Source organism: Bacillus sp. 205(2023) (assembly GCF_037027485.1).
Classification (GTDB): domain Bacteria; phylum Bacillota; class Bacilli; order Bacillales; family Bacillaceae; genus Bacillus; species Bacillus halotolerans.
Genome location: NZ_JAXCHF010000003.1, coordinates 1 through 114,737, shown reverse-complemented (window position 1 = coordinate 114,737; position 114,737 = coordinate 1). Strand labels below are relative to the sequence as shown.

The following is a 114,737-nucleotide window of genomic DNA, read 5'->3' as shown; positions in this document are numbered from 1 at the left end:
GCAAGAGCTTCAACTCCCGGTGTCATGTCTCATAGCATGATTTTCGGTGTTCGTCATTTTTACATAAATGATCAGCCTGTCGGTGAGCTTGGATTAAATGCTTACGTTGCCGGTTATTACGATGTCCCGGTATTAATGGTAGCCGGTGATGACCGGGCGGCCAAAGAAGCTGAAGAGCTCATCCCGAATGTCACGACAGCTGCTGTTAAACAAACGATTTCAAGGTCTGCAGTCAAATGTCTGTCGCCTGCGAAAGCCGGCCGGCTGCTGGCAGAAAAAACCGCATATGCCTTGCAGAACAAAGATAAAGTTAAACCGCTTACACCGCCTGACAGGCCTGTATTAAGCATTGAATTTGCCAATTACGGCCAAGCTGAGTGGGCTCATCTAATGCCGGGTACAGAAATCAAACCGGGAACCACAACCGTTCAATTTCAGGCGAAGGATATGCTTGAAGCCTATCAGGCTATGCTTGTCATGACTGAACTGGCAATGCGAACATCATTCTGCTAAAGGGGTGTTAAGGCTTTGGCAAGATATATAATGAAGCGTTTTTGGGCAATGGCAGCTACGATTTTGGTCATTACCACCCTGACTTTCGTTCTGATGAAGGTCATTCCCGGATCTCCTTTTAATGAGGAGAGGGGCACAAATGAAGCGGTTCAAAGAAATCTCGAAGCCTACTATCACTTAGACGATCCTCTCATTATCCAATACATCATCTATCTAAAATCCATCATTACATTCGATTTTGGCCCTTCTATTAAAAAACCGTCAGACAGCGTAAATGATATGCTGGAACGCGGATTTCCCGTTTCCTTCGAACTTGGGATGGCAGCGATTGTCATTGCTGTGATCTCAGGGCTGATACTTGGCGTAACTGCCGCGCTGCGCCGCAATGGCTTTTTGGACTACGCTGCGATGAGCCTCGCGGTGCTTGGCATTTCCATCCCGAATTTCATTATGGCGACGTTGCTTATTCAGCAGTTTGCCGTTAATTTTAAACTATTTCCCGCCGCTACGTGGACGAGCCCGATCCATATGGTGCTTCCGACCGCAGCGCTTGCAGTTGGACCGATGGCGATTATCGCCAGGCTGACAAGATCAAGCATGGTCGAAGTCCTGACACAGGATTATATCCGCACAGCGAAAGCAAAAGGGCTGTCTCCGCTCAAAATTATCATAAAACACGCACTCAGAAACGCGCTCATGCCCGTCATTACCGTACTGGGAACTCTCGTTGCCAGCATTTTAACAGGAAGTTTTGTTATTGAAAAAATCTTTGCCATTCCCGGAATGGGAAAATATTTTGTCGAAAGCATTAATCAGCGGGACTATCCCGTGATTATGGGAACGACCGTTTTTTACAGCGTCATTTTGATCGTAATGCTGTTCCTGGTCGACTTAGCCTACGGTCTGCTGGACCCGCGCATTAAACTGCATAAGAAAGGGTGAAGCGTATGAATCTCCCTGTACAAACAGATGAACGCCAGCCGCAGCAGCACGCTCAGGTGCCGGACGAATGGTTTGTTCCGAATCAGGAAAAGACCCAAGAGACCGATTCAGTCAAACGGCCAAGTTTGTCCTATGCGCAGGATGCCTGGAGGAGGCTGAAGAAAAATAAACTAGCGATGGCCGGGCTTTTTATTCTTTTATTTCTATTTGTGATGGCAGCAATCGGTCCTTTTTTATCTCCTCATAGTGTCGAGCGCCAATCGCTGACAGAACAAAATCTTCCGCCTTCTGCAGATCATTGGTTCGGTACCGATGAGCTTGGCCGGGACGTGTTTACACGAACATGGTACGGAGCGAGGATTTCGTTATTTGTCGGAGTGATGGCTGCACTGATTGATTTTTTGATCGGTGTCATTTACGGAGGCATTGCCGGCTATAAAGGCGGCAGAACAGACAGTGTCATGATGCGGATTATTGAAGTGCTGTACGGGCTGCCGTATCTTCTTGTTGTCATTTTGCTGATGGTCTTGATGGGTCCGGGGCTCGGCACCATTATCGTAGCGCTGACTGTTACAGGATGGGTCGGCATGGCGAGAATTGTAAGAGGCCAAGTGCTGCAAATAAAAAATTACGAGTATGTGCTCGCCTCGAAAACCTTTGGTGCGAAAACCTTTCGCATCATCCGCAAAAATTTGCTGCCGAATACAATGGGCGCGATCATCGTACAAATGACTTTAACTGTACCTACCGCCATATTCGCAGAATCATTTTTGAGCTTTCTCGGTCTCGGCATTCAAGCGCCGTTTGCCAGCTGGGGTGTGATGGCGAATGACGGCCTGCCGATCATTTTGTCTGGGCATTGGTGGCGCCTGTTCTTTCCTGCCTTTTTCATCTCGTTAACGATGTACGCGTTTAATGTGCTGGGGGACGGATTGCAGGATGCACTGGACCCTAAGCTAAGGAGGTAGCTGTATGGAGAAAGTTCTGTCAGTCAATGATCTGCACGTTTCTTTTACGACTTACGGCGGGACGGTTCAGGCTGTCAGAGGCGTGAGCTTCGATTTGTACAAAGGCGAAACATTTGCCATTGTCGGTGAATCGGGCTGCGGCAAGAGCGTCACCTCTCAAAGCATTATGGGACTGCTCCCGCCCTATTCAGCGAAGGTGACAGACGGCAGCATTTTATTTAAAAACAAAGACCTTTGCCGTCTCTCTGACAGAGAAATGAGGAGCATAAGGGGCGCGGACATTTCAATGATTTTTCAAGACCCGATGACGGCGCTAAACCCGACGCTGACTGTCGGCGACCAGCTGGCGGAAGCGCTTCTTCGCCACAAAAGGATGACGAAAAAGGCGGCTGAGAAAGAGGTTCTTTCCATGCTGGCATTGGTCGGCATTCCGGATCCTGAAGCACGCCTGAAGCAGTACCCCCATCAATTCAGCGGCGGCATGAGACAGCGGATTGTCATTGCGATGGCGCTGATCTGCGAGCCTGATATTTTAATAGCGGATGAACCGACAACTGCCCTTGACGTCACCATACAGGCGCAAATACTGGAACTGTTTAAAGAGATTCAGAGAAAAACAAAGGTTTCTGTCATTTTGATCACACACGATTTAGGCGTGGTTGCCCAGGTTGCTGACAGAGTGGCTGTTATGTATGCCGGAAAAATAGCGGAAGTTGGCACAAGAAAAGATATATTTTACAAGCCGCAGCACCCTTATACAAAAGGGCTGCTGAATTCTGTCCCGCGGCTGGATCTTGAGGGCGCGGAGCTGATTCCGATTGACGGCACGCCGCCGGATTTATTTTCACCGCCGCCGGGCTGCCCATTTGCCGCCCGCTGTCCGAGCAGAATGATCGTGTGTGACAGGGTATACCCTGATCAAACTGTTCGATCCGGCACGCACGCTGTACACTGCTGGCTTCAGGATAAACGGGCTGAGCATGTGGTGCTGCCGGGAGCGAAGGATGAATAACAAAAAAGGGGGAAGAGGATGAAGAGAGTGAAGAAGCTATGGGGAATGGGCCTTGCACTGGGACTTTCATTTGCGCTGATGGGATGTACAGCAAATGAGCAGGCTGGAAAAGAAAGCGGAGAAGATAAGGCAAAGACAAGCGGAGAAAAGGTACTGTACTTAAATAATGAAAATGAACCGACTTCGTTTGATCCGCCGATCGGTTTTAATAACGTGTCTTGGCAGCCGTTAAATAACATCATGGAAGGGTTAACGCGCCTCGGCAAAGACAATGAACCGGAGCCGGCGATGGCAGAGAAGTGGTCTGTGTCGAAAGACAAGAAAACGTACACATTTACGATTCGGGAAAATGCGAAATGGACGAACGGAGACCCTGTGACAGCCGGAGATTTTGAATACGCTTGGAAACGGATGCTTGACCCGAAAACAGGAGCTTCTTCCGCGTTTCTCGGTTATTTTATTGAAGGCGGCGAAGCCTATAACAGCGGAAAAGGGAAAAGAGACGATGTGAAGGTGACGGCAAAGGATGATCACACCCTTGAAGTGACGCTTGCCGCACCGCAAAAATATTTCCTGAGCGTGGTGTCAAACCCGGCGTATTTTCCGGTTAACGAAAAAGTCGACAAAGAAAATCCAAAATGGTTTGCTGAAGCCGATACATTTGTCGGCAACGGCCCGTTTAAACTGACGGAATGGAAGCATGATGACAGCATCACAATGGAAAAAAGCGATACGTACTGGGATAAAGAAACCGTGAAGCTTGACAAAGTGAAATGGGCAATGGTGAGTGACAGAAATACAGATTACCAAATGTTCCAGTCCGGTGAATTGGACACCGCATACGTACCGGCTGAGCTAAGTGACCAGCTGCTGGATCAAGAAAACGTGCACATCGTTGATCAGGCGGGTTTATACTTTTACCGCTTTAATGTCAATATGGAGCCGTTCCAAAATGAAAACATCAGAAAAGCCTTCGCAATGGCTGTTGATCAGAAGGAAATCGTAAAATATGTCACGAAAAACAATGAAAAACCGGCACACGCTTTTGTTTCGCCCGGGTTTACACAGCCTGACGGCAAGGACTTCCGGGAAGCGGGCGGAGACCTGATCACACCAAATGAAAACAAAGCGAAGCAGCTGCTGGAAAAAGGAATGAAGGAAGAGAAGTATGACAAGCTGCCTGCGGTCACGCTTACTTACAGTACGAAACCGGAGCATAAAAAGATTGCTGAAGCCATCCAGCAAAAATTGAAAAATACCCTTGGCGTCGATGTGAAGCTGGCCAACATGGAGTGGAACGTGTTTTTAGAGGAGCAAAAAGCGCTTAAGTTTCAATTCTCACAAAGCTCATTTCTGCCTGACTATGCGGACCCTATCAGTTTTCTGGAAGCCTTCCAAACAGGAAATTCGATGAACCGTACAGGCTGGACCAACAAAGAATATGATCAGCTGATGAAACAGGCGAAAAATGAAGCGGATGAAAAAACGCGTTTTTCACTCATGCATAAGGCGGAAAAGCTTCTCATCAATGAAGCGCCGATCATTCCGGTTTATTTCTATAATCAGGTCAATCTGCAAAACGAACATGTAAAGGACATCGTCCGGCACCCTGTCGGCTACATCGATTTAAAATGGGCCGATAAAAACTAACGCGGCGATTGAGAAAATACTGCTCTCTTTATGTGAAGGAGCGGTATTTTTTCTCTTATTTTCACGTATACGTAGGGTGCAGAGCAAATGAAGGGAGCTGATCGGAGTTGAATCACAAGCCGAACGCACTGAAAAAAGGCGATACAGTCGGTGTCATCGCACCTGCAAGCCCGCCTGATCCGAAAAAGCTTGAAACGGCGCTTTTGTTTTTAGAGGAACTCGGTCTTCAGGTAAAGCTGGGCAAGGCGCTGAAAAACCAGCACGGCTATTTAGCGGGACAGGATGATGAGCGGCTGGCTGATCTGCACGAGATGTTCAAAGACCAGGAGGTGAAAGCGGTGCTGTGCGCATGCGGAGGCTTTGGCACGGGACGGATCGCTTCAGGCATTGATTACAGCTTGCTCCGCAAACATCCTAAAATCTTTTGGGGATACAGTGATATTACGTTTTTACATACCGCCATCCATCAAAACACAGGCCTCGTCACTTTTCACGGGCCGATGCTCAGCTCAGATATAGGCCTGGAAGACGTTCATCCCCTGACAAAAGCGTCATATGAGCAGCTGTTTCAAGAGACAGTATTCACCTATACAGAAAAGCTTTCTCCGCTGACGGTGCTTGTTCCGGGAAAAGCGGAAGGAGAGCTTGTCGGCGGCAATCTTTCCTTGCTGTCATCGACACTCGGCACGCCGTTTGAAATTGATACGAGGGGAAAGCTCCTGTTTATTGAAGACATTGATGAAGAGCCGTATCAAATTGACCGGATGCTGAATCAGCTGAAAATGGCAGGGAAGCTGGCGGACGCAGCCGGTATTCTTGTTTGTGATTTTCATAACTGCATCCCGGTGAAGCGGGAGAAATCTTTGACACTTGAGCAGGTGCTCGAAGACTATATTGTGTCCGCCGGAAGGCCAGCTCTTAGAGGGTTTAAGATCGGCCACTGTTCGCCGAGTATTGCCGTTCCGATCGGTGCGCACGCTGCCATGGATACAGCCGAAAAAACGGTCGTCATTGAGGCGGGCGTTTCTGAAGGGGCGCTTTGAGTATGAAGATCACAAAAATAGACACGAAACGGGTCGCCGTGCCGCTGACAAAGCCGTTTAAAACGGCGCTTCGCACAGTGTATACGGCTGAATCTGTTATCGTAACGATCACTTATGATAATGGCGCAATCGGATGGGGAGAAGCGCCTCCGACGATTGTGATTACCGGAGACAGCATGGACAGTATTGAAAGTGCGATTCACAACGTCTTAAAGCCGGCACTGCTTGGAAGAAGACTGTCCGGCTGCGAGGCCATTCTGCATGACATCCAGCATCTTCTGGAAGGGAATCAAAGCGCAAAAGCAGCTGTAGAAATGGCTGTATACGACGGCTGGGCGCAGATGAGCGGACAGCCGCTTTACCAAATGCTCGGCGGAAATCGAAGCACACTTGAAACGGACTACACCGTCAGTGTGAACTCGCCTGAAGAGATGGCGGCGGATGCAGAGAGCTTTCTTAAACAAGGCTTTCAAACGCTAAAAATAAAGGTTGGCAGAGATGACATTGAGACAGATATCTCCCGTATTCAAGAAATCAGAAAGCGTGTCGGGCCTGGGGTAAAGCTCCGTTTGGATGCCAATCAGGGATGGGTGCCGAAAGAAGCGGTAACGGCCATTCGGAAAATGGAGGATGCCGGCCTGGACATTGAGCTTGTCGAGCAGCCTGTCCATAAGGATGATCTTGCCGGGCTCAAGAAAGTTACGGATGCAACAGACACCCCAATCATGGCTGATGAAAGTGTATTTACTCCGCGACAGGCATTCGAAGTCCTTCAAACCCGCAGCGCCGATCTGATCAATATTAAATTGATGAAGGCAGGAGGAATCAGCGGTGCAGAGAAAATCAATGCCATGGCTGAGATTTGCGGGGTGGAGTGCATGGTTGGCAGCATGATCGAAACAAAGCTTGGCATAACAGCTGCGGCGCATTTCGCGGCAAGCAAAAAAAACATTACCCGCTTTGATTTTGACGCCCCGCTCATGCTGAAAACGGATTTGATCAAGGGCGGAATTATTTACAGCGGCAGCACGATTACGATGCCTGACAAACCTGGTCTTGGCATTACCGGAGTCGTGCATCAGAAAGGAGGGATGGAGACATGAACCATACAGTAATATCAGCAGTTGCCAACGTATGGACAGCACCTGATACACCTCGTCCATTTGATCAAACAATGCTCGATCAAACCGTGTCGATCAGAGAATGGCTGAAGAGCATGACCTATGATCAGCGGCTTGGGTTATGTACAGATAATGTGATCCAGACGCAGGTTCTCTTTGGCGAGGAGGTACTGGTCACGGCAGAACAGGATGAATGGGTGTCTGTCGTTGTGCCCGGCCAGTCATCCCACAAGGATAAACGCGGATATCCGGGCTGGATGAAAAAGAACCAGCTGAAAAACACAAATCTCCCACAATCGAATCACACCGTGGCGATCAGCAAACCAACAGCTTTTTTGTATGGGGATACCGGAGATAAGGAAATTGAACTGAGCTTCTTAACTGCTCTGCCGCTGATTGAAGAAGAGGATGGCTTTTTCAAGGTAGCGACTCCTTTTGGAGATAGGCTCCTGCGACAAACTGATGCGGCGCTTGTTCGGAATAAGAAAGGAACGGCGGAAGACATCATTCAGACAGGGGCAAGTTTTCTCGGGCTTCCTTATTTATGGGGAGGTATAAGCGGGTTTGGATTTGACTGCTCTGGTTTTATGTACAGCGTATTTAAAGCAAATGGATACAGGATTCCCCGTGATGCGGGAGACCAGGCGAAAACAGGGGAGGAAGTGCCGCTTCACGACATCAATGCCGGTGATCTGCTGTTTTTTGCATATGAGGAAGGAAAAGGAGCAATTCATCACGTTGGCCTGTCCATAGGAGACGGAAAAATGCTCCATTCTCCTAAAACAGGGAAATCGATCGAAATCATCACGCTGAAAGATACAGGATATGAAAAAGAGCTTTGTGCGGCACGCCGCTGTTTTTCAGAATGAGGAGGGAGACACATGACACCACTGCTAGAGGTCAGTCAGCTGAAAATGCATTTTGACGCAGGGAAAAAGCGAACAGTCAAAGCGGTCGACGGGGTAACCTTCCAGATTCATGAGGGGGAGACGTTCGGGCTTGTCGGAGAATCCGGCTGCGGGAAATCAACCTTGGGAAGAGTGCTGATGCGTCTTTACCATCCCACGGAAGGAAGCGTCAAATACCGCGGAACAAATCTTCACGCCCTCAGTGAGAAAGAGCAGTTTGCCTATAACCGCAAACTGCAGATGATTTTTCAAGACCCTTATGCATCGCTCAATCCGCGGATGACCGTTCGAGAAATCATTCTAGAGCCGATGGAAATTCACAATCTTTACAATACCCATAAAGCGCGGCTTCTCGTTGTGGACGAGCTGCTGGAGGCAGTGGGGCTTCACCCGGATTTCGGCAGCCGTTACCCGCATGAATTCAGCGGCGGCCAAAGGCAGAGAATCGGGATTGCCAGAGCGCTTTCATTGAATCCGGAGTTTATCGTAGCGGACGAACCGATTTCTGCGCTTGATGTGTCGGTTCAGGCGCAAGTGGTCAACCTGCTGAAGCGGCTTCAAAAAGAAAAAGGGCTCACATTCCTGTTTATTGCCCATGATTTATCGATGGTAAAGCATATCAGCGACAGGATCGGCGTTATGTACTTAGGCCACATGATGGAAATTACAGATAGCGGCACATTGTATCGTGAACCGCTGCACCCGTATACGAAGGCGCTGCTGTCCTCGATTCCGATTCCGGACCCTGAATTAGAGGACAAGCGTGAGCGCATCATTTTAAAAGGGGAGCTGCCGAGTCCGGTACATCCGCCGAGCGGCTGTGTGTTTCGGACGCGCTGCCCGGAGGCGATGCCTGAATGCGGAGAATCACGCCCTTTGCTTCAAGAAATCGAAGCCGGCCGTTTCGTTGCCTGCCATTTATATCGAAATGCTGAAACGAAAGAAAAGGTAAGATAAACAAAAAGCTGGCTCCGTTGTTGGGAGCCAGCTTTCTTTTATGATTGCTGTAAAAATTTCACGCACACCGGATAAGGGACAGAAACGGTTGAAGGAAGCAGCGTCAGCCGGCCTGTCTCTGTGTCTCTTTCAAACAATACGAGATTGCCTGTTTCTTCATTTGAAGCAACGAGGAAGGTCTCCGTTGGATCCAGCACAAAGTCACGAGGCCAGTTTCCTTCAGTCGATACTCTTTCCACAAATGCTAGCTCGCCTGAATATTGATTCACTTCAAACACAGCGATGCTGTCATGGCCGCGGTTTGCAACGTAAACAAAACGACCATCCTGAGTGACGTGAATGGCGCTTCCTTGGCTGTTATCTGTGAAATCATCAGGGATGGCAGAGACGACTTGAAGTTCTCTGAATTCGCCGGCTGTCGGATTGTATTCAAGCGCAATCACTTCATTGCTTAATTCTGTCATGACATATGCGTATTTTTCTTTCGGGTGAAAAGCGATATGACGAGGGCCTGCACCGGGAGCGAAGGAATGGCTTCCGGATTCAGTTAATTCACCGTCTTTCAGCTTATAGGTGTACAGTTTATCTGTTCCTAAGTCAACCGCTACGACATAATTATGTTCAGGTGTAAAGCCCGCATAGTGTGTATGCGGCTTTTCCTGTCTTTCATGAGGACCCTTTCCTGTATGGGCGGCTTCTGAAGCGGGAGATTGCAAACCTCCGTCTTGTTGAACCGGAAAAGCGTGTACCTTCCCGCTGTGATAGTTGGCTGTCAATACGAATTGCTGATGATCATCGACGCTCACGTGGCATGGCGATGGGCCATCGATTAACTGATGATTCAGAAATGTTAATTCGCCGCTGTTTTTATCGATTTTATAGGCAGCAATACCGCCTTTACCGTCTGCTTTTTCAATTGAATAAAGAATCGTGTTGTCTTTATTCGGCGTCACATATGTGGGGTTTCCCAGCTTTGCGGCAAGCTTTGGCTCGCTGAGAGTTTTTTTCTCAGTATCCAGCTCGAATGAATAAATGCCTTCACTTCCGCCTTTTGTATATGTTCCGACATATCCTATGTACTTTGTCATGCGATTTCCCCCTTAAAAATGATGTCATCTCTATATTAACGTATCTTAAACAAATACGCTGTTCAAAACATGAAAAAGGGGAATATTCTTCATTCGCCTCGAATGAGCGGCATTGTACAGCATCTGAAGGAACCGCCTGATTTGATAATTTCTGACAAGTCAATTTCGATGATGTGGTAGCCTCTTTTGGATAATTCACGATTCACATGACGATTGCCCGGCAGGCTGATGATGGTTTTTCTGCCGATAGACAGGACGTTGGTGCCAAGTGTAAATTGTTCGTTTTCGGGTACCTCAATGAGATTATAACGCTCTGCCAGCATATCGACTTCCTGCAGCGGAAGGGCTTCAGAGTAGATTAATGCTTCGCTTTCAGAAATGATATTAAATACGCAGTCCAGATGCAGAAATTTTTCATGGAGCGGAACTGGGATGATGGTGTATTCAGGAAGCTCTTCTTGCAGCTGGCCGACCGCTGAGATGTCCGTGCGCTGGCTGATTCCGACATAAACGGTATCGCCATCTATGACGACGTCCCCGCCTTCAATGCTAGTATCCAGCATCCGGGTATAAGGAATCCCTTGATTGTGGAAAAATTCTTTTATCACAGCTTCTTCCCCTTGGCGAATGGGCTCAGTCATGCTGGAAAGAAAGGCTTTTTCCCCGATGACAAAACCGATATCCCGGGTAAATACCTGCTCAGGCAGTCCGTGCTGAACAGGCAAAAGGATGACCTCAATGCTGTGTGACCTGAGCTCTTCTACTAAGCGTTCGTGCTGGTCTTTGGCGGTTTTGACCTGAATATTGTCATCTTCAAAATGTTTTTGGGTTTCATTAATAACGTCCTTAATTGTCATATGCTCGGGTTTGCATAAAATAACTTTCTTCAAGGTGTCATATTCTGTTTGGCATACCGTTTTGTTCTGATGTTTTGGAATGGATACATCCATTTGTTTCTCCTCCTGACCGTGTGAAGAATACGTATATTATTCCCTCGTCAGTCAAATCATTAAACATTTAAGAAAGAAAACCTGACAGACAAATCATTTTAAATTTTAGACAAATGGATGAGAATATTGTTTAATAGGAGAATATGAGTGCATTTACTAATCGATCAGACATCAAAGGGGAGAAAGGTATGGAAGCACAGGAAACAAAATTTTGTAAAGAGTCAAAGGTTGTGAAAACCAGCAGGGTATTCCCTCTCGATACGAACAATCATAATACGCTGTTTGGCGGAAAACTGATGAGTTATATCGATGATATTGCCTCTATTTCCGCAGCGCGCCATTGCAGACGTGATACGGTAACGGCTTCGATGGACTCTGTCGATTTTCTGAAACCGATCGGGCAAAGGGAGTCTGTCTGCTTGGAATCATATGTAACTTGGGTCGGCACATCTTCCATGGAGGTGTTTGTGAAAGTCATCAAAGAGCATCTGATGACTGGTGAACGGGAGCTCGCCGCGACATCCTTTTTGACCTTTGTCGCATTAGACTCAAACGGCAAGCCGGTGCCTGTGCCGAGAGTTGTACCGGAAACAGAAGAGGAAATCATGCTGCATAACACAGCGGTTCAGCGTGCCAGTGAACGGAAAAACCGAAAAAAACACAGTCAGGCGCTGGCAAATGCGCTTGGAACAGACAAGCCTTGGTAAAACATGAAACCCAAAACATACGTTGTTTTGGGTTTTTTTGTGCCTTCCATTATTTCGCTGTTAATGGTGATCATTACAGAGGTTAGTCCGTTTTTGCTAGGGGATTCTATAAAAAAGCAACAATTGTCACGTTAAATTGATAATTTTGTGACAACTTTATTAAAGATTCATTTTAAATATATCTTTTAAAGGCAAGATCATGTATTTTAAAGATATATTTTAAATACATCTTTTCGGAAGGGTTGTTAAACGATGTTAGATAACAAAACAATCGAAATCATAAAAAGCACTGTACCAGTATTACAGCAGCACGGAGAATCCATTACAGGACGTTTTTACGACCTCATGTTCCAAGATCATCCTGAGCTTTTAAACATTTTTAATCAAACAAACCAAAAGAAAAAAACACAGCGTACCGCCCTGGCGAATGCCGTTATTGCAGCTGCAGCCAATATTGACCAGCTTGGCAATATCATTCCGGTCGTCAAACAAATCGGCCATAAACACCGCAGTATCGGTATTAAGCCTGAACATTATCCGATTGTCGGCAAATATTTGCTGATTGCGATTAAAGATGTTTTGGGAGATGCAGCGACCCCTGACATTATGCAGGCGTGGGAGAAAGCGTATGGAATTATAGCTGACGCTTTTATCGGAATTGAAGAAGAAATGTATGAACAAGCGGAACACCAAACTGGCGGATGGAAGGAGTATAAGCCTTTCATCGTTGCGAAAAAAGTGCGTGAAAGCAAAGAAATAACATCCTTCTATTTGAAACCGGAAGACGGCAAGCCGTTACCTGAATTTCAAGCAGGGCAGTATATCAGCATCAAAGTCCGGATTCCTGATTCTGAATATACGCATATCCGTCAATACAGCTTGTCTGATATGCCGGGAAAAGACTATTATCGAATTTCAGTTAAGAAAGACGGTGCTGTGTCTTCTTATTTACACGAAGGGCTGCATGAGGGGGATTCATTAGAAATCAGCGCGCCGGCAGGAGATTTTGTTTTAGATTCTTCATCCCGCAAAGATCTCGTTCTGCTTAGTGCCGGAGTTGGTATCACACCGATGATCAGCATGCTGAAAACGTCTGTTTCCAAACACCCTGAGCGGCAGATTCTGTTTATCCATGCCGCGAAAAATAGTGAATACCACGCGTTGCGCGATGAAGCAGAAGAGGCAGCAGAGCATTCTTCTGTTAAAACGGCATTTGTGTATCGCGAGCCGACAGAAGAAGACCGCGCGGGTGACATTCAATTTCATGAAGGTCAAATTGACCAGCAGTTCCTCAAAAACCTGATCGCCAATACAGATGCGGATTATTATATTTGCGGTTCACCGTCATTTATCACTCAAATGCATAAGCTTGTATCGGAACTCGGATCAGCGCCAGAGTCTATTCATTACGAACTGTTTGGTCCTCAATTAAGCATCGCACAGTCCATTTCTTAATACACACAGCTCTTCTCTTATATGAGAAGGGTTTTTTTTAGGAAAATAGAAGAAGGCGGACGAGCGCCTTCTTCTACATCCGCACAATGACTGATCCGCCTCCATTTGTGCATACGCGATTTTGCTGCTCTTGAATCGCTCTCAACAATTCATTGTTCACCTCGATGGCTCTGATCAAATGCTCCATTTTAAGCTCTAAACCGGCCAGCCTGTCAGCTGTATGGTATGGCTGATAGGCTGCGGATTTTGACTGTATGCTTTCATATTGCCAGTTGGCACTCTTATGCTGATGTTTCATGCTGTCCCTCCAATAACATGACTTTCTACTATGTTATGTGCCTGCATTCTGCACGTTCGCCTATTTGGATGCTGGATGAAGAGGTAAGATATGCATAGCGTTTCAGTTACAGGGAACAATATATTCATTATGACTAGCGGATGGAGGGCAATGATCAGTGTTATGGATGGTATGGGCATTTTTACTCAAGCCTGTTATCGTGTTTTCGATTGCGTATATTTTGTTTCGGCTTGCCGGAAAAAAAGCCGTGTCACAAATGAACAATTTTGATTTGCTTTTGACCTTTGCAATCGGAACCATCATCAGTGAGCCGATCCTCACATCCAAGCTGCCGATGTCTATTTATTACGCAGGCGCCTTTTTATTGCTTTATCTTCTGATGAGCAAGCTTGCTCTTTCTAATAAGTGGAGATGGCTGCTGGTGGTCAGTCCGACAGTGTTAATCCGGAACGGGGATATCGATGAGCGTGGACTCAAAAAAGAGAGGCTGACCGTCAATGAGCTGCTCGGAAAACTGAGAGAAAAGGGCTATGCTGATCCGGCTGATATTGATCTTGCCATCATTGAAGAAACGGGAGAAGTAAGCGTGATCCCGACAGAAGAAGCGAGAGCAGTCCAGGTGCGGGATTTGAATATGGAGGCTGAACGGAACTTTATCCCGATTCCCCTCATATTGGACGGCGAGATCCTTGATCACAATTTGAAGTACCTTCAAAAAGACCGAAGCTGGCTGTTTGAAAAACTTAAGGAAAAAGGGCACAGCCCAAAACAGCTGTCTTTGGTCACGCTCGGCACGTTAAATGACCGCGGTGACATCTCACTCGATTTGAATACATCCGACGACGCGCACCATGATCCGTATTTGTACAAGCCTGGAAATAACAATTAAATGTGCTGCCGACATTCTTTGGCGCTTTTTTGATAGATTAGATTGTGCCTTCTGCAAAGGAAATGTTCCCCCTTACGTCAAAATGTACTCATAGGTAAGGAGGGAATGGAACATGAGGGACTTATTCATTAGAAAAGACATGGCGCCGACAGTCAGTCTGCTGTATTCCGCAGTGGAAGAAAACAGCCTCCGTCTGGCATCCATTGTTAGCCGCATGACTCACAGAGAGCTATATTATAAGGGGTGCTGTCAAACAAAAAACAGCACGGCACAGCTGCTGCAGCATATCGCAAATGTTGATATCAGATGGGTGTGGCGCATAAAGGAGAATCGGGTCCCTGAACATATTGAAGACATTTACGGCCCGATGACAGATGAAAGCGGACGATTGCCCGAACCAAAGAATCAGCCGGGGTTAGAAGAACTTTTGACAAGACATCAACATGTCGTAAACGAGCTGAAATCGGTATGTAAGACCTTGACCGAGAACGATTTGCATCAAACGCTTTCTTACGAGGGTGACAAGGCAACAGTAAGATGGGGGATATGGCATATGGCGGATCATAATCGCTATCATCAAGCTCATATTGAAGCCCTTAAAAAAGAATGGAAGCAGGATATGATCAAAAATGGGCGCTGAAACGAAGCTTGTGACCAAACGGATTCGTTTGCGCTGTATGGAGGACCGGGATCAAGAATCTTTACTTGAGCTTTTCAGCGACCCTGAAGTGATGAAATATTATTCCGGTTTAAAAGATAAACGGCAAACCCGCGAGTGGATCGCTTGGAACAAAAGAAATGAAAAAGGGTACCGGGTCAGTCTCTGGATCGCCGAAGACATACAGACGGGGGATTTTTTAGGCCAATGCGGAATCGTGCCTCAGCAAACCGAAAATGAAACGGCAATGGAAATCGGCTATATGTTTGCCCGCCGGCACTGGGGAAACGGCTATGCGCAAGAAGCGGCCAAGGCCTGCCTGGACTATGGTTTCAAGGAGCGGCAGTACGGCAAAATTGCGGCTTTGATTGACCCGGATAACAAAGCGTCTTTACGGGTGGCAGAGAAAATCGGCATGCTTTACAGCCGGACGATCAGAAAATGGAATAAACCGATCGCTGTGTATGAAAGAAAATCTTACAATTGAAGACAGCGTCGAGGTGTAGTATCATAAGACCAGATAAAGTTTTCTAGGGTTCCGCATGTTAATTAACATGGACTGGTCCGAGAGAAAACACATATGCGCATCATAACAGCGCATATGCACACGGAGGGAAAAAAGCCCGGGAGAGTCAAGCTCATTATGAGTCGACTGTCCGGGGTTTTTTTGTTTTCGGAGAATTTTATTGCATAAATAGAAAGGAATGATGTGATATGAAATGGGGATTGGTTGTGCTAGCCGCCGTGTTTGAGGTTGTTTGGGTTGTGGGCTTAAAGCATGCTGACTCAGTCTTAACATGGAGCGGCACTGCCGTCGGTATCATAGTTAGCTTTTATTTGTTAATGCGGGCGACAGCCAGCCTGCCGGTCGGTACCGTATACGCCGTCTTTACAGGTCTTGGCACGGCAGGAACGGTGATGTGTGAAATGTTTCTGTTTCACGAACCGGTCGGTTTGCCGAAGCTTTTGTTAATCGGCGTGCTCTTAATCGGTGTGATCGGATTGAAGCTTGTGACACAGGATGAGGCTGATGAAAAAGGAGGCGAGGCATAATGCTTCATTGGATCAGTTTATTAGGCGCGGGATTTTTGGAAATGGCAGGCGTCGCACTTATGAATCAATTTGCGAAAGAAAAAAGCGCGAAATGGGTGGTGCTGATCATTATCGGTTTTGCCGCCTCATTTTCCTTATTATCATTTGCTATGGAAACCATTCCGATGGGCACCGCTTACGCCGTTTGGACAGGAATCGGCACCGCGGGCGGGGCGCTTATCGGCATTCTCTTTTACAATGAGCCGAAAGACGCCAAACGGATCTTCTTTATCGCTCTAATCTTGTGCTCAGCCGTCGGTTTAAAAATTCTGTCATAAATTGATTTTTATCAAATCTTCAGTATAATGGATAATTAGTTTAGACTTACAAAGATAAGAGGGATTATTCATGAAATCATATATGACCCAGCGGTTAAATGAATACCGTGACGGAAATGAAGATAAAGGGCGCCTCTTGGTCAGCTGTCCTGATCAGCCGGGTATTGTTGCTGCGGTTTCTGCGTTTTTATTAGAACATGGCGCCAATATTATTGAATCCAATCAATATACGACAGATCCTGAAGGCGGGCGTTTTTTCCTGAGAATTGACTTCGACTGTGAGGGCATTCAGGAGAAAAAAGAAAAACTCCAGGACGCGTTTTCGTCTATTGCGGATACATTCGACATGACGTGGAGCTTAACGATGGCCAGCGAGCTGAAGCGTGTCGCTATTTTTGTATCAAAGGAGCTTCACTGTCTGCATGAGCTCATTTGGGAATGGCAAACAGGCAATCTCATGGCGGAAATCGCGGTTGTCATCAGCAACCATGAAGATGCGAGAGACCTAGTTGAACCGCTGAACATTCCATTCCACTATTTAAAAGCGAACAAAGATATCAGAGCGGAAGTTGAGAAACAGCAGCTTGAACTGCTGGAGCAATATGATATTGATGTGATCGTTCTTGCTCGCTACATGCAGATCTTAACGCCTGATTTTGTGTCGGCTCATCCGAATCGAATCATCAATATCCACCATTCCTTCCTGCCTGCTTTTATCGGTGCCAATCCGTATAAACGAGCTTATGAGCGGGGGGTCAAATTGATTGGCGCAACTTCTCACTATGTCACAAATGACCTTGATGAAGGGCCGATCATTGAACAGGACATTGAGCGTGTTGACCACCGCGACAATGCCGACGCGCTGAAAAATATCGGCAGAACGATTGAACGCAGCGTTCTTGCCCGCGCTGTGAAATGGCACCTGGAAGACCGCGTCATCGTTCACGAAAATAAAACCATTGTCTTTAACTAGACTGCCAGACGCCCGCGCAATGCGGGCTTTTTTGATGTGGAAAAAACCTTGACAAGAGGCTTTTTTCTTTGCATAATATAAAAAAATCATTGAGCGTTGAAGAGGATTAGTAAGCAGACCTTTCTGTGACAGAGAGCAAAATGAGTGGCTGAAACATTTTGCCGCATGAAACCTGCCGAACCTGCCTTGGAGTCTTAGGGGGAAAACCTAGGCGCATAACCTGGCGTTACAGGGAAGCGGAACGTGCTGAAGTGCGTTCAAACAAGGTGGTACCACGGAAACCCATTTCGTCCTTATTAATGAGGATGAAATGGGTTTTTTTATTGTAAGTTGGCTGGCGAAGAGCCGCGGAGGAGAATAAATGAAAAAACAAAGAATAGTAGTGAAGATAGGAAGCAGTTCGCTTACAAATAGCAAAGGAAGCATTGATGAGGTAAAAATCAGAGAACACGTTCAGGCAATTTCTCTTTTGAAAAAAGCGGGGCATGAAATGATTTTGATTACCTCGGGAGCAGTAGCGGCGGGGTTTTCCAGTCTCGGTTATCCGTCCCGTCCTGTTACCCTCAAGGGAAAGCAGGCGGCAGCCGCGGTCGGACAAACACTGTTAATGCAGCAATACATGAATCAATTTAAACAATACTCACTTACCCCGGGACAAATCCTTTTGACGAGAAATGATTTTTCGAAGAGAGAGCGGTATCGAAACGCGTATGCAACGATTATGGAATTGCTGGAGCGCGGTGTTATCCCGGTTATTAATGAAAATGATTCTACGTCTGTTGAAGAATTGACTTTTGGCGACAATGATATGCTCTCTGCTTTGGTCAGCGGATTAATTCATGCAGACCAGCTCATGATCCTGACTGACATTAACGGGCTGTATGATGCCAATCCAAATGGAAATCCTGATGCGAAACGATTTGATTATTTGCCGGAGATCACCCCTGAATTGCTGGGTTACGCGGGTTCAGCCGGATCAAAGGTCGGCACGGGCGGTATGAAATCAAAGCTGTTAGCTGCACAAACCGCACTGTCTCTTGGGGTCAAAGTGTTCATCGGAACAGGCAGCGGCGAACAAAAGCTGGCGGATATTTTAAACGGCAGGGGAGATGGGACTTATATCGGCGACAAGGAGCTATCCTCAGTCAACAATACGAGACAATGGATTCAATTCCACTCGCCGATATCAGGGGAAATCGTCATTGACGCGGGTGCCGAAGAGGCGATGGTTCATAACGGAAGCAGTCTTTTACCGGCTGGCGTAGTGGGCGTGAACGGAAGCTTTCCAAAAGGGGCTGTCGTGGAAGTCCGGGGACCGGGCGGTGTGATCGGCAAAGGCCAGACCCATTATTCATCTGAGGAGATTATGGAGGCAAAAGGCAAACGAAGCAATGAGCTTGATTTTGACAAAACGTTTGAGGTCATTCACAGGAATGACTGGGTCAACTTAAAAGACTAGGGGGCGGAAAAATGAGTGAAGTTTCTGTAAAAGCGAAGCTGGCGAAAGAAGCAGCAGCTGAAATGATGATGAAAACAACGGCTGAAAAAAATGAGGCGCTCAGTCTCATTGCAAATGGACTCCGTAAAGAATTGGATTTTCTCTTATCGGAAAATGCAAAAGACATTGAGAACGGAAAAGCAAATGGGTTAACACCCGATGTCATTGACCGTCTCACGCTGGATGAGAAACGCATACGCGACATCGCGGACGCGGTAGAGCTATTGATTGATCTGGCTGACCCAGTCGGCGAATCTCTTGAAACAATTGAAAAAGAGAACGGCCTGTTTATTGAAAAAATCCGTGTGCCGCTCGGTGTTGCCGGAATGATTTACGAGGCGAGGCCAAACGTCACAGTTGATGCGGCTACCCTCTGCCTGAAAACAGGAAATGCGGTTGTCCTGCGGGGGAGCTCCTCGGCCATTCACAGCAACAAAGCACTCGTCAGTGTTATTCACAGAGCGCTTGAGCAATCAGCGCTTCCAATCAACGCTGTGCAGCTGATTGAGGATACGAGCAGAGAGACAGCAAAAGAACTCTTTACGTTAAATGACGGATTGGATGTATTGATTCCGCGCGGAGGAAAAAAACTGATCGATCTCGTTGTAAGAGAATCAACAGTCCCGGTATTAGAAACCGGAGCCGGCAACTGTCATATTTTCATAGATGAAACGGCAAATCAGCAAATGGCTGAAAAGATTGTCATAAACGCCAAAACGCAGCGCCCTTCCGTGTGCAACGCGATTGAATCACTGCTGATCCACAAAGCGTGGGCAGAGCAGCACGGAAAAGAATTGCTGACGCATCTGGAAAAAGCGGGAGTCGAAATCCGCGGCGATGAATTCGTATGCGGGCTTCATTCTTCAAGCAAACAGGCGTCAGAAGAAGATTGGGGAACGGAATACTTAGGGCCTGTCATCAGTGTAAAGACAGTTGAAAGTGTACAGGAAGCTGTGCAGCATATCCAGAAATACGGCACTAATCATTCTGAAGCCATTTTAACTGAAAACGATCAGCATGCGGCTTACTTTCAAACGGCTGTAGACGCCGCCGCGGTCTATCATAACGCGTCGACCCGTTTTACCGATGGCTTTGAATTTGGCTACGGAGCAGAAATCGGCATCAGTACACAAAAGCTTCATGCAAGAGGACCGATGGGGCTTCCTGCATTAACTTCTACAAAATATATCATTAAAGGAACAGGACAAATTCGCGAATAGCACGATGTATTCTCTAAAAGGCTTATCTCTCAAGGAGGTAAGCTTTTTTTTTATAAATAAAAAATTGACACGTTAAATTTAATTGTGTACAATTTAATTGTGTAAAACAAAAGAGGAGGAATACAATATGAGTCAGCCATTATTTACAGCATCCGTTTCAGCGATAGGAGGAAGAGAAGGTAAAATTATTTCCTCAGACCGCGTTCTTGAGATGGATGTCGCAATGCCGGGTACTCCAAGAGCGAAACAGCTGGAAAAAGCGACAAATCCGGAGCAGCTGTTTGCGGCAGGCTATGCAGCATGTTTTGACAGCGCGCTTCAGCTGGTGGCAAGAAAAGAACGGCTGAAAATTGAAACTGAGGTTACAGCCCATGTGAGCCTTTTAAAAGATGAAGCAGATCAGGGCTTTAAACTGGGTGTGACGTTGCAGGTGAAAGGATCAGGAGTCAGTGCGCCAGAATTGAAAACACTCGTCCAAAAAGCGCACGGTGTCTGCCCTTATTCAAAAGCAACCTCCGGAAATATCGATGTCATATTGGAAGTCGCTGAATAAAAAATGAGGATGCCTCACATAGGGCATCCTCATTTTTTATGGTGCAGCGTTTCAAGCAATGTATATAGAGCTGATTTTAAGTGTTTCAATTCCTCGCCGGACTGGCCTGAGAGTGCCAGAATTGTTCCCGGAATATCAGCCGCTTTTTCTTTTAATAGCTTTCCGTTCTCTGTCAGGCTGATCATCACCGACCGCTCATCCTCTTCAGATCTTTTTCTTATAATCAATTCCTGCTGCTCCATCCGTTTCAGCATCGGTGTCAGCGTTCCGGAATCCAAATACAGAAGCTCGCCCATTTTTTTGACGGAAAGTGTTTCGTGTTCCCACAATAAAAGCAAAGCCAAATATTGAGGGTATGTCACATTCAGCTTTTCAAGCAGCGGCTTGTACTGCTTTGTCATCTCCCGCGAACTCGCATAAAGCAAAAAACAAAGCTGATTCTCCAATTTCATATGGTCAAATTCATTTTCCATCTGTGTTCACCAACTCTTTCTGACATTACATACTATTGTAGCTGAAAAACATCACTTTTCCTATTCTCGGCAAACAAAACATGTTTAAAAAGATTTGTATGGGAAATATAACAACTAAAGACAAATAAGGAGGCTGAAAACAAATGGCACTATTTACAGCAAAAGCCACCGCTCGCGGCGGACGTGCAGGACATATTCAATCAGATGACGGGGTACTCGATTTTGACATTGTCATGCCTAATGCAAAAAAAGAAGGACAAACCGGAACAAACCCGGAACAGCTCTTTGCCGCAGGCTATGCAGCATGCTTTGGCGGCGCGCTTGAACACGTGGCCAAAGAACAAAATATTGACATTGATTCAGAAATTGAAGGACAGGTCAGCCTCATGAAGGATGAAAGTGACGGCGGCTTTAAAATCGGAGTCACACTTGTCGTCAATACAAAGGGATTGGATCGGGATAAAGCCCAAGAGCTTGTCGAGGCTGCTCATGAATTTTGTCCTTATTCTAAAGCGACAAGAGGAAATGTTGATGTAAAATTGGAATTAAAATAATTTGCAGCATCCTGAGAGTTCTCAGGATGTTTTTTTGATATGAACGGATTGGTTATGATCTTTTCGAAGTGTGAATACATGTAGTATAGATGGATTCAGACTAGAGAAAAGGTGAGCGAATGAAAAGACCGAAGCTGTCAGTTTGTATGATTGTCAAAAATGAAGAACGTCATATTGTCCGCTGTTTAGAAAGTGTGCAGCATATTGCTGATGAAATCATTGTCGTTGATACCGGATCAAACGATCAAACAGTAGAAATTTGCAGAAGTTTTCATGCTCAGGTCTATCATCATCAATGGACACAGGATTATTCGCAGGCAAGAAACATCAGTTTACAGCATGCCAAGGGTGAGTGGATTTTGATTTTGGATGCAGATGAAGAGTTAGACGTGGATACGGGAAGCTTGCTGCGTTCACTGCTGAATGACTGCAGGCAGTCCCTTGGTTATGTAAATGTTATAAACTACACGGGAAAGCAATGGGATGAAAACGAAGCATTTGAACAAATGCAGATCAGGCTGATACGGAATCAGCGGAAGATAACGTTTAAGGGAAGAATTTGCGAAAAGCCCGTGGGTGAGGAGGCAAGAGGCGCTTTCTCTCTCCCTTGTGTTATTCACCATTACGGCTATCTGGAGCAGGAGGCAAAGTGTAAGCATAAACGTAATTTAAGCATATTGAATACAGAATTATTGACGTCATATGACGACCCGCTTCTCATTTATCAGAAAGCAGCTGAGTACGACAGAGGCGGTGAACAGAGCAAAGCCATCCGCCTGGCAATGAAGTGCATAAATGAATGTAACAGCAAAAAGCAAATTCCTCCCGCGGTTTTATATTATATCAAGTTTAAACTCTTCATTGATTTTGAACGGTATGAAGAAGCTGAGCGGGATATTGATGAAGCACTGCGGCATTATCCGGATTACAGCACCCTTTACTACTACAAAGGGATAATGAAGTATCAGCTTAAAAAAGTCAGAGAAGCGATTACAGCATTTGAATCCTGTCTGCAAACGCAAGGTGAAAACCATCAGTACGTACAGGTTAAAGGAGCCGCTGATTTTCGATCCCTTTGCTGGCTGGGCGTCTGTCACGCTGAATTGCATCAACATATGACAGCCGTTTTATATTTGCAAAAAGCGCTGAAAGCAAACCCGAGGTGTACTCAGGCACAGCAGCTGCTCAGTGAAGTAACAAAGGATCAGGCCGCACATGCCTGATCCTTTAATATTCTTTTTTATGGTCAACATCCCGCCATGCTTGAAACGGAGATAAATGTTCCGCGAGAGTCACGTGATAAAAAGGGATCGTTCTTTCTTCAGCAGGTTTATCGATTTCTTCATAAATGAATGAATCATCAAAACCGGCTTCAGCAGCATCTGTATGCTCAGCAGCATAGTAAACGGCTTTCGGGCGGGCCCAGTAGATGGCGCCTAAGCACATGGGGCAAGGCTCGCAGCTCGTATACAACATGCAGTCATCCAGCTGGTATGTCCCAAGCGCTTTACAGGCGTTTCGAATAGCAGTTACTTCCGCGTGGGCAGTCGGATCATTGCTTGTAGTGACGTTGTTCTGTCCTTCGGCTATAATGGCTCCGTCCTTCACGATAACGGCTCCGAAAGGCCCGCCGATTCCAGCAATCACTCCTTCACGAGCAAGCTCGACAGCCCGCTTTAAAAACGCTTCATGATTCATCCCATACCCTCCCAGTCGATCGAATGATATAAGTATAGCCGAAAAGAAGTGCAAAAAACATTCTCAAAAAAATGAAAAATAAACAAAATATTTGGGGGATTTGCTAAGATGAAAAAAGGGAGGGGAGCATATGCTGCATTTGTATATTGCCAGGCATGGACAGACACATTGGAACGTAGAAAAAAGGATGCAGGGCTGGCTGGATTCTGGTGTAACAGAACTTGGACTGTACAATGCCCGCGCTCTTGGAGAACGGCTGAAGGATATTAAATTCAATCAGGTTTACATCAGCCCGAGCAAGCGGACAGAAGAGACGGCAAAAGCTATATTGGGACCGCGCCGCCTGCCGCTGGTGAAAGATCGTATATTCAGAGAAATGTCGCTGGGGCCATGGGAAGGGAAAAAACAAGAGGATATTGAAAGAGACGAACCTGATCTTTTTCATGCTTATTTTCATCATCCTGAAGCATATCGCCAGCCGGGATGTGAAACGTTTTTTGACCTCGAAAGCCGGGCAAGGCTGGCTCTCCAATTGATTTTAGACAGCCATTCTTCAGGGAATATTCTTCTGGTTACCCATTCTGTCTTTATATTAATGCTGTTAAATATCATAAAGGGAAGAGGCATTCATGACATATGGAATTCTGCTTACATACATGATACGTCTTTGAGCCTTGTGGCATTTGATAAAAATGGAACAGCCAAAATACTAAAAGAAGGGGATGGGGAGCATCGAAAACCGATTCCCGTTTTCTAAAAGAAAAAACCATCTGCATTTGCAGATGGTTTTCGTATTATACAAGCTGTGTCTGCTTAGCTCTTGCCTGTTTCGCTGCTTCAACCATATTTTTTAAGGCTGCGACTGTTTCTTCCTGCTGTCTAGTTTTTAAACCGCAGTCAGGATTTACCCAGAAACGGTCAGTCGGACATACGGCAAGCGCATCAACGATAATGTTGTGCATTTCCTCAGTTGACGGGACACGGGGACTGTGAATGTCATAAACACCAAGACCGAGCCCTTTCAAATACGGATGGTCTTTTAAGTAATCCAAAAATCCTCCGTGGCTTCTGCTGTGTTCGATCGTAATGACATCAGCGTCAAGATCATTGATCGTATCGACGATGTCTTCGAAGTTGCTGTAGCACATATGTGTATGAATTTGTGTTTCATTTTTCACGGAAGAGGTTGTTAATCTGAATGCTTCGGCAGCCCAAGTCAAATACTCATCCCAATCACGGGTTTTTAACGGAAGGCCTTCACGCAGGGCTGGCTCATCGACTTGAATGATTTGAATGCCCGCGTCTTCAAGCGCTTTTACTTCTTTGCGGAGGGCGAGTCCGATTTGGAACGCGATTTCTTTTCTCGAGATATCGTTCCGAGGGAAAGACCAATTTAAAATCGTAACAGGACCTGTCAGCATTCCTTTTACATGCTTGGATGTTAACGATTGAGCGTATACAGTATCTTTCACTGTCATCGGTTCAATAAACTCTACATCTCCATAAATGACCGGCGGGCGTACACAGCGTGAACCGTATGATTGAACCCAGGCGTACTTCGTAAAGGCGAAGCCGGCCAGCTTTTCACCAAAGTATTCAACCATGTCTGTCCGTTCGAATTCACCGTGAACAAGAACATCAAGATCCAATTCCTCCTGAATATCAATCCATCTTTTCGTCTCCGCATTGATAAAGTTTTGGTATTGTTCATCAGACCACTCGTTTTTCCGCCATTTTTGGCGTACGCTGCGTACTTCAGCAGACTGCGGGAAGCTTCCGATTGTTGTTGTCGGCAAAAGCGGGAGTCCGAGAGATTCATTTTGCAGGGTTAAGCGTTCTTCAAACGGAATGGGGCGCTTGAAGTCTTTATCGCTTAATTGTTCCAGCTCTTGCTTTTGTTCAGAATTGGCTCCTGTTGCAAATTGTTTGAGCGCTTTGATGTCCGCTTTCGCTTGCTGAATTTGCTCACTGATGGCGGCTTTGCCTGATACTAAGCCTTCTTTTAAAGCTGTCAGCTCTGCCAGTTTTTCTTTCGCGTAGGACAATCCGTTCAGCAGATCTTGTTCCAAATGCTCATCTGGGTGTTTCGCTACCGGAACATGAAGGAGGCTGCTGGAAGGCTGAATCCACAATTCATCAACCTGTGCAATGCTGAGGATATGAAGCACGGCATCCAGGCGTTCTTCAAGATCCGCTTTCCAAATGTTGCGTCCGTCTATGACACCGGCTGCCAGCACTTTATCTTTCGGAAAGCCGTGTGTCTTAAGCTGTTCCAGGTTCCTGCCTTTATCATGAACGAAATCAAGCCCGATGCCATGTACAGGATAAGAAATAAGCTCCTCATAAGCATCAACAGAATCGAAATACGTTTGCAAAAGCACATTCAAGGAAGAAAGCTCATTTGTGATGCTCTCGAATAACTCTTTTACGCCGCGTACATCCTCAGCTGAAGCGGTGACAAGCGCAGGTTCATCAATTTGAACCCATTTTACGCCTTCTTCTTCAAGCTCTTTTAAAAGCTGTACATATAACGGCACGAGACGTTTTTGAATTGCTTTTGCTTCAGATGGCTCGTAGCCTTTTGCGAGCGTGACGAACGTATAAGGGCCGACGATAACAGGTTTTGTTTCAACGCCGTACTCCTGTTTGATTCGGCGGTAATCTTCAAGCTGTTTGTTTCTTGTCAGGCGGAACTCTAGGCTCTCGTCATATTCAGGCACGATGTAATGGTAGTTTGTATTAAACCATTTTGTCATTTCACTTGATACGGCGTCTTTTATTCCGCGGGCGATGGCGAAGTATGTATCTGTACTGTCAGTCAGGTGTCTGAAGCGTTGCGGGATCCAGTTGAAGCTGACTGCAGTGTCAAGAACATGATCATACTGTGTGAAATCAGAAACAGGCACAACATCAATCTGCTGGTCAATTTGCGTTTTCACTGCGGATAAGAATAATTCATCGATTTGCTTCAAAAACGTATCTTTATCGCTGTTTCCTTTCCAATACGCTTCAAGTGATTTTTTCCATTCTCTGTTCAGTCCGATTCTTGGAAATCCTAAATTTGATGTTTTGATTGTTGTCATTGTTTCTCCTCCTTTATATGTAAAACACTCTTGTTGACCCGCGGATACAGGCTGTTAAGAGGTTTTCTCACAACTAAAAAGCCTCTTTCCCATGAGAGAAAGAGGCTTTTTTGCAAAACATACAGCCTCTCTCATCTCTCAGAAACAATCTGATGGAATTAGCACCGTGCCTTAAGAGATATAAATCTCGGCGCGAAAATCAGTGCGCCCCATTTCACAATGGAATTACGGTCGGTTGCTGTTGGGGTCAAAAGGCCAATCCCTCGCCCAACTCTCGATAAGAGAAAATGTTATTAATTTTTTGAAAAGTTGAATCATTTGTTGGTAATCTTAACAGCAATTCAAATTCATTGTCAACAAAGATTTTGAATTTTTTTTTACAAATGACGGTATATATTATATGAGAAAAATATTATTATAGGGTCAGTAAATGTGACTGCTCTGCTTTCTCTGACAGCTCATCAGGAGCGGTTAAATACAGGAATCCATTCCCCGCCAATGTTTTTGCGATATCGAGCGGAAGTGTCCTGCGGATCAGCTGCGCATAAAGCTCAGATTCTGAAAGCTCTCTTTGAAAAGATTCTTCTTCAAAGCTTTTAATTAAAGCAAGCGCTCCGCTGACATGAGGGGCAGCCATTGAAGTGCCGGTAAGCTTCCCGTATTTCTTGTTGGGAAGAGTGGATAAAATGTTTTCTCCAGGTGCAACAAGATCAATCTCTTTGTTTGCGTTTGAAAATTCTGACGATTCACGCGCTACTGAAACAGATCCAACCGCAATTACATCATTATACGCAGCAGGATAGGAAAGCTCCTCTGTGCGTTCGTCGCCGTCACCTTCATTTCCCGCAGCACAAACGACTAACACTCCGTTTTTGACGGCGTTTTTGACCGCTTCCTCCAGTTCAGGCACATCGCTCGGTCCGCCAAGGGACATTGAGATGATATCAGCTTTTTGCTCAACAGCATAGTTAATGCCGTTAATAATCCATTCGTACTTTCCGCTGCCGTTTTCACCGCCAAGCACCTTTACAATTAAAAGGCTTGCCTCAGGCGCAACCCCGGCGATGCCGCCGTTTGAATCGTTAGCCGCAATCGTTCCGGCAACATGTGTGCCGTGTCCGTTGTAGTCGGAAATGGCATCTTCCTTGCCGCCGTCATCATCTGTGAAATTTTTTCCGCCGATGATTTGGTTTTTCAAATCGGGATGGCTCGTATCGCAGCCGGTGTCCAATACAGCAATTTTTACGTCTTTGCCTTTAACCCCTTTTGCCCACACTTCTGGCGCCTTAATCACTTTAATACCCTCAGGAAGCTCGTTCACATCCATGATCTGCTCATTCGTCACATACGGGATCAAGCGGATTTCACCATTCATAAAAAAGCCCTCCTTTTTTATGCTTGCAAGTGGATACAAGGGTGTTATCTCACATTATATGAAAAAAGCAGCCGCTCGGACAGAGTCGTTTGAAGCATTTTGAAAAAATAGGATACAATCCAATGGATTAGTAATTTTCAAAATAATGGATGTATCTAGCGTGTATGGCTGGGATTCAGCTGTCAGTCAAGTTATAATAGAAGTTGGGAAAGGAGCAGTGTGATGAAACTGAATGAAAAAATATTTGCGTTTTTTTCTGAGCATGTAGAACAAATGGCCGAGGAATGGATTGACACAATGGAGGAAAGCGATCCGAATTCGATTTATGCCTTACATAATGCAACTGTAACCGAGGAGCTGAAAGAGCAGGACAGAGAGTTCTACCGGCATCTGAATTACATGTATGTTTTACCGGAAAAACAATTTCTCGATGAATTTCAACAATGGGTTATTGAGCTGACGAATGATCAAAAACATCTCGATACCCCGGTGCAATACGTCATCCGTGAGTTTATGAGAAACCGAAGATTATATACGAAGTATTATGAGAAGTTCGCAGAAGAAAACGAGTCGGCATTTGGACCGGGAGAAAAACAAAAATGGGCCGATTTGATTGTGAAAGTTTTTGATTTTACCATTTATACATTCGTCGATCACGCTGAATCGAATGCAAAACAGCAATTAAATGCCCAGAGAGAAATGATACTGGAATTAAGCTCGCCTGTCATTACTCTGAGCAAAACGACAGCTCTGCTGCCGCTTGTCGGTGATATTGATACTGAACGGGCAAAGTTTATTCTTGAGAACACGCTTAATGCATGTGCGAAAAGACGCGTTGAGCATCTGTTGATCGATCTTTCAGGTGTCGTCGTTGTTGATACAATGGTGGCGCATCAAATCTTTAAACTGATTGAGGCGCTTACTTTAATCGGTGTCAGATCCACATTGTCTGGAATCAGACCAGAAATTGCGCAAACCGCTGTACAGCTTGGAATTGATTTTACGAACATTAATATTAAAACCAATCTTGCCCAAGCATTGAACTATCATCAATAATAAAAAAGCCGCTATTCAACGGGACTGACCCCATAAGATGAGACAAATAAAAAACACCTTCAAGTTTGAAAACGGATAGTAGTTATCCTTAAATAAGACTTGGAGGTGTTTTTTGTATGGGAATAAGAGTGAGTTATCCGATTGAAGTCAAACAGAAGGCTGTAGAAATGAGATTGGCAGGCGTGCCTATGAAAGAGATCATGCAGGAATTGAAAATCAAAAATAAGACGCAGGTTCAGACATGGGTTAGGTGGCATAAGGCTGGGGATACACATCGATTCGAACAGCCTGTTGGTAAGCAATACACTTACGGAAAAGGTCCGGAGTATGCTTCCGAATTAGAGAAACTGCAGGCAGAGAACCGTTATCTGAGACAACAAAATGAAGTTTTAAAAAAGTACAACGAATTGGAAAGGAAGTTGATAGCCAAACGTCAGTCGAACTTGTAGAAGTATTGCACGGCACAATGACCGTACAGAATATCTGTGTTCATTTAGGTATCTCACGAGCGTCTTATTATCGTTGGAAGAAGAACCTGATGAAAGATCATCCCAAGTGCCGTTTGGAAAAACAAATCGGCACGTTGTGCCGAGAGCACAAGTATCGATATGGATATCGAAAAATTACAGCTATATTAAAAAAGGAAATGCGTATTAACCATAAAACGGTTCAGCGTATCATGCAGAAAAATCAGTGGCAGTGCCGGGTTAAGGTGAAAAAGCGCAAGAAGAATGGGCAGCCATATGCCGTGGTTGATAATATATTAGATCGGAACTTTCAGTCTGATCATCCTCTTGAAAAACTAGTAACGGATATCACGTATTTGCCTTATGGACAGAAACAATTGTACCTTTCCAGTATATTGGATGTATAGAATGGAGAAGTAATTGCTTTCACGATTGGAGATAAGCAGGACACAGACTTTGTCTTAAACACACTTGATCAACTGCCAACACTGCCTCAGAACTGCGTGTTACATAGTGACCAAGGATCTGTGTATACATCTTATGAGTATCAGAAAGCTGTTAAAACAAAAGGCATTACCATGAGCATGTCCCGCAAAGGGACGCCCGCTGATAATGCCTCCATCGAATCGTTTCATTCCTCACTAAAGTCTGAAACGTTCTATCTTAACAGTATTGATCGAACCACGACCGCCATCGTAGAACGCACTGTCAAAGAATACATTTATTATTATAACAACATTCGTATTCAAACGAAACTAAACAGCCAATCACCGATAAGCTATCGGCAATTGGCTTATAAAAGGTGTTTTGATCCCTGTCTCAAAAACGGGGGTCAGTCCCCAACATAGCGGCTTTTTTTATGAGGTAAAACATAAAGACAAAAGACAAGATCCTGCGAATAACAAGAGAATGAGGAAAAAGAACAGCCAGTCGCGCGGGCTGACGGTAAGCGACCGGTAATACGTCCGGTTTCGGCTGCCTGTAAATCCTTTTGATTCCATCGCAAGAGCTGTTCGTTCCGCTTTTCTGATTGCGCTTGCTAATAGCGGGATGGTATAGCGCTTTAACGCGCTGATTTTTTCTTTTAAGCCATTTTCCGCCGCTCCGCCTCGGATTTTATGTGCCTGCTGGATCAGCTGGACCTCCTCTTTTAACAGAGGGAGAAAACGAAATCCGGCAATGACGCCGTATGCAAGCTTCGGGGACAGCTTGCACTGCTGCACAAGACTCAGCATAAATAAAATCGGATCGGTTGTAAAAACAAACATCATTGATAAGGCAGAAAAGCACAAAATCCGAAACCCGAGCGAGATGCCGACAGCCACATTTTCACTGTTGATCGAAAAAGGGCCGGCTTGAAACAGAAAATTATCTGCGGTCGTGGGAATCTTGCCGAAAACAGCGGCTGTCCATACGCAGCCGAATGCTAAAATCAAAAACGGAATCGTGAACAAAAGCCATTTTTTCAGCGGTATTCTGGCCGCAAACAGGACACCCGCAACAATCATGATATAAAAGCACGCCGGTGTGTAAGGATTGTAAATAAACGACAGCATGACGACACAGCAAAAAACCGCCGCTGCTTTTACTGCCGGGTTAATGAGATGTAACGGCTGCTTCATCACGCACCTCCTGCTGGTATGTCATCCATTCATATCGAAGGGGGAGGGTGAGCTTTGCTTTTTGGACGAGCTCGGCTTCCCTGGAAAATAATTGTTCCGGTGTTCCGTCAAAGGCCAAATGTGCGCCGTGAAGCACAAGCACGCTGTCGGCATATGAAGATACAAGCTCCATATCGTGTGTGATCATGAGGACAGCGGTGCCTTCTGTCTGGATATGCTGAATCATCTCCATGCATTCAGCGGCTGTTTTGGCGTCTTGGCCAAAGGTCGGTTCGTCTAAAAGCAAAACCTTTACATCGTGCATCAGCATGGTGGCGACACTCAGCCGCCGTTTTTGCCCTTGGCTGATCGCAAACGGATGGTGGTCCGTCAAATGTGCAAGGCTGAAACGCTGCAGCAGATTCTGCGCTTTTTTCTCGGTTTCGGCATTTGCCGCATGGCCGAACAGCAGCTCATCATATACTGTGTCAGTCACAAACTGGTGCTCTGGATTTTGGAAAACCAATCCCATTTGTTTGCGAAGCTCTTTTTCTTTGTAAGACTCCAGCGGCTTATCATGCAGAAGAATCTTGCCGCTTTTCGGTTTGAGCAAACGGGCGAGAACAGACAACAGCGTAGATTTTCCTGTGCCGTTTGGCCCGACAAGTGCCGTCAAAGAGCCTGCACGCAATGAAAAACTGATGTCTTTGAAAATGGTCTGCTGTCCTCTTGAAAACGATAAGTTCTGGACCTGCACTGCGTGTTTAGCAGAAAGAACCGCCGCTTCTTCAGCAGGCCCAGCAGGGAAGGGTTCCTTGAACAGCGTTTCTTTTGACAATGTAAACGGTATGCTCACCTTTTCTTGTAAGCCACAAATTTTCGGCACAGCGATTCCCATTGTTCTTAACATGTTTGAGTGATGCTGAAACATATCCTTAGTCGGACCGTCTAAGGCTTTCTTGCCTGCTCCATCCAGTACGATTGTTCTTTCAACCCAAGGCGCCCACTCATCAAGCTGATGTTCGATCACGAGAAGGCCGAAGCCTTTTTTCTGCTGAAGCTCTTTGATCATTTGAACGAATTCCCGTGCTGAATAAGGGTCTAAAAGGGAAGTCGGTTCATCCAGAATAATGAGCTCAGGCTCCATTGCCAAAATACAGGCGAGCGCGACTTTTTGCTTCAGTCCCCCTGACAGAGTAGAAATTGTTTTTTCCTTTACATGACTGATATGTAATTTTTCCAGAACTGCATCAATTTTTTTCGCCATTTCTTCTTGGGGGACTTGCAGATTTTCCAATCCAAAGGCGATTTCATCCTCCACTGTCAGCATACAAAACTGCTGCTCAGGGTCCTGAAAGACGACTCCGACATGCTGAGCGATTGTTTCAGAGGTTTCAGCGTCAGTGATCGGTTTTTGAAATAAGAATACATGCCCAGACAGCATCCCGTCGCAAGCTTCAGGGTAAAGCCCGTTTAAACAGAGGGCAAGCGAGCTTTTTCCACATCCGCTCGGTCCTAACAATAAAGCGCACTCTCCTTTTTGGAGCTCAAACGTTATATCCTGAAAAATCGGTTTCTCGTTTTCATCATATGAAAAGCTAAGGCGGTCAACCGAAAGCAACTTGTTATAGGCTTGCATGATTTGATACCCGTTTCCGTTTCTTTTTCAGTTCCTTTCCGAGTGCCATTCCGTTTAAGACACCCGTATATGCGAGAGAATCGCTGACAGCTTTTCCGAGAAGGCCGGCCAGGACCGCACCTGAAACGAGACGGATCAGAAGCATAATGAGCAGATAGCCTGGTGAGTACGCCGCATAACCGGAAACAAAGAAATCATAAATAAAGCTGGACACCGAAGATCCCATACCCGCCAGAAGCAGCACAGGAAGGGAATATGCTTTCCAGCGTGTCGCAAGAAATACAGCTTCTGCTCCGAGACCTTGAACAATGCCGATAACGATAACCATCGGGCCTGAAGGATTTCCCAGCAAACATTCAACGAGAGCTGCGATGATTTCTGAAACAAGGGCCGCGCCCGGTTTACGAATGATGTACGCGGCAATCACCGACACGATAAACCAAATGCCGTAAATCGGTTCATAAGCGATAGGCCCGAACATCCCTGCAAGTACGTTTCCGAAATGGGTGAATACTAAATAAACAATGCCAAAAACAATACTGATAACAGACATGATGACAATTTCTTTTACTTTCCAGCTTTTCATTTTATCCCTGCTTTCTGTTTTCTTGATGGACTGTTTGCCGAGAAGTTCACGGTCATGGTGACATGGGCTGTTTGCTGATTTGCCATGCGGAAAGCGGCTTCCAGTGTCCGGAACACGTCGTGTGCATCTCCGTCTACCTCACTTGCGTAATGAACACCCTGTACAAAGGTGCCGTCAGCCTTAGCGATTTCAACAGCTTTCAAGATAATGTCCATATAATTCGGCTCATTCATCGGATAAAGTGCAAATTGGCATGGAGCCTCTGCTTTCAGGTCGTGAACAGATTCTTCATTGACTCGCTTTTCATCTGCTGTCAGATATGTATCTCCTTGTGTATCGCCCGGGCAGCCGATGGAAAATGTCCCGTTCATGACAATGTGCTTTTCGCTATTTGCTGCATACAGGTAGATGGCTTTAGCGGCGTCGAATACATGAGCGATCGATCCGCGAAAAACTGTACTGATATGATCTGTCTTTGTCCAAACCTTTGACGTATCCGTTTTTTTCAGCGCAGACTTGATCACACTGATAAAATCATCTGTCATCGGGTATAAAGAGAACCGAAATCCGGCGATTCTGCTTGTACCGCATAAGTTGTCCATTTCTCTGACCTCCTGTTTTTTTGGTAAAATAAAAAACTGCATATCCTTAGGGAATATGCAGTCATAGATCGAGTAAGCGCACGAAAAAATACACCTTTCGGTCAACCTGCACTTCCCCACGCTGGTATTATCCAGATCGGGTCATAAGGGATCAAAGCGCGTTTTTGCGCGCTTTATCTCAGCCATAACAGCACCCCTAGTGCTTTCCGTATACAATTTTTTATTTTGACATCATAATAGATGATAAGAATCATTTTGTAAACAATGAAATCATTTTTTTCATATAGGAACATGAGAGGATGATCGGAATTGGAAAAAGGGCACATATTAATTGTGGAAGATGAAGAAAAAATCGCGAGGGTCCTTCAGCTTGAATTGGAATATGAAGGATACAGCGTCACCATCAAACATAATGGCTCTGAAGGACTTAACGCGGCCACGGAAGGTTCGTATTCCCTATTGCTGCTCGATGTCATGCTGCCAGGGTTGAGCGGGCTTGAAGTGCTGCGCCGGCTGAGGAAAACGGATCAAGAGACACCGGTTATTTTATTAACAGCCCGCGACAGCGTTCCAGATAAGGTAACGGGGCTTGACATCGGTGCGAATGACTATGTCACCAAGCCGTTTGAAATTGAAGAATTGCTTGCCAGAATCAGAGCGGCACTCCGCCAAACCGGAAGCAAAACAGAGGATATCGGCACATTTTTGACATATGACGATTTGCAGGTGAACGAGAAAACACGTGAAGTCAGACGGGGAGACAAAGAGGTTGAATTAACGCCCCGGGAATTTGATTTGCTCGTCTATATGCTGAAGCATCCGCAGCAAGTGCTGACGAGGGAGCAAATTCTCAGCTCTGTATGGGGGTTTGATTACATCGGAGATACAAATGTCGTCGACGTGTACATAAGATATATCAGAAAAAAATTGGACTATCCTTACGAAAAACAGCTGATTCATACCGTGCGCGGGGTCGGCTATACCATTAAGGGGTAAATGATGAAGCTGAAGACAAAGATTCATCTTTATACATCCATTTGGCTGTTGATTTTATTAGTGTTGGTTCATACTGCGGTCTATCTCATTTTTTCATCGGCACTCACCTCAAAGGATGCGGCCCGTCTTGCCGATGAAACGGACAATATCGCCGAAGCTCTTCATACCGCCGAAACACAAGGAGTGGCTTTGCAGGATATGCTGCAGGCCTATCTTCCGGCAAATGGAATGGTGCGGGTAGTGAGTGCGGATCGGAAAGCCGTCATGACCATCACAAAGGAAAAAGCATATAAAGACTTCCCTCTTTCTTTTCACAGCGGGGAAACGACAGACGTGACAAAGCATGAAGGCAAACTGTTTGCAGCAGCAGCTGTCCCGGTCATTTGGACAGACGGACAAGTCGTATCTCTTCAGCTCGTGGAAAGGCTGGAGCATACAGAAGAGAGTCTTCTTCTGCTAAGAATCATCTTAATTGCGGCCAGCGCGGCGGTCTGTATCGCTTCCTTCTTTGCCGGCAGCTTACTCGCCCGCCATATCATCAATCCAATCAGACAATTGGTGACAACGATGAAAGACATACAGAGAGAAAAAGCATTCAAAACAATTTCTCTGGAAGGACAGTCGCATGACGAACTGTATCAAATGGGGCTGACCTTTAATGAGATGGCGAGCATGCTGAAAGAGCACTACGACAAACAGCAGCAATTTGTCCAAGACGCTTCACACGAGCTGAAAACCCCGCTCACCATTATTGAAAGCTACAGCAATCTGATGAAACGCTGGGGGGCAAAAAAGCCTGAAGTGCTTGAGGAATCCATTGAAGCGATTCATTCAGAAGCGGTCCATATGAAAAAACTGACCAATCAGCTGCTTACGCTGGCCAAGACCCATAAAGAATTGGAGCTTGATCTGATAACGGTTGACCTGATCGAAGTGTCGCGCGCCGTCATACACACACTCCAGCCGGTTTATAAACGCGACATCTTTCTCGAGACGGACAAGGAGAATTTGCTTGTAACGGCAGATGAAGAACGCATAAAGCAGCTGCTGACGATTTTGCTTGATAATGCCATAAAGTATAGTGACAAGGCCATTGTGATTTACGCAGGAACCAATAACAGACGTCCGTTTTTGTCCGTAAGGGATGAAGGAATCGGCATACCTGAAGAGCATATCCCGCGCCTGTTTGAACGTTTTTACCGGGCGGATGAGGCGCGTAACCGCAAAACAGGCGGAACGGGTTTAGGTCTATCCATTGCCAAACATATTGCCGATGAGCATGGTATTGACCTGTCTGTAAAAAGCAAACCGGGACAGGGAACAAATGTCACGATGCAATTTAAAGAACGGAATGGGGGAGCGCTATGACAAAACGAATGAAAACAGGAGCTGCTGCGGCGGCAGCCGTTTTAGCCATTGTCATCTGCGCGGTTCTTATCATTCAGCAAACCCGTGAGGACGTGCTGTCAAAGGAGGCAGTCATAAAAAAAGTAGAAACCTCCTATGAAGGCGACATCACAAAAGTGACGCAATCCAATGATAAAAAAACGTATGATATGACTCTGGAAAATCCAAAAGGAATTTATTTTCTAAAAGCTGATGCTAAATCGGGCGACATATTGTCAATGAACAGAGTGAAAAAGACGAACACATCTGACATGACAGAAAAAGAAGCTGAGCAGCTCGCTCTGGTGCGGGTGCCGGGCACCGTCAAAAAACACACGCGAAAACACGGAGTTGCGTCGTATACCATTCAAAAAAATAATGGGGAAATATACGAAGTGAAGGTAGATATGAAGACAAAAGCGGTGGTGTCCGCTGATAAAATCAGCAGCAAAGACAAACAAAAGACAACAATTTCCGAAAAAGAGGCAAAAGCCATTGCAGAGCGTGAGGCTGGAGGAAAAGCGGATGACGCCGATTTGGAAGAAAGCGAAGGCACTCTCCTGTTTGAAGTAGATGTTGATCTCCCGAATGACAAGGAAGCTACGGTGAAAATAAACGCCTATACCGGCAAAGTTTCTAATATTATCTATGAAGACTAATGGTTTTCTCATCAAATTCTCATCTTTCTCTCGTGTTCCTTTCATGTTGAGTGTGTAAACTGAACTCATAACGAACAAGGGAGGCATCACATATGCTGAAGAAAAGATGGATGATTGGCTTATTAGCAGGGTGTTTAGCGGCCGGAGGGTTCAGCTACAATGCGTTTGCGAAAGAAAATAATGAACAAACACAGCCTGTTTCTGAAACTGGCGGACTTACTGAACAAGAAGCGGAGTCCATTGCCAAAACAGTTGTTGACGGAACAGTGGATGACATCGACAGAGACATCTATAACGGCAAAGAAGCTTATGAAGTTGAAATCGAAAAAGACGGTGAAGATTATGATGTTTATGTGGATATCAAGACCAAACAAGCGCTCAATGACCCGTTAAAAGAGAAAAAAGAACAAGTTGTTTTGACAAAAGAAGAAGCAGAACAGATTGCTCTAAAGCAAACAGCTGGAACCGTCACAGAAAGCAAGCTGGATGAAGACGACGGTGCTTATATCTACGAAATTGAGGTTCAAACGAAACAAGGGACTGAAGCAGAATTTGACATCTCTGCAAAGGACGGACGTATTATGAAACAGGAATTAGACGACTAACCCCGCACCCGCGGGGTTTTTTTCATGATAACGAGCCGCTTTTTGGACAATCTAATAAGAAAAGGAGGCGAAGCGCTTGGAAAAGAAAGAAGAACAATACATCAATCAGGCTGAGTATGTTCCACATCCGACGAAGGAAGGGGAATACGCCTTATTTCTTCATGAAACCTATCATTTGCTTTCAGAAGATGATGAGACGCAAACAACAGAATAAGGGCTAAGGCCCTTATTTTATTTCATCAGATGAGGTGTAAACGCATAAATAACTTTTTTAAGTTGACATAGCTTGTTTTTTTCTGTAATCTCAGTGTGTCAATTCAATTACGAACTTCGTTAGGTGAGGCTCCTGTATGGAGATACGCTGCTGCCCAAAAATGTCCAAAGACGCCAATGGGTCAACAGAAATCATCGACATAAGGTGATTTTTAATGCAGCTGGATGATTGCTCCTATGCCATACAGTGCTAAAGCTCTACGATTGAAGGCGCCCGCACGCTTTTTTTGCCGTGCTTCTTTCACCTTCAATCCAGAAGGCTTTTTTTATGCCTAGAAAACGAAATGTTGAACAAAAAGGAGGTGCGGAGTATGGATTCTCCCCATTCGAGTCAATCTGAAGAAGTACCCATATACTATGACAGCAAGACAATTGATTACACGATGAGGAGACGATCTGCCGCACCTTCTGGCGAGGCCGGCACGTCTCCGTAGAGGAGGTACGAGTCCCGATGGTTCAAAACATGACCTATGACGAACTCATTTTACGCATCATTATCTTATTGCGAGACGGAAAAATCAGGGATTTCAGAAGTGTTATTGATGAGCTTCAGCCCTATGATATGGCGTTTATTTTTAAAGAAATGCCGGAAAAACACCGCGCCCGCTATTTATCTTATTTAACTGTTGATGATATTACTGATATGATCGGCGAACTGGAACGGCAATTTCAGCTAGCCGTCTTAAATAAAGTCGGAAAAACAAAAGCAACACTAGCCATGAACAAAATGGACAACGATGACCTCGCTCAATTGCTTGAAGAAATGGATGAAGAACTGAAGGAGCAGCTTTTATCCAGCATGGAAGCCTCAGAGTCAAAAGCTGTTCAGCTCCTTATGAATTACCCGGCTGATTCAGCGGGGCGCATGATGACCAACCGTTATGTGTGGATTCCTCAGCATTACACGGTAAAAGACGCGGTCGTCAAACTAAAAAGTTTCGCGGAAATCGCAGAGTCTATCAACTACTTATATGTCATAAATGACAGTAAGCAGCTTGTCGGCGTTCTGTCATATCGCGATTTGATTCTCGGGGAACCGGAAGAAAAGGTACAAGACTTGATGTTTACCCGTGTCATTGCAGCAGACGCGCTTCAAGATCAGGAAGAAGTGGCGCGGCTGATTGAACGTTACGATTTCTTAGCGATTCCGATCGTGGAAGAAAACAATGTGCTTGTCGGGATCGTGACGGTCGATGATATCATCGACGTCGTTATTCGGGAAGCCGATGAGGACTACGAAAAATTCGCCGCATCAGGTAAAGCCATTACCTTCGATACAAAAGCATATGTTGCAGCATACCGCCGCCTTCCATGGCTGATCCTGCTTTTGTTCATCGGGCTGATTTCAGGCAGCATCATGAGCTATTTTGAAGATACGCTGAAGCAGGTCGTGGCGCTGGCATTCTTTATGCCGATGGTGTCAGGGATGACAGGGAATACAGGAACACAGTCTCTCGCGGTTGTCATCAGAGGTTTATCTAAAGAAGAAATGAATAAAACAACGATTGTGAAACTGATTTTTCGGGAGCTCAGAACGAGTATTTATATCGGTGCCGTCTGTTCTGTCTTAATTACGGTGATCGCCATTTTATGGCAGGGAAATGTGCTTTTAGGATTTGTTGTCGGCTCTTCACTGCTGCTGACCTTAATTATCGGCACGATGTCCGGAACAATTATCCCTATTATTCTGCATAGACTGAATGTAGACCCGGCCATTGCTTCAGGCCCGCTTATTACGACGTTAAATGATATTTTGTCATTATTAATTTACTTTGGTATTGCGACTGCATTCATTCACTCATTATAAACGATAAAAGTCCGTCTCAGATTGCGAGGCGGACTTTTATCGTTTAACGGTTTTTGTACCTAAAGTGAGCATTAAGCTGCCCCTCCAGCATTTTTTTTCTGACTTGCGGATCGTTTTTTACCATTTGTTCTTTTTTGCGCATATCTTTTAAAATTTCAGCTGTCTGCACGCCGTCTTCGCGTTTGTTGGCAATATCCATCAGCCGCTCGACGTCGGCAAAAGAATATTTTCTCGTTCCCCTTGAAGAACGCTGCGGATAAATCAGCTTACGCTCCTCATAATACCTGATCTGTCTTACGGACAACCCTGTCAATTCACTGACAATCCCGATTGAAATCACTTTTTTGTCTTTATAAGAATGATCTTCTGTGGTCATTTTTCCACCCCTGGATGTCTTTTGATAATAGTATATAAAAAACATAGAGAAAAAACCTGACGCTTGTTATATTTTCTAACATGAAATAGCAGATTTTTGAAAAAATACGGCAGAAAAATTAACAAGAATGATGCGTAACCTATAAGCGCGTTTTATCCTTTATGTAACGATTAAATGAGGAGGAAGGATAATCATGGAGGAAGAAAAAGCGGTCTCACTGGCAAAGGAAATAATCGAGTTGGATATGAAACGGGATGAAATGCTTGAAACGTTTATGCAGCTTGCCGGAGAACATGCTTTTCAGCTTTTAAGATCAGTTCAAAACGGACTTTACCGAAAATCTTCGTAAACATAAATTCTTTACATTAGATTCACACCACATTCATTTAAAAAGAGTACCTTATTTAGAGGATACCTTAAAATGAAGGAGGACGCTATGAGTAATTTATTGAAAACTGCATTAGAAAAAGAACGTAGCCATTATTCAGAAAAACTCTTTCAAATCGGAGTTTATAATAAAGAAGTAATGAACAAAATGACACTTTCTGAACTGCGGAAGGAATACGCATATTTCTTTCGCAGCATCCCATATCACCAAAAAAATCCTTATACAAAATAAAGAGTATAAGGATTTTTTTGTTTCCTGAAAAGGAATTTCTCAAATTATAGCGAATAAAAATAATAAGGGCATTAAACTCTTATTATATGTAAGGGTTTTCATTATTTTTTTATAAAAATTCTATATACGGGGTAGATATGATGAGATTATCGTTTAACGAAGAAGAAGTTGAGCGTGCGATGAATTTGTACAGAGTTTTTGCAAGGGCTTTCAAAAGTGTGTCTGAACACAGCATCCGTGACAGCAAAGAGCACGGCTTTAATCCCACAGAATTTGCCGTACTGGAACTTTTGTATACGAGAGGCCCGCAAAAATTACAGCAAATTGGGTCGCGGCTTCTGCTTGTAAGCGGAAACGTCACATATGTCATTGACAAGCTAGAAAGAAACGGGTTTTTAGTCAGGGAGCAGGACCCGAAAGATAAACGCTCCGTTTACGCGCATCTCACGGATAAAGGGAATGAGTATTTGGATAAAATTTATCCAATCCATGCGCTCCGTATAGCGAGAGCGTTTTCAGGCCTTTCGTCTGATGAGCAGGACCAGCTGATCCTCCTGCTGAAGAAAGCAGGTATTCACAGCCAGCATTTACTGTTTCGTTAGTCATTCCACACTCTCTTTTCAGGAGGGTGTTTTTTTATGTTCACATTCATCTAATATCCTTTTTAAAACCTCTCCAATCTCCCGGTCGCACATTTGGCCAAGATACTCCCTGACTTGCTTCTCTGCTGCTGCCCGTTCATTCGATTGAAAAAATGCGGAAATGCGTTCCTCTGCCCGCTTCATATCCCAGTTTCTTATATCTGTGACAAGCTGCCGTTCTTTTAACAGGTTCACATTCATTTCCTCCTGTCCCGGCAGCGCATGATAGATAAATACCGGAAGCCTTTTCTTTAAGCATTCACTGATGGTTACGCCTCCTGGCTTTGTCATGACGCCTGAGGCTTGTGCGTACAGACTGTTCATTTCTGCTTTGCTGTGAAGGTAAGGGATCGCTTCGATAAAAGGATGTTGTAAACTTTTGACATATCGGTAGAGCTTTTCGTTTCTGCCGCATAATATTTTGTATAAGATGTTTCCGCCTGGCGACAGCTCCTGGACCAGCTTAAAAATACCTCCGACTCCCATACTGCCGCCTGTGATCATGACGGTATAAGGCGGACGATGCTGACAGGTGTCTGCGGTTCCTGCTTCATAAGCCCGGTGAACGGGAATGCCGGTTAAAAATATTTTTTCTGGGTTGATTCCTTCGGTCATGAGCTGCTTCTTGATATCCATGATCGGGACAAAGTGGTAGTCAATGTTCTTCCGCCCCCATACCTGATTCACAAAAAAATCCGTGTATACATTTACAATGCTCATGTTTGGATATTCCGGTTTCAGCCGGTTTAGCAGGTAAGAAGGCAGGGCGTGTGTGCAGAAGGCGATATCAGGCTGTTTTTCTTTGAGAATCTGTCTCATGCTTTGCATAAACAGCCATTCATACATGGCATAGCGTTTGACATTTTTACACTCTCCGCAAGCGAGAAGTTTGTATATTCCGCTGTACGTTTTCGGGAAATATTGAATCCATTTTAAATAAGCTGAGGAGGACAGTTGTTCTAAACGTTTATACGTATGTGAAAAGATATCAATTTTTTCTGAATGCAGCCCTTTAGATTCCAGATCAGCCTTCAGGGCATCAGCAACATGATGATGCCCGGTGGAAATGCTTAAAAAAGGAAAAATAAGAATGTTTGTCATGTCTGTCCTCCTTAAAAATATGGCAACTATATTTTGGGGAGAATCATCACAAAATATAAGGGTGTTTTTTTGATGATAAGGAAGGTGAAGAGATGAAAACCTGTTTCCTTTCCATTTGGAGAGTGATTGACCCGATTTATTTCTTTTTTTCGAGGCTGACTTTGATTGAAGATGAGCGAAAATGCGTCTTTCGAGTCAGACTGACGAAATACAAAGGGCATCATGTCGTGCTGAGTGACGGAACGCATATAAGAAAAAACGATGTGCTCGTTAAAATCCACCTGCACAACATCAAGCTGATCAGGGAACTGCAAAGCATTGAAAGCGCGGTCAGAAAAGGAATCATTATTTATCAAAAAGTATATCAATCCATGCCGATGCTGCTGGAGTATATCAACAATCATAAAAAAAGCGAAAAAATCAAAGGGATCATTGGCATTACAATGCTTGATAAAGGGGTAGAAAGGCTCGGCTTTGACGTGGTAACCCCGGTCAATCCTTTTTACAGATCCTTTAAAAAGATCACCCATATGCCGATTTTATATTTAACGTCAAAGCCAGTGAGCTTGCGAAATCTGCCGAATTCATCCTATTTGTTTATCTCGAAAGAAAAGCTTCATCACACCTATCAAAAAAAAGACTGATGCCATGGTCAGCACAGTCTTTTTAAATTTGATGGAAAGTCACTTCCGGGCGGCTTCCTACACGGATATTAACGCCAGTTTGTCCTAAACCCTCACTGATATAAAATGGTTTATCGTGGTGATAATGAAGGCCTTTAATCATATTCATGCGTACAAGCTTGCCCATTTTCACCAAATGATACGGCTTTGGCCAGTGGATTTGCCCTCCGTGAAAATGGCCTGATAACAGGTAGTCAAAATGAATATCCTGCATCTCTAAAATAATATTCGGATCATGTGTCAGTACAAGGTGATAGCCATTCTGAAGACCTTTATAAGAGTTTGTGATTTTACTGCGATTCGTGCTGTAATCGTCAATTCCGATAATATTAACTGGCCCTGCCTCAGTATTGATGTGAACATGTTCATTTTGCAGCGTAATGCAGCCGTTTTCCTCCAGCACTCGCTTTAATCTTTGAAAGTCCTTTTCTTTTAATACATAATCATGATTGCCAAACACCGCGTACATGCCATACGCAGGCTTCAGTTGTTGCAGTGCCTGCAAGTAGCCGGCAAGCTTTGGAATATTTCGTTTCCGGTCAAGAAAATCTCCGGTAAGCGCAATGAGGTCTACAGGTTGATTATTTGTTAAACGATACAGCTCATCAGGCGATACAGAAATGTTTTCTAAATGAAGATCCGATAAATGAAGGATATTCAGTTTTTTTCTTGCTGGAAGGCCGTCTTGCTGATCAATTGAAATCGTGTTGACCTTCACATCTTTTGTGTTGCGGTTTGCTTTATATATAAATGGCATAACAGCCAGTATGACCAATGAAAGTAAGATGAACACATGTATCCCCTCCCTTCTACCAGTATAGTAAGTGATCCAGCCTTATGAATAGCGGGAATTAATGGGTTGAAGACCAGTTTGAAAAATGCAGAAAGGATTGTCATTTGATGAATGTTTTAGAAGGGAAAAGGGATAATAAATTTTGACAGCTGAGGCAGATCATGCCCGATAGAAGTCAGAATAACAGATGGATGTGTTAGGGATGTTACGATTAAGACAACACAAAAAAGAAACATATTATCTTTTGATGGCTTTATTTCTCCTTTTGCTGTATGTATCTCCGCTTTTTATTTTGAAGGAAGACGCCCATATTCGCGTACACGATAATTTGGATTCTAATATCGCTTGGTACAAGGTGCTGGCCGACAGCGGAGAAATTATCGGCAAAGTTGATGCGGCCATTCCGCAAATCATTAACGGACTGCCACGGGATGCGTTTGGCACTGAGTGGAGCGGAATTGTTTGGCTGCACGCGTTGTTTTCTTCTATGACCGCCTATGCGGTAAGCCAGACCATTACGAGAGTTGTCGCTTTCTTCGGAATGTATGTGCTGCTGAAGAAACATGTGATTCCGGAGCAGAAAGCGGCATTGATCCGGATTGGCGTATCGCTCGCATTTGCCTTAACGCCTTTTTGGCCTTCTGGAATGCTGAGCACGCTTGGATACCCTTTGGCGCTGTGGGCTTTTTTGAATATCCGAAAAGGGGATATCTCATGGAGAGAATGGCTGACGCTCGGTTTGCTGCCGTTGTATTCAAGTTTTGTATTAGGCTTCTTCTTTTTCTTGGCTGGGATGGCATGCTTCTGGCTGTATGATGTCATCACAAAAAGAAAATGGAATTTCATTTTCTTAGGCAGCATTGCTTTTATGACAAGTATTTATCTATTTGTCGAGTACCGGCTTGTCTATTCGATGTTGATTTCACACGCGCCGATGCACCGGATTGAATTTATTTCATCAAGGCATGATGTTTGGCACTCTCTGCGTTTGTCCGTCAAAAACTTTGTCTACGGACACAACCATGTCATGACAGTTCATACCGTTGTGATTCTTCCAATCTTATTACTCGTATTTTTTGCTGTGCTGTTCAAACGAAATCGGACAAGGGAAGAAAACGTTTATCTTTTTCTCTGCGTGCTGAATTATGCGCTGTCACTGTGGTATGCGTTTTGGTTCAACAAAATATGGGCTGTTCCAAAGCAGAAATTTGCATTTTTAGCCGAATTTAATTTTGCCCGTTTTCATTTTTTGCGCCCGCTGGTGATCTACATGAGTTTTGCGCTCGCTTTGTACCTCATCTGGCGGATGGGGAAAAAGTGGCGATGGCTTGTGTATGCGGCAGTTACTGCGCAGCTGATGGTCCTTGCGCCTTTTAATGAGGAGTATACGTATGGCGTTCACTACAACGCGCCGACGTTTCGTGAATTTTACGCATCTGACCAATTTAAAGAGATTAAGGAGTATATCGGGCGCCCGCAAGATTCGTACAGGGTGGCGAGTATCGGTCTGCATCCGTCTATTGCCCAATACAACGGTTTTTACACCTTAGATACATATAACAACCTGTACCCGCTCTCATATAAATATGAATTTAGAAAAATCATTGAAAAAGAGCTAGAAAAAAACGCCCAATTGAAACGATACTTTGATGAATGGGGGAGCCGCTGCTATCTGTTCGTCGATGAGCTTGGCAAACGATATGACTTTAAAAAGAATTCGAAGAAAACAATCAATCATCTTGAATTAAATACAGATGTGTTTCAACAAATGGGCGGACAATATATTTTTTCTTCGGTTCCCATTATGAACGCTGACCAAAACCACCTGGCGCTCGTGAAAACATTTGACCATAAAGATTCCGCCTGGCGCATTTATTTATACGAAACAAAATAAGGAGGATATCGATTGAAACAGCCACAGCCAGTGTTAACCATCGTCGTTCCGTGTTTCAATGAAGAGGAAGTATTTAAAGAGACAAGCCGTCAGCTGACGGAGGTTGTAAACAGCTTAATGGAAGAAAAAATGATATCAGAAGACAGTAAAATTTTATTTGTTGATGACGGCAGCAAAGACCGCACCTGGTCTTTGATTGCCATGGAAAGTGTGAAAAACAAGAAGGTAACCGGTTTAAAATTAGCCTGCAATGTCGGTCATCAAAAAGCGCTTTTAGCAGGTCTGCATAAAGCAAAGCAAAAATCAGACTGCGTGATTTCAATTGATGCCGACCTGCAGGATGATATCTCTGTTATCAAGGATTTTATGCTGAAATATCACGATGGTTTTGAAATCGTGTACGGCGTGCGCCGCAGCCGGAAAACCGATACCTTTTTTAAGCGCACGACCGCTATAGGGTTTTACCGGTTCATGAATAAGCTTGGGATTAAGTTAATTTACAATCATGCCGATTTTCGCTTAATGAATAAAAGGGCGCTTGAAGAACTCGCGCGCTATCCGGAAGCCAATTTGTTTTTAAGGGGAATCGTTCCTATGATCGGCTTCAGGTCAGCCGAAGTCTTGTATGACCGCAAAGAACGTTTTGCCGGAAAAACGAAATATCCGCTGAAAAAAATGCTTTCATTCGCATTTAACGGAATTACATCCTTCAGTGTGGCCCCGATTCGCTTTTTTACGCTTTTGGGTTTTCTATTATTTTTGGTAAGCGCCATGGCGGGGATTGGCGCAGTCATTCAAAAAATGCTCGGCCACACAAACGCGGGCTGGGCGTCTCTCATCATCTCCATTTGGTTTCTGGGCGGATTGCAGCTCATGGGAATCGGGATTATCGGTGAATATATCGGAACGATTTTCTCTGAAGTGAAAAGACGGCCGAAGTATGCGGTTGATATCGATTTGTATAATGAACCCTTGAGCCCGCTGCAGCGCCAGGAAAGTGAGCGTTTGGAGAAAAAATACAGTTGAAACAACAAAAAGAGCTGACCGGATAAGTCAGCTCTTTTTCTTCAGCTGATTCAAAATAGCGGCAAGAGGTTCATCCTGCGGATTGCGGTAAAATTCATAAAACGGGCATCCGTGTTTCTTGACCCGGTCAACGACGGTATCGATTGTATACATCGCCGGTGTCAAAGATGGCTGCACCTCGTGCCAATACAGCGGCGCCGCTACGGTGCCAAGCTCGTTTCCCCTGGTGGAATAGGGGCAGATAATCGTTTTTCCTTCAGCATGCTGCAAATAATCGAGATACAATTTTCCATGCCTGTTTTTGATCAGGCGTTCGGTAGTAAATAGGTCCGGAAATGCATTGGTACAATATTCGGCAATCAGCTGTGTAAATTGGCGTGTGTCCTCGTACGTAAATGCTTCTGGTGACAAGGGAATGTAAAGCTGAATCCCCTTGTTGCCGGAAAGCTTCGGATACGATGTGATGCCGAAGGATTCAAAGAGCCGTTTGAGTTCATTTGCTGCCTGAACAGCCATCAGAAAGTCATCTCGGGACGGGGGATCTAAATCAATGACAATCTCTGCCGGCCTTCTGCTTGTAATCGTTTGAAAAGGAACATGAAACTCTAAAGCGAGCTGATTGGCAAGCCACAATAAGGTGGACAGGTCCTTACAGACAATATGTTCATGGCTACCGTCAAAAAAGGATTGGACAAAGTCCGGTGTGTAATCCGGCTTATTTTTTTGGAAAAAGGATTCGCCCCTTGATCCGTGCGGATAGCGAATAACCGTGACAGCACGGTCTTTGAGAAACGGGAACAGGTAGTCGCTGATTTCAATCATATACTGGATGAAATCTTCTTTTGTTTTTTTATGCTTTTCAAATATGATTTTATCCAGGCTTGTAAACTGCAGTTTTGGATGAACCGGCTTTGAGCGGCGCACAAGCTGTGCAAAGGTGCAGTCGGTCCAGTCCATTTGAAATTGAAATTTGACAAACGAAACCTCTCTTAGCGTGCCTTGTAAAATCGTTAAGTACAGGACAGTAGCGCAGATCGATGGTTCGAGCGTATATTCACCTGATGCTGTTTTATGTCCGTGCTGTTCCATAATCGCGCGTATTGCATTTTTTTCTTCCTCGCTCATCCCATGTGATACAGAGGCGACAGGCGTCATTACACCGTTTTTTAACACAGAAACCGTCAGAAATCCATTGTGAGGATTAAATCCTGTGATACAAACATCGGCATGTTTAAAGTTTTTATATTTCAGCCAATCAGATGACCGTTTTTTTTCGAGCCATTTGCTGTTGATTTTTTTCGCTACAATTCCCTCTCCGTCATACTTTATTACCTTCTCCCAAATCGGATCGAAGTGCTGGTAGGAGGGGATATACTGAATGGTTTCCTTTGCATAAGGATTTGGCTCAGCCGGAAGATTTGCAGCAGATATCAGCTCATGCAGCGATGTTTTTCGGTCAATATAGGAATAAGTCGATACATCTTCTCCGCTTTGTTCCAAAAGGTCAAATGCGAGAAAGCAGCAAGGCCGAGAGTTTGCGGATTCCTGTATCTTGTCCGGCCTTTTCAAACGTCCCCGCACTTGAATATGTTCAAAATCTGAACGGAATGGATTCGCCAAAAACACGATTTCTCCGTCAAGTGTTAACGGAAGTTCCTTTTTTATATGCTGAAAAGCAGTTTCGGCAAAGTTAGCAATTTCAGGGAAGGTGCTGTTAAGCTCTAAGCCATTTCTGCTCGTTAATGTCACGCCTGACGGATGAATGCGGAGAATACAGCGAAACCCGTCATATTTTACTTCGTAACGCCATTCCGCTCCTTTTGGAGGTGACGCAGTAAGAACGGGCTGCATGGTAAACGCCATTGGTTATGATGTGCCGGAGACTTTTTTTCTAGTGGTTTTCTGCTTTTTTTCTCCGGCTCCTTTCGGTTCTCCGCCTTCGGCTGGTGCTGCCGCTGGTTTTTCCCGATTCGGCCTTTTGGTTCGATCGATGCTGGCTTGAAGTGCGCTGACCAGGTCGATCACATCCTCACGAGGAGGCGCTTTGTCAGGAGTGACGGCTGTTTCTTTATTTTCCAGCTTATCATTAACTCTTTGCAGTAAGGCTTTTCGATACGTGTCCTCATATTGTTCCGGCTGAAATTCAGTTGTCAGCTCATCTATCAGTGTAATGGCGGTTTGCAATTCTTTATCATTTACATTTGATTGATCAGGCACTCCGGGTACGTGGGCAGCACTACGGACCTCATCGGGATAATGGATGGATTCCATTACGATGCAATTTTCATATACGCGGAGAATGGCAAGCTGCTGTTTCGACCTGATCGTCATATTGGCGATCCCGATCTTTCCGGTGGATCGAAGCGCCTCGCGAAGAAGAGTATAGGCTTTCGTGCCGTTATCTCCGGGTCCGACAAAGTAGGAGCGGTTAAAATATATCGGGTCAATTTCCTGCAGCTGAACAAAATCGACAATTTCAACCGCTTTCTCTTCATGCTCCTGCTTTAAGCTTTTTAAATCTTCATCAGTCAGCACGACATATTTTCCTTTTACGTATTCATAGCCCTTCACAATTTCGTCAGGGCTGAGCGTTTTTTCGCAGTTGGTGCACATTTTTTCATATTTAATTGGCGCATGATCTTCTTTATGAAGGCTTCTCAGTTTGATGTCTTTGTCTTCTGTGGCGGCATAAAGCTTGATGGGGATATTCACCAAACCAAAGCTGATGGATCCCTTCCACATTGTATGCATATCGATGAACCCCTTTTTTTCATTATTGTGGAGATGAGAGGGGTGATTCATGTGTAGTAACTTATGGGTATAAAAAACAGCCGGCGCTGTTAACGCGGCGGCTGGTTCAATATCAAGTGTTCAAGCTGTTCGGGCGGTATCGGCCTGCTGAAAAAGAAGCCCTGTAAATGGTCACAGCCTTTTTCGTCAAGCAGCTGTTTTTGGCCGGAGTTTTCCACGCCTTCGGCAATGACTTGTAAAGACAGCTGATGGCCCATGGCAATAATGGCGCCGGTAATTTGTTCTGATTTCGGGTGTGTCTGAATATCATCGATGAATGATTTATCGATTTTCAGCCTGTGGATCGGAAAGTCCTTTAAATAGCTTAGAGAACTATGCCCCGTGCCAAAATCGTCAATGCTGATCCTGATGCCTAATTTGGTTAAAGAAGATAGAACCTTTTTGGAGTGGTCAAGATTATCCATGGTCATGCTTTCTGTTACTTCAACTTCAAGAAGGCGAGGGGGAAGCATGTATTTAGAAAGTGTATTCTTGATGAGCGGAATCAGTTCCTCCGATTGAAACTGTCTGGCGGAAATATTAATGGCGACAGAAAGATCAAATCCTTTGTCGTGCCAGACTTTTGCCTGCCTGCACGCCTCATCAATAATCCACTTTCCAATATCAATAATAAGGCCGGTTTCTTCGGCAACACCGATGAATTCTCCAGGCGGACGCAGATTGCCGTCGGGAGTGACAAGGCGTATGAGCGCTTCAGCTCCTGTCATTTTTTGATCTCTTGTACTGAATTGCGGCTGATAATGTAAGACAAATCTCTTGTTATCAATCGCTTCCCTAAGCTCCATTTCTTGATTAAGCTTGACGGTTTCTTTATTGCCGATTGAGAAAGAGTAGTATCTGTATTTGCTTTTGTTTCGCTCTTTGGCCGCATACATTGCCATATCTGCTTTTTTCATCAATTCAGGGCCGTCTGTTCCGTCTTTAGGAGAAATCGCAATTCCGATGCTGACGGATGTAATAAGGGTGTGTTCCTGAATTTTAAATGGCTTTTTGAATTGCTGAATGATTTTTTTAGCCAAAACATCGGCTTCGCCTGTTCCAGTATTGGCGTCAGTCAAAATAATAATGAATTCGTCACCCCCAAGCCGTGCGATAAATCCATTATCAGGTATAACGGATGAAAGCCGTTTAGCCGCGAGCTGGAGCAGCTGATCGCCGACATTATGGCCTAATGCGTCATTTATCACTTTAAACCGGTTCAAATCTAAGAAAAATACCACGGTGTTATAATCCAAGGCATGCTCGCGATTCAAGACCTTTGTTAGGTGGGAGATCGCATGTCTTCTGTTGGGTAAATCTGTAAGTGAGTCGTAATGAGCCATTCTATGGATTTTTTTTTCGGCTCTGTACTGTTTTGTCACATCTTTACAGATGACATATATGCTGTCCAGTTCTTGGTTCACCTCAACAGGAATAAACGTAATATTCAAATGAAACTGGCCTTTGTCCGTCATGAGATTGGTATCGCTGTTAATGGCTTGTTTTTCGCCTTTGACCTGCTTAAAAAGCGCATTGATTTTTGGCGACATATAATGATTCCAATTTTGATGGTTTAGGCCGAAATTATTCATCATATCCTCACCAGCATGATTAGAAGAAATAATATCTCCTTTTAATGACAGGATAAAGATCGCATCAATATTATGAATGATTAAAGATTGAAACCGCTGTTCGTTATCCTTCATGCGTTCATTTTGTTTCATGAATTTTCGATCAGTATGAGAACTGAATAATAATAACGTTTGAATACAGAAGACGATTAAGGCAATCAGAATAGACCAATCGAATGTATGGACTTCCATATGATGATTGGGAGGTGCAACATCCTCATAAAATGTAGCGGACATCATTCCTGTATAATGCATTCCCGATATGCCAATTCCCATTATTAAGGCACTGATTATTTTATAAATCAGCAAATGGTCTGCAGGTTTTTTCATGGACAAGTCAAAGAAAATCTTTAGTGAGACGAAAGATGCTCCAATGGCAATGACAATGGATAATGTAAAAAGCAGCGGTTCATACATCATCATTACCCGGGAAATGGAAGACATTCCGATATAATGCATAGATGAAATCGATGCACCCAGCACCACCGATCCTGTAAGCAGTCTGTAAAAGGTTAGGATATAACGGCTGACGATATATAAAGAAACAAATGATCCAGAAACAGCAGCTGCAATCGAGGCAACTAAAGGCGCCAGTTCATAATGCATCGGCATCTCCGTATGAACAGCCATCATGCCGATAAAATGCATGGACCAAATCCCAAAGCCCATAATGATAGAGCCTGCAATCAGCCACACCTTGCTTTTTAATCCTGTATGAATGGTGACTTTTCTTGAAAGTTCAAGGGAAGTGAACGATGCTGCACAAGCAATAAGAATAGATAAACATATGAGTGTTGTATTATACGTTGCGTGTAATTCCATATGGAGATTCCTCCGTGTGTTCCAGTCTTGTTGACTCTCCTTAATATCGGCTGTCAGCTAAAGAATTTCAGTCTATATGCCTGGAGAAATTGTCAGAAAAACGCTTGAAATAAAGATTCTCTGTTTTTAGTTCTGCTGACCGTCAAAAATATGTTAAAATCATTTTGATGTTTTGAGTGAAAAACAAAAATGTGTATACATAGATCAGGGAAAAGGGAAGTGAAGATGATCGAAGAATTGGTTATGTCCTGGATAGAAGCATTTAAAAGCTTATCTTATTTCGGAATTTTTCTGGCGCTCTGTATTGAATTTATTCCGGCCGAAATTGTCCTTCCGCTTGCTGGGTATTGGGTATCGAAAGGTGACATGATGCTTGCCGGCGCTGTTCTGGCAGGATCATTAGGAGGAGTCGCCGGTCCGCTCACCCTGTATTGGATCGGGCGTTATGGAGGCAGGCCGTTTCTTGAACGTTTCGGAAAGTACCTCTTTATAAAGCCTGAGGCTCTTGACAAATCGGATGAATTTTTTAAAAAACATGGCGGTTTTGTCGCTTTCAGCGGCCGCTTCCTGCCGGGGATCCGCACACTGATTTCCATACCATGCGGCATCGCAAAAATGAATGTCTGGGTGTTTTCTCTTTACACGTTTATCGCCATGCTGCCGATCACATTTGTTTATGTATATCTCGGTGTGAAGCTCGGGGAAAATTGGAAAGACGTTGGCTCTATTCTAGACCAATATATGCTTCCGATCGGGATCGCTATTTTGATCTTGTTTGTTCTTTATTTACTGATAAAGAAGAGAAAAAAACGAATTCAGTCTGAACATTTTTCAGTTTTTTTAAAAAATAAGCGTTGACAAATAAGCTCTCTCCGCATATCATTGACATATAATATGATATTTCTTGAAATCCCAAAGGGGAGTAGCGTCCGGAATGTTCCGGAAACAAAGTCGTCATTTCATGGATAGTGATATCCATCGGCTTTGTTGGCATGCCTGAATTCATGTCTAGCAAGACCTTTGCCTTATGTCGGCAAAGGTCTTTTTTGCATGTCCGGCCGGCATAAGATCGGATGAAGAGAAAGAAAACAACTTTTTTGGGAGGGTATCATTTATGGATGCAGCATTATTATTGGAGTATGGTTGGGTTCTTCTCGTCTTGATCGGGCTGGAAGGTATTTTAGCCGCCGATAACGCTTTAGTGATGGCGGTTATGGTAAAACATTTGCCGGAGGAGCAAAGAAAGAAGGCATTGTTTTATGGGCTGGCAGGCGCCTTTGTTCTGCGGTTTGGCTCTTTATTCGCTATTTCTTTTTTGGTGAACGTATGGCAGGTTCAAGCCATTGGCGCGATCTACTTGCTGTATATTGCAGCAAGCCACTTGCTCAAAAGATATGTATTTAAGAAAGAAGACAATCATAAGGTGACGAAGCAAAGCGGATTTTGGCCGACTGTATTAAAGGTTGAACTGGCAGATATCGCTTTTGCTGTTGACTCCATCTTAGCGGCAGTCGCTCTGGCCGTTACGCTGCCGGGAACTTCACTTCCAAAGATCGGCGGACTTGATGGAGGACAATTCTTTGTTATTTTGGCCGGAGGCATTATCGGACTGGTGATTATGCGGTTTGCGGCATCGATGTTTGTTAAGCTTTTAAAGGAACGTCCAAGCCTAGAAACAGCAGCTTTTGTTATTGTCGGATGGGTCGGGGTAAAGCTTGCTTTATATACACTCGCACATGATGACATCGCCATAGTGTCCTCGCACTTTATCCACTCAGGGACATGGAAGCTGATTTTCTGGGGTGTCTTAGCGGCGATCGCAGTTTGCGGCTGGTTTATGTCAGGCTCAAAAAAACAGGCGGAAGACGCACAAAACGAACAAAATGACAGAAGCCAAGAAAGGGCTTAATCAAAAAGACTCTGCTGAAAAGCAGAGTCTTTTCATGTTTGAAGCGTTTTCACAGACGAAATAAAATAACATTTTTATAACAGCTTTGTTACAAAAACCTCTTTTAAAACCCCCAAAATTCTCTTTAAAGGCACGAAATCCTGTATAGTACGTGAGAATGGATTGTCATAATTGAGACATTGGAAATCAATATTTCTTTTTCTCCTTTGCGATTCCCTATCAAATTAGCTATCATTAATGAGTAGTTATAGGGAGGAACTGAGGTGAAACCAGTGCTTAGCCTTTTGTTTAAATTGGGAAAAAAGAAGCAAACGCTTGAAAAATCTGTTGAAAGCATACAAAAAGGCAATAAAGATCTGCAAAACGAGTTGATACAGCAATATAAGCCATTTATCGCAAAGACGGTTTCATCCGTTTGTAAACGATATATAGATGAAAAAGACGATGAATTCAGCATCGGACTGATTGCATTTAACGAAGCTATTGAAAAGTACTCACCTGAAAAAGGAAATTCGCTGCTCGCATTCGCAGAGCTTATTATAAAAAGAAAAGTCATTGATTACATTAGAAAAGAAGCAAGAACCGCTCAAAATATTAATATGGATTTACAGGAGGGTGACGATCAGGAATCCTCACAAAGCCTGATTGAAGCCGAGCTTTCTATTGATGAATACCGCCGCCAGATAGAACAGGAACAGAGGCGGGAGGAAATTCTGTATTTTCAAAAGCAGCTCAGAGACTACGGTCTTTCATTTCAAGAGCTGCTTGAACATTCTCCAAAGCATGCGGACGCAAGGCAAAACGCCATAAAGGTGGCGCTCACCCTTGTCGAGCATGAAGAATTAGCTGCGATTCTTTATACGAAGAAACAGCTTCCTGTTAAACAGCTCGAACAGCTCGTTTCAGTAAGCAGAAAAACGATTGAGCGAAACAGAAAATATATCATTGCAATGTGCATTATCATTACCGGTGATTATATTTATTTAAAAGATTATCTTAAAGGGGTGCTGCACTCATGAGAAGAGGGATCATAGTAGAGAAAAATAAAAAATTCGTCACGTTGCTGACCCCTGACGGACAATTTTTAAAAGCAAAAAATGATCGCCAAACATATGAAATCGGAGAAGAAATCATGCTTCCGAGTGAGACACGCATGGGCAGAAGGGCCAGCTTTTTTGATGTTTTAAGACTGCGCCCTTTCAAAATGGGGATTTTTTCGATGACTGCTATTATGCTTTTTATTTTTATTATCCTCCCCGTTTTCTCTAATGACAAGGCCTATGCGTATATGACAATAGATATCAATCCAAGCTTCGAAATGGCGATAAACAGCGATTACGAAGTGATCGAACTGACGCCCTTAAATGATGACGGCAAGAAGGTTATCAGTGACATCGATGATTGGGAGGAGACTGATTTTAAAAAGGTGATAGACGATATTATTACGGATTGCAGCGAGCATGGATATGTAAAGGAATCGAAAGAAATATTGATTTCCACTGTTTATGAAAATACGGATGACGATACATATAAATCAGGAGTAAAAAAGCAGCTGAATGATGTAACGGAAAAATATAAAACGACATACCGCATGGAATCTCTCGAAACAGATATGAAAACGAGAGAAAAAGCAAAAAAAGAAGGCGTATCAACAGGCAGCTACATAAAATCGAATGAAAAGAATAACATGAAAGATCCAAATGAAGATTCTCAAAAATCCGGGGAAGAGGATCAAAAAAATACCGGCAGCGAGGAAGAAAACACGGATCAGACAGACGATCAGGACAGCAAACAAGGAGAAAATGAACAGCTGGATGATACGGATTCACAGAAAGAAGATACAACTGACACGCAGAATGATGATAGTGAACAGAATAAAGATGTAAAGGAATCAGATGAAAACACGAAAGTTGAAAAAGATGGGGATACTGAGCAAACCCCTACACAAGTTCCTCAAGATAACGGAAATGAAGAAGAAGTCAATGGTGAACAGAATAGCAAGAATAGCAAAAATCGCAAAAATTGGAATAACGGTGAAAAAGGAAAGGATCATTCCTCATCTAATCGGGATAATGCTTCTTACCACCGTAATCCAAATGGCTACAGCAGCAATAATGAATCAGCTCAAACAGAAGATTCGCCGAGTGCCCCCGGCGAATAGAGTCCTGAGTTTATTTATTTGTGCCATTTAGCTGTGATTGTGCCTGCTGAACCAGACGCTTTGTCATTTCCCCGCCTACAGAGCCGTTAGCGCGTGAAACTGTATCAGAACCAAGGTTCACACCGAATTCTTGAGCCACTTCAAGTTTAAATTGGTCTAATGCCTGCTCCACCCCTGGAACAACGAGTTTATTTCTGCTCGCCATCTTTTTTTCATCTCCTTTTTCTATTAAGAAATTCTTAACGCGTATTTAGTTTGAAATGTACGGGGTTTATTTATGCTGGCAATTGTTGTGGGGGAATAAGAAACCCCCGGCAATTTGCCGGGGGTACATCCTGATTACAGTATGTCAGCGGTCATTTTGTTCGCGGTCGCCTGAATATGGAACGTCAAAATGGAGAGAACTGTAATGGCAATAATCTGCCTGATTTTGAGCCATTGGGCGTCACTCAGCTCTTCAAAATGGTGACGAAGAAGGTCTGTTTCCTGTTCGACAATCTGCTGGAGATTTGATTCCTTCATTGAAGGAGTATCTTGGTGATAAATGGCATGCAGCACATGCGCGCAGCTTTCATAGTACGCTAACGGGCTGATGACATCATCAGATCTGTCTGAGATAGTGTTAAAAGCAACTTTTAAGATAGCTCGTATGTGTTCAAAGTCATAAATGGATTTTAGGTCACGTACAATTAAAAGAATCACTGCCTGTTCAACTGAATACTTTTTACCCAGCTCAGGATGGCCAATGAGATCTTTGATATCGCGTTTCACCCAATTTTGAATCGCGGTTGACTTTAACGAAGTCAGCTCGCATAAATTGCCAAGCTCAACGATTTCGTTGGTTGACAGGCCGTATTCTTTTTTCTGTTTTTTTCGTTCATATCTTGTAAGAAATTCTGGAATTTGAAGATGGCTTGCAGCTTCTTCCGCTGACATATTCGCCGATTTAACGAGAATGTCGAGCGGGCTAATGTCTCCCAGGCCTTTAAGGGAATAGAGCAGCCGTACCATCTCAATACGAGTGAGTTTAAAAATAGTCATTGTTCACCTCTTCAAGACAATTTGACGCGGATATAATCTCTATGTATAAATGCACTATTAAAGCGTCAGTAATACATTAACATCATACGTCTAAATCCTTGCATTTTCAAACAGATGTTTTATAATTTAAATATACAGGTTCATTTGATCTTAAAAATAACGGAGGTTATTATGGCGAAAAGAATTTTTCTGTTTATTTTAACGAATATTTTGGTGCTTACAACGATCGGAATTGTTTTATCTGTCATAAGCTCTGTCACTGGAGTTGGGACGTACTTTACAGCTGATGGCGGTATAGATCCTATTGCGCTTCTTGTATTCAGTTTAGTCGTCGGTTTTGTCGGTTCCTTTACGTCTCTTGCGATGTCCAGATGGATGGCAAAGACAATGATGGGCGTCAGAGTGCTGAATCCGGAGAAACATACACTTAGCTATGAAGAGCAGCAATTGGTTGACCGTGTTTATAGATTAAGCCGCTCTGCCGGCTTAACGAAGATGCCGGAGGTCGGAATTTACCGCTCACCTGAAGTGAACGCGTTTGCGACTGGCCCTTCAAAACGCCGCTCTCTTGTCGCTGTGTCGTCAGGCCTGCTTGATCAAATGGATGATGCTGCGGTTGAAGGTGTGCTTGCCCATGAGGTCGCTCATATTGCAAATGGTGATATGGTGACAATGACGCTTTTACAAGGTATTGTGAATACCTTTGTCGTCTTTTTATCACGGATTGCTGCATGGATCGCGAGCCGCTTTGTTAAGGAAGATCTTGCTCCGATTGTTCATTTTATCGCAATGATTGTGTTTCAGATTGTCTTTTCAATTCTCGGAAGCCTCGTTGTTTTTGCGTATTCACGCCACCGTGAATTCCATGCTGACCGGGGAGGAGCGGATCTTGCCGGCAAGGATAAGATGATTCATGCTCTTCGGACGCTTAAGAGCTATTCTTCCCGCATCATGGAAGAAGATCAGACAGCTGTCCAAACACTAAAGATTAATGGCAAGAAGCGGTCATCGCTTTTCTCTACTCACCCTGATTTAGATGAAAGAATCAGACGATTAGAAGCTAAATAAAATGAAAAACATCCTTCCTCTGAGAACCCTCAGAGGTTTTTTTTCTGTTTCACTTTGACTAAAATAATAAAAAAATATGCAAGTTAAGAAAATGTTTCGCAAAAGCCTTTAAAAATGGATCTAATATCTTTAGAATAATTACCGTACTTTAAAAGAGAGGCAGAAGGATTTCACATGAGATTAAAGCTTGGAAAATTGATACAGGCATTATCTCCGGCCCAGCTGATTGCATTATATTACTTTCTCGCAGTAACTGTGGCCCTGATATTGCTGAGTTTGCCGGCTGCCCATAAGCAGGGAGCGGATTGGACTTTTATTGACGCGCTTTTTACGGCTGTCAGTTCAGTCAGCGTCACGGGGCTGACGGTTGTGGATACAGCTGATACATTCAGCACTACAGGCATTTTTATTTTGGCATTTGTTCTGCAATTTGGCGGAATCGGGATTATGACGCTCGGAACGTTTATTTGGCTGATCATGGGAAAAAGAATCGGCCTTAAAGAACGGAAATTGATTATGGTAGACCAAAACCAATCCCAGTTTTCGGGTATTGTCAATTTAATGAAGCAGGTTCTTTTTCTTATATTGTGGATTGAATTTTTTGGAGGAATCATACTTGGCACTTATTTTTTAACCTACTATGATTCCTTTCAGGAAGCTTATTTACACGGGTTTTTTGCAAGTGTCAGCGCAACCACAAATGGCGGGTTTGATATAACAGGAAATTCCATGGTTCCATTCCGCCATGATTATTTTGTGCAGTTTATTACGATGCTTTTGATCATATTCGGAGCGATCGGCTTTCCGGTGCTTGTCGAAGTAAAGGACTTCTTGTTTTCAAAGCATCGGAGATATCCGTTTACGCTTTTTACAAAAATCACGACCATTATGTTTGGCTCACTCGTAGTGTTTGGCGCCATCGGCATCTATGCGCTGGAAGCGAGCCACTCATTTGCAGGAAAGGCATGGCATGATATTTTGTTTCTATCCTTGTTTCAATCAACAGCTACCCGAAGCGGCGGGCTTGCAACAATTGATATCAGCCAGCTGTCGGATCCCACGTTGTTTTTTATGTGCGCGCTGATGTTTATCGGTGCGTCACCAAGCTCAGTCGGGGGAGGCATAAGGACAACAACTTTTGCCTTGAATCTGCTTGCGCTGTTTCATTTTGCACGCGGCAATAAAGCGGTAAAAGTATTCAAACGGGAGCTGCACCCAGCAGATCTGATGAAGTCTCTTGTGGTCACAATGATGGCGATTTTGCTCGTTTTTGGAGCGACACTGATCCTTACAGTGACAGAAAAGCATTCTCTGCTGGAGCTTTTGTTTGAGGTATGTTCTGCCTTTGGAACGACTGGTCTGTCCCTTGGCATTACCGCTGATTTGAGCAACGTAGGAAAATGTGTCATTATGATCGTCATGTTTATCGGGCGGATCGGAATATTGACCTTCCTTTATCTGATCGGAAGAAAAGAAATTGAAGCAAATTACCATTATCCGAAGGAAAGAGTGATTATCGGATAATGAAACACCGCATTTGCGGTGTTTTTTTATTGCCAAAAAAAAGATGTGTGACCCGGCACCAGTTGGAGAACCTAACATAATCAGCTGCAGTTAATCAGCTGGCCTGCATTTTCAAGCGAAATAAAAATTAGAAATACTGGCGAGGAGGATTTCTATGAAACGTAAGGCTGAGGTCGATGAAGCCATAAAAAATAACAATACACCGACTGAGAGTATGGACAGAAATGCATATAAGACTCAATATCACGACGACCCGAATTTCCGAGGGGCCAATCGCAATTCCAAACAAGGTCAGCAAGGAGGCGCGTGATCATGAAAAAGAACCAGCACAGCAAAGACATGCAAAATCATAAAAAGCCGATGAATAAGAAGGTGCTTGAAGAAGAATTCTCAAGTGAGCTTGGGGATTACAACGCCGGGAAAATCATTGAAACCCTTGAAGTAACAAAGCCGAAAAAGAAAAAAGAGAAAAAACAAAAATAAAAAACACCTCTTAGGCGGCATGCCGCTTAAGAGGTGTTATGTTATTTTAAATAGGCATTTTTGCTGCTTCCTCTGACTAGCTGCAGCAAGCCTGTCATTCTCAGTTCAATGAACGGCTGAGCAACCGTTTTGACGAAATTGCTTGAGAGAATGGAGGTAAGGGCTGCAGTTAAGAGCAGCAGGATGACTAAGTTTTGATAGTCAGTGAGTCCATCCTCAAGCCCGACCTGCCTGAGTGTTTTAATGATAAATCCGTGGAGCAGGTATACGTAAAATGTCCTTGTTCCCCACTTAGTAAAGAAATAGCGTTTTTGCGGAACAAGCGCTAAAAAGCTAAAGGTTGCCGCAAAGGCAAGTACATACCAGCCGATTCGGGAGAGGCCGCTTGCCAAGGTGACATCGCCAAATGATGAGTACGGCTTAGAGCCGAACAGCCATGAATAGTCAAAATCGATGCCCCAGCAGATGACAAATACGGCGGCGAGCACACCGAGCGCAATCTGTTTGCCTCGTTTTGATCTCAGTAAATCAAAGTGATGTTTATTCGAGTAAAATCCGACAAGGAACATCGGCAAGAATACAAATGTCCGGGACAGGCTCAGTGTGCTGCTGACAAAGTCGAGATAACCGATCAGCACGGCGATGCCGCAGCTGACAAACAGCGCCCAATGCTTAGAAAGCTTTGAAAAAGGATAGAGCAGGATATTCCAGAAAAATAAGCTTACCAGAAACCATAACGACCATTGCGGGTCAATCGGATTCACATTTGTCATGCTTTCGTCTTGAATAATGTAATAAAAGACGGAATAGATGCTTTGGAAAATCAAATATGGAATAATCAGCTTGACCGCCAGCTTTTTCACATATCCGGCGCGTTTAAAACCTTTGGCGAAATAACCGGATACAAGAATAAAGGCAGGCATGTGGAACGTGTAAATGAACTTGTAGAGGTAGAGCATAAAATTGTTATCATGAATAAAAGATCGAAGAATATGACCGAAAACAACAAGGAATATCAATAAGAATTTTGCATTGTCAAAATAACTGTCTCGCGATTTACTCATAGCATCACCTTCTCTTTAAATCAGTCACTAAAAGATTATTCCCTGTTGGTATTTATTTTAAAATAAAAGATCAAAAAGGATTTGAAAAAACGTCTGATTGTTAGGACGATGTAAAGTGACGGTAAGGATCGTTGAAAATGTCTTCTTTATGTAATCACGCTGAAATTTTCTGAAATGTATAGGGCGAATGAAGGAAGTTCATGCAATATGTAGAAATATTGAGGGATAGGTTTTGAAGAAGGAGTGTTTACGCATGGAAACTCTCGATGTCGAGACAAATTCAGATCTGAAAGAGGAACTGAAGCGCCTCAAACAAGAAAATGATCGGCTGAAAAAGGAATTACATCAGCATCAAGTGATTGTGAACAATACGCTCGATGCTATTTTTATATGTGATAATGATATGAAAATCGTGCAGGCAAATGAAGCAACAGCGAGGATGCTTCAAGTAGATGCGGAAGGTTTGAAAAAGCGTTCCGTTTTTGATTTTTTGTTTTCTATTCCAAAGGATGAGCTGGACCTTTCCGTGAAGAAGTTTTTTAAGAAAGGTTTTCTGTGGAAGGAGGTTCCGATCAGGCTGGACAGCGGAGCGACAAAATATATTGAGTTTCTTGCCAAAAGAGGGATTGGCGAGGATTTCTTTTTTGTCGTTATGAGAGACATTTCTTCAAAGAAAATTTTGGAGCGGGAATTTTCCATGAATGAACAGCTTTTTAAGGACTTGTTTGACAGAGCTGTCGACGGAATCGTTTTATTTGATAAAGACGGCGGCTTTATTGATGCCAATCTGTCCTTTTGCAAAAGCTTTGAAATCGACCAGAATGAGCTGTCGCATTTGTCGCTGTATCAATTCATTGACAGCGGATCGCGAAAAGATTTCGATAACATTTGGCACACGCTTTATCGAAAGGGAAAAGCAAAAGGCGAGCTGCCTGTCAGGCTTCGTTCAGGAGATCAGAAGCTGTTTGAATTTACGATTACGTCTAACATCATCAGCGGTTTTTATATGTCGATTATGCGGGATATCACGGAGAAGAGGTCCATGGAGCTCCAGCTATTTAAAAGTGAGGAGCGCTTCAGAGAAATTTTTGAAAACGCCATGGACGCTATTATCATCTGGTCGAATGACGGAAGAATCGTTAAGGCCAATCAGTCAGCTTGTAAAATTTTTGAGCTGCCGATGAATTTGCTGTTAAAAAGAAAGCTGTGTGATTTTCTCGTAGACTCTCAGCAGAAATACAGCTGGACGAAGAGGAAATATGCAAAATACGGTGAGATCAGAGAAGAGATGCTGTTTCAAATGGGCAACGGGCAGTTCAAAGAGCTTGAATTTACTTCAAAGCGGACTATACTTGAAAACCAGCACTTAACAATTTTAAGAAATGTCAGTGACCGAAAGCGGATGGAAAAGGAGCTTCGGGAAAGCGAGCTCAAATTCAGAAAAGTGTTCAACGGTTCAATGGACGGCAACGTATTATTCGACAATCAGTACCGAATCATCGACGCCAACCCGTTAGCGAGCAATATTTTGGGACTGCCGCATGAAGAACTGAAAAAACACAGCCTGCTTGATATTATTTCTTCCTATGAAATAGAAAATCTGGCATCACCGGCAAGGCAGATTAATTTCGATGAAATGGACAATGAGATCCCATTTTTGCTGAGCAGCAATGATAATCGAAAACTAGAATTTTCGTTTAAACGAAATATTATTCAAAATATGAACCTGGCTATTTTTAAAGATGTCACAGAGCGAAAAGAACTGGAAGAGCGTCTTCGCAAATCTGATACTCTCCATGTCGTTGGAGAACTCGCTGCCGGCATCGCTCACGAAATCAGAAATCCAATGACAGCTCTTAAAGGCTTCATTCAGCTCCTGAAAGGGAGTGTGGAGGGAGACTATTCTCTTTACTTCAACGTCATCACCTCAGAATTAAAGCGCATCGAATCCATCATCACAGAGTTTTTAATTTTAGCCAAGCCCCAGGCTATCATGTATGAGGAAAAACATGTGACACAAATTATGAAAGACACATTAGACCTTCTTAACGCGCAAGCCAATCTCAGCAACGTACAAATGCATCTGGATTTAGTCGGCGACATTCCGCCGATATACTGTGAACCGAATCAGCTGAAACAGGTTTTTATCAATATATTAAAGAACGCCATCGAAGTCATGCCTGACGGCGGCAATATTTATGTGACGATCAAAAAAGCTGATCAAGATCATATTCTTATATCTTTGAAAGACGAAGGAGTCGGAATCACAGAGGATAAATTAAAGCGTCTCGGAGAACCGTTTTATACAACAAAGGAACGGGGAACTGGACTCGGGCTTATGGTAAGCTATAAAATTATTGAAGAACATCAAGGCAAAATAATGGTGGAAAGTGAAGAAGGAAAGGGGACTGTTTTTCATCTTACACTTCCCGTCAGGCAGAATTTTGAAGAAAGAAGGTTAGACGAATGAATTACTATACGACAGCGGAAACGCCGCTCGGGGAGCTCGCAATTGTCGAGGAAGAAGGCAGCATCACCCGTCTCTTCCTCAGTAAGGAAGATTTGAGGCAGTGGAAAGAATCTGTTGAGAATACGGAGCAGGTGGAGACGGCTTTTTTAGCAGAAGCGAAAAAGCAGCTTCACGAATATTTTGCGGGAGAAAGAAAGATATTCTCACTGCCATTGAGCCAAAAGGGCACGCCTTTTCAGCAAAAAGTATGGGAGGCGCTTGCCATGATTCCGTATGGCGAATCACGAAGCTATGCTGACATTGCCGTAGCGGTCGGAAGTCCGAAAGCGGTACGCGCTGTCGGACAGGCAAATAAACGAAATGACCTGCCGATATTTGTTCCGTGCCACAGAGTGATCGGCAAAAACAGCACGTTAACAGGGTATGCCGGAAGTAAAACTGACATCAAAGCTTATTTGCTTAGCATCGAGCAAATCTCCTATAAAGAAAAATAAAACATATGGCGCGTTCCCTTTTTTCGCCGCCGACATATGATTTTACTAAGTTAAAAAAGTTGGTCTGATGAAAGAGGAGGACAAAGCAATTGAAGCCGAGCCGCTCTGAGAAAATTGCCGTTTTTGCCGAGCTGCTTGTAAAACTGCATATCTTATCCAGCGCTCAAAAAGATGAAATAATCGATATGAATATGAGCAAACAAAAAAACCGCTGACTCGGCCCAATATGAGCCAAGTCTTCAGCGGTTTTTTAATGAACCTTTTCGCCTGTAAACAGCTGTTCAATTTCTTCTTCATAGGAACCGGTCATAATCCCTTTTTCAGTGATGATCCCAGAAATAAGATGGTGTGGTGTAATATCAAAAGCAGGATTAAAGACAGGCACTTCAGCCGGAGCGGTTCGGACGCCGGAAATGTTCCTGACTTCTTCGGGGTCCCGTTCCTCTATCGGGATATCAGCCCCGCTTTTTACTTTTGTGTCAAAAGTAGATAAAGGTGCTGCTACAAAAAACGGAATATCGAAGGCGTTTGCTAAAATAGCAAGTCCGTAAGTGCCAATTTTATTCGCGGTATCTCCGTTCTTTGCAATTCGGTCCGCGCCAACGATGACGGCAGAAATTTGTTTTTCTTTCATTGTATGGGCTGCCATGCTGTCCGTAATCAGCGTGACATCAATACCGCCCTGCATCAGTTCCCAAGCAGTAAGCCGTGAACCTTGAAGAACCGGTCTGGTTTCACAAGCATAAATATGAAGCCCCAAATCCTTTTGTTTCGCCAAATAAAACGGGGCAAGCGCGGTTCCATAGCGGCTTGTCGCGATAGAACCGGCATTGCAGATTGTCATAATCTTGTCGCCTTTTTTGAAAAGCTGAAGCGCGTTTTGGCCGATCATACGGCACGTTTCTTCATCCTCCACTTGAATCTGAATCGCTTCATGGACAAGATTGGTTTTTGCTTCATTTACAGAAATGGCGTTTTGAATTGAATGGCTCAGTCTCTCGAGCGCCCATGATAAATTGATTGCTGTCGGCCTTGAACTGTTCAAATAATTTTTGATGTTATCCAATTCGCAGCGGAATTCCGCCACATTATCAGTTTCGATGTTTTTTGCCGCCAGCGCGAGCCCAAATGCTGCCGTAATGCCGATCGCCGGGGCTCCTCTAACTTTAAGTGAGACAATCGCGTCAAATACTTCTTCTTTCGTTGTCAGCTCCAAATATTCCGTAACATCAGGAAGCTTTTGCTGATTTAAAATCTTAATGGCTGTTTCTTTCCATTCAACAGAACGCGGAACAGCAAATGAATTGGTCATGGGTGAATCATTCCTTTACAAGTAACTTAAAACATTCAATAACATCCGTTATGGTTTTTATTTGTGAACGTTTTTCGATGAAAGCAGTACCGGTTTCCAGCGCCAGCCGTTTTCTTTCGATTCGTTTATCAAACGGTACGATTGTATCCAGATCTGCCACATGGGCAAGACCGATGGTGCGGCGTATCAGTTCGCAGCCGGCAAACCCAATTGTCTCTTCAAAAATATGGCTGAGCGTATCAGCGAGATAACCGTCGATTTTGGCATACACATCGAGACTGTTTTTCTCCCAGGCTTCACTGAATGTTGTTTGAAACGTGTCCCAAACTTGTTTTACATGTTCATATAATGGCTCTCGATCAGCACCGTCACGGCTGAGTGCATTTAACAATAAGTTGGCGATAAATTGACCAACATCAAAACCGATTGGCCCGTAAAAAGCGAATTCAGGATCGATCACCTTTGTCTCAAGCTCGCTGGCAAAAATGCTTCCTGTATGCAGGTCGCCATGAATCAGCGTTTCGGCAGATGTTAAAAATGACTTTTTCAGCTTAGCTGCTTCAACTTTGACCTTGTCATTTTTCCAAAGCTTTTCAACATATGGACGAAGCTCTTCCTCAAATTCATTTGTATCATGATCAAAGAAAGGATCTGTAAATACGAGTCTTTCGGTAATATCGCAGAGCTCAGGATTTGTAAATTGTTTAACAAGCTGTTTTTTCACCTTAGGTTCAAGTGCGTAATCAGAAGAGTAAAAAAGCGTTTTCCCTAAAAATTCGCCAATGTCTCGTGACAGATTTGGATAATTTTCACCTTCAAGAAGTCCTTTTCTAGCGATCTTTAGATGTGAAAGATCCTCCATGACCGTAACCGCCAATTCAGTATCTGAATAGTAAACTCTCGGTACGAGGTGAGGGACGTGTTCACCCTGACGGATCAGTGCGCTGCTTTCGATTCTTGCCCGATCGATTGTCAGCGGCCAGCTTTTCCCGACAACTTTTGCATAAGGAACCGCCTGTTTAATGATCAAAGCCCTGTCATTTTCTTGGTCATAAATATGAAAGACGTAGTTTAAATTTCCGTCGCCGATCTCCTGGCATGTCAGTGTGCTTTTGCTTTGAAATAAGCCGAGTTTCACCGCCAGTGCGACAGCGGAGCTTTCATTTAACGTTTCGTATAAAGGTGTTTTTGTGACTGCCATCGTCATTACCTCCAATTATGTAATTTCTTGATATGTGTGCCGCGAATGGCCGTAAAAAAGCCTCCTTCTCAGAGAGAAGGAGGCTTAACAATCATGTCCCGCCTCTCTTATCTCTCAGATCAAATCTGATGGAATTAGCACCGTGCCTTACGAGACCTCAGTCTCGGCGCCAAGAAGATGCGCCCCATTTCACAATGGAATTACGGTCGGTTGCTGTTGGGGTCAAAAGGCCAATCCCTCGCCCAACTCTCGATAAGAGAATATATTCACTTGTTAAACAATTCTAATTTATCAGTTGATGAAAATAGTAACAGGTGTGTGATTGAATTGTCAATATATTTTTTAATATAAATCTTTTCTGATATCATCGAAAACAGGAATTTTTCCCCGCACCTCAACGCTTTCTTGAAGGTCAATTTCCGCTTTGACACTGCCTTCTTCACGGCCGCCCTCGGCCAATATGCGTCCCCAAGGGTCAATAATCATGCTGTGCCCGGCGAATTCATTATCGGGATTAGCTCCTGTGCAATTGCAGGCAGCGACAAAGCATTGATTCTCAATGGCCCTCGCAATAAGCAGGCTTTTCCAATGATCAAGACGGGGCAGAGGCCATTCCGCAGAAATGAACAGCACGTTAGCGCCTTTTGTCGTATGTTTTCTGATCCATTCCGGAAAACGGATATCATAACAGATCAGTCCTGAGCTTTTGACGCCTTCAAGCTCGAAGTATCCGTCCTCGGAACCGGCTGATAAATACACATGCTCATCCATCAGCTGAAAAAGATGGGCTTTGCTGTACTCTTTAATGATTCGTCCTTCCTTATCTGCGATGAACATTGTATTATAAACATCAGAACCTTTTCTGACAGCAACAGATCCTGCGACAATATGAACCCCGTGTTTTTTTGCGGTTTTTTGCAGCCAGCTTTGAGCAGTGTGCCCGTCTTCATCAGCAAGCTGATCAAGATTGGCAAGGTCGTAACCGGTCGTCCATAATTCAGGGAGAACAAGAACATCAGCATTTTTACTCTCTTTTTTGATTAAAAATTCAGCCTTTTTTATATTTTCTGAAGGTTTTCCGTATGAAATATCAAATTGAAGACAAGATATGGTCCATTTCATTTTTTAACACCCCATATTTTTCTTTACTTTTTTCATTTAACCATATATGATACTGGACTATCATTTCAAGATTTTTTTAGAAGGTGAAAACAGATGAAATTTGAACATTCTCAAGTGCTGCAGGAACTGCCTAAACAATTCTTTGCTTCTCTTGTGCAGAAAGTGAACCGAAAGCTGAAGGAAGGACATGATGTCATCAATTTGGGGCAGGGAAATCCGGATCAGCCGACGCCCGAGCATATTGTGGAGGAAATGCAGCGAGCCGTTGCTCAGTCTGAAAATCATAAATACTCCTTATTTCGAGGTTCGCACAGCCTGAAATCAGCAGCGGCGGCATTTTATAACAGAGAATACGGCGTTCAGCTTGATCCGGAAACTGAAGTAGCCGTATTATTCGGCGGGAAAGCCGGTCTTGTCGAGCTCCCGCAATGCCTGTTAAATCCGGGGGATACGATTTTGGTTCCTGACCCTGGCTATCCAGATTATTGGTCCGGTGTCACGCTTGCGAAAGCGAATATGGAAATGATGCCGCTCACTAAGGAAAAAGCGTTTCTTCCTGAATACGCAAGCATTTCCCCTGACGTAAGAGAACAAGCGAAATTGATGTACTTGAATTATCCGAATAATCCGACTGGAGCCGTCGCTACCGCAGAGTTTTTTGGAGAAACGGTGAGTTTTGCGAAAGAAAACGAAATCTGTGTGGTCCATGATTTTGCTTACGGTGCAGTGGGCTTTGACGGACACAAGCCTTTAAGCTTTTTGCAGACTGAAGGCGCTAAGGATATCGGAATAGAAATTTACACGCTGTCCAAAACATATAATATGGCGGGCTGGCGGGTCGGTTTTGCAGTTGGTAACGCCTCGGTCATAGAAGCGATCAATCTTTATCAAGACCATATGTTTGTCAGTCTTTTCAAAGCAACCCAGCAGGCTGCCGAGGCGGCACTTTTATCTGAGCAGACATGCGTAGCGGAGCAAAATGCCCGGTATGAAAGCAGGCGCAACGCTTGGATAGCAGCATGCCGGGAAATCGGCTGGGATGTCACAGCGCCTGCGGGTTCATTTTTTGCGTGGCTGCCGGTGCCTGAAGGCTATAGCTCTGAGCAATTCTCAGATCTCTTGCTTGAAAAAGCGAATGTGGCGGTTGCAGCAGGAAACGGCTTTGGTGAATATGGAGAGGGGTATGTCAGAGTGGGGCTCTTAACAAGTGAAGCTAGGCTTAAAGAAGCAGCTCATCGAATTGGCAAACTAAACCTGTTTACCCAAAAAAGCATTGACAAGATTCTTTAACGGTGGGATAATTCAAAATAATTTATAAAATCTATATTTTCTTATCAAGAGCAGGCAGAGGGACGAGCCCGATGAAGCCCGGCAACCGACTTGTAAAGCACGGTGCTAATTCTTGCAGCTGGCGGCTGAGAGATAAGATTCGGACGAGAAACGAAACCTCTTTAGACGCATTGCTGTTTGAAGAGGTTTTTTATATGGGTTAAAAAATGAAAGGAGCTCTGGCATGAGTGAATTATTAGCAACATATCTCCTGACCGAGCCGGGAGCCGACACGGAGAAAAAAGCAGAACAAATCGCAACAGGATTGACGGTGGGCTCTTGGACTGATCTGCCTCTGGTGAAGCAGGAGCAGATGCAAAAGCATAAGGGACGGGTTGTAAAGGTCGAGGAGAGAGAGGGACATCTTGCATCAGGAAAACAAGCGGTTATCACAATTGCCTATCCCGAGGTAAATTTCTCACAGGATATTCCGGCATTGCTGACAACTGTGTTTGGCAAGCTGTCGCTGGACGGAAAAATCAAGTTAATAGATCTCGAATTCTCTGAAGCGTTTAAGCAGACACTCCCGGGCCCGAAGTTTGGCGTATACGGCATCCGGAAGATGCTTGGAGAGTTTGAAAGACCGCTGTTAATGAGCATTTTTAAAGGGGTCATCGGAAGGGACCTGAGTGATATTAAAGAACAGCTCAGGCAGCAGGCGCTCGGCGGGGTTGACGTAATCAAAGATGATGAAATTTTCTTTGAGACGGGTTTAGCACCTTTTGAAACAAGAATTACAGAGGGAAAACAAATTTTGAAAGAAACATACGAGCAGACCGGCCATAAAACGCTGTATGCAGTGAATTTGACTGGAAGAACGGCTGAGCTTAGAGATAAAGCAAGACGCGCCGCTGAGTTGGGAGCGGATACGCTTTTATTGAATGTCTTCGCTTACGGTTTGGACGTCATGCAAAGCCTTGCGGAAGATCCGGACGTATCAATCCCCATTATGGCGCATCCGGCAGTCAGCGGGGCATTTACATCCTCACCGTTGTACGGGTTTTCCCATGCCCTTTTGCTCGGAAAATTAAACCGATATTGCGGCGCTGACTTCAGTCTGTTTCCTTCTCCATATGGCTCAGTTGCGCTTCCGAAAGAAGACGCGCTGGCGATTCATGAAGAATGCGTAAGAGAAGATGCCTTTAACCAGACATTTGCCGTTCCATCCGCCGGTATTCACCCTGGTATGGTTCCGCTTCTCATGCGTGATTTTGGCATTGATCATATTATTAACGCCGGAGGAGGCATACACGGACATCCAAACGGCGCCCAAGGCGGGGGCAAAGCGTTCAGAGCCATTATTGATGCGGTTTTGGAGGCGCAGCCGATTGAAGAAAAAGCCGGTCAATGCGAAGATTTGAAGCTTGCGCTTGATAAATGGGGAAAGGCTGAAGCCGTATGACGACTCAAAAACCGTTAATGATATGTGATTTTGATGGAACCATCACAATGAACGACAACATTATAAACATTATGAAAACATTCGCTCCGCCGGAATGGACGGCTTTAAAAGACGGCGTGCTCTCCAAAACGATGTCGATCCAAGAAGGCGTCGGACGAATGTTCGGCCTTCTGCCGAGCAGCTTAAAAGAGGAGATTACAAGATTCGTATTAGAAGACGCAAAAATCCGGGACGGCTTTCGGGAATTTGTCGCATTTGTTAACAAGCATGAACTCCCGTTTTATGTCGTAAGCGGGGGGATGGACTTTTTTGTCTATCCGCTGCTTGAAGGAATTGTTGAGAAAGATCATATTTATTGCAACCGTGCGTCCTTTGTGAACGAATTCATTCATATTGATTGGCCTCATACTTGCAAAGGCACATGCACAAATCAATGCGGGTGCTGCAAGCCGACTGTTATTAAAGAGCTTTCTGAGCCTGATCAATATATCATCATGATCGGTGACTCCGTTACCGATGTAGAGGCGGCAAAGCTGTCTGATCTTTGCTTTGCAAGGGATTATTTATTAAATGAATGCAAGGAGCATCATCTGAATCATATCCCATACCATGATTTTCACGAAATAAAGAAAGCAATTGAAGACGTAACGGAGGTAAAGAAATGGCTGCAAAACAAGAGCGCTGGCTCGAGCTTGCCGAAGTAAAACGGGAATTGGCAGAAAGAGATTGGTTTCCGGCGACCAGCGGCAACCTGTCCATCAAGGTTTCTGATGAGCCATTGCAATTTCTCGTAACGGCGAGCGGAAAAGATAAACGAAAAGAAACGGATGAAGACTTCCTGTTGGTAGATCAGAACGGAGAGCCTGCCGAAAGCGGACATCATCTGAAACCGTCAGCAGAAACGCTCTTGCATACACATCTGTACAATAAAACAAATGCCGGATGCTGTCTTCATGTTCATACAGTAAACAATAACGTCATCTCAGAGCTGTATGGAGATCAAAACCAAATCACTTTTAAAGGGCAAGAAATCATAAAAGCGCTTGGCCTGTGGGATGAGAATGCAGAAGTGTCCATTCCAATTATAGAAAATCCGGCTCATATTCCGACTCTTGCTGCGCTTTTCGCGGATCAGGTTACTGGAGATTCAGGAGCTGTCCTGATCCGGAACCATGGCATTACTGCTTGGGGAAGAACGGCATTTGAAGCGAAAAGAGTGCTTGAAGCATATGAATTTTTATTCAGCTATCATTTGAAGCTGAAAACACTCCAGCATCAGCTGGTTAAATAAAAGGGGGAACCGCAAATGGCAACAATTCGAATTCATGATGAGGCAAATACAACGATTGAAAATCAAGAGGAAGTGGCAAGCTTTCTGGACAGCCAAGAGGTGATCTATGAGCAATGGGATATCGCCAAGCTCCCTGAACAGCTTTCAGAAAAATATGACCTGTCTGAAGAAGAAAAACAGCAAATTCTTGACACCTTCGACGCTGAAATTAAAGATATCTCAGCCCGCCGCGGCTACAAAGCCCAAGATGTTATTTCTCTGTCTGACGCTAATCCGAAACTGGATGAACTGCTTGAAAATTTTAAAAGAGAACATCACCATACAGACGATGAAGTCCGTTTTATTGTAAGCGGACACGGAATTTTCGTCATTCAAGGCAAGGACGGCACATTTTTTGATGTCCGTTTAAACCCTGGAGATTTAATCTCGGTACCTGAAAATATCCGCCATTATTTCACGCTTCAAGAGGATCGAAAAGTTGTGGCGGTGCGGATCTTTGTTACATCTGAAGGCTGGGTTCCGATTTATGAAAAAGACAGCGTGAACCAATAAGAAGAAAAAGCCCCGTCCATAAAGGCGGGGCTTTTTTTGCTTATTGTAAACACCATTCTTCGTATTGGGACATTTCTTTTTTGATCAGCGTCCAAATCAAACCGAGAACGGCAGCATCGTCAAGAATTCCTAAACCGAGCACCAAGTCTGGAATCATATCAATCGGCATGATGATATAAAAGACAGCAGCTGTCAGAAGCAACAGTGTTTTAATCTGTGAACGGGGATAGTCACCGTTTCGCCAATCGCGAAGCATTTGACAAAAGATCGTGATATGATTGATTAATTTTTTGCGGGTTTTCCTTTTCAGAATAGCTTTTCCGCCTGCCGCACCGAGCATTATCGCTTTTTTTTTCTTCATTTAGCATTCCTCCTGCCTGCGGTGTGTTTAAGATGGTCTTCGTCTGGGTATTGTTCTTCTAATCCTATCAATATATCTATTATAAATGAAAAATTAAGTTATTTAATAAAAATATGTTTACAAATAAAGTATAATCTGTAATAATGCACAATAACCCAATCAAACTTGTTTCCTATTTCTTAGCGGCGAGGGGTGAATTGAATGGGCTGTTCTTCTGAACAAGAAAGATTGCTGGTGTCTATTGATGAAAAAAGAAAGTTAATGATAGACGCCGCTAGTAAGCAGGGATTTACAGGGCATGACACAATCAGGCACAGTCAGGAGCTGGATTCTTTAATGAACGAATACCACCAGCTCATGCAAGAAAACGAACATTCCAAAGGAATTCAAGGCCTTGTGAAGAAATTAGGCTTGTGGCCCCGAAGAGACGTCATGCCTGCATATGATGCACATAAATAGCGGCGCTATCTGATGCATATATAAAGAGAGAGCTTTTCAGAAGCGCTCTTTTTTTCTGGGAAAATTTCATACGAAAGAGGGAACTGATGAAAGAACTGGCGGTAGTCATTACTGAAATGATAAACCAATTTCATGATGCTTTTATTTCGATATGCGGGATGCTTGGCATTCAATTAACCGACAAAGAAATGCATTTTTGGGTAATTGGAATATTTGGCATCTTCTTTTTCGCTGTCACTCACGCTGTATTTACATGGCTTTCTAAATGGAGCTTGACGGCTTTGTCCTTTATCTATACCATAACGATCATCATTGTTATCGTATTTGCAATTGAGATTCAGCAAAAAGTGACCGGACGGGGAAATATGGAGTTTTTAGATGCAACGGAAGGGTTAAAAGGCTTTTTGGTGTTCTTTTTCATCTTTTTGCTTTTGAAAATGCTTTTGCGTTTGATCCGATTCTTCTTTTCAGGAGGAGCAGTAAGCAAGGAGAATGAAAATACCCGTTCACGAAAATAAATAAGCCCTCCTGAGACTGTCAGGGGGCTAGGAAGAGGAGACGGGGAGGGTAATGGTAACCTCGGTTCCTCTTCGTACTTCACTTTCTATATGAATGGAACCTCCGTACATCAGCACGATCCGTTTACATACGACAAGCCCGAGGCCGGTTCCTTTTTCTTTAGAAGTGACAAATGGAAGAAAGATATGATCCAGCATTTCCTGTGATATCCCTTCACCGTTATCCATCACTTTTATAATGGCCTTTTTATCAACTGCTCCTAAGGAAATTGTGAGTTTGCCGCCTTCCGGCATAGACTCAAGGCCATTTTTCGCAACATTCAAAATGACTTGTTTAATATGATCTTTTGTACATTTTACTTTTAGAGGTTTATCAGTTAAAAATTTTAACTCTACCTCCACATTATATAAATTTCCTTCAGAATAGATGATCGGCATAATTTCTCCGATAATATCCTGAAGCGAGTTAAGCTCCCATTTCTCAGCTGTCGGTTTTCCGAGAACTAAAAACTCACTCACAATTTGGTTGATACGTTTAATCTCCTGATCGATAATTGAAAAATAAAGCTGGTCTTCTTCACCTTTATATTTCTTTTGCAGCAGCTGAATAAAACCGCTTATGCCGGTGAGCGGATTGCGGATTTCGTGAGCCGTGCTGGCAGCAAGCGTTCCGATCAGCTCTAATTTTTGCTGCTCATTTTCCGTGCGCTCCAGCTGGGTCCGCCGCTTCAGCAAATAATAAAGTACAAGAATAAAAAGAATATTCAGCAAAACTATAATACAGGAAAGAGGGAGCACAAGGCTTTTACTCAGCTCCTCTATTGTGACAGGATTCGGATATACTTTCATATTCCAGCTGATATCATCAAGATAACCGCTGACAGGTTTTTGATCTCTTGCGTAAGAAGCCTGTCCGCTTGAGAAAATCATTTTGTTATTTTCGTTCACAACCTCAATATAGACATCAGGGCTCAGCAAGTTAATCAGGTTTTGCAGATAGTCAATTTGTATAGCTGCCACAAGATAATCTGTGACATTTTTCTTTTCATCCAGCACGGGAACACAAATTGTAAAAATCGGCTGGCCTGTGATCCTGCTTGAATAGCTGTCTGTAATGACAGTCTTTTTTGTTTTTTTCGCTTTTGTAAAAAAGGATCTGTCGGCCAGATTGACTTTAGTTTTTAATTCTGTTGCGCTGGCAGTGACATCTCCTTTGGCATTGAGAAAATAAAGACCGGAAAACCTTGGTTCGGAATCAAACGTTTTTTCCAAAACAGTTTTCATTTTATTCATATCTATCGGTCTGTCGATAGCGATAGACAAGGACGTCATTCTCGCTTTTGTTTCCCCGATTAAATAATTTATTTTGTTGCGGTGAAGGTTCAGCATAACACTGGCTTCTTGCTTATGTTCTGCAGCTATTGTTTCTTTTTCCTTTTCATAGACGAAAAAGCTTATGACGAGTGCCGGAATCACTACTAGTGCAATATAAAGCTTAATTCTCCCGCAGGCGCCTTTTAGTATTTTCAATTTGCATCGCTCCAACATACACCTGATTAGAGGTATTATATCATTGTTTCTTCTTGTTTAATAAGAAAAAATAACCAAAATAATTAAGAAAAATATGTTGTTCACATGAATAATAAAAAAGAAGAGAAATATTGGAAAGATTTTTATTGACATTTCGGTATTTGTTTATTAATGTTTCTCTGTAACGGTTTCTAAAAGGATGATTGAGACATGACAGAAAAATCACTGAAGTTATTTATCGTGCTGTCACGCGCGTATCGGTCTATTAATGATCATATGAATAAGCATATTCATAAGCATGGACTGAATCCTACTGAATTTGCTGTGCTGGAGCTGTTATATCATAAAGGTGATCAGCCGCTGCAGCAGATAGGGGATAAAATACTCTTGGCTAGCGGGAGCATCACCTACGTCGTAGATAAGCTTGAGCAAAAAGAGCTCCTTATTCGGAAAGCGTCGCCTACAGACAGACGAGTAACATTTGCACAAATTACCGAAAAAGGCATCAGTCTTTTGGATGATATTTTCCCTGATCATGCAGCTGAAATTGATGAAATGATCAGCGTATTAAGCGAAGAAGAAGTTGAAATGTGCACTGAAATGTTAAAAAGAGTAGGATTAAACGCAAAACAGTTTCATAATAAGTAAAAAAAGGAAGCCTTGTGATAGATCAGGCTTCCTTTTTTACTATTTTTCATTTGTTTCTGCTGCGCCTCTTGGCAAAATGAGAACTTCAACCCGCCTGTTTTTGCTTCGGCCTTCCGCAGTTTTGTTGGAGGCCACCGGTTTATACTCACCATAGCCTTTGGCACTGAACACTTTGGCATCAAGCTTAGGGTTCTCAATCAGAAGCCCCATGAAGTTTACGGCTCTCATCACACTTAAATGCCAGTTTGACTGAAATTCTGAATTTCTAATCGGCATATTGTCTGTATGTCCGCTGATAATGATGTTTCTCGGCGGATTAATCACAAGAAGGTTTGAAATCTCTTTTGCAAGCGGAATGTCTTCCTGGCGGATGGTCGCTTTTCCTGAATCAAAGAAGATGCTGTCTTTAATCGTGATCAGCAGGCCTTCCTTAGTCATCTTTGTTTCCAGCTGATGCTCCAGCTTTTTATTTTTAATGAACTTTTCCACCTGGCTCTGCACACTTTTAAGTTCTTCTTGATCAGCTGCTTTTTCCTTTTCTTTCTTGTTTTCCTTTTTCTCTTCTTTTTCCTTTTCCACTTCGTCGATTCCGTCTGACTCATTTTTAGGGGGGGTGACGCTGGAATAATCCAATACGCCGGTCCCGCCTGTAAAGACTTCATTAAATGATTTTGAAAGCATTTGAAATTTAGCTGCGTCAATCGAGCTGCTCGCGTACAGCACAATAAACAATGCTAGGAGAAGGGTAAGGATATCGGCGTAAGGAACCAGCCATGATTCATCAACGTGCTCGTCCTCATGCTTCTTCTTCTTTTTTCTCGCCATTTTGCGCCTCTCCTTCACGTTCTGCAAATTTCAAACGGTCCTTCGCAGGAAGGTACATTAAAAGTTTCTGCTCGATCACTTTCGGTGCCTGTCCTTCTAAAACGGACAGGACGCCTTCAATCATAATTTCACGGAGCTTGACTTCCTGTTTTGACTTGCGTTTTAATTTGTTTGCAAAAGGATGCCATAATACATATCCCGTAAAGATACCGAGAAGGGTGGCTACAAAGGCTGCACTGATGGCGTGACCAAGCTCATCTGTATTGTCCATATGAGAAAGCGCGGCGATCAGTCCGATAACAGCACCGAGCACCCCAAGTGTCGGCGCGTAAGTTCCCGCCTGTGTAAAAATAGCGGCTCCGGCCTGGTGTCTTTCCTCCATCGCTTCAACTTCTTCAGTCATGATATCTCTGATAAATTCTGCGCTTTGCCCGTCAACAGCCATGCTGAGACCGTTTTTCAGAAACGCGTCATCTACATTTTCAATACTTGCTTCCAAAGCCAGCAGGCCTTCACGGCGTGCAAGCTGAGCCCATTCAGAGAACATAGGAATGAGTTCTTCTATTGTCAGCTGTTTGTTTTCTTTAAATAGCACACGGAACAGCACAGGCACTTTTTTGATTTCTTTCGTTGGGAACGCAATGACTACCGCTGATATCGTTCCGGCGATGATAATTAAAATGGCAGCGGGATTTGCAAGAGCGGCGAAACTGACGCCTTTCAGAACCATTCCCACACTCAATGCAACAAAAGCAAGAATAATACCGATAATCGAAGTTTTATCCATAATTTTCACCAAATCCTTTTTTACTAGCTTGTCTATGGTTAATATCGGTATCAGTGTCTGGAACTTTAGGGACATTGTGAAATTGTTCATGAAATATTCAAGGAAGATACATAGAAGGGAGAAATAAACAAACGCGGGCTTTTCAGCAGGGGAAAGGCCGCGGGTTTTAACGTGCGTATCTGATTCTCTAAAGTGCTTTCGTATAACAATAGAAATAAATATTCATCATGTTCCATCCCTCTTTATGAAAAGTGTAAAGAAAGAAGAAGATGAGCGCTTCAGGGGATGGAATGACATGTTCTCGGACGAGAGAAGGATTTCACATAAAAAGCGGCTTCCCTGAAAAGGAAGCCGCTGATTTTTATTTTGCCTGAACTTTGATGTTATCATTTTCTACTGTGACGTGAAAACTTGCAATCTCGTTATTGTCAAGCAGCAGATCAGTCATTTCGTCCTCAACCCATTCCTGGATCGTTCTTCTGAGCGGGCGCGCACCGAATGAAGGATGGTAACCCAGCTCAGCGATTTTTTCTTTCGCTTCATCTGAAACACTCAAGCTGATACCGCGTTCTGCCAATGTTTCTTCCAATTCTCCAAGAAGAAGGCTGACGATTTTGACCAGATGCTCTTTTTCAAGGGAACGGAATTCGATGATGCTGTCAAATCGGTTGAGAAACTCAGGTTTAAAGAACATGCTGAGTGAATCAATTAATGTTTGTTCTTCAATCACGCTGTCTTCTGATTGGAAACCGACTTTCGTTTGTTTTTCACCAGTGCCTGCATTGCTTGTCATTATGATGACGGTGTCTTTAAAGCTTACAGTTCTGCCTTGGCTGTCCGTTAAGCGGCCGTCCTCCATAATTTGCAGGAACATATGCTGAACATCTGGGTGCGCTTTTTCAATCTCATCAAGCAGCACGATGCTGTATGGATTGCGGCGCACTTTTTCCGTTAATTGTCCAGCTTCCTTATGGCCGACGTATCCAGGCGGCGAACCAATGATTTTAGATACGGCATGTTTCTCCATGTATTCACTCATATCGAGGCGGATAATGGCATCTTTCGTACCGAATAATTCATCCGCCAGGGTTTTAGAAAGCTCTGTTTTCCCTACGCCGGTTGGTCCGACAAAGAGGAAGGAGCCGACTGGTCTGTTTTTTGATTTTAAGCCGGCGCGGCTGCGTCTGACCGCTTTTGCCACTTTTTGAACAGCCGCTTCTTGTCCGATGACGCGTTCGTGAAGCTTTGCTTCAAGCTCTTTCATTTTTGTTTGCTCATCTGCCTGCAGTTTCCCCACAGGAATGCCTGTTTTTTGTTCGACGATATCCTGAATGTGCTCAGCTTTCACTGTGACGGCGGAATGTGAAGAAGAGCTGTTCAGTTTTTTCTCCAGTGCGATTTCTTCATCACGGAGTTTTGCTGCCAATTCGTAATTCTCTTCTTCCAGCGCTTTTGTTTTTTCTGCTTCAATTGCAGTCAGCCGTTCAGCTGCATCTTCATCATTCAAATCATCAATTAACAGGTTGGCTTTAGATCCAGCTTCGTCTAATAAATCAATCGCTTTGTCCGGCAGATGTCTGTCCTGAATGTAGCGTGATGATAAAGTGACACAGGCTTTCAGTGCTTCATCGCTGAATGTCACGCCATGGTATGCTTCGTATTTGTCTTTAATTCCTTGCAGAATGGTGATCGCTTGTTCAATTGTAGGCTCCTGCACCATGACAGGCTGAAAACGTCTTTCCAGCGCAGCATCTTTTTCAATTTGGCGGTATTCTTTCAGTGTTGTCGCTCCGATAACCTGCAGCTCGCCTCTGGCAAGAGCGGGTTTGAGAATGTTACCTGCATCCATTGAGCCTTCTGCAGAGCCTGCCCCAACGAGAAGGTGAATTTCATCAATGAAAAGAATGACATTTTTGCGCTCTTTCAGCTCAGTGATCAGCTGTTTCATTCTTTCTTCAAATTGACCTCTGATGCCAGTGTTTGCAACAAGGGATGCGACATCAAGCAAGTAAAGCTCTTTGTTTTTCAATTTATTTGGAACATCGCCTTCAGCGATTTTTAAAGCGAGCCCTTCTGCAATTGCTGTTTTCCCTACACCAGGCTCTCCAATCAGAACCGGATTGTTTTTGTTGCGGCGGTTAAGAATCTCGATCACACGCGCAACTTCTTCATCACGGCCGATGACGGGATCAATCAGACCGGCTTTTGCGCCGTTTGTAATATTTTGCGCCAGTTCATCAAGCAATCCTTTTTTCTCGCTTTGCTTAGCTGCGCTTTGTTCTTTCGGCTGGAATGCTTGTTCAAACGGAAAACCGAAAGATTGAGGACCCATGCTCATTGAAGGTTTACGGGTCAGTTCGTGATAGCAAGTTTCACATAAAACCATTTGTTTATGAACGGAATTTATTTGCATGTTAAGGCGAATCGTCGCCTCGTTTTGATGACAGTGTTGACAACGCATTTGCCAAAACCTCCTTATAAAATTTGATCATCTTTGACCAATCGGTTTAGAAAAAAAGGCCGACTTATTTGACCTTCTTTGACTATTAGTATACGCCAGATTCACTGGCTTTCAAAACCATTTGCTCAAAGCAGTCTTGTTTTTGACTAACTTTGACCAATGAAATAATATAAAAAGACGGCTGGTTTGACCTTCTTTGATTAATAGTATACTCTGACCTTTTTTGACTTTCAAGGCTTTTGCTCAAAAATATTTTTGAATTGTTTACACAGTAAAACATGTTTTGTTCGTCTTTTCAAGGAACTTGTCTCATAGGCTATAAAAAGGCTAAAAGGACAATACTGCGGTTGGTTCGGAGGGGAGAAATGGAACAATCAAAAGGGTCTGCACATCAGCTCGCTTTTGTGTATGTAGGCACAGTAGTCGGAGCGGGATTTGCAACTGGCAGGGAAATTGTTGAGTTTTTTCTGAAGTTCGGCTGGTTCGGATTGCTTGGTATTATTATAAGCGGCGGGATGTTCACGTTTTTAGGCGCAAAGCTGATGATCATTTCAAAGCGAATCAATGCCAAGTCCTATCAGGAAATGAATATATACTTGTTCGGGGCGGCTGCCGGACGGATTATCAATGTCTTTATGCTGTTCGTTCTTCTCGGTGTCACTTCTGTCATGCTGTCGGGGGCAGGGGCGCTTTTTGAGGAACAGCTTGGGATGTCCGCTCAGGTTGGAATGCTGATCACAATTGGATTAAGTTTGATTGTGATGACAAGAGGAGTAAAAGGCATTTTCGGTGTGAATGTGTTTGTTGTACCGCTTTTGATTATCTTTTCTATGATTGTGGTGGCCGATTCATTTATTTTCAGTGAGACGCGGAATACAGCTCAGTGGGTGTGGCCGCATCGATGGGACTGGCTATTATCAGCAGTGTCGTACGGAGCCTTGAATTTATCGCTTGCCCAGGCTGTTTTGGTGCCGCTGGCGAATGAAATGTCTTCGGAACAGGTGATAAAAAAAGGCGCTTTCATCGGCGGTACAATGCTGACAATTGTGCTTTCCGCAAGTTTTTTGTCTTTGTCGATGCTCCCGGATGTATTTTTGTACGATATTCCGATGGCTCAAGTGGTTTACCTCTTCGCGCGATCTGTACATTTGATTTATTTGTTGATTATATTCGGTGAAGTGTTCACATCGGTGATCGGAAACCTTTATGGGCTGGAAAAACAAGTGAAGAGCTTTCTTCCTATAAAAAGTAAATATATTTTTGCGGCCATAATGATTACGGCTTATATCACGAGTCAAATCGGCTACGGCAAGCTCATTTCAACCATTTACCCACTGTTTGGCTATGTGAGCTTGGCTTTCATAGGCGCTTTGGTCTGTAAAAAGCTCCCCCGGCGCAGTTTGTAATCACAATATTGAAGCATATATAATAATGAAGCAAATGTTTATGTTAGACCCCGCGCCAGCCCGAAACGGATCTTAATTAGGTATTTTCGCTGTGTAAAAGGATCAAGGCGGAAAACATGAGACAGGCTTTTCGGCTATCTTTTTTATTGTCAAGAAAAACAACATTATGGTAAGATAGCAGAAGTGAAAAATTGAAGAAAATCCGTTCGATATGCGGGAGAGGTTCTAGCTACACCCTCTATAAAAAACTAAGGACGTGCTGTATCCTTGGATACGGCCTTTTTTATGTTTTTCTAGAGCACCTTTCCGAAAAGGTGTTTTTTTATATTTAACAGTTGTAGCGATGTCTCTCGCCGAGATTTTTATAGCGGAGAAGGAGAGGAATCATGAAAAAGGAAAAAGCAATAGTCGTGTTCAGCGGCGGCCAAGACAGTACCACATGTTTACTGTGGGCGTTAAAGGAATTTGAAGAGGTGGAAACTGTAACATTTCATTATAATCAGCGTCATTCGCAGGAAGTTGAGGTGGCGAAGGGGATTGCGGATAAGCTTGGCGTGAAAAATCATTTGCTTGATATGTCACTTTTGAACCAGCTTGCGCCTAATGCCCTGACGAGAAATGATATAGAAATTGAAGCAAAAGACGGCGAGCTGCCATCAACATTTGTTCCAGGCCGTAACTTAGTGTTCTTATCTTTTGCGTCTATTCTGGCGTACCAAATTGGCGCCCGCCATATTATCACGGGCGTTTGCGAAACGGATTTCAGCGGCTATCCTGACTGCCGTGACGAATTCGTTAAATCTTGCAATGTGACGGTTAACCTGGCCATGGAGAAGCCATTTGTGATTCATACACCGCTCATGTGGCTGAATAAGGCGGAAACGTGGAAGCTTGCAGATGAGCTTGGCGCGCTTGATTTTGTGAAAAACAACACGCTTACATGCTATAACGGCATCATCGCAGACGGCTGCGGCGAATGTCCGGCATGTCATCTTCGCTCCAGAGGCTATGAAGAATATATGGCGATGAAAGGAGAGCGGGCATAAATTGTTATCTCAAATATATCCACAGGTCCAGCATCCATATTCATTTGAATTGAATAAGGACATGCAAATTTCTGCTGCTCATTTTATTCCGCGTGAAAGTGCGGGAGCGTGCAGCAGGGTTCACGGGCATACGTATACCGTAAATATTACCGTTGCCGGTGATGAGCTTGACAATTCCGGCTTTCTCGTGAATTTCAGTGTGCTCAAAAAGCTGGTTCACGGCTCCTATGACCATACGCTTTTAAATGATCATGAAGAATTTTCTAAGGAAGACCGGTATTCACTGCCGACAACTGAAGTCGTGGCGAAAACGATCTATGACAAAGTGCAGGCTTATTTAAACACACTTGAGAATAAACCAAGCTGTGTGCAGGTGTTTGTCCGTGAAACACCGACCAGTTATTGTGTATACCGTCCAAAAAAGGGTGGTTTGAATGGCTAAAGGAATTCCTGTATTAGAAATTTTCGGCCCGACGATTCAAGGAGAAGGCATGGTGATCGGACAGAAGACAATGTTTGTCCGCACGGCCGGCTGTGATTACTCCTGCAGCTGGTGTGACTCCGCCTTCACTTGGGACGGATCTGCTAAAAAAGATATTCGCTGGATGACAGCCGAGGAGATTTTTTCAGAGCTTAAGGAGATTGGGGGAGACGCGTTTTCCCACGTAACAATCTCCGGCGGAAACCCGGCGCTGTTAAAACAGCTGGATGCTTTGATAGAACTGCTGAAGGAAAACAATATCCGTGCAGCTCTCGAGACACAGGGGACAGTCTATCAGGATTGGTTTACACTGATCGATGATCTGACGATTTCACCAAAACCGCCAAGCTCGAAAATGGTGACGAACTTTGATAAGCTGGATCACATTTTGACATCACTGAAAGAGAATAACAGACAGCATGCTGTCAGCTTGAAGGTTGTCATTTTTAATGATGAAGATCTCGAGTTTGCCAAAACTGTACACAAACGCTACCCGGGGATACCGTTTTATCTGCAAGTCGGTAATGATGATGTGCATACGGCAGACGACAAATCACTCATTGCACATTTGCTTGGAAAATATGAAGCGCTAGTTGATCAGGTAGCTGCCGATGCGGAGCTGAATCTTGTCAGAGTGCTTCCGCAGCTGCATACCCTGTTATGGGGCAACAAACGAGGAGTTTAATAGAAAGGAAGATAAACATGACGACAAGAAAAGAATCAGAATTAGAAGGTGTAACACTGCTTGGCAACCAAGGAACAAACTATTTATTCGAATATGCGCCGGACGTGCTCGAATCCTTCCCGAATAAACATGTAAACCGTGATTACTTTGTAAAATTCAACTGCCCTGAATTTACATCTTTATGTCCGAAAACAGGGCAGCCTGACTTTGCAACAATTTACATCAGCTATATTCCTGATGAAAAAATGGTGGAGAGCAAATCACTAAAACTGTACTTGTTCAGCTTCAGAAACCATGGAGACTTCCACGAAGACTGCATGAACATCATCATGAATGACTTGATTGAATTAATGGACCCACGCTACATTGAAGTATGGGGCAAATTCACGCCAAGAGGCGGAATTTCCATTGATCCGTACACAAACTACGGAAAACCTGGCACGAAGTACGAGAAAATGGCCGAGTACCGCATGATGAATCATGACTTGTATCCGGAGACGATTGATAATCGTTAATGAGAACCCACACTAAGTCCAATAAAAGTGTGACCTAGCGTGACTTTTATGCAGTGAAAAGTTGATATTGCAGAGGTAATTTAAGACGTACAAATGTGTACGTCTTTTTCTTTTATGCAAAAAACAATATATTAACGTAAGTTTTTTGGCAGAAAGACTAGCGAAATCAAAGGAAAGTATTTTGTAGATCGCTTTCTTTTCTGTGGGGCATCCGCACAAGCTATTAAATGATGATTATAATTTTTATTTCTCATTATATATGGATGGCGTATCCGGCAATACCGAAAGTATTTTTCAGCTTCTGTTATATTTTTTCGTGTCGACGAGAGAAACGATTATTTTTCGTTCTCTTCGAATGTAATTTTTCAGGAAGCTATTACGTCATCTCACATCTGAACGTTTTGTATAGACTAGTACCGTCACAAGTTATATAACAAATACATACCAATAAGTAGACATTAAAAAGTGAAAGAGAGGACGAACATGTGTGAAAATTCTTTTTCTCGAGAGTCATCCTATGTGGCTCTATGGTTTACCGAATGGGTTTAGTGAAGCAGGCCATACCGTAATGATTTCGGGCCCTGTAAGTCGGGAAAATGTTACTGAAATGATAGAAGAATTCAAACCAGATCTAATCGTATCTATGGGTTGGACACCAGAGCATTCAAGGGAAAAGCAAGCCTGGATCCGCAATGCTACTAAAAAGGTGAAGATCCCCCTCGTTTATTGGGCAACTGAAGACCCGCTGCATACTCAAAACTTTACTATCCCGTTAATTAAAAAGATGAAACCGGATTTTGTTTTCACCGTTACACCTTCTCTGTGTAAAACTTATGAAAGGATGGGGATAAAAGCGGCTCATTTAGACTTTGCATATCACGAAAGTATACATCATCAGATTAAACCATTGAACAAATATAGCTGTGATATAGCGGTGGTGGCTAATGCTTACCCTAATTTTCTTGAAGAACATCCGGAAGTGTTCCGCTCGTCCTCTTTAAAAACGCTTATTCGTCCTCTCATACAAAATGGTATTCGCATTGATTTTTGGGGGAAAAATTGGGAGAAAATGAGCAAACATATAGGAAGAGAAATTCCCCGGAATTGGATTCATGGATACCTTGATTATACTGAAGCATATAAAGTTTACAGTTCAGCAAAAATCATTCTCGGTTTGCAAAACTGTGAAAGTCAGCTTACGCAGCGCACCTATGAGATTCTTGGTTCCGGAGGGGTTTTATTGACATCGGATACACCAGCAGTTCGAGGTAAATTCAAACCTGGCCGCGATCTCATCGTTTCATCTTCCCCAAAAGAAACATTTGAAAAGGTTAAATACTATTTGAATCATGATAGCGAGAGAAAGAAGATTCGGATAAACGGTAAAAAGGCTGTAAAGGATGATTCCTATCGGCATAGAGCTGAGAGAATGCTTGAGGTGCTAAAAAGCAGAGGAATCTTAAGAAACCTAGAGGAAACCATTCATTATGTTGATGTTCTCAAAGAAAATTACGTGATCCATCATGTTGCTCCCGGTGAAACATTAACGAAAATCGCCATAAAGTATAAAGTTTCCCTTCAGCAAATCATGGAGCTAAATCATTTCAAATCAGATCAGATATATGCGGGACAAATCATTAAGATTAGAAAGAAACGGTCTAGAGATGTGAAAAATAAATTTTTCTAAAGGAGAGTAATATGAATGAACGGAAAAAAACCAAAACAGAAGTGAAAAGAACGCCTCGTTATATGGAATTTCCCGTGACATATGAAGTATATTGTGTGGAATCCGGCGATACATTATGGACGATTTCAAAATCCTTTAATATTCCGGTACAACAACTTATGAATATTGTTAAAACTTGATATCTCTGAGAATGAAGGGGTTATGAGATGTTTCAAATGAGCTATTTCTATTCTGGATTAGGTTATGATATTATTCATCACGTTGATCAAACGAACGGAGTATTAAAAGTCGTGTCTCCTGACTTTTTCTATATCAGAAAAAATGGATCACTACTTCTCCGTTCAGCTAATCCTGATGTGATTAAAGCTCTTCATAGAAGAAAATTAAAAGTAGTTCCTTTTTTAAGCAATCATTGGAATCAGGATTTGGGTCGAGTTGCGTTAAAAAAACGAGTGGTTTTGGCTAAACAAATTTCTAATGCGATAGAAGAACTGAATCTAGACGGGGTCAATATCGATATAGAAAACCTTACAGAGAAAGATCGGCAGGCATTTACGGATTTCGTTAGATTAGTAAGAAAAGGTATTCCTAGTCACAAAGAGGTATCAGTTGCAGTGGCAGCAAATCCTTTTGGCTGGACGAAGGGCTGGCACGGATTATATGATTATGAGAATTTAGCTAAACATGCGGACTATCTAATGGTTATGGCCTATGATGAAAGCCAACTTGCTGGGCCTACTGCAAGTGTGGGATGGGTGGAAAAGTCCATTCAATATGCTCTAGCCCAAAAAATCTCTCCCGAAAAACTGGTTTTAGGATTGCCTTTCTATGGCCGTTGCTGGATGCAAGACCAATCTAACTCACAAGCCATTTCACTTTACCTTGTTACCTCATTAGTAAAAAGGCATAACGGTACAATTATTTTTGACATAAAGAGTCAATCTCCAAAAGCTGTTTTTACGATCATACACGATAAGAAGGATCTATTACCTCCAGGAACATATACATTATGGTTCGAAAATGAACAGTCACTCAGAGCAAAAATAAAACTCGTTCAAAAATATAACCTAAAAGGTCTTGGCAGCTGGAGTCTTGGACAGGAAGATTCGTCAGTCTGGAATAGAGTGTTTAAAAATATATAAGCGGAGGCGGTTAATAATCGTTAATATAGTTTCTCCTGCGGAATGCAGGGGATTTTATACATAAAAAAGACGAGTGAATCCGGGGGGGGATGCCACTCGCCACCTTCTAATGAAAAGACGGGATGCTGGATGGCAGCTCGTCTGTTTTATTATAAAATATCGAACGTATGTTTGTAAAGGCGTCTTTTTTTTAAAGAAATGGTTAAAATAATGCTCAGAACAGATTCATTGTAAACGTTAACGGCGTTATGTTAAGATGCATGAACTGATAAGGAGAGATACAAAGTGAAAACATTGCGTTTAAACGATGTCACGTTAGAAATGTCAACATATCAAGAAGAGAGCGAGCCGAAGCGGAAAATTGCCTTTACCTTACACGTTACGAGTGAGGCTTATCATGATATCGCTGTGCTGTTATATGAAAAGACATTTAACGTCGAAGTTCCGGAACGAAATCTTGCCTTCCGGGGTGAAATCACAAATTATTCAACGTCATTGACCAACCTGTACGAAGCGGGAGCCGTGAGTGAATTTTATATCGAAATAACGGAAACAGACACGAACGCCGATTCATAATCGGTGTTTTTTATGTAAAAAAGCTGCCGGTCGGCAGCTTTTGAGAAAGCTAATTTGATATGTAAGGTGTTTAATTGTTCGTCTTGCAGTTTTTGCGAATGCGTGTGGTTGAAGGAGGATTTAATAGGAGTCTCTGATGATCTTGTAATTTTTATGATTAACAACAGTCAGTGAATCTAGCTCAAGATCCCGATAGTTATCCATAATGGTAACATCTACGATAACAGAATTCTCATTAACTTTTTCAACAACACCAGTTAATCCGTTTTTAAATTCAATGACGTTTCCGACCTTAGCGATTTTCACAAGCTTCCTCTCCTTTAAACATAATAATCCCTTTTGAAAGTATTAAACAGTATTTTTATTGAGAAGTAAAGCGATAAGGAGTTTCATCGTCCTAAGGAATTGTCCTGGCGCAGGAAAAATGATATATTGATTTTCGTTAAAGATTGAAAAGGGGGAGTTTTGATTGCGTCCCGAAGACATAACAGAACAGATTGCACAGCTTCGTACTGGTGAAATAAAAGAACTGAGAGTCCAAAAAGAACACTTTCTTGATTTCAGGGCCGTTTTATCGAAACAGGACGATTTTAAGCATTTCCGGGGCATTGCCCAGCAAGGCGGAGATGTGGTGTTTCAATATTTAGAAAAGCCAAGAAGCTAAAAGGTTTCTCATAAGTGAGAAGCCTTTTTATCATATATGACAGAACGCCAGCCTTTTATTACAAATGATGTAACAGGCGTAAATAAAATGTAAAATTACAAAAATGGATAAATATGCTTTGAAATGACAAGATTTATAGAAAATCAGGCTGTTTTTTTGCCATTAATCAGTGCGTCACCCGGTATATTCCATCCTGATACCTGTTTGGGAGAGTTGGAAAATCTTTTTCCGTGAAATTGATTTGATCTCTTGTTAAGGTTATGAAGTGTTTTTTGAGCACTTTAAGGAGGAAACTGTATGACGACAAAATTTACTGCGCTAGCTGTTTTTCTTCTTTGTTTCATGCCTGCTTCGAAAATTGAACATACACAAGCTTCACTACTGAACACAAAGAAGACAAAACATGAAGAAGCTAAGCTGCTTACTCATATAAATCATGACACAGACACATCTTTCTCTTCACTGTCTGCTGATGAGGACAAGAAAAAAATAAAGCCGATCAAGCTATCAGCGAACACTGAAAAGAAAGAAAAAGAACAATCAGAGAAAACGAATGAGAAGAAAGAAACTTATTCTGAGTCTGAAAAAGAATTACTTTCCCGACTCGTTCACGCAGAGGCGAAGGGCGAATCCTATGAAGGCAAGGTCGCTGTTGCAAGCGTTGTGCTGAACAGGACGGATAAGAAGGGCTTTCCCGATACAATCAGAGGGGTTATTTATCAGAAAAATGCCTTTGAACCTGTCGCAAACGGAAGCATTAATCAAGAGCCAGACAAAGAATCAATTGAGGCTGTTGAAGAAGCGTTGTCATCTAAAGACAGAGAAACAGAAGCCCTTTACTTTTATAACCCGAAAACGGCGTCAGATGACTGGATTCGCTCAAGGAAAATCATCGAAAAAATCGGCAGGCATGTCTTTGCCATATAAGCATAGAAGAGACCATTCGTCTCAGCTGTGCTTTTTTTTATAGAAAGAGTAAAAATAAAATAATTTTTGAACTTGTCTCATATGATGTTGGTAGTACAAGAGACAAGGAGAGACATCATGAATCGATTTGTAAAAGGGATTATTCTTTTATCCATTGCCGCCTTTTTCGCCGAATGCCTTGAATTTGTCGTGAATATGATTTTGGCGCGCGAGCTTGGCGAGCACGGGATGGGGCTTTACATGAGTATTTTGCCTACCATCTTTTTAATTATTGTCATCGCAAGCTTAGAGCTGCCAATATCAATTTCTAAATTTATCGCTGAATCAAATCCAAAGCTCCATGAAAGCATGCTGAGACACGCCTTTCGAATGACAGCTGTTTTCACAGCCTTTTCCACCGCCGCCGCCAGTATTGCGCTTCCTTTTATTCCGGTGTTTGATACATATCACCCGTTTATCAAAGGAATTGTCATCGGCTTGATTCCTATTGTCGCCTTTACGTCAATTGCCAGAGGCTACTTTATGGGTGTGCAAAAAATGGGGAAGATCGCAATCGCTAATGTACTGAAAAAAATCATTCAGCTGTTGTGCTTGTTCATCTTCTTTCAATGGTACTCGTTTGAGCTGGACATGGCTGTGCTGATTTCGCTGTTTGTCCTTGTCGTGAGCGATGTGATCGTGCTTGTTTACTTGTATTCACAGTTTATCCTGGCGAGACGTGCGGTATCGGTTCAGCAGCATATCCATTTGCGCGGAAAAGATGTTAGAAAAAGACTGCTTGCCGTATCGATTCCGACAACCGGACTGCGCATTTTCCACGCCGTAGTCAACGCCATTGAGCCCTTTTTAGTAAAAGGAGCGCTTTTGGCAGCGGGCGTTGCCGGGACAACTGCCATCGATCAATACGGCATGCTTGCCGGAGTGGCTGTGACGATAGGGTCGTTTCCTGCTTTTATCGCCCATTCGTTAATGGTCGTCATGATTCCCAGTATTTCTGAAGCTTATTCTCTCTCACAATATGACATCGTATTAAAAAGGCTGAAGCAGTCGATCTTTATCACGTTGGGATATGGTATACCGGCTGTCTGGATCATGTTCCAGTTTGCGGAGCCCCTGACCCATCTGTTTTTTCACTCTCCTGAAGCACAGTATTATTTGCAGCTTTTGTGGCCGTACTTTCTCTTTCATTTATTTGTGATGCCCCTTCAGGCATGTTTAATCGGGATGGGCTTTGTCAAAGAAGCTTTTTATCACAACGTGTGGAGCCATCTCGTTGCGCTGAGTATGATGTATGTGCTGGGTTCAATGGAAAACCTGCAAATGCTCGGGATTATCCTTGGGATGAATACAGGTATGATTTTGCTGACGAGCCTACACTATACAACGATTTGCAAAGCGCTGCGTGTATCTGTTTTTCTGACGGGAGGAAACCGAACGCCGCGGATTGAAGGATGATAAATCTCTAGCGGGGCAAGCTATTTGAAAAGCATGAAAGGAAGATTCCATGTTGACAAAACGCTTGCCCCTCGCTATTTGCCTGATCTTATTTACTATGATTTCATGGATGCCTCTATCGGCACAGGCTGCCACTAAACAGCCTGCTGTTCCTGCGGTTTTCCTCATGAAAACGATAGAAGGGGAGGATATCTCCATCCCAAATAAAGGACAGAAAACGATCCTGCATTTTTGGACTTCATGGTGTCCGCCCTGCAAAAAGGAACTTCCTCAGTTCCAATCATTTTACGAGGCTCATCGATCTGACAGTGTGAAGCTGGTAACGGTCAATTTAGTGAATTCAGAACAAAATCAGCAAGTCGTTGAAGACTTTATCAAAGCAAACCATCTGACCTTTCCGATTGTTCTCGACACAAAAGGGGATTTAATGAAGGAATATCATATTATAACGATTCCCACCTCGTTTTTGCTGAATGAAAAGGGTGAAATAGAAGAAATAAAAGTGGGGCCGATGACGGCTGAACAATTGAAAGAATGGACGAAAGAATAAGCTGAGAGCGTAGCCTTTCAGCTTTTTTGTCATATAATGAAAGGTGAACAGATGTTAATGATAATTATTATCAAAAAGAAATTAAAATAATTATAATTGAAATTCTTTTTCTGCATGCTATAATTAAGAAAGACATCATGAAATAACCAACGATGAAGCTGCCTTCTGGGCGGCGATTTTGTTTTTTATAAGAGAAATGAAGATGATTTGCGTTCTCAATTAGGGAGGAGAATTCGATATGAATGAACAAGTGATGCTTCAACATGATCAGCATCAGCCATTAAAGACAGAACATCCAGAAAAAAGCTGGACCCAGCATGCGGAACTTATCGCAGCCCTTGTGTCAGGTGCTCTTATTTTAGCAGGCTGGCTCCTTTCCTCACATCAGTTGTTATCGGTAACGCTATATTTGCTGGCCTTTGTCATCGGCGGATTTGCTAAAGCGAAAGAAGGAATCGAAGAAACGCTCGAATCCAAAACGCTGAATGTTGAGCTTTTAATGATTTTCGCTGCCGTGGGTTCCGCGTTGATTGGGTACTGGGCAGAGGGTGCTGTTTTAATCTTTATTTTTTCCTTAAGCGGAGCTTTAGAAACATACACGATGAATAAAAGCAGCAGGGATTTAACTTCTTTAATGAAGCTTGAACCTGAAGAAGCAACGCTGATTGTAAACGGTGAAACCAAAAGAGTATCGGTTGCAGATATAAAGGCTGGTGATACGATTGTTATCAAACCTGGAGAACGGGTGGCAGCTGACGGAATCATTGAATCTGGTTCTACAAGCCTTGACGAGTCAGCGTTAACGGGCGAATCGATGCCCGTAGAAAAAAACACCGGCGACGCTGTGTATACGGGAACTGTTAATCGAAACGGCTCCTTGACCGTCCGTGTTACAAAAGCAAGTGAAGATTCTTTGTTCCGAAAGATTATCAAGTTGGTGGAATCTGCGCAAAACAGTGTGTCACCTGCGCAAGCTTTTATCGAACGATTTGAAAATGCATATGTAAAAGGCGTTCTGATCGTGGTGGGGCTGCTGTTGTTTGTTCCGCACTTTGCACTTGGCTGGAGCTGGAGTGAAACCTTTTATCGCGCGATGGTATTTATGGTGGTGGCGTCACCTTGCGCACTTGTCGCGTCCATCATGCCGGCAGCGCTGTCCTTGATTTCAAATGGCGCCCGTAACGGCATGCTAGTGAAAGGAAGTGTATTTCTTGAACAGCTGGGTTCTGTGCAAATGATCGCTTTTGACAAAACGGGGACTGTAACAAAAGGCCAGCCCGCGGTTGAGACGGTCAGACTGGCGGAAGGGTATGAAGAAACAGAAGTGCTTGAAGCTGTCTATGCGATTGAGAAGCAGTCCAGCCATCCGCTCGCGCAAGCCATTGCCGGCTACGCTGAAAGCCGCGGCATCAACAAGTCCGGCTACATATCAATCGAAGAAACGTCAGGCTTTGGTGTAATGGCTGAAGTGGCGGGTGCCAAATGGAAAGTCGGAAAGGCAGGATTTATTGGGGAAGAATTGTCAGCACAATTTTTGAAACAATCTGCATCAAATATCATTCAAAACGGCCAAACCATAGTGTTTGTGAAAAAGGACGATCAAATTGCCGGCTGTATCGCTTTGAAAGATCAAATCAGACCTGAAGCAAAAGAAGTCATGGATGAACTGAGCCGTCTGGGGATTAAAACGGCCATGCTGACGGGAGATCACGAGGACACGGCTCAAGCGATAGCGAAGGAAGCGGGAATGACAACAGTTGCAGCAGAATGTCTGCCTGACCAAAAAGTAAATGAAGTGAAACGATTAAAAGAAGAATTCGGGACGATTGCAATGGTCGGAGACGGAATCAACGATGCGCCGGCACTAAAAGCGGCGGATGTCGGAATTGCAATGGGCGGCGGAACAGACGTGGCCCTTGAAACTGCTGATATGGTGCTCATGCAAAACGATTTGAAAAAACTCGTAAAAATGTGCCGTTTATCACGGAAAATGAACAGGATTGTAAAGCAGAATATCGTATTTTCTCTCGCGGTCATTTGCCTGCTTATTTGCGCAAACTTTTTACAGGTGATGGAATTGCCGTTTGGCGTTATAGGCCATGAAGGAAGTACGATCTTGGTGATTCTAAACGGTTTAAGGCTTTTAAAATAAAAAACAGCGGTCCAAATGGGCTGCTGTTTTTTTATGGATCAAGTTTTACCTTCCTTTGTTTTTTCTCTTGATCCGGCCTTTTCATCACAATGATGAGAGCCAGGATGCAGCAAAGGAAGCCGGCTGCACAGCCTATGATAGAGCTGTAATAATAAAAATCCACCAGCTTCATACCGACAAAAGGAGCGGAAATTCCCGCAACTGTTAATAGAACAACTGCCTTACGTCTGAAAAAATTCATCAGCAAACGGAACAACTCCCTGCGATTTAACTCTCTTCTCAGTATACAAGATGACCGGCAGGAAATAAAATGATGGAAAACGGAAAGTCGCCGTGAAAGGCAAACTCCCGTAAAACCTGTTACAATATATAAAGAACAATGCATGGCAAAAGGCAGGGAGGAACAAGAAATGAATAGAATACAACGCGTCTCTTCATGGCTGAAGGAAGCGGGGCATACTGCCGCATTTATTCATACGAAAGAAAATGTATTTTACTTAACCGGTTTTTATACAGAGCCGCACGAACGTGTAATGGGTTTGTTTATCTTTCAAGAGGAGGAGCCATTTTTCGTTTGTCCGGGAATGGAGGCAGACCAGGCCCGAAATGCCGGATGGAATCACGAAATTATTGGCTATGCCGATCACGAAAATCCATGGGAGCTCATTGAAAAAGCACTCAAAAAACGAAATATCAGCATACATACGCTTGCCGTAGAAAAGGATTCAATCTCGCTTTCGCGTGCCGAACAACTGAAGCATTCAGCTGGAGGGGCTCAATTTGTATCAGCAGAAGAAACACTTAACCAGTTTCGTCTGATGAAAGACGAGCATGAAATTAAATTGCTGAAAGAGGCGGCGAAGCTTGCCGATTTTGGTGTTGAAGTCGGGACAGCTGCTTTGCGTGAAGGCATCAGTGAGGTGGAAGTACTCGCTCAGATTGAGTATGAGTTGAAGAAAAAAGGAATTCAGGGCATGTCTTTCTCGACAATGGTGTTATTCGGGAAAAAGTCAGGTCAGCCTCACGGAAATCCGGGGACAGCCACATTAAAGAAAGGCGATTTTGTCTTGTTTGACCTGGGTGTTATTATGGACGGCTATTGCTCTGATATCACGCGAACCTTTGCTTACAAAACCATCAATCCGAAGCAGGAAGAAATTTACGAGACGGTGCTCCAAGCGGAAAAAGCCGCGATAGAAGCAAGCAAACCAGGCGTGAGAATCGGAGATCTGGACTTAACTGCCCGCGGAATCATTGAAAAAGCCGGATACGGAGAATATTTCCCTCACCGGCTGGGCCATGGTCTCGGCATTTCAGTGCATGAGTACCCGTCGATGAGCAAAGCGAATGACACGCTGCTGCAGGAAGGAATGGTTTACACAATCGAACCGGGCATTTATGTGCCGGATGTTGGCGGCGTACGCATTGAAGATGACGTTCATGTAACAAAAGACGGGGCGGTTGCGCTAACTCAATATCCGAAGGAATTAACGATATTGCCGTAACAGGCAGAGATAAAAAAGGACTTTGTTCTCGACATCGTCCTTTTTTATCTGTTTTAAATAAAAAAATCATCAAACGTCCGAAATGGTTTCACTTCATGTTTTTGATTGAGCGGTCTTACGGCCAGGCAGCTTCCGCCCAGAACGGCCAGACATAATCCAATTAAAATGAAGAAACCCATTTATATCTTCTCCTTTCAGCAAAAAAACATCTAATCTGTCGGTACGTTCTTATCGTATTGTATGAAACGCATTCCAGATCAAGGGAAATCAGAAAGAAGGGATTTTATGGCTAATATTAAAGACATTGCAGACAAAGCCGGTGTCTCCGTTACGACGGTTTCCAGAGTCATAAACAATCATCCTTATGTAAGTGAAGAGAAAAGAAAAAGAGTGCTTGAAGCAATGGAAGTGTTGGAGTACACAAGAAATGTCCACGCTGTTCATTTGTCGAAGGGGTTTTCAAACATGATCGGTGTTGTGATGCCGACGATCGGCCTTCCTTATTTTGCGGAACTGATGGCGGGAATCTCAGACGCTGCCGCAGAATCAGGCATTCACCTCTCTTTATTCCAGACAAATTATGACGTGAAGAAAGAAATCTTTGCGCTGTCCCAATTAAAACAGCGCCAGGTTGACGGTTTGATTTTTTGCTCGAAGGCGCTGTCTGATGACAAGCTCAAGGAGTGGGAAGGGCCGATATTGCTTTGTCAGAATTCAAACAAGGGCGGGTTTTCCACAATCAGCATTCCTCATCAAGCTGCCTTCCGGGACGGACTCGACTATTTAATCGCCAAAGGGCACAAAAAAATAGCGATTTGCTTAGCGAGAAAAAAAGGCATGAACAGTCATTTTCGCATCAAAGCATATAAAGAAGCATTGGAAGAGATCGGAGAAACATTCAATGAAGAATGGGTGATTGAGAAAGCGATTACAATGAACGATGGAAAAGCGCTTTTTCATAAATGGAACAACTGGAGAGAAAGGCCGACGGCTATTTTTGTCGCGAATGACCAGGTATCGGCAGGGCTTTTACTCGAAGCGAAAGCTCAGAAAGTGTCTGTTCCGGATGAACTTGCGATCTTAAGCTTTGATAACCATGAAATCAGCCAATTACTTGGGATATCAACCATTGATATTCAAGCGAAGGAAATGGGCAAGCAGGCGTTTGCCATGCTGGAAAAAAGGATTCAAGGTCAGCCGATTGAAAGCAGAGTTCTTGATTACCGTCTCATTGAAAGATCGACTGTTTAGTGAAAGCATGAAAAAAGGTTTGACGCGCATTCCGTTCGTTATGTACGATATGAGGTATTGAATGACAAAGGAGCTGAGGATCGTGAATGGGTCCTTTACAGTGAAAAAGGTACTGAATAATAACGTATTAATTGCTTCTCATCATAAATACAGTGAAGTAGTTTTGATCGGAAAAGGAATTGGTTTCGGAAAAAAACAAGATGATGTGATTGAAGATAAAGGGTACGATAAAATGTTCATTTTAAAGGACGAAAAGGAACAGAAGCAGTTTAAAAAGCTCCTCGACTATGTTGATGAAAAGCTCGTTGATATTTCAAACGATGTCATATACCACATCAGCAATCGGACAAACCGCTCACTAAATGAACATATTCATATCGCACTGACTGACCATATTGCATTTGCAATCAAAAGGCAGCAGCAGGGCTTTGATATGAAAAATCCTTTTTTAATGGAGACGCAGTCACTTTATCCGGATGAATATCAGATTGCCAAAGAAGTCATTGATATGATCAATGAAAAAGCAGGTATCTGCCTTCCGGAAGGGGAGATCGGTTTTATCGCCTTGCATATTCATTCAGCCCTGACGAATCGCCCGCTGTCTGAAGTCAATAAGCATTCTCAGCTGATGGCGCAGCTTGTCGAGGTGATTGAAGACTCGTTTCAAATGAAAGTAAATAAGGAAAGCGTCAACTATTTACGGCTTATCCGGCACATCAGATTTACGATAGAAAGAATTAAAAAAGAGGAACCGACTAAAGAACCAGAAAAATTAATGTTGTTATTGAAAAATGAATATCCGCTATGCTACAATACAGCTTGGAAATTGATTAAAATCTTGCAGCAAACATTGAAGAAACCAGTTCATGAGGCGGAAGCGGTTTATCTCACGCTTCATCTGTACCGATTAACCAATAAAATTTCATAAATTCAGTTTATCCTTTAAAAACGTGTTACTGATCCGATCAGGCATGAGTGATTGAGGGGAAAAAACGGGAAGGTCATTCTCGTTCTTTTGCGCACCCTATTTTGCTCATGCCTTTTTTGTTGTGTAAAAGGGCAAATGTAAACGGTTAAACTGGAAGACTTACGCCTGTGAATTCGTTGTCATGATTTTTAGCTGTAAGGTCAGACTAGTAAAAAGAGGAGGTCAATTCTTATGTTTAAAGCATTATTCGGCGTTCTCCAAAAAATCGGGCGTGCGCTTATGCTTCCAGTTGCGATTCTTCCTGCGGCGGGTATTTTGCTTGCGATCGGGAATGCAATGCAAAACAAGGACATGATTCAAGTCCTGCATTTCCTAAGCAATGACAATGTTCAGCTCGTTGCGGGTGTGATGGAAAGCGCTGGGCAGATTGTTTTCGATAACCTTCCGCTTCTTTTCGCAGTAGGTGTAGCCATCGGGCTTGCCAACGGAGATGGAGTTGCCGGGATAGCAGCAATTATCGGTTATCTGGTGATGAACGTATCCATGAGTGCGGTTCTTCTTGCAAACGGAACCATTCCTTCCGATTCAATCGAAAGAGCCAAGTTCTTCACGGAAAACCACCCGGCATATGTAAACATGCTCGGCATACCTACCTTGGCGACAGGGGTATTCGGCGGTATTATCGTCGGTGTGCTGGCAGCATTGTTGTTTAACAAATTTTATACAATTGAATTGCCGCAATATCTTGGTTTCTTTGCGGGTAAACGTTTCGTACCGATTATTACGTCAATTTCCGCACTGATTCTGGGTCTTATTATGTTAGTGATCTGGCCTCCGATCCAGCATGGATTGAATGCCTTTTCAACTGGATTAGTGGAAGCGAATCCAACCCTTGCTGCATTTATCTTCGGGGTCATTGAACGTTCGCTTATTCCATTTGGTCTGCATCATATTTTCTACTCGCCGTTCTGGTATGAATTCTTCAGCTACAAAAGTGCAGCCGGAGAGATCATCCGCGGGGATCAGCGCATCTTTATGGCGCAGATTAAAGACGGCGTACAATTAACAGCAGGTACGTTCATGACAGGTAAATATCCATTTATGATGTTTGGTCTTCCTGCAGCGGCACTTGCGATTTATCATGAAGCAAAACCGCAAAACAAAAAACTTGTTGCAGGTATTATGGGGTCAGCAGCACTGACATCCTTCCTGACAGGGATCACAGAGCCATTGGAATTCTCATTCCTATTCGTTGCCCCTGTCCTGTTTGCGATCCACTGTTTGTTTGCAGGGCTTTCGTTTATGGTCATGCAGCTGTTGAATGTTAAGATTGGTATGACATTCTCCGGCGGTTTAATTGACTACTTCCTTTTCGGCATTTTACCGAACCGGACGGCATGGTGGCTTGTCATCCCTGTTGGTTTAGGGATTGCGCTTATTTACTACTTCGGATTCCGATTTGCGATCCGCAAATTTAATCTGAAAACACCAGGCCGTGAGGATGCTTCAGCTGAAACAGCAGCATCCGGGAAAACAGGAGAAGCAGGCGACCTTCCTTACGAGATCCTGCAGGCAATGGGTGACCAGGAAAACATCAAACACCTTGATGCTTGTATCACTCGTCTGCGTGTGACAGTAAACGATCAGAAAAAGGTTGATAAAGACCGTCTGAAGCAGCTTGGCGCCTCCGGGGTTCTGGAAGTGGGCAACAATATTCAGGCGATTTTCGGACCGCGTTCTGACGGATTAAAAACACAAATGCAGGATATCATCGCGGGACGCAAACCAAGACCTGAACCGAAAACATCCGCTGAGGAAGAAGTAGGGCAGCAGGTTGAGGAAGTCATTGCAGAACCGCTGCAAAATGAAATTGGCGAGGAAGTCTTTGTTTCTCCGATTGCTGGAGAAATTCACCCGATTACTGATGTTCCTGACCAAGTCTTCTCAGGAAAAATGATGGGTGACGGCTTTGCGATCCTTCCTTCTGAAGGCATCGTCGTTTCTCCTGTGCGAGGAAAAATATTAAATGTGTTCCCGACAAAACATGCAATCGGCCTGCAATCCGACGGTGGAAAAGAAATTTTGATCCACTTCGGCATTGATACGGTCAGCCTCAAGGGCGAAGGGTTTACGTCTTTCGTATCAGAAGGGGACCGCGTTGAGCCTGGACAAAAGCTTCTTGAAGTTGATTTGGACGCAGTAAAACCGAATGTACCGTCTCTGATGACACCGATCGTATTTACGAACCTTGCTGAAGGAGAAACAGTCAGCATTAAGGCAAGCGGATCAGTTAACAGAGAGCAAGAAGACATTGTGAAGATTGAAAAATAAGGGTATATAGTACGCTGTGCTTGTCAGATGACAAGTACGGCTGTATGATATAATATTGTGAAGTAATATAGCTTTAAGTTAAAAGGAGAATGATAAAAATGGCACAAAAAACATTCAAAGTAACTGCAGATTCTGGAATTCACGCTCGTCCTGCAACAGTTCTTGTTCAAACTGCAAGCAAATACGACGCTGACGTTAATTTGGAATATAACGGCAAAACTGTAAACCTTAAATCAATCATGGGTGTTATGTCTCTTGGAATCGCTAAAGGCGCTGAAATCACAATTTCTGCTGCTGGCGCTGACGAAAACGATGCTCTTAACGCTTTAGAAGAAACAATGAAAAGCGAAGGACTCGGCGAGTAATGCAAGAATTAAAAGGGATTGGTGCTTCAGCCGGCATCGCGATTGCAAAAGCGTACCGGCTTGAAGAGCCAGATTTAACGGTTGAAAAGAAAAACATCTCTGATTCTGAAGCGGAAGTAAGCCGTTTTGATGAAGCGATTGCACGTTCTAAAGAAGAGCTCGAAAAAATCAAAGAGCATGCTTTGAAAGAACTGGGTCAGGATAAAGCTGATATTTTTTCTGCTCACCTTTTAGTTCTCAGTGACCCTGAGCTTCTGAATCCTGTGAAAGAAAAAATCAGCTCTGATTCTGTAAACGCTGAATTCGCTTTAAAAGAAACGTCTTCTATGTTCGTTACCATGTTTGAATCTATGGATAATGAATACATGAAAGAGCGTGCGGCAGATATCCGCGACGTAACAAAACGCGTAACGGGCCACCTGCTTGGCGTTGAAATTCCAAACCCAAGCATGATTTCAGAAGAAGTTATTATTGTAGCTGAAGACTTAACACCGTCTGACACGGCTCAATTAAACCGTGAGTTCGTAAAAGGATTCACAACTGATATCGGCGGACGCACATCTCACTCTGCCATCATGGCGCGTTCTCTTGAGATTCCTGCAGTTGTCGGAACGAAAGCGGCTACAGGCACGATCCAAAACGGCGTGACTGTTATCGTTGACGGTATTAATGGCGATGTCATTATCGATCCTTCTGCGGAAACTGTAAAAGAGTATGAAGAAAAACATAACGCTTATTTAGCTCAAAAAGCTGAGTGGGCGAAGCTGGTCAATGAACCGACTGTATCAAAAGACGGTCATCATGTAGAGCTTGCAGCGAATATCGGTACTCCTGATGATGTGAAGGGTGTTCTTGAAAACGGCGGAGAAGCAGTTGGTCTTTACCGTACAGAATTCCTTTACATGGGAAGAGATCAGCTGCCTACAGAAGATGAGCAGTTTGACGCTTACAAAACGGTTCTTGAGCGTATGGAAGGAAAATCAGTTGTCGTTCGGACACTTGATATCGGCGGAGACAAAGAGCTTCCTTACCTGCAGCTTCCTAAAGAAATGAACCCGTTCTTGGGCTACAGAGCGATTCGTCTTTGCCTTGAAGAGCAAGAAATCTTCAGAACACAGCTTCGCGCGCTGCTTCGTGCAAGTACATACGGAAACTTGAAAATCATGTTCCCTATGATTGCGACAGTTAACGAATTCAAAGAAGCGAAAGCGATCCTTCTTGAAGAGAAAGAAAAGCTTGTCAAAGCGGGACAAACTGTATCTGACGACATCGAAGTCGGTATGATGGTTGAGATTCCGTCAACTGCAGTTATCGCTGATCAGTTTGCTAAAGAAGTTGACTTCTTCAGTATCGGAACAAATGATTTGATCCAATACACAATGGCAGCTGACCGTATGAATGAACGTGTATCTTACCTGTATCAGCCATACAACCCTGCAATCCTTCGCTTAATTACACTTGTAATTGAAGCGGCACATAAAGAAGGAAAATGGGTCGGCATGTGCGGAGAAATGGCAGGAGATGAAATTGCGATTCCGATTCTTCTTGGCTTAGGCTTAGATGAGTTCTCAATGAGCGCAACTTCTATCCTTCCGGCAAGAACACAAATCAGCAAATTGTCTAAACAAGAAGCTGAGTCATTTAAAGAGAAAATCTTATCTATGAGCACGACAGAAGAAGTTGTCGCGTTCGTAAAAGAAACATTCAAGTAATTCACAAAAACCAGACGGCCTCCGGCCTGTCTGGTTTTTTTCATAATCAGGGATGCAGCGGGGCACAATAACATGGCTAGGAGGGATAGAATGTCAAACGAATTTAACGCAGGAGATACAGTCTACGTCATCTACAGAAATCCGCACGCCGCCAATGTTGCTCATATAAAAGAAGCTGAAATTGTGCATCACCCATACCATGAGGGTGAGCTTTCCCTGTTTATATTTGAAACCTATCATCCGTTTGCTGAGGATGATGCTGTTTTTGCAAGCTATGAAGAAGCAAAAACGCTTTACAAAGAATTATTTGATATCGATCCGTACGAGTAACAAGGAAAACATTACAACTCATATCCTTTCCGCCTTATGAGAAAAGTAACGGTAGAAAAGGAAAAGGATGTGGCACCATGCAGAACCCATTTGTTCCGCAGCTCGTTTATATTGAACCGAGAGCAATGGAATATCCATTGGCACAGGAATTACATGATAAATTTGAAAAAATGGGCATCGAAATCAGAGAAACGACGTCCCATAACCAAGTGCGCAATATTCCTGGTAAAAACCATCTTCAGCAATACCGTAATGCAAAATCAACTTTAGTAATCGGCGTCCGAAAAACATTAAAGTTTGATTCTTCAAAACCGTCAGCTGAATATGCGATCCCGTTTGCAACAGGCTGTATGGGGCATTGCCATTACTGCTATTTACAAACCACAATGGGAACAAAACCCTATATCAGAACCTATGTAAATGTCGAAGAAATCTTGGACCAGGCGGATCAGTATATGAAAGAACGTGCACCGGAGTTTACAAGGTTTGAAGCTTCATGTACCTCGGATATTGTGGGCATCGACCATTTGACACATACGCTCAAGCACGCCATTGAACATTTTGGACAGAGTGAGCTTGGCAAGCTCAGATTTGTCACGAAGTTTCACCATGTTGATCACCTTTTGGATGCGAAACATAACGGGAAAACAAGATTCAGATTCAGCATAAATGCTGACTATGTGATTAAGAATTTTGAGCCGGGAACCTCTCCTCTCGATAAACGGATTGAAGCGGCTGTAAAAGTAGCGAAAGCAGGCTACCCGTTAGGCTTTATTGTTGCGCCGATTTACATCCATGAAGGCTGGGAGGAAGGATACAGACATCTGTTTGAAAAACTTGATGCCGCTTTGCCGCAGGATGTCAGACATGATATTACCTTTGAATTGATTCAGCATCGATTTACGAAGCCGGCGAAACGAGTCATTGAGAAGAATTATCCAAAAACAAAGCTGGAGTTAGATGAAGAAAAGCGGCGCTATAAATGGGGACGCTACGGGATCGGAAAATATATTTATCAGAAAGATGAAGAGCATGTGCTTCGGGAAACGCTTGAATCTTATATCGATACGTATTTTCCTAATGCAAAAATTGAATATTTCACATAAACGGGCTGTCAGCTTTACAGCTCGTTTTTTCATAAAAGGGATTTTTCCACTCCATCAACACCCCGTAATTCAAGGATTCTTCATCGTCCAAATAATTACTGACGATGCAGAGCGGTGAACGGCCGCAATGGAGGAGAAATGACAGTACAGGATCTTTCTTTTTTCCTTCTATAACATCCTCTACATATTGTGAAGCACTGATCTCATGTGCGTACTTATGATAAAAAGGAATACGTCCGCCGCCGAGTAACCGTTCCATTCGCTTTTCAACGGCTAATTCATACATCGTATTCATCAGCCATTTTCCTATTCCAAGCTTCTGGTAATGCGGTGAAACCGAAATATCCACTACATATAACGTATTTGCCTGCGGATCATGACATGTAATATAGCCGTTATCTGTTGTCTCCGCCCATGTATGCTCGGGAGCATTGGGATCAAAATGCACGATAAGAGAAGTCACCGAACCGACGATCTCACCATTAACCAGCGCGCATAAGGCGCCTTCCGGAAAGGTGTTGATATGGCTGGCGAGCTGTTCTTCTGACCACAGCAATTCCTGCGGAAATGGAGGGGGAAAACACTCTTTCTGAAGAGAAAGCAAGCCCTCTATGTCTGTTCTCAAATAATTTCTGATCGTCAGCCGCTCAAATTTAATGCCATTATGGACATACATCTGTTTAAAAATGACAATCACTCTCCTTGTGCTGTTTATTATATCGTAATCCAAACTGCTGAAACACAGCCAGTTAGAATTTTCAGTAAATATCTTGTGATTTCAATATAATTTATTTTATGATTATTCATTTTTTGGGTGAAAAGGCCGATATAGAAAATAGGAGGGGATTGGTTTGTTTAAAAAACTTCACATGAAGATTGCTGTTTTCGTTTCTATCATGTTAATCGTCACAGTTGTTCTTTTGATGCTTTCTTCTTACCTGACGTTAAAACCGATGATTACAGAGGATGGGAAAAACACGACACAAAACGTAACAAACTCGCTTGAACAAAATATCGAACTGCAATTAAAGAGTTATGACATTTCGCTGTTAAGATTGGCAAATGGAGAATTAACACGTGCGTTTGTGACAAACTCAAGTAAAGAAGCTGCCAGGCTGTTTAATGATGACATTAAACAAATTAAAGAAAACGATGATTATGTGGCGATGGCCTATATAGGCACCGCAAAAAAAGAAATGTTTACATATCCGAAAGCAGAATTTGCAGAAGATTATGATCCGGTTTCTAGACCATGGTATATGCGCGCGGCTGAAACACCGGATAAAGTTGTCTGGACGGAACCCTATAAAGATGTCGTGACGGGAGAAATGATCGTCACAGCCTCAAAAGCAATTCTTGACGGGCAGAAGGTGATAGGCGTTGCCAGTTATGATCTGAAACTTTCTTCCATCCAGACCATGGTAAATAAGCAAAAGGTGCCATACAATGGCTTTGCTTTTTTAGCTGATGCAAGCGGCAATCTTTTAGCACATCCGTCAAACCAAGGAAAAAATATCTCCAAGGACCAAACATTAAAAACCATTGCATCTGACAAAAACGGGATACAAGATGCAAAGGGAAAAATGATTGTGTATCAAACGGTTGGAGAAACGGGATGGAAAGTCGGAACACAATTTGACACAAATAAATTAATGTGGATTTCAGATAAAATGAATCGGGCGAACCTTTTCATCTCACTCATCGCGCTGGCGGTGACGATTATTCTCAGCTACTTCCTCGCCAAAACAATAACCGGCCCGATCCAGCAGCTGATTGCAAAAACAAAGGCCGTCTCTGCAGGCGATTTGACAGTGCATGCAGAGTCAAAGACCAAGGATGAAGTCGGCATGTTAACAAGAGACTTTAATCAGATGGTTGAAAACATGAAGGAAATGGTGGAACAAGTCAGACATTCTTCAGGAAAAGTGTCTGACACCTCTGAACAATTAACAGCTGTCTCCGCTGAAACCAATGAAACGAGCGGACAAATTGCAAAAGCGATCGAAGAAGTGGCAGCAGGGGCAACGGAACAGGCTTCAGAAGTTGAGACCATTAACGAAAAATCAGAAAACCTGTCTGCTAAAATCAGACGGATAGCTGATCAGGCAGGCGGCATGAAAGCACGTTCAAAATCCTCAGAGGATGCAAGCTATAAAGGGCTTGACGCGCTCGGCCAGCTGCTGATGAAATCAAACGAAGCCAATACGGAAACAAAGAAAGTCGAAACGATGCTGCTGGATTTGGAAAATCAAACGAAGAATATTGAAGAAGTGGTTACTGCGATTTCAAATATTTCGGATCAAACCAATTTACTTGCCTTAAATGCCAGTATTGAAGCAGCCAGAGCCGGTGAAAGCGGACGTGGATTTGCGGTCGTGGCTGAAGAGGTGCGGAAGCTTGCCGAGCAGTCAGCGCTTTCCACCAAGCATATCAGTGAGACAGTGAAGTTGATTCAGCTTGAAACAAAAGAGGCTTCCCATGCAATGGTTGAAGCAAGTAAAATGAATGATGAACAAAACAGCGCAATTCATGAGACTGGTGAAGTATTAAACACCATCACCGCGGAAATGCAGTCACTTGTTCAAGGTATTGATCAAATTTACGAAGAAATACAAAGAATGAGTGAAGAACAGCTTGCCATTTCTGAAGCGATTCAAAGTATCTCAGCTATATCACAGGAATCGGCTGCTGCAGCGGAGGAAGTCAACGCCTCAACCGATGAACAGCTGATCACGCTTGAGAAAGTCAAACACTCAACTGATACATTAAAACATGCAAGCCAAGAGCTTATGAACGCTATTGCTAAATTTACATTATAATCAACATTGGATACCCAAGACTTTTTCAAGTTTTGGGTTTTTTATTTTTTAGACTCTACTATATGATTACTAGATATGGTAGTCTAGAAAATGATAAATTTTAACTAAATGAAATCTAATGTCTGGGGGAATTTACTTGAAAAAAACAGTCGGTTTTATCGGTCTTGGAGTAATGGGAAACAGTATGGCTTCACATATCCTTAAAGATGGACATCACGTATTGGTGTATACCCGGACAAAAGCAAAAGCGGACAGCATACTGGAAAAAGGCGCCGTGTGGAAAGACACTGTAAAAGACCTATCGAAAGAAGCGGATATCATTATTACAATGGTAGGCTATCCCAGTGATGTAGAAGAAGTGTATTTCGGCAGCAGCGGAATTATTGAAAATGCTAAAAAAGGCGCGTATCTCATTGATATGACGACTTCCAAACCGTCATTAGCAAAAAAAATTGCGGAGACAGCCAAAGAAAAATTATTATTTGCCTTAGACGCACCTGTTTCAGGAGGTGACATTGGCGCACAAAACGGAACACTGGCGATTATGGTCGGAGGAGAAAAAGAAGCGTTTGAAGCTTGCCTGCCCATCTTCACTTTAATGGGAGAGAATATTCAATATCAAGGGCCGGCAGGAAGCGGACAGCACACAAAGATGTGTAATCAAATCGCGATTGCAGCAGGTATGATCGGTGTAGCCGAAGCGATGGCTTATGCCCAAAAATCAGGCCTTCAGCCGGAAAATGTCCTGAAGAGCATTACAACTGGAGCGGCAGGAAGCTGGTCATTGTCAAATCTCGCCCCGCGTATGTTGAAAGGTGATTTCGAGCCAGGATTTTATGTAAAGCATTTTATCAAAGATATGGGAATTGCTTTAGAGGAAGCTGAATTAATGGGTGAAGAAATGCCAGGCTTGTCGCTTGCGAAATCATTATATGACCAACTTGCCGCACAAGGAGAAGAAAACAGCGGAACCCAAAGTATATATAAGCTTTGGGTAAAATAAAAAAGAGATTGCCTGTCCAAAACAGGCAATCTCTTTTTATTATTTTCCGATGAATTGCTGTGTCCAGTAGCTGCCGGATTCAACATAACCGACACCGATGTGTGTGAAGTTAGGGTTAAGAATGTTTTTTCTGTGGCCCTCACTGTTCATCCAAGCTTTTACTACTTCTTCAGGTGTTTTTTGTCCTTTAGCAATGTTTTCACCAGCTGTTTTGTAGCTGATTCCGAAAGATTTCATCATATCAAACGGTGAGCCGTACGTTGGGCTTTGGTGATCAAAATAGTTCTTGTCTTTCATATCCTGTGATTTTGCATGTGCAGATTTGCTTAATGTTTCATCGATTTGAAGCGGTTTTAAACCTTGTTTTTGTCTTTCTGCATTTGTCAGCTCAACAACTTTTTTCTCATATGCACTTACAGATGAAGGTGCAGCTGTTGTTGTATTATTGCTTGTTTTTTCAGGAGTAGCCGGTGCTTTAGCAGCAGTGCTTTTATCAGCAGCGGCTTTTTCAGGAGCCTTTTGAGCTGGCTTTGCAGCTTCCGGCTTTTGAACATCCTGAATCTTCATGTTGGATTGTTTCGCATGCTTTTGAAGAAGCTTCTCGAGATCTTTTTCGTTAGCCGCGTTTAGTGTTTTTATATTTGTTTTAATATGTAGCTTTTTCACTACATCCTTAAGTGTAAGGTTTTGCACTGTGTTCCCTGTTTTGACCGTTACCACAGGCTGGCAGGAGAGTTCTTTCGCTGATGCTTGCTGTACGCCTCCGAATGTGAATAATCCCACCGCAGCGGCAGCAGATAAAATAAATGCTTTTTTCATTAGTTCGTAACCTCCTAGAGTTGTTTGTTTTCTACAAAAAAATCATAACATAGCTTTTTTGTCATAAAGAATCCATCACTTTCCTTTGACAAATGGTGATTGTCATTTTTGTAATCAAAACGCGCTGAACCGCTGATGGCAAGCGAGTAATGCGTATGTAGTGACTTTATCTCACAGTTACATAACTTCCTATTTTTTGAATCGTTAGTTATATTTTAATGTATTTCATTATTGACAACTTTTTTTATCCCTTTTCGCTGTAACAACTATTACAAAGGTGTTACAATTAAAAACAGTATATGTAAATATATTGAATGATTTGAGAGGGGTAACCAGAAGTGACTGAAATAGGACGTGAACCAAAGAAAAAGCGCAAAGGAAACAGAGCAATCAGAATGAATCTGTATTTCCTGGCGGTCTTTGTTCTATTTACTGCATTAATCTTTAAGCTTGGCGTTGTTCAAATTGTCGAAGGCGAACAGCATGAAGAAAACGCTGAGAAAGCTAATGCGAAGACAGCGTATTATCCAGCGCCTCGGGGGAAGATGTATGACAGAAACGAGAAAGTGGCTGTTGATAACCAGAGCGTGCCGGAAATTGTGTATGTCTCAACATCCAGCACAAAAACAGAGGACAAAATCAAAACAGCTAAACGGCTTGCCGCTTTGATCGATATTGATACCGAATTTTTAAAGGATAGAGATTTACGTGATTACTGGCTCGCTTCTCATCCGAAAAAAGCCGCCCGCCTGTTAAAGGAATCTGAAAGCAATCTGAAGGGGACACAGGCTTACAAGCTTCAAGTGGAACGCGTCCCGGCTAAAGAATTGAAGGCCATTCAGCGGGATGACGAAGCTATGCAAACCGCGGCCATATACACAAGATTTTCAAGCGGGAATGCGTATGAACCTCAGATTGTAAAAGCGATGGACCCGAATAACAGCAATGGCAACGGCAAAAACGGATCATTGCTTGATGAAAAGAAAAACTCCTCGCAAAGACCGAAAAATGATTTAACATATGATGAAATTTCTATTGTGTCTGAGCATTTAGAAGAGCTGCCGGGGATAGATGTCGTAAACGATTGGACACGAAAATACCCTTATGACAAAACACTTTATTCCGTTTTTGGAGGTGTCACAACACCTGATCAAGGGCTGCTCAGCGACCGGAAAGACTTTTATGTTACGAGAGGCTATGCGAGTAATGACAGAGTCGGCAAAAGTTATTTGGAGTATCAATATGAGGACTATTTAAATTCTCATAAAGAAAAAGTGGAATACGTGGAAGACAATAAAGGAAATGTCGTCAGCCAGAAAACAATCGACAAAGGCAGCCGGGGCTATGATCTTCGGCTTTCATTTGACATGGAGCTGCAGGCAAAGGTAGAAAAGATTGTTGAAGAAGAAGTGAGAAATAGCCGCGCGCGCGGAAACTATATGCTTGACCGGGCCTTTGTTGTGATGATGGATCCGAATAACGGCGATATTTTGTCGATGGCAGGAAAAAAGATAGATTTAGAAACAAATAAGATTCAAGATTATGCGATCGGTGCTTTTACAACCCAATATGAAATGGGATCAGCAGTAAAGGGTGCAACCGTTCTCGCGGGCTATCAGGATGGGATTCCGCATTATAAATATTTCCATGATGCGCCGATGTATTTAGGAACGAACCTCATAAAAAAATCTTACACAAATATGGGAACCATCAATGAATTAACGGCTTTGCAAAAAAGTTCAAACGTATATATGTTTAATGTTGCTATGCATATAGCTGGGGTAACGTATAAGCCGCGTGGACCGCTTCCTGCTGATCAGAAGGATCTGCTCAAAATGAGAAATTACTACAGCCAGTTTGGCCTTGGAGTCAAGACTGGTGTTGACCTGCCGCAGGAATCTGCAGGAATGCAAACGACACCTGATGTTGTAGGGGGCTTAATTTTAGACTTGGCAATTGGTCAATATGATACATATACACCGCTTCAGATGGCACAGTACATTTCTGTGATTGCAAACGGAGGGTACCGTGTACAGCCTAGAATCGTCACAAGCATACATGAGCCAGGCAAAAAAGATGAACTCGGTAATGCAATCGAGCAAAGGAAACCTAAAGTGCTGAATAAGATCAATAATTCCCAAAGTGATTTACAGCAAGTGCAAACAGGTATGAAATTAGTAACCTCTTCAGGAACAGCTAAAAATACTTTTACAGAAGATGTATCGGGAAAAACTGGAACAGCAGAAACATTTTATTACGGCACGAATCGCAACTGGTGGGGGAAAAAAACTTACAATCTGACTTTTGTCGGCTATTACCCGTCGAAAAATCCAAAAGTGGCCTTTAGTGTTGTTGTTCCATCAGTAGATGATGATGATAAGATCAATAAAATTATTGCCAAAAGAGCCATACACGCTTACGCAGAGCTCGAAAAGAAAAATAGCGAAAAATAAAAAACAGGGTGCACATCTGACAGATTGTGTGCCCTTTCTTTTACTCAAAAATTAGAGATCACTATAAGAATAGAAGGAGAATACTCATTTTCTAGCGAATCATACTAGGTAAAAGTCAATCTGTAAATGTCGAACATGATGATCATGCAAAGGAGGGATTCTGTGGAACAGGATACGCAGTATGTTAAGCCATTTCAAACGAAAACCGATATTCATGCAGTCTTGGCTTCTAATGGGCGCATCATTTATATATCAGCCAACTCCAAACTGTATCTGGGTTATCTCCAGGGAGAAATGATCGGATCATTCCTCAAGACATTTCTGCATGAGGAAGACCAATTTTTAGTTGAAAGCTATTTTTATAATGAACATCATCTGATGCCGTGCACCTTTCGTTTCATTAAAAAAGATCATACGATTGTATGGGTGGAGGCTGCAGTAGAAATTGTGACGACGAGAGCTGAGCGGACGGAACGGGAAATCATTTTGAAAATGAAGATTCTCGAAGAAGAGTCCGGGCATCAGCCTCTTAGCTGCGAAAAACATGAAATTGAGCCTGCGAACCCGGAATCAACTACATATATAACGGATGATTATGAGCGGCTAGTTGAAAATCTTCCAAGCCCTCTATGCATCAGTGTCAGCGGCAAAATCGTCTATGTGAACAGCGCAATGCTTTCCATGCTGGGAGCAAAAAGCAAGGATGCTGTTATTGGCAAATGGTCCTATGAATTTATTGAGGAAGAGTATCATGATATCGTGAAAAACAGAATTATACGAATGCAAAAAGGAATGGAAGTCGGAATGATTGAACAGACGTGGAAAAGGCTTGATGGCACACCTGTTCATTTAGAAGTGAAAGCGTCCCCGACCGTCTACAAAAACCAGCAGGCTGAACTGCTTCTGCTAATCGATATCTCTTCAAGGAAAAAATTCCAAACCATCCTGCAAAAAAGCCGTGAACGATATCAGCTGCTGATTCAAAATTCAATCGATACTATTGCTGTGATTCATAATGGGAAATGGGTGTTTATGAATGAGTCGGGAATTTCGCTGTTTGAAGCGGCGACCTATGAGGATTTAATCGGCAAAAATATATACGATCAGCTTCACCCATGCGATCATGAGGACGTGAAAGAGAGAATCCAAAATATTGCCGAGCAAAAAACAGAATCGGAAATCGTTAAGCAATCATGGTTTACCTTTCAGAACAGGGTCATCTACACGGAGATGGTCTGCATTCCGACGACCTTTTTCGGTGAAGCGGCTGTCCAAGTCATTCTGCGTGATATTTCTGAGAGAAAACAAACAGAGGAACTCATGCTTAAATCAGAAAAGTTATCTATCGCGGGACAGCTCGCAGCGGGAATCGCGCATGAGATCCGCAATCCGCTGACCGCGATCAAAGGGTTTTTACAGCTGATGAAACCGACGATGGAAGGAAATGAACATTATTTTGACATTGTATTCTCTGAGCTCAGCCGAATTGAATTAATACTCAGTGAACTGCTGATGCTGGCAAAGCCCCAGCAGAATGCCGTGAAAGAGCATTTGAACTTGAAAAAACTAATTGGTGAAGTCTCTGCGCTGCTGGAAACCCAGGCGAATTTAAACGGGATTTTTATCAGAACCCGTTATGAGAAAGACAGCATTTATATAAACGGGGACCAAAATCAGCTGAAGCAGGTATTTATTAATTTAATAAAAAATGCAGTAGAATCTATGCCTGACGGAGGCACTGTAGACATTATCGTAACAGAGGATAAGCATTCTGTTCATGTTACCGTCAAGGACGAAGGGGAGGGCATACCTGAAAAGGTGCTCAACCGTATTGGAGAACCATTTTTAACGACAAAAGAAAAGGGAACAGGGCTCGGGCTGATGGTAACATTTAATATCATTGAGAATCATCAAGGCGTTATCCATGTAGACAGCCAGCCGGATAAAGGCACAGCGTTTAAAATCTCATTTCCAAAAAAATAAAACAACGGCTTAAACGCCGTTGTTTATATCGTCTGCATCGATTCCCTTTTCTTTAGTACAAATAATTCTAAACGATCTAATCCTTCTCTTAATGTGTCCAGCGAGTATGCAAAAGACAGCCTTACATATCCTTCACCAAACGCTGAGAACGAGCTGCCGGGCACAAGCGCCACACCAGCATCCTCCAAAAGAGCCATACTAAAGTCAAACGAAGACATCCCAAAGGATTTAATAGAAGGAAAAATATAAAATGCGCCAGACGGTTTTACGACATCAAGCCCCATCGACACGAGGCGGTCATACACATAATCGAGCCGTTTTTTGTACTGCTCTCTCATGATCAGGGCGTCGTCAAATCCGTTAGTCACAGCTTCAAGCGCTGCCTTCTGAGAAATAGAGGACGCACATGACACATTGTATTGATGAACCTTTAAAATGTGTTTTGCTATGTCTTTCGGAGCGAATAAAAATCCGATTCTCCATCCCGTCATGCTGTGAGACTTTGACAAGCCGTTAATGACAATGGTTTGATCCCGCAAATGCGTTGCAATCGAATGGTGCGGTCTGTCATATGTTAATTCGCTGTATATTTCGTCTGACAATACGAAGACATTTCTGCCTTTTAATAGAGCCGCGATGCTTTTCAGCTCTTCTTCAGATAATGTCACACCGGTAGGGTTTGACGGATAAGGAAGCACGACACACTTGGTATTGGGAGTCAGAGCTTCTTCAATCAGCCGGGCTGTGAGTTTAAACCCGTGAGACGTCGTGTCAACAATGACAGGCTTGGCGCCGCACAAATTGATAATTGGTTCATAACCCGGGTATATCGGACCTGGCATAATGACTTCATCGCCGGGAGACAGAATGGTGCGGAAAGCTGCATCAATGGCTTGGCTCGCTCCCGTTGTGATCATTATTTCACTTTCAGCTTCATAGTTGAAGTCTGCTTTTTTCTTCATATAAAGCTGAACAGCTTGTCTCAATTCCAGGTAGCCGGCATTTGGAGTGTATGACGTAACATTGTCATCAATGGCTTTTTTTGCGGCAGCTTTCACATGATGCGGCGTGAAAAAATCAGGCTGGCCGATCGTAAGTGAAATGACATTTTCGTGTTGAGATACAAGATTTGAGAATTTGCGTATTCCTGAAATTTCAATTTCTCTGGCTTTCGGATTCAGCAAATGTTCCATAATTCATCACCTTAATATATATAATGAGTTTCTCCTATTTTACCACTAGCTGGCCATTTGTCACCTTTTTAACCGATATATTTCGATTGTATGCGCCTATTTACTAAACATACCTTCCTTCTCAGAAAAAAAGAAGACAACCAGCGATTTGATTGTCTTTATTGTATCATGTTCTATTATTGTTTATATGTGCCAATTTCATCAATAACCATAGTCAAAATGAAGGTCTTCGTGCCAAATCATGTACGGGGGATGCTCTTCTTGAAGATCAGCAGATTCTTTCTTCATATGAAGATAAGTCTCTTCACTGATATCCTCTAAAACAGTCATTTCATTTTCTTTAAATATTACTAAAGTACCCATTATTTACACCCTTCTTTGGAAAAATCCTTGACTATTTTATCACTGTCAGTTGGAAAGTCAATGGTCATTAGGAAAAAAGTTTCTTTTTTTAAGGTTATCAGCATAACTGTCGCCAGAATAGGATTTTGAAGAGCCTCACCATTCATTTTTTATAATTTTCGCCGATATATACAGTACAATACTGAATGCGAATAGCGAGGGATTGAATTGTCGTTACAACAATACGAAATTTTATTGGATTCTGGTACAAATGAATTAGAAATTGTGAAGTTTGGCGTTGGTGGCAATGCTTTCGGCATTAACGTCATGAAAGTAAGAGAGATTATTCAGCCTGTCGAGGTCACATCAGTGCCTCACTCCCACCAACATGTAGAAGGAATGATTAAACTAAGAGGAGAAATTCTCCCAGTCATCAGCCTGTTTTCCTTTTTCGGGGTGGAGCCTGAGGGATCAAAAGACGAGAAGTATATCGTCACCGAATTTAATAAGCGAAAAATTGTTTTCCATGTCGGGTCGGTTTCTCAAATTCACAGGGTTTCATGGGAAGCGATTGAAAAACCGACTTCCTTAAATCAAGGAATGGAGCGGCACCTCACAGGGATTATCAAACTGGAAGAAACGATGATCTTTTTGCCTGATTATGAAAAAATCATCTATGATATCGAATCAGACTCAGGTGTTGATACGTACAATATGCATACCGAGGGCTTTGACGAAAGAAGAACTGATAAAAAGCTTATTATTGTAGAAGACTCACCGCTTCTGATGCGTCTTTTAAAAGATGAATTAACCGAAGCCGGATACAACAATATTACAGCGTTTGAGAATGGAAAAGACGCATATGACTATATCATGAACCTTACCGAAAGCGGCAATGATTTAACAGAACAAATCGATATGATCATCAGTGATATTGAAATGCCGAAAATGGACGGACACAGGCTGACAAAGCTGCTTAAAGACAATCCGAAGAGTTCCGATGTGCCGATTATGATTTTCTCATCATTAATTACAGATGATTTACGTCACCGGGGAGAAGTGGTCGGCGCCGATGAGCAAATCAGCAAGCCGGAAATCAGCGATCTGATTAAAAAAGTGGATACGTATGTGATCGATTAATAAAAAAAGCCGGATGCCATAAGTGGGGACTGACCCCATAAGATGAGACAAATAAAAAACACCTTCAAGTTTGAAAACGGATGATTGTTAGCCGAAATTAGACTTGGAGGTGTTTTTTCTATGGGGACAAGAGTGAGTTATCCGGTTGAA

The 114,737-nt window shown here is 43.3% G+C and carries 117 protein-coding genes, 2 pseudogenes and 7 riboswitches (1 of these 126 running past the window's edge); of the genes and pseudogenes, 84 read left to right on the top strand and 35 right to left on the bottom strand.

All coding sequences use genetic code 11. The features are described 5' to 3' along the window. The 9 genes from dppA to WA325_RS10845 all read left to right on the top strand — a co-directional run. Positions 1–513 carry the 3' portion of a D-aminopeptidase DppA gene (gene dppA, locus WA325_RS10885; protein ID WP_105953630.1) on the top strand. Its footprint begins 312 nt before the window's first position, so 513 of the gene's 825 nt are visible here — the last part of the coding sequence; the start codon falls outside the window, past its left edge; the stop codon is at positions 511–513. 15 nt (positions 514–528) lie between these two features. Further along, positions 529–1,455 carry a dipeptide ABC transporter permease DppB gene (gene dppB / locus WA325_RS10880; RefSeq protein ID WP_202853676.1) on the top strand — a complete coding sequence of 309 codons (927 nt, stop codon included), beginning with the start codon at positions 529–531 and terminating at the stop codon, positions 1,453–1,455. Positions 1,456–1,460: 5 nt separating this feature from the next. After that, positions 1,461–2,423, top strand: a complete 963-nt coding sequence (gene dppC, locus WA325_RS10875; RefSeq protein ID WP_202853677.1) for a dipeptide ABC transporter permease DppC — start codon at positions 1,461–1,463, stop codon at positions 2,421–2,423. 4 nt (positions 2,424–2,427) lie between these two features. Continuing rightward, complete coding sequence (locus WA325_RS10870; protein WP_202853678.1) at positions 2,428–3,435, top strand: ABC transporter ATP-binding protein; 1,008 nt, start codon at positions 2,428–2,430, stop codon at positions 3,433–3,435. A gap of 18 nt (positions 3,436–3,453) precedes the next feature. Further along, the gene (dppE, locus tag WA325_RS10865; RefSeq protein ID WP_202853679.1) at positions 3,454–5,085 is read left to right on the top strand and encodes a dipeptide ABC transporter substrate-binding protein DppE; all 1,632 of its coding nucleotides are present in this window, start codon (positions 3,454–3,456) and stop codon (positions 5,083–5,085) included. A 107-nt stretch (positions 5,086–5,192) separates the two neighbouring features. After that, entirely contained in the window at positions 5,193–6,128 is a 936-nt protein-coding gene (locus WA325_RS10860; protein ID WP_024121105.1) for a S66 peptidase family protein, read from the top strand. A gap of 2 nt (positions 6,129–6,130) precedes the next feature. Then, positions 6,131–7,231 carry an L-Ala-D/L-Glu epimerase gene (gene ykfB / locus WA325_RS10855; protein ID WP_336183611.1) on the top strand — a complete coding sequence of 367 codons (1,101 nt, stop codon included), beginning with the start codon at positions 6,131–6,133 and terminating at the stop codon, positions 7,229–7,231. Further along, positions 7,228–8,118 carry a C40 family peptidase gene (locus WA325_RS10850; protein WP_336183610.1) on the top strand — a complete coding sequence of 297 codons (891 nt, stop codon included), beginning with the start codon at positions 7,228–7,230 and terminating at the stop codon, positions 8,116–8,118. The genes ykfB and WA325_RS10850 overlap by 4 nt, the downstream gene beginning before the upstream one ends. A gap of 12 nt (positions 8,119–8,130) precedes the next feature. Continuing rightward, positions 8,131–9,114 carry an ABC transporter ATP-binding protein gene (locus WA325_RS10845; protein ID WP_101865257.1) on the top strand — a complete coding sequence of 328 codons (984 nt, stop codon included), beginning with the start codon at positions 8,131–8,133 and terminating at the stop codon, positions 9,112–9,114. A 38-nt stretch (positions 9,115–9,152) separates the two neighbouring features. Here the strand turns inward: WA325_RS10845 and pgl are convergent, their stop codons facing one another. Next, positions 9,153–10,202 (bottom strand): 6-phosphogluconolactonase, encoded by a 1,050-nt coding sequence (gene pgl / locus WA325_RS10840; protein ID WP_185848037.1) that lies wholly within the window; start codon positions 10,200–10,202, stop codon positions 9,153–9,155. 89 nt (positions 10,203–10,291) lie between these two features. After that, on the bottom strand, positions 10,292–11,152 hold the full coding sequence (locus WA325_RS10835) for a dimethylarginine dimethylaminohydrolase family protein (protein ID WP_336183609.1): 861 nt from the start codon (positions 11,150–11,152) through the stop codon (positions 10,292–10,294). 188 nt (positions 11,153–11,340) lie between these two features. On the opposite strand from WA325_RS10835, the gene WA325_RS10830 reads away from it, so the two are divergent. Together WA325_RS10830 and hmpA are read left to right on the top strand one after the other, a co-directional pair. Next, positions 11,341–11,859, top strand: coding sequence for an acyl-CoA thioesterase (locus WA325_RS10830; RefSeq protein ID WP_010333945.1), 519 nt, complete (start codon positions 11,341–11,343; stop codon positions 11,857–11,859). A gap of 252 nt (positions 11,860–12,111) precedes the next feature. Beyond that, on the top strand, positions 12,112–13,314 hold the full coding sequence (gene hmpA, locus WA325_RS10825; RefSeq protein WP_202853684.1) for an NO-inducible flavohemoprotein: 1,203 nt from the start codon (positions 12,112–12,114) through the stop codon (positions 13,312–13,314). A gap of 73 nt (positions 13,315–13,387) precedes the next feature. Here hmpA and WA325_RS10820 read toward each other — a convergent pair whose 3' ends face one another. Continuing rightward, positions 13,388–13,612, bottom strand: a complete 225-nt coding sequence (locus tag WA325_RS10820) for a hypothetical protein (RefSeq protein WP_105953620.1) — start codon at positions 13,610–13,612, stop codon at positions 13,388–13,390. A 157-nt stretch (positions 13,613–13,769) separates the two neighbouring features. Between WA325_RS10820 and WA325_RS10815 the strand changes: the two genes are divergently transcribed. From WA325_RS10815 to WA325_RS10775, 9 genes are all read left to right on the top strand, one after another. Continuing rightward, positions 13,770–14,501, top strand: coding sequence for a DUF421 domain-containing protein (locus WA325_RS10815; protein WP_336183608.1), 732 nt, complete (start codon positions 13,770–13,772; stop codon positions 14,499–14,501). Between the two features lie 112 nt (positions 14,502–14,613). Continuing rightward, positions 14,614–15,141: a DinB family protein gene (locus WA325_RS10810; RefSeq protein WP_336183607.1), complete on the top strand. Its 528-nt coding sequence runs from the start codon at positions 14,614–14,616 to the stop codon at positions 15,139–15,141. Then, positions 15,131–15,646 (top strand): GNAT family N-acetyltransferase, encoded by a 516-nt coding sequence (locus WA325_RS10805; RefSeq protein WP_105953617.1) that lies wholly within the window; start codon positions 15,131–15,133, stop codon positions 15,644–15,646. Before WA325_RS10810 ends, WA325_RS10805 begins: the two co-directional genes overlap by 11 nt. 32 nt (positions 15,647–15,678) lie before the next feature. Next, a riboswitch (guanidine-I (ykkC/yxkD leader) is annotated at positions 15,679–15,791 on the top strand. 82 nt (positions 15,792–15,873) lie between these two features. Further along, entirely contained in the window at positions 15,874–16,212 is a 339-nt protein-coding gene (locus WA325_RS10800) for a DMT family transporter (RefSeq protein ID WP_105953616.1), read from the top strand. Next, positions 16,212–16,529: a DMT family transporter gene (locus WA325_RS10795; protein WP_059292921.1), complete on the top strand. Its 318-nt coding sequence runs from the start codon at positions 16,212–16,214 to the stop codon at positions 16,527–16,529. Before WA325_RS10800 ends, WA325_RS10795 begins: the two co-directional genes overlap by 1 nt. A gap of 70 nt (positions 16,530–16,599) precedes the next feature. Then, positions 16,600–17,502, top strand: a complete 903-nt coding sequence (gene purU, locus WA325_RS10790) for a formyltetrahydrofolate deformylase (protein WP_024121117.1) — start codon at positions 16,600–16,602, stop codon at positions 17,500–17,502. Positions 17,503–17,863: 361 nt separating this feature from the next. Next, complete coding sequence (proB, locus tag WA325_RS10785; protein WP_336183606.1) at positions 17,864–18,961, top strand: glutamate 5-kinase; 1,098 nt, start codon at positions 17,864–17,866, stop codon at positions 18,959–18,961. 11 nt (positions 18,962–18,972) lie between these two features. Further along, positions 18,973–20,220 carry a glutamate-5-semialdehyde dehydrogenase gene (proA, locus tag WA325_RS10780; protein ID WP_202853686.1) on the top strand — a complete coding sequence of 416 codons (1,248 nt, stop codon included), beginning with the start codon at positions 18,973–18,975 and terminating at the stop codon, positions 20,218–20,220. A gap of 127 nt (positions 20,221–20,347) precedes the next feature. After that, entirely contained in the window at positions 20,348–20,773 is a 426-nt protein-coding gene (locus WA325_RS10775; protein WP_202853687.1) for an organic hydroperoxide resistance protein, read from the top strand. A 29-nt stretch (positions 20,774–20,802) separates the two neighbouring features. On the opposite strand, the gene WA325_RS10770 is transcribed toward WA325_RS10775, so the two are convergent. Continuing rightward, positions 20,803–21,246, bottom strand: a complete 444-nt coding sequence (locus WA325_RS10770) for a MarR family winged helix-turn-helix transcriptional regulator (protein WP_105953612.1) — start codon at positions 21,244–21,246, stop codon at positions 20,803–20,805. A gap of 143 nt (positions 21,247–21,389) precedes the next feature. Between WA325_RS10770 and WA325_RS10765 the strand changes: the two genes are divergently transcribed. Both WA325_RS10765 and WA325_RS10760 read left to right on the top strand, forming a co-directional pair. Next, entirely contained in the window at positions 21,390–21,800 is a 411-nt protein-coding gene (locus tag WA325_RS10765; RefSeq protein ID WP_024121122.1) for an organic hydroperoxide resistance protein, read from the top strand. A gap of 119 nt (positions 21,801–21,919) precedes the next feature. After that, a complete protein-coding gene (locus tag WA325_RS10760) occupies positions 21,920–23,023 on the top strand; it encodes a glycosyltransferase (protein ID WP_336183604.1) in 1,104 nt (367 codons plus the stop codon). A 4-nt stretch (positions 23,024–23,027) separates the two neighbouring features. On the opposite strand, the gene WA325_RS10755 is transcribed toward WA325_RS10760, so the two are convergent. Next, positions 23,028–23,498 (bottom strand): nucleoside deaminase, encoded by a 471-nt coding sequence (locus WA325_RS10755; RefSeq protein WP_105953609.1) that lies wholly within the window; start codon positions 23,496–23,498, stop codon positions 23,028–23,030. 130 nt (positions 23,499–23,628) lie between these two features. Here WA325_RS10755 and WA325_RS10750 point away from each other — a divergent pair, with 130 nt between their 5' ends. Further along, positions 23,629–24,255 carry a histidine phosphatase family protein gene (locus tag WA325_RS10750; protein ID WP_198097758.1) on the top strand — a complete coding sequence of 209 codons (627 nt, stop codon included), beginning with the start codon at positions 23,629–23,631 and terminating at the stop codon, positions 24,253–24,255. A gap of 37 nt (positions 24,256–24,292) precedes the next feature. Here WA325_RS10750 and metE read toward each other — a convergent pair whose 3' ends face one another. Together metE and isp are read right to left on the bottom strand one after the other, a co-directional pair. Then, complete coding sequence (gene metE, locus WA325_RS10745) at positions 24,293–26,581, bottom strand: 5-methyltetrahydropteroyltriglutamate--homocysteine S-methyltransferase (RefSeq protein ID WP_336183603.1); 2,289 nt, start codon at positions 26,579–26,581, stop codon at positions 24,293–24,295. A 128-nt stretch (positions 26,582–26,709) separates the two neighbouring features. Continuing rightward, positions 26,710–26,865: riboswitch (SAM riboswitch) on the bottom strand. 131 nt (positions 26,866–26,996) lie between these two features. Continuing rightward, a complete protein-coding gene (gene isp, locus WA325_RS10740) occupies positions 26,997–27,956 on the bottom strand; it encodes a serine protease Isp (protein WP_024121126.1) in 960 nt (319 codons plus the stop codon). 222 nt (positions 27,957–28,178) lie between these two features. On the opposite strand from isp, the gene rsbRB reads away from it, so the two are divergent. Next, positions 28,179–29,012 carry an RsbT co-antagonist RsbRB gene (rsbRB, locus tag WA325_RS10735; RefSeq protein WP_044156176.1) on the top strand — a complete coding sequence of 278 codons (834 nt, stop codon included), beginning with the start codon at positions 28,179–28,181 and terminating at the stop codon, positions 29,010–29,012. 116 nt (positions 29,013–29,128) lie between these two features. Continuing rightward, positions 29,129–30,327: pseudogene (locus WA325_RS10730) on the top strand (IS3 family transposase). A gap of 9 nt (positions 30,328–30,336) precedes the next feature. Here WA325_RS10730 and WA325_RS10725 read toward each other — a convergent pair. Genes WA325_RS10725 through WA325_RS10710 form a run of 4 tightly spaced genes read right to left on the bottom strand, consistent with a single transcriptional unit; the run spans position 30,337 to position 33,907 of the window. Continuing rightward, on the bottom strand, positions 30,337–31,101 hold the full coding sequence (locus WA325_RS10725; protein WP_336183602.1) for a CbiQ family ECF transporter T component: 765 nt from the start codon (positions 31,099–31,101) through the stop codon (positions 30,337–30,339). Continuing rightward, the gene (locus tag WA325_RS10720) at positions 31,076–32,719 is read right to left on the bottom strand and encodes an ABC transporter ATP-binding protein (RefSeq protein ID WP_336183601.1); all 1,644 of its coding nucleotides are present in this window, start codon (positions 32,717–32,719) and stop codon (positions 31,076–31,078) included. The genes WA325_RS10725 and WA325_RS10720 overlap by 26 nt, the downstream gene beginning before the upstream one ends. Continuing rightward, the gene (locus WA325_RS10715) at positions 32,706–33,305 is read right to left on the bottom strand and encodes an ECF transporter S component (RefSeq protein ID WP_105990690.1); all 600 of its coding nucleotides are present in this window, start codon (positions 33,303–33,305) and stop codon (positions 32,706–32,708) included. Before WA325_RS10715 ends, WA325_RS10720 begins: the two co-directional genes overlap by 14 nt. Continuing rightward, positions 33,302–33,907, bottom strand: a complete 606-nt coding sequence (locus tag WA325_RS10710; protein ID WP_105990691.1) for a YkoF family thiamine/hydroxymethylpyrimidine-binding protein — start codon at positions 33,905–33,907, stop codon at positions 33,302–33,304. Before WA325_RS10710 ends, WA325_RS10715 begins: the two co-directional genes overlap by 4 nt. A 96-nt stretch (positions 33,908–34,003) precedes the next feature. Next, positions 34,004–34,115, bottom strand: a riboswitch (TPP riboswitch). Between the two features lie 101 nt (positions 34,116–34,216). On the opposite strand from WA325_RS10710, the gene ykoG reads away from it, so the two are divergent. The 7 genes from ykoG (at position 34,217) to mgtE (ending at position 39,633) form a co-directional block, all read left to right on the top strand. Further along, positions 34,217–34,903, top strand: a complete 687-nt coding sequence (gene ykoG / locus WA325_RS10705) for a two-component system response regulator YkoG (protein ID WP_024121132.1) — start codon at positions 34,217–34,219, stop codon at positions 34,901–34,903. 3 nt (positions 34,904–34,906) lie between these two features. Continuing rightward, on the top strand, positions 34,907–36,271 hold the full coding sequence (locus WA325_RS10700) for a sensor histidine kinase (RefSeq protein WP_202853854.1): 1,365 nt from the start codon (positions 34,907–34,909) through the stop codon (positions 36,269–36,271). Next, on the top strand, positions 36,268–36,948 hold the full coding sequence (locus WA325_RS10695) for a PepSY domain-containing protein (protein WP_105955508.1): 681 nt from the start codon (positions 36,268–36,270) through the stop codon (positions 36,946–36,948). The genes WA325_RS10700 and WA325_RS10695 overlap by 4 nt, the downstream gene beginning before the upstream one ends. Positions 36,949–37,040: 92 nt before the next feature. Further along, positions 37,041–37,553, top strand: a complete 513-nt coding sequence (locus WA325_RS10690) for a PepSY domain-containing protein (RefSeq protein WP_105955509.1) — start codon at positions 37,041–37,043, stop codon at positions 37,551–37,553. Positions 37,554–37,629: 76 nt separating this feature from the next. Beyond that, a complete protein-coding gene (locus WA325_RS10685; protein ID WP_003218541.1) occupies positions 37,630–37,767 on the top strand; it encodes a transcriptional regulator SplA domain-containing protein in 138 nt (45 codons plus the stop codon). A gap of 108 nt (positions 37,768–37,875) precedes the next feature. After that, positions 37,876–38,042: riboswitch (M-box (ykoK) riboswitch) on the top strand. A 95-nt stretch (positions 38,043–38,137) separates the two neighbouring features. After that, positions 38,138–38,260, top strand: a complete 123-nt coding sequence (locus tag WA325_RS10680) for a hypothetical protein (protein WP_010330178.1) — start codon at positions 38,138–38,140, stop codon at positions 38,258–38,260. A 17-nt stretch (positions 38,261–38,277) separates the two neighbouring features. Next, positions 38,278–39,633, top strand: coding sequence for a magnesium transporter (gene mgtE, locus WA325_RS10675; RefSeq protein WP_336183600.1), 1,356 nt, complete (start codon positions 38,278–38,280; stop codon positions 39,631–39,633). A gap of 43 nt (positions 39,634–39,676) precedes the next feature. On the opposite strand, the gene tnrA is transcribed toward mgtE, so the two are convergent. Further along, positions 39,677–40,009, bottom strand: coding sequence for a MerR family transcriptional regulator TnrA (gene tnrA / locus WA325_RS10670; protein WP_003239028.1), 333 nt, complete (start codon positions 40,007–40,009; stop codon positions 39,677–39,679). Positions 40,010–40,202: 193 nt separating this feature from the next. Between tnrA and WA325_RS10665 the strand changes: the two genes are divergently transcribed. The 3 genes from WA325_RS10665 (at position 40,203) to WA325_RS10655 (ending at position 41,230) form a co-directional block, all read left to right on the top strand. Continuing rightward, complete coding sequence (locus tag WA325_RS10665; protein WP_010333974.1) at positions 40,203–40,358, top strand: hypothetical protein; 156 nt, start codon at positions 40,203–40,205, stop codon at positions 40,356–40,358. An 87-nt stretch (positions 40,359–40,445) separates the two neighbouring features. Next, the gene (locus WA325_RS10660; protein ID WP_024121137.1) at positions 40,446–40,628 is read left to right on the top strand and encodes a hypothetical protein; all 183 of its coding nucleotides are present in this window, start codon (positions 40,446–40,448) and stop codon (positions 40,626–40,628) included. A 137-nt stretch (positions 40,629–40,765) separates the two neighbouring features. Then, positions 40,766–41,230, top strand: a complete 465-nt coding sequence (locus WA325_RS10655; RefSeq protein WP_081638289.1) for a MarR family winged helix-turn-helix transcriptional regulator — start codon at positions 40,766–40,768, stop codon at positions 41,228–41,230. An 18-nt stretch (positions 41,231–41,248) separates the two neighbouring features. On the opposite strand, the gene WA325_RS10650 is transcribed toward WA325_RS10655, so the two are convergent. Beyond that, positions 41,249–42,370, bottom strand: a complete 1,122-nt coding sequence (locus WA325_RS10650) for an MGDG synthase family glycosyltransferase (protein WP_326050183.1) — start codon at positions 42,368–42,370, stop codon at positions 41,249–41,251. Between the two features lie 92 nt (positions 42,371–42,462). Here WA325_RS10650 and WA325_RS10645 point away from each other — a divergent pair, with 92 nt between their 5' ends. Further along, a complete protein-coding gene (locus WA325_RS10645; RefSeq protein ID WP_105955512.1) occupies positions 42,463–43,014 on the top strand; it encodes a YkoP family protein in 552 nt (183 codons plus the stop codon). A gap of 22 nt (positions 43,015–43,036) precedes the next feature. On the opposite strand, the gene WA325_RS10640 is transcribed toward WA325_RS10645, so the two are convergent. After that, positions 43,037–43,810 carry a metallophosphoesterase gene (locus WA325_RS10640; RefSeq protein WP_373422520.1) on the bottom strand — a complete coding sequence of 258 codons (774 nt, stop codon included), beginning with the start codon at positions 43,808–43,810 and terminating at the stop codon, positions 43,037–43,039. Between the two features lie 238 nt (positions 43,811–44,048). On the opposite strand from WA325_RS10640, the gene WA325_RS10635 reads away from it, so the two are divergent. After that, positions 44,049–45,740, top strand: coding sequence for a DUF6044 family protein (locus WA325_RS10635; protein WP_024121141.1), 1,692 nt, complete (start codon positions 44,049–44,051; stop codon positions 45,738–45,740). 12 nt (positions 45,741–45,752) lie between these two features. Further along, the gene (locus tag WA325_RS10630) at positions 45,753–46,766 is read left to right on the top strand and encodes a glycosyltransferase family 2 protein (protein WP_326050179.1); all 1,014 of its coding nucleotides are present in this window, start codon (positions 45,753–45,755) and stop codon (positions 46,764–46,766) included. A gap of 27 nt (positions 46,767–46,793) precedes the next feature. Here the strand turns inward: WA325_RS10630 and WA325_RS10625 are convergent, their stop codons facing one another. From WA325_RS10625 to WA325_RS10615, 3 genes are all read right to left on the bottom strand, one after another. Then, positions 46,794–48,629, bottom strand: coding sequence for a DNA ligase D (locus WA325_RS10625; protein WP_326050177.1), 1,836 nt, complete (start codon positions 48,627–48,629; stop codon positions 46,794–46,796). Positions 48,630–48,632: 3 nt separating this feature from the next. Beyond that, positions 48,633–49,517, bottom strand: coding sequence for a non-homologous end joining protein Ku (gene ku, locus WA325_RS10620; protein WP_024121144.1), 885 nt, complete (start codon positions 49,515–49,517; stop codon positions 48,633–48,635). Between the two features lie 89 nt (positions 49,518–49,606). Beyond that, positions 49,607–52,009 carry a bifunctional diguanylate cyclase/phosphodiesterase gene (locus WA325_RS10615; RefSeq protein ID WP_326050174.1) on the bottom strand — a complete coding sequence of 801 codons (2,403 nt, stop codon included), beginning with the start codon at positions 52,007–52,009 and terminating at the stop codon, positions 49,607–49,609. Between the two features lie 189 nt (positions 52,010–52,198). Between WA325_RS10615 and WA325_RS10610 the strand changes: the two genes are divergently transcribed. The 4 genes from WA325_RS10610 to WA325_RS10595 all read left to right on the top strand — a co-directional run bounded on the left by WA325_RS10610 (position 52,199) and on the right by WA325_RS10595 (position 56,079). Continuing rightward, on the top strand, positions 52,199–52,867 hold the full coding sequence (locus tag WA325_RS10610; protein WP_326050172.1) for a DedA family protein: 669 nt from the start codon (positions 52,199–52,201) through the stop codon (positions 52,865–52,867). Between the two features lie 256 nt (positions 52,868–53,123). Beyond that, a complete protein-coding gene (locus tag WA325_RS10605; protein ID WP_044156151.1) occupies positions 53,124–53,918 on the top strand; it encodes a TerC family protein in 795 nt (264 codons plus the stop codon). Positions 53,919–54,181: 263 nt separating this feature from the next. After that, positions 54,182–54,937: an RNA polymerase sigma factor SigI gene (gene sigI / locus WA325_RS10600; RefSeq protein WP_024121148.1), complete on the top strand. Its 756-nt coding sequence runs from the start codon at positions 54,182–54,184 to the stop codon at positions 54,935–54,937. Next, complete coding sequence (locus WA325_RS10595) at positions 54,934–56,079, top strand: anti-sigma factor domain-containing protein (protein WP_336183599.1); 1,146 nt, start codon at positions 54,934–54,936, stop codon at positions 56,077–56,079. Before sigI ends, WA325_RS10595 begins: the two co-directional genes overlap by 4 nt. 10 nt (positions 56,080–56,089) lie before the next feature. Here the strand turns inward: WA325_RS10595 and sspD are convergent, their stop codons facing one another. Beyond that, complete coding sequence (gene sspD, locus WA325_RS10590) at positions 56,090–56,284, bottom strand: acid-soluble spore protein SspD (protein WP_010333988.1); 195 nt, start codon at positions 56,282–56,284, stop codon at positions 56,090–56,092. Positions 56,285–56,418: 134 nt separating this feature from the next. Next, the gene (locus WA325_RS10585) at positions 56,419–57,120 is read right to left on the bottom strand and encodes a DUF1836 domain-containing protein (RefSeq protein WP_336183598.1); all 702 of its coding nucleotides are present in this window, start codon (positions 57,118–57,120) and stop codon (positions 56,419–56,421) included. Between the two features lie 171 nt (positions 57,121–57,291). Here WA325_RS10585 and htpX point away from each other — a divergent pair, with 171 nt between their 5' ends. The 4 genes from htpX to WA325_RS10565 all read left to right on the top strand — a co-directional run bounded on the left by htpX (position 57,292) and on the right by WA325_RS10565 (position 60,195). Next, positions 57,292–58,188, top strand: a complete 897-nt coding sequence (gene htpX / locus WA325_RS10580) for a protease HtpX (protein WP_336183597.1) — start codon at positions 57,292–57,294, stop codon at positions 58,186–58,188. A gap of 174 nt (positions 58,189–58,362) precedes the next feature. Then, on the top strand, positions 58,363–59,712 hold the full coding sequence (ktrD, locus tag WA325_RS10575) for a Ktr system potassium transporter KtrD (RefSeq protein ID WP_024121152.1): 1,350 nt from the start codon (positions 58,363–58,365) through the stop codon (positions 59,710–59,712). Positions 59,713–59,866: 154 nt separating this feature from the next. Beyond that, complete coding sequence (locus WA325_RS10570) at positions 59,867–60,022, top strand: hypothetical protein (protein WP_024121153.1); 156 nt, start codon at positions 59,867–59,869, stop codon at positions 60,020–60,022. A gap of 2 nt (positions 60,023–60,024) precedes the next feature. Next, on the top strand, positions 60,025–60,195 hold the full coding sequence (locus tag WA325_RS10565) for a hypothetical protein (protein ID WP_024121154.1): 171 nt from the start codon (positions 60,025–60,027) through the stop codon (positions 60,193–60,195). Positions 60,196–60,236: 41 nt separating this feature from the next. Here the strand turns inward: WA325_RS10565 and WA325_RS10560 are convergent, their stop codons facing one another. Further along, entirely contained in the window at positions 60,237–61,259 is a 1,023-nt protein-coding gene (locus tag WA325_RS10560) for an acyltransferase family protein (protein ID WP_059292898.1), read from the bottom strand. Between the two features lie 253 nt (positions 61,260–61,512). Here WA325_RS10560 and WA325_RS10555 point away from each other — a divergent pair, with 253 nt between their 5' ends. From WA325_RS10555 to WA325_RS10545, 3 genes are all read left to right on the top strand, one after another. Further along, a complete protein-coding gene (locus tag WA325_RS10555; protein WP_105955520.1) occupies positions 61,513–63,729 on the top strand; it encodes a PAS domain-containing sensor histidine kinase in 2,217 nt (738 codons plus the stop codon). Further along, positions 63,726–64,223, top strand: a complete 498-nt coding sequence (locus WA325_RS10550; protein ID WP_105955521.1) for a methylated-DNA--[protein]-cysteine S-methyltransferase — start codon at positions 63,726–63,728, stop codon at positions 64,221–64,223. The genes WA325_RS10555 and WA325_RS10550 overlap by 4 nt, the downstream gene beginning before the upstream one ends. A gap of 89 nt (positions 64,224–64,312) precedes the next feature. After that, entirely contained in the window at positions 64,313–64,438 is a 126-nt protein-coding gene (locus WA325_RS10545) for a hypothetical protein (RefSeq protein ID WP_024121158.1), read from the top strand. 35 nt (positions 64,439–64,473) lie between these two features. Here WA325_RS10545 and mtnA read toward each other — a convergent pair whose 3' ends face one another. The 3 genes from mtnA to WA325_RS10530 form a co-directional block, all read right to left on the bottom strand. Then, positions 64,474–65,535: an S-methyl-5-thioribose-1-phosphate isomerase gene (mtnA, locus tag WA325_RS10540; protein WP_103671600.1), complete on the bottom strand. Its 1,062-nt coding sequence runs from the start codon at positions 65,533–65,535 to the stop codon at positions 64,474–64,476. 7 nt (positions 65,536–65,542) lie between these two features. Beyond that, on the bottom strand, positions 65,543–66,736 hold the full coding sequence (mtnK, locus tag WA325_RS10535) for an S-methyl-5-thioribose kinase (RefSeq protein ID WP_336183596.1): 1,194 nt from the start codon (positions 66,734–66,736) through the stop codon (positions 65,543–65,545). Positions 66,737–66,840: 104 nt separating this feature from the next. After that, positions 66,841–66,995: riboswitch (SAM riboswitch) on the bottom strand. 83 nt (positions 66,996–67,078) lie between these two features. Continuing rightward, positions 67,079–67,858 carry a carbon-nitrogen family hydrolase gene (locus WA325_RS10530; RefSeq protein ID WP_336183595.1) on the bottom strand — a complete coding sequence of 260 codons (780 nt, stop codon included), beginning with the start codon at positions 67,856–67,858 and terminating at the stop codon, positions 67,079–67,081. A gap of 93 nt (positions 67,859–67,951) precedes the next feature. Here WA325_RS10530 and WA325_RS10525 point away from each other — a divergent pair, with 93 nt between their 5' ends. From WA325_RS10525 to mtnD, 5 genes are all read left to right on the top strand, one after another. Beyond that, positions 67,952–69,148 (top strand): pyridoxal phosphate-dependent aminotransferase, encoded by a 1,197-nt coding sequence (locus tag WA325_RS10525; protein ID WP_336183594.1) that lies wholly within the window; start codon positions 67,952–67,954, stop codon positions 69,146–69,148. Between the two features lie 38 nt (positions 69,149–69,186). Further along, positions 69,187–69,287: riboswitch (SAM riboswitch) on the top strand. 84 nt (positions 69,288–69,371) lie between these two features. After that, on the top strand, positions 69,372–70,589 hold the full coding sequence (mtnW, locus tag WA325_RS10520; RefSeq protein ID WP_336183593.1) for a 2,3-diketo-5-methylthiopentyl-1-phosphate enolase: 1,218 nt from the start codon (positions 69,372–69,374) through the stop codon (positions 70,587–70,589). Next, positions 70,586–71,293 (top strand): 2-hydroxy-3-keto-5-methylthiopentenyl-1-phosphate phosphatase, encoded by a 708-nt coding sequence (mtnX, locus tag WA325_RS10515; protein WP_336183592.1) that lies wholly within the window; start codon positions 70,586–70,588, stop codon positions 71,291–71,293. Before mtnW ends, mtnX begins: the two co-directional genes overlap by 4 nt. Continuing rightward, positions 71,251–71,880, top strand: a complete 630-nt coding sequence (locus WA325_RS10510) for a methylthioribulose 1-phosphate dehydratase (RefSeq protein ID WP_336183591.1) — start codon at positions 71,251–71,253, stop codon at positions 71,878–71,880. Before mtnX ends, WA325_RS10510 begins: the two co-directional genes overlap by 43 nt. 15 nt (positions 71,881–71,895) lie before the next feature. After that, the gene (gene mtnD, locus WA325_RS10505) at positions 71,896–72,432 is read left to right on the top strand and encodes an acireductone dioxygenase (protein WP_044156131.1); all 537 of its coding nucleotides are present in this window, start codon (positions 71,896–71,898) and stop codon (positions 72,430–72,432) included. 40 nt (positions 72,433–72,472) lie between these two features. Here the strand turns inward: mtnD and WA325_RS10500 are convergent, their stop codons facing one another. Then, entirely contained in the window at positions 72,473–72,793 is a 321-nt protein-coding gene (locus WA325_RS10500; protein ID WP_336183590.1) for a YkvA family protein, read from the bottom strand. Positions 72,794–72,994: 201 nt separating this feature from the next. On the opposite strand from WA325_RS10500, the gene WA325_RS10495 reads away from it, so the two are divergent. Together WA325_RS10495 and WA325_RS10490 are read left to right on the top strand one after the other, a co-directional pair. After that, positions 72,995–73,252 (top strand): aspartyl-phosphate phosphatase Spo0E family protein, encoded by a 258-nt coding sequence (locus WA325_RS10495; protein ID WP_024121169.1) that lies wholly within the window; start codon positions 72,995–72,997, stop codon positions 73,250–73,252. An 86-nt stretch (positions 73,253–73,338) separates the two neighbouring features. Further along, positions 73,339–73,770, top strand: coding sequence for a hypothetical protein (locus WA325_RS10490; protein WP_188323702.1), 432 nt, complete (start codon positions 73,339–73,341; stop codon positions 73,768–73,770). A gap of 27 nt (positions 73,771–73,797) precedes the next feature. Here the strand turns inward: WA325_RS10490 and WA325_RS10485 are convergent, their stop codons facing one another. Further along, entirely contained in the window at positions 73,798–75,318 is a 1,521-nt protein-coding gene (locus WA325_RS10485; RefSeq protein WP_105955529.1) for a PAS domain-containing sensor histidine kinase, read from the bottom strand. Between the two features lie 192 nt (positions 75,319–75,510). Here WA325_RS10485 and mhqR point away from each other — a divergent pair, with 192 nt between their 5' ends. Continuing rightward, the gene (mhqR, locus tag WA325_RS10480) at positions 75,511–75,948 is read left to right on the top strand and encodes a MarR family transcriptional regulator MhqR (RefSeq protein ID WP_024121172.1); all 438 of its coding nucleotides are present in this window, start codon (positions 75,511–75,513) and stop codon (positions 75,946–75,948) included. A gap of 39 nt (positions 75,949–75,987) precedes the next feature. Here the strand turns inward: mhqR and motB are convergent, their stop codons facing one another. The 3 genes from motB to clpE form a co-directional block, all read right to left on the bottom strand. Then, entirely contained in the window at positions 75,988–76,773 is a 786-nt protein-coding gene (motB, locus tag WA325_RS10475) for a flagellar motor protein MotB (RefSeq protein ID WP_202853745.1), read from the bottom strand. Next, the gene (gene motA, locus WA325_RS10470) at positions 76,745–77,560 is read right to left on the bottom strand and encodes a flagellar motor stator protein MotA (protein ID WP_024121174.1); all 816 of its coding nucleotides are present in this window, start codon (positions 77,558–77,560) and stop codon (positions 76,745–76,747) included. The genes motB and motA overlap by 29 nt, the downstream gene beginning before the upstream one ends. A gap of 361 nt (positions 77,561–77,921) precedes the next feature. Then, the gene (gene clpE, locus WA325_RS10465) at positions 77,922–80,021 is read right to left on the bottom strand and encodes an ATP-dependent protease ATP-binding subunit ClpE (RefSeq protein WP_336183589.1); all 2,100 of its coding nucleotides are present in this window, start codon (positions 80,019–80,021) and stop codon (positions 77,922–77,924) included. Positions 80,022–80,386: 365 nt separating this feature from the next. Between clpE and WA325_RS10460 the strand changes: the two genes are divergently transcribed. From WA325_RS10460 to WA325_RS10420, 9 genes are all read left to right on the top strand, one after another. Then, positions 80,387–81,427, top strand: a complete 1,041-nt coding sequence (locus WA325_RS10460; protein WP_101860648.1) for a YkvI family membrane protein — start codon at positions 80,387–80,389, stop codon at positions 81,425–81,427. Between the two features lie 213 nt (positions 81,428–81,640). Continuing rightward, a riboswitch (PreQ1 riboswitch) is annotated at positions 81,641–81,685 on the top strand. A 128-nt stretch (positions 81,686–81,813) separates the two neighbouring features. Continuing rightward, the gene (gene queC, locus WA325_RS10455; RefSeq protein ID WP_024121180.1) at positions 81,814–82,473 is read left to right on the top strand and encodes a 7-cyano-7-deazaguanine synthase QueC; all 660 of its coding nucleotides are present in this window, start codon (positions 81,814–81,816) and stop codon (positions 82,471–82,473) included. Position 82,474: 1 nt separating this feature from the next. Continuing rightward, positions 82,475–82,915 (top strand): 6-carboxytetrahydropterin synthase QueD, encoded by a 441-nt coding sequence (gene queD / locus WA325_RS10450; RefSeq protein WP_101860649.1) that lies wholly within the window; start codon positions 82,475–82,477, stop codon positions 82,913–82,915. Next, positions 82,908–83,639: a 7-carboxy-7-deazaguanine synthase QueE gene (gene queE / locus WA325_RS10445; protein WP_024121182.1), complete on the top strand. Its 732-nt coding sequence runs from the start codon at positions 82,908–82,910 to the stop codon at positions 83,637–83,639. Before queD ends, queE begins: the two co-directional genes overlap by 8 nt. A 17-nt stretch (positions 83,640–83,656) precedes the next feature. Continuing rightward, complete coding sequence (queF, locus tag WA325_RS10440) at positions 83,657–84,154, top strand: preQ(1) synthase (protein WP_003218613.1); 498 nt, start codon at positions 83,657–83,659, stop codon at positions 84,152–84,154. Between the two features lie 487 nt (positions 84,155–84,641). Continuing rightward, positions 84,642–85,841 (top strand): glycosyltransferase family protein, encoded by a 1,200-nt coding sequence (locus WA325_RS10435; protein ID WP_336183588.1) that lies wholly within the window; start codon positions 84,642–84,644, stop codon positions 85,839–85,841. Positions 85,842–85,852: 11 nt separating this feature from the next. Continuing rightward, positions 85,853–86,020: a LysM peptidoglycan-binding domain-containing protein gene (locus WA325_RS10430; RefSeq protein ID WP_105955535.1), complete on the top strand. Its 168-nt coding sequence runs from the start codon at positions 85,853–85,855 to the stop codon at positions 86,018–86,020. 27 nt (positions 86,021–86,047) lie between these two features. Next, positions 86,048–86,983 carry a glycosyl hydrolase family 18 protein gene (locus WA325_RS10425; RefSeq protein WP_336183587.1) on the top strand — a complete coding sequence of 312 codons (936 nt, stop codon included), beginning with the start codon at positions 86,048–86,050 and terminating at the stop codon, positions 86,981–86,983. A gap of 285 nt (positions 86,984–87,268) precedes the next feature. Next, positions 87,269–87,559, top strand: coding sequence for a DUF3219 family protein (locus WA325_RS10420; protein ID WP_105955537.1), 291 nt, complete (start codon positions 87,269–87,271; stop codon positions 87,557–87,559). A gap of 120 nt (positions 87,560–87,679) precedes the next feature. Here WA325_RS10420 and WA325_RS10415 read toward each other — a convergent pair whose 3' ends face one another. Next, entirely contained in the window at positions 87,680–87,865 is a 186-nt protein-coding gene (locus WA325_RS10415; protein WP_003232446.1) for a YkvS family protein, read from the bottom strand. A gap of 163 nt (positions 87,866–88,028) precedes the next feature. Here WA325_RS10415 and WA325_RS10410 point away from each other — a divergent pair, with 163 nt between their 5' ends. The 5 genes from WA325_RS10410 (at position 88,029) to WA325_RS10390 (ending at position 93,307) form a co-directional block, all read left to right on the top strand. Then, positions 88,029–88,223, top strand: a complete 195-nt coding sequence (locus WA325_RS10410) for a hypothetical protein (RefSeq protein ID WP_105990718.1) — start codon at positions 88,029–88,031, stop codon at positions 88,221–88,223. Between the two features lie 297 nt (positions 88,224–88,520). Then, complete coding sequence (locus WA325_RS10405) at positions 88,521–89,150, top strand: cell wall hydrolase (protein WP_105955539.1); 630 nt, start codon at positions 88,521–88,523, stop codon at positions 89,148–89,150. 117 nt (positions 89,151–89,267) lie between these two features. After that, positions 89,268–90,605 (top strand): sporulation protein YkvU, encoded by a 1,338-nt coding sequence (ykvU, locus tag WA325_RS10400; RefSeq protein WP_024121188.1) that lies wholly within the window; start codon positions 89,268–89,270, stop codon positions 90,603–90,605. Positions 90,606–90,654: 49 nt separating this feature from the next. Further along, positions 90,655–91,155 (top strand): endospore biogenesis thiol-disulfide oxidoreductase StoA, encoded by a 501-nt coding sequence (stoA, locus tag WA325_RS10395; protein WP_336183586.1) that lies wholly within the window; start codon positions 90,655–90,657, stop codon positions 91,153–91,155. 238 nt (positions 91,156–91,393) lie between these two features. Further along, positions 91,394–93,307: a heavy metal translocating P-type ATPase gene (locus WA325_RS10390; protein WP_336183585.1), complete on the top strand. Its 1,914-nt coding sequence runs from the start codon at positions 91,394–91,396 to the stop codon at positions 93,305–93,307. Between the two features lie 31 nt (positions 93,308–93,338). On the opposite strand, the gene WA325_RS10385 is transcribed toward WA325_RS10390, so the two are convergent. Beyond that, positions 93,339–93,554: a hypothetical protein gene (locus WA325_RS10385; protein WP_044156111.1), complete on the bottom strand. Its 216-nt coding sequence runs from the start codon at positions 93,552–93,554 to the stop codon at positions 93,339–93,341. Positions 93,555–93,717: 163 nt separating this feature from the next. On the opposite strand from WA325_RS10385, the gene papB reads away from it, so the two are divergent. After that, on the top strand, positions 93,718–94,812 hold the full coding sequence (gene papB / locus WA325_RS10380; protein WP_227598142.1) for a di/tri-peptidase: 1,095 nt from the start codon (positions 93,718–93,720) through the stop codon (positions 94,810–94,812). A 53-nt stretch (positions 94,813–94,865) separates the two neighbouring features. Here the strand turns inward: papB and WA325_RS10375 are convergent, their stop codons facing one another. Next, positions 94,866–94,991 (bottom strand): hypothetical protein, encoded by a 126-nt coding sequence (locus WA325_RS10375; RefSeq protein ID WP_010334030.1) that lies wholly within the window; start codon positions 94,989–94,991, stop codon positions 94,866–94,868. 106 nt (positions 94,992–95,097) lie between these two features. Between WA325_RS10375 and WA325_RS10370 the strand changes: the two genes are divergently transcribed. The 7 genes from WA325_RS10370 (at position 95,098) to splB (ending at position 102,835) form a co-directional block, all read left to right on the top strand. After that, positions 95,098–96,063, top strand: a complete 966-nt coding sequence (locus WA325_RS10370; protein ID WP_101865214.1) for a LacI family DNA-binding transcriptional regulator — start codon at positions 95,098–95,100, stop codon at positions 96,061–96,063. Positions 96,064–96,124: 61 nt separating this feature from the next. Continuing rightward, positions 96,125–96,991 (top strand): glucose PTS transporter transcription antiterminator GlcT, encoded by an 867-nt coding sequence (gene glcT / locus WA325_RS10365; protein ID WP_038954190.1) that lies wholly within the window; start codon positions 96,125–96,127, stop codon positions 96,989–96,991. Between the two features lie 231 nt (positions 96,992–97,222). Then, entirely contained in the window at positions 97,223–99,322 is a 2,100-nt protein-coding gene (gene ptsG, locus WA325_RS10360; RefSeq protein WP_044156106.1) for a PTS glucose transporter subunit IIABC, read from the top strand. Between the two features lie 98 nt (positions 99,323–99,420). Continuing rightward, positions 99,421–99,687, top strand: coding sequence for a phosphocarrier protein HPr (locus WA325_RS10355; RefSeq protein WP_010334034.1), 267 nt, complete (start codon positions 99,421–99,423; stop codon positions 99,685–99,687). Beyond that, entirely contained in the window at positions 99,687–101,399 is a 1,713-nt protein-coding gene (ptsP, locus tag WA325_RS10350) for a phosphoenolpyruvate--protein phosphotransferase (protein WP_059292877.1), read from the top strand. Before WA325_RS10355 ends, ptsP begins: the two co-directional genes overlap by 1 nt. A gap of 90 nt (positions 101,400–101,489) precedes the next feature. Beyond that, positions 101,490–101,729: a splAB operon transcriptional regulator SplA gene (gene splA / locus WA325_RS10345; protein WP_044156104.1), complete on the top strand. Its 240-nt coding sequence runs from the start codon at positions 101,490–101,492 to the stop codon at positions 101,727–101,729. 77 nt (positions 101,730–101,806) lie between these two features. Continuing rightward, positions 101,807–102,835 (top strand): spore photoproduct lyase, encoded by a 1,029-nt coding sequence (gene splB / locus WA325_RS10340; RefSeq protein ID WP_024121198.1) that lies wholly within the window; start codon positions 101,807–101,809, stop codon positions 102,833–102,835. Here splB and WA325_RS10335 read toward each other — a convergent pair. Further along, the gene (locus WA325_RS10335; RefSeq protein ID WP_336183680.1) at positions 102,828–103,529 is read right to left on the bottom strand and encodes a GNAT family N-acetyltransferase; all 702 of its coding nucleotides are present in this window, start codon (positions 103,527–103,529) and stop codon (positions 102,828–102,830) included. The two genes, splB and WA325_RS10335, sit on opposite strands and share 8 nt — an antisense overlap. Positions 103,530–103,686: 157 nt before the next feature. Between WA325_RS10335 and WA325_RS10330 the strand changes: the two genes are divergently transcribed. Continuing rightward, a complete protein-coding gene (locus WA325_RS10330) occupies positions 103,687–105,654 on the top strand; it encodes a methyl-accepting chemotaxis protein (protein ID WP_105955544.1) in 1,968 nt (655 codons plus the stop codon). A 136-nt stretch (positions 105,655–105,790) separates the two neighbouring features. After that, positions 105,791–106,657: an NAD(P)-dependent oxidoreductase gene (locus tag WA325_RS10325; RefSeq protein ID WP_105955545.1), complete on the top strand. Its 867-nt coding sequence runs from the start codon at positions 105,791–105,793 to the stop codon at positions 106,655–106,657. A 39-nt stretch (positions 106,658–106,696) separates the two neighbouring features. On the opposite strand, the gene WA325_RS10320 is transcribed toward WA325_RS10325, so the two are convergent. Next, positions 106,697–107,476: a CAP domain-containing protein gene (locus tag WA325_RS10320; RefSeq protein ID WP_024121205.1), complete on the bottom strand. Its 780-nt coding sequence runs from the start codon at positions 107,474–107,476 to the stop codon at positions 106,697–106,699. A 338-nt stretch (positions 107,477–107,814) separates the two neighbouring features. On the opposite strand from WA325_RS10320, the gene WA325_RS10315 reads away from it, so the two are divergent. Next, positions 107,815–109,929, top strand: coding sequence for a peptidoglycan D,D-transpeptidase FtsI family protein (locus tag WA325_RS10315; RefSeq protein ID WP_336183584.1), 2,115 nt, complete (start codon positions 107,815–107,817; stop codon positions 109,927–109,929). Between the two features lie 162 nt (positions 109,930–110,091). Then, positions 110,092–111,912 (top strand): sporulation histidine kinase KinA, encoded by a 1,821-nt coding sequence (kinA, locus tag WA325_RS10310; RefSeq protein WP_044156088.1) that lies wholly within the window; start codon positions 110,092–110,094, stop codon positions 111,910–111,912. 9 nt (positions 111,913–111,921) lie between these two features. On the opposite strand, the pseudogene WA325_RS10305 reads toward kinA, so the two are convergent. Together WA325_RS10305 and WA325_RS10300 are read right to left on the bottom strand one after the other, a co-directional pair. Beyond that, positions 111,922–113,105 (bottom strand): annotated as a pseudogene (locus WA325_RS10305) (aminotransferase A). 201 nt (positions 113,106–113,306) lie between these two features. Continuing rightward, complete coding sequence (locus WA325_RS10300; RefSeq protein WP_003238943.1) at positions 113,307–113,468, bottom strand: hypothetical protein; 162 nt, start codon at positions 113,466–113,468, stop codon at positions 113,307–113,309. A gap of 207 nt (positions 113,469–113,675) precedes the next feature. Here WA325_RS10300 and cheV point away from each other — a divergent pair, with 207 nt between their 5' ends. Further along, positions 113,676–114,587, top strand: coding sequence for a chemotaxis protein CheV (cheV, locus tag WA325_RS10295; protein ID WP_024121210.1), 912 nt, complete (start codon positions 113,676–113,678; stop codon positions 114,585–114,587). The last annotated feature ends 150 nt before the right edge of the window (positions 114,588–114,737 follow it).

What these genes read in the sequence shown, in the direction of transcription:
- mtnD (WP_044156131.1), top strand. Translation starts at nt 71,896, where the DNA reads ATGGCAACAATTCGAATTCATGATGAGGCAAATACAACGATTGAAAAT.
- WA325_RS10755 (WP_105953609.1), bottom strand. Translation starts at nt 23,498, where the DNA reads ATGAATCATGAAGCGTTTTTAAAGCGGGCTGTCGAGCTTGCTCGTGAA.
- ptsG (WP_044156106.1), top strand. Translation starts at nt 97,223, where the DNA reads ATGTTTAAAGCATTATTCGGCGTTCTCCAAAAAATCGGGCGTGCGCTT.
- mtnW (WP_336183593.1), top strand. Translation starts at nt 69,372, where the DNA reads ATGAGTGAATTATTAGCAACATATCTCCTGACCGAGCCGGGAGCCGAC.
- WA325_RS10530 (WP_336183595.1), bottom strand. Translation starts at nt 67,858, where the DNA reads ATGAAATGGACCATATCTTGTCTTCAATTTGATATTTCATACGGAAAA.
- WA325_RS10460 (WP_101860648.1), top strand. Translation starts at nt 80,387, where the DNA reads ATGGAACAATCAAAAGGGTCTGCACATCAGCTCGCTTTTGTGTATGTA.
- WA325_RS10835 (WP_336183609.1), bottom strand. Translation starts at nt 11,152, where the DNA reads ATGGATGTATCCATTCCAAAACATCAGAACAAAACGGTATGCCAAACA.
- WA325_RS10800 (WP_105953616.1), top strand. Translation starts at nt 15,874, where the DNA reads ATGAAATGGGGATTGGTTGTGCTAGCCGCCGTGTTTGAGGTTGTTTGG.
- purU (WP_024121117.1), top strand. Translation starts at nt 16,600, where the DNA reads ATGAAATCATATATGACCCAGCGGTTAAATGAATACCGTGACGGAAAT.
- tnrA (WP_003239028.1), bottom strand. Translation starts at nt 40,009, where the DNA reads ATGACCACAGAAGATCATTCTTATAAAGACAAAAAAGTGATTTCAATC.
- proB (WP_336183606.1), top strand. Translation starts at nt 17,864, where the DNA reads ATGAAAAAACAAAGAATAGTAGTGAAGATAGGAAGCAGTTCGCTTACA.
- splA (WP_044156104.1), top strand. Translation starts at nt 101,490, where the DNA reads ATGTCAAACGAATTTAACGCAGGAGATACAGTCTACGTCATCTACAGA.
- WA325_RS10610 (WP_326050172.1), top strand. Translation starts at nt 52,199, where the DNA reads ATGTGTATACATAGATCAGGGAAAAGGGAAGTGAAGATGATCGAAGAA.
- WA325_RS10850 (WP_336183610.1), top strand. Translation starts at nt 7,228, where the DNA reads ATGAACCATACAGTAATATCAGCAGTTGCCAACGTATGGACAGCACCT.
- sspD (WP_010333988.1), bottom strand. Translation starts at nt 56,284, where the DNA reads ATGGCGAGCAGAAATAAACTCGTTGTTCCAGGGGTGGAGCAGGCATTA.
- mhqR (WP_024121172.1), top strand. Translation starts at nt 75,511, where the DNA reads ATGACAGAAAAATCACTGAAGTTATTTATCGTGCTGTCACGCGCGTAT.
- WA325_RS10300 (WP_003238943.1), bottom strand. Translation starts at nt 113,468, where the DNA reads ATGGGTACTTTAGTAATATTTAAAGAAAATGAAATGACTGTTTTAGAG.
- WA325_RS10710 (WP_105990691.1), bottom strand. Translation starts at nt 33,907, where the DNA reads ATGGACAACTTATGCGGTACAAGCAGAATCGCCGGATTTCGGTTCTCT.
- WA325_RS10570 (WP_024121153.1), top strand. Translation starts at nt 59,867, where the DNA reads ATGAAACGTAAGGCTGAGGTCGATGAAGCCATAAAAAATAACAATACA.
- WA325_RS10625 (WP_326050177.1), bottom strand. Translation starts at nt 48,629, where the DNA reads ATGGCGTTTACCATGCAGCCCGTTCTTACTGCGTCACCTCCAAAAGGA.
- WA325_RS10425 (WP_336183587.1), top strand. Translation starts at nt 86,048, where the DNA reads ATGTTTCAAATGAGCTATTTCTATTCTGGATTAGGTTATGATATTATT.
- mgtE (WP_336183600.1), top strand. Translation starts at nt 38,278, where the DNA reads ATGGTTCAAAACATGACCTATGACGAACTCATTTTACGCATCATTATC.
- queE (WP_024121182.1), top strand. Translation starts at nt 82,908, where the DNA reads ATGGCTAAAGGAATTCCTGTATTAGAAATTTTCGGCCCGACGATTCAA.
- queF (WP_003218613.1), top strand. Translation starts at nt 83,657, where the DNA reads ATGACGACAAGAAAAGAATCAGAATTAGAAGGTGTAACACTGCTTGGC.
- WA325_RS10655 (WP_081638289.1), top strand. Translation starts at nt 40,766, where the DNA reads ATGATGAGATTATCGTTTAACGAAGAAGAAGTTGAGCGTGCGATGAAT.
- WA325_RS10795 (WP_059292921.1), top strand. Translation starts at nt 16,212, where the DNA reads ATGCTTCATTGGATCAGTTTATTAGGCGCGGGATTTTTGGAAATGGCA.
- WA325_RS10690 (WP_105955509.1), top strand. Translation starts at nt 37,041, where the DNA reads ATGCTGAAGAAAAGATGGATGATTGGCTTATTAGCAGGGTGTTTAGCG.
- WA325_RS10700 (WP_202853854.1), top strand. Translation starts at nt 34,907, where the DNA reads ATGAAGCTGAAGACAAAGATTCATCTTTATACATCCATTTGGCTGTTG.
- pgl (WP_185848037.1), bottom strand. Translation starts at nt 10,202, where the DNA reads ATGACAAAGTACATAGGATATGTCGGAACATATACAAAAGGCGGAAGT.
- WA325_RS10845 (WP_101865257.1), top strand. Translation starts at nt 8,131, where the DNA reads ATGACACCACTGCTAGAGGTCAGTCAGCTGAAAATGCATTTTGACGCA.
- WA325_RS10635 (WP_024121141.1), top strand. Translation starts at nt 44,049, where the DNA reads ATGTTACGATTAAGACAACACAAAAAAGAAACATATTATCTTTTGATG.
- mtnA (WP_103671600.1), bottom strand. Translation starts at nt 65,535, where the DNA reads ATGACCAATTCATTTGCTGTTCCGCGTTCTGTTGAATGGAAAGAAACA.
- hmpA (WP_202853684.1), top strand. Translation starts at nt 12,112, where the DNA reads ATGTTAGATAACAAAACAATCGAAATCATAAAAAGCACTGTACCAGTA.
- WA325_RS10775 (WP_202853687.1), top strand. Translation starts at nt 20,348, where the DNA reads ATGAGTCAGCCATTATTTACAGCATCCGTTTCAGCGATAGGAGGAAGA.
- WA325_RS10695 (WP_105955508.1), top strand. Translation starts at nt 36,268, where the DNA reads ATGACAAAACGAATGAAAACAGGAGCTGCTGCGGCGGCAGCCGTTTTA.
- ptsP (WP_059292877.1), top strand. Translation starts at nt 99,687, where the DNA reads ATGCAAGAATTAAAAGGGATTGGTGCTTCAGCCGGCATCGCGATTGCA.
- WA325_RS10805 (WP_105953617.1), top strand. Translation starts at nt 15,131, where the DNA reads ATGGGCGCTGAAACGAAGCTTGTGACCAAACGGATTCGTTTGCGCTGT.
- WA325_RS10640 (WP_373422520.1), bottom strand. Translation starts at nt 43,810, where the DNA reads ATGCCATTTATATATAAAGCAAACCGCAACACAAAAGATGTGAAGGTC.
- WA325_RS10660 (WP_024121137.1), top strand. Translation starts at nt 40,446, where the DNA reads ATGAGTAATTTATTGAAAACTGCATTAGAAAAAGAACGTAGCCATTAT.
- WA325_RS10560 (WP_059292898.1), bottom strand. Translation starts at nt 61,259, where the DNA reads ATGAGTAAATCGCGAGACAGTTATTTTGACAATGCAAAATTCTTATTG.
- isp (WP_024121126.1), bottom strand. Translation starts at nt 27,956, where the DNA reads ATGAATGGTGAAATCCGCTTGATCCCGTATGTGACGAATGAGCAGATC.
- ku (WP_024121144.1), bottom strand. Translation starts at nt 49,517, where the DNA reads ATGCATACAATGTGGAAGGGATCCATCAGCTTTGGTTTGGTGAATATC.
- WA325_RS10830 (WP_010333945.1), top strand. Translation starts at nt 11,341, where the DNA reads ATGGAAGCACAGGAAACAAAATTTTGTAAAGAGTCAAAGGTTGTGAAA.
- motB (WP_202853745.1), bottom strand. Translation starts at nt 76,773, where the DNA reads ATGGCGAGAAAAAAGAAGAAGAAGCATGAGGACGAGCACGTTGATGAA.
- papB (WP_227598142.1), top strand. Translation starts at nt 93,718, where the DNA reads ATGAATAGAATACAACGCGTCTCTTCATGGCTGAAGGAAGCGGGGCAT.
- WA325_RS10550 (WP_105955521.1), top strand. Translation starts at nt 63,726, where the DNA reads ATGAATTACTATACGACAGCGGAAACGCCGCTCGGGGAGCTCGCAATT.
- dppC (WP_202853677.1), top strand. Translation starts at nt 1,461, where the DNA reads ATGAATCTCCCTGTACAAACAGATGAACGCCAGCCGCAGCAGCACGCT.
- WA325_RS10715 (WP_105990690.1), bottom strand. Translation starts at nt 33,305, where the DNA reads ATGAAAAGCTGGAAAGTAAAAGAAATTGTCATCATGTCTGTTATCAGT.
- WA325_RS10500 (WP_336183590.1), bottom strand. Translation starts at nt 72,793, where the DNA reads ATGAAGAAAAAAAAAGCGATAATGCTCGGTGCGGCAGGCGGAAAAGCT.
- WA325_RS10725 (WP_336183602.1), bottom strand. Translation starts at nt 31,101, where the DNA reads ATGAAGCAGCCGTTACATCTCATTAACCCGGCAGTAAAAGCAGCGGCG.
- rsbRB (WP_044156176.1), top strand. Translation starts at nt 28,179, where the DNA reads ATGAAACTGAATGAAAAAATATTTGCGTTTTTTTCTGAGCATGTAGAA.
- dppE (WP_202853679.1), top strand. Translation starts at nt 3,454, where the DNA reads ATGAAGAGAGTGAAGAAGCTATGGGGAATGGGCCTTGCACTGGGACTT.
- WA325_RS10510 (WP_336183591.1), top strand. Translation starts at nt 71,251, where the DNA reads ATGGCTGCAAAACAAGAGCGCTGGCTCGAGCTTGCCGAAGTAAAACGG.
- WA325_RS10565 (WP_024121154.1), top strand. Translation starts at nt 60,025, where the DNA reads ATGAAAAAGAACCAGCACAGCAAAGACATGCAAAATCATAAAAAGCCG.
- motA (WP_024121174.1), bottom strand. Translation starts at nt 77,560, where the DNA reads ATGGATAAAACTTCGATTATCGGTATTATTCTTGCTTTTGTTGCATTG.
- WA325_RS10585 (WP_336183598.1), bottom strand. Translation starts at nt 57,120, where the DNA reads ATGACTATTTTTAAACTCACTCGTATTGAGATGGTACGGCTGCTCTAT.
- WA325_RS10605 (WP_044156151.1), top strand. Translation starts at nt 53,124, where the DNA reads ATGGATGCAGCATTATTATTGGAGTATGGTTGGGTTCTTCTCGTCTTG.
- WA325_RS10760 (WP_336183604.1), top strand. Translation starts at nt 21,920, where the DNA reads ATGAAAAGACCGAAGCTGTCAGTTTGTATGATTGTCAAAAATGAAGAA.
- WA325_RS10810 (WP_336183607.1), top strand. Translation starts at nt 14,614, where the DNA reads ATGAGGGACTTATTCATTAGAAAAGACATGGCGCCGACAGTCAGTCTG.
- WA325_RS10485 (WP_105955529.1), bottom strand. Translation starts at nt 75,318, where the DNA reads ATGTTGGAGCGATGCAAATTGAAAATACTAAAAGGCGCCTGCGGGAGA.
- mtnX (WP_336183592.1), top strand. Translation starts at nt 70,586, where the DNA reads ATGACGACTCAAAAACCGTTAATGATATGTGATTTTGATGGAACCATC.
- proA (WP_202853686.1), top strand. Translation starts at nt 18,973, where the DNA reads ATGAGTGAAGTTTCTGTAAAAGCGAAGCTGGCGAAAGAAGCAGCAGCT.
- WA325_RS10765 (WP_024121122.1), top strand. Translation starts at nt 21,390, where the DNA reads ATGGCACTATTTACAGCAAAAGCCACCGCTCGCGGCGGACGTGCAGGA.
- WA325_RS10750 (WP_198097758.1), top strand. Translation starts at nt 23,629, where the DNA reads ATGCTGCATTTGTATATTGCCAGGCATGGACAGACACATTGGAACGTA.
- metE (WP_336183603.1), bottom strand. Translation starts at nt 26,581, where the DNA reads ATGACAACAATCAAAACATCAAATTTAGGATTTCCAAGAATCGGACTG.
- WA325_RS10490 (WP_188323702.1), top strand. Translation starts at nt 73,339, where the DNA reads ATGAAAGAACTGGCGGTAGTCATTACTGAAATGATAAACCAATTTCAT.
- WA325_RS10320 (WP_024121205.1), bottom strand. Translation starts at nt 107,476, where the DNA reads ATGAAAAAAGCATTTATTTTATCTGCTGCCGCTGCGGTGGGATTATTC.
- WA325_RS10495 (WP_024121169.1), top strand. Translation starts at nt 72,995, where the DNA reads ATGGGCTGTTCTTCTGAACAAGAAAGATTGCTGGTGTCTATTGATGAA.
- ykfB (WP_336183611.1), top strand. Translation starts at nt 6,131, where the DNA reads ATGAAGATCACAAAAATAGACACGAAACGGGTCGCCGTGCCGCTGACA.
- queC (WP_024121180.1), top strand. Translation starts at nt 81,814, where the DNA reads ATGAAAAAGGAAAAAGCAATAGTCGTGTTCAGCGGCGGCCAAGACAGT.
- WA325_RS10355 (WP_010334034.1), top strand. Translation starts at nt 99,421, where the DNA reads ATGGCACAAAAAACATTCAAAGTAACTGCAGATTCTGGAATTCACGCT.
- WA325_RS10370 (WP_101865214.1), top strand. Translation starts at nt 95,098, where the DNA reads ATGGCTAATATTAAAGACATTGCAGACAAAGCCGGTGTCTCCGTTACG.
- splB (WP_024121198.1), top strand. Translation starts at nt 101,807, where the DNA reads ATGCAGAACCCATTTGTTCCGCAGCTCGTTTATATTGAACCGAGAGCA.
- WA325_RS10645 (WP_105955512.1), top strand. Translation starts at nt 42,463, where the DNA reads ATGAAAACCTGTTTCCTTTCCATTTGGAGAGTGATTGACCCGATTTAT.
- clpE (WP_336183589.1), bottom strand. Translation starts at nt 80,021, where the DNA reads ATGCGTTGTCAACACTGTCATCAAAACGAGGCGACGATTCGCCTTAAC.
- WA325_RS10770 (WP_105953612.1), bottom strand. Translation starts at nt 21,246, where the DNA reads ATGGAAAATGAATTTGACCATATGAAATTGGAGAATCAGCTTTGTTTT.
- WA325_RS10680 (WP_010330178.1), top strand. Translation starts at nt 38,138, where the DNA reads ATGGATTCTCCCCATTCGAGTCAATCTGAAGAAGTACCCATATACTAT.
- WA325_RS10615 (WP_326050174.1), bottom strand. Translation starts at nt 52,009, where the DNA reads ATGGAATTACACGCAACGTATAATACAACACTCATATGTTTATCTATT.
- WA325_RS10390 (WP_336183585.1), top strand. Translation starts at nt 91,394, where the DNA reads ATGAATGAACAAGTGATGCTTCAACATGATCAGCATCAGCCATTAAAG.
- htpX (WP_336183597.1), top strand. Translation starts at nt 57,292, where the DNA reads ATGGCGAAAAGAATTTTTCTGTTTATTTTAACGAATATTTTGGTGCTT.
- WA325_RS10595 (WP_336183599.1), top strand. Translation starts at nt 54,934, where the DNA reads ATGAGAAGAGGGATCATAGTAGAGAAAAATAAAAAATTCGTCACGTTG.
- WA325_RS10720 (WP_336183601.1), bottom strand. Translation starts at nt 32,719, where the DNA reads ATGCAAGCCTATAACAAGTTGCTTTCGGTTGACCGCCTTAGCTTTTCA.
- ktrD (WP_024121152.1), top strand. Translation starts at nt 58,363, where the DNA reads ATGAGATTAAAGCTTGGAAAATTGATACAGGCATTATCTCCGGCCCAG.
- WA325_RS10525 (WP_336183594.1), top strand. Translation starts at nt 67,952, where the DNA reads ATGAAATTTGAACATTCTCAAGTGCTGCAGGAACTGCCTAAACAATTC.
- ykvU (WP_024121188.1), top strand. Translation starts at nt 89,268, where the DNA reads ATGAATCGATTTGTAAAAGGGATTATTCTTTTATCCATTGCCGCCTTT.
- WA325_RS10665 (WP_010333974.1), top strand. Translation starts at nt 40,203, where the DNA reads ATGGAGGAAGAAAAAGCGGTCTCACTGGCAAAGGAAATAATCGAGTTG.
- glcT (WP_038954190.1), top strand. Translation starts at nt 96,125, where the DNA reads ATGACAAAGGAGCTGAGGATCGTGAATGGGTCCTTTACAGTGAAAAAG.
- WA325_RS10430 (WP_105955535.1), top strand. Translation starts at nt 85,853, where the DNA reads ATGAATGAACGGAAAAAAACCAAAACAGAAGTGAAAAGAACGCCTCGT.
- WA325_RS10375 (WP_010334030.1), bottom strand. Translation starts at nt 94,991, where the DNA reads ATGGGTTTCTTCATTTTAATTGGATTATGTCTGGCCGTTCTGGGCGGA.
- stoA (WP_336183586.1), top strand. Translation starts at nt 90,655, where the DNA reads ATGTTGACAAAACGCTTGCCCCTCGCTATTTGCCTGATCTTATTTACT.
- mtnK (WP_336183596.1), bottom strand. Translation starts at nt 66,736, where the DNA reads ATGGCAGTCACAAAAACACCTTTATACGAAACGTTAAATGAAAGCTCC.
- WA325_RS10870 (WP_202853678.1), top strand. Translation starts at nt 2,428, where the DNA reads ATGGAGAAAGTTCTGTCAGTCAATGATCTGCACGTTTCTTTTACGACT.
- WA325_RS10555 (WP_105955520.1), top strand. Translation starts at nt 61,513, where the DNA reads ATGGAAACTCTCGATGTCGAGACAAATTCAGATCTGAAAGAGGAACTG.
- WA325_RS10405 (WP_105955539.1), top strand. Translation starts at nt 88,521, where the DNA reads ATGACGACAAAATTTACTGCGCTAGCTGTTTTTCTTCTTTGTTTCATG.
- WA325_RS10650 (WP_326050183.1), bottom strand. Translation starts at nt 42,370, where the DNA reads ATGACAAACATTCTTATTTTTCCTTTTTTAAGCATTTCCACCGGGCAT.
- WA325_RS10820 (WP_105953620.1), bottom strand. Translation starts at nt 13,612, where the DNA reads ATGAAACATCAGCATAAGAGTGCCAACTGGCAATATGAAAGCATACAG.